The 115343-nt window shown below is 59.4% G+C and carries 101 protein-coding genes, 1 tRNA gene and 3 pseudogenes; 67 read left to right on the top strand and 38 right to left on the bottom strand.

Going from position 1 to position 115343, the window contains the following annotated elements; translation table 11 throughout:
- Positions 1–102 precede the first annotated feature (102 nt).
- From ACM6J5_RS28240 to ACM6J5_RS28225, 4 genes are all read left to right on the top strand, one after another.
- Positions 103–558 carry a flavodoxin gene (locus ACM6J5_RS28240; protein ID WP_414929760.1) on the top strand — a complete coding sequence of 152 codons (456 nt, stop codon included), beginning with the start codon at positions 103–105 and terminating at the stop codon, positions 556–558.
- Between the two features lie 225 nt (positions 559–783).
- Positions 784–1566, top strand: coding sequence for a class II aldolase/adducin family protein (locus ACM6J5_RS28235; RefSeq protein ID WP_414929759.1), 783 nt, complete (start codon positions 784–786; stop codon positions 1564–1566).
- Positions 1566–2468 (top strand): alpha/beta fold hydrolase, encoded by a 903-nt coding sequence (locus tag ACM6J5_RS28230; protein ID WP_414929758.1) that lies wholly within the window; start codon positions 1566–1568, stop codon positions 2466–2468. Before ACM6J5_RS28235 ends, ACM6J5_RS28230 begins: the two co-directional genes overlap by 1 nt.
- 171 nt (positions 2469–2639) lie before the next feature.
- The gene (locus ACM6J5_RS28225; protein WP_095944300.1) at positions 2640–3551 is read left to right on the top strand and encodes an SDR family oxidoreductase; all 912 of its coding nucleotides are present in this window, start codon (positions 2640–2642) and stop codon (positions 3549–3551) included.
- A gap of 51 nt (positions 3552–3602) precedes the next feature.
- On the opposite strand, the gene ACM6J5_RS28220 is transcribed toward ACM6J5_RS28225, so the two are convergent.
- A complete protein-coding gene (locus ACM6J5_RS28220) occupies positions 3603–4382 on the bottom strand; it encodes an N-acetylmuramoyl-L-alanine amidase (protein WP_150672176.1) in 780 nt (259 codons plus the stop codon).
- 565 nt (positions 4383–4947) lie between these two features.
- Between ACM6J5_RS28220 and ACM6J5_RS28215 the strand changes: the two genes are divergently transcribed.
- The 3 genes from ACM6J5_RS28215 to ACM6J5_RS28205 all read left to right on the top strand — a co-directional run bounded on the left by ACM6J5_RS28215 (position 4948) and on the right by ACM6J5_RS28205 (position 10820).
- A complete protein-coding gene (locus tag ACM6J5_RS28215) occupies positions 4948–6741 on the top strand; it encodes a DUF1302 domain-containing protein (protein ID WP_414929757.1) in 1794 nt (597 codons plus the stop codon).
- 23 nt (positions 6742–6764) lie between these two features.
- Complete coding sequence (locus tag ACM6J5_RS28210) at positions 6765–8135, top strand: DUF1329 domain-containing protein (protein ID WP_414929756.1); 1371 nt, start codon at positions 6765–6767, stop codon at positions 8133–8135.
- Positions 8136–8276: 141 nt separating this feature from the next.
- A complete protein-coding gene (locus ACM6J5_RS28205; RefSeq protein WP_414929755.1) occupies positions 8277–10820 on the top strand; it encodes a LuxR C-terminal-related transcriptional regulator in 2544 nt (847 codons plus the stop codon).
- Between the two features lie 15 nt (positions 10821–10835).
- Here ACM6J5_RS28205 and ACM6J5_RS28200 read toward each other — a convergent pair whose 3' ends face one another.
- Positions 10836–11633, bottom strand: a complete 798-nt coding sequence (locus tag ACM6J5_RS28200) for an IclR family transcriptional regulator (protein WP_414929754.1) — start codon at positions 11631–11633, stop codon at positions 10836–10838.
- A gap of 163 nt (positions 11634–11796) precedes the next feature.
- Between ACM6J5_RS28200 and hmgA the strand changes: the two genes are divergently transcribed.
- From hmgA to maiA, 3 genes are read left to right on the top strand one after another with little or no spacing between them, the layout of a single operon-like run.
- A complete protein-coding gene (gene hmgA, locus ACM6J5_RS28195; protein WP_414929753.1) occupies positions 11797–13101 on the top strand; it encodes a homogentisate 1,2-dioxygenase in 1305 nt (434 codons plus the stop codon).
- Positions 13102–13104: 3 nt separating this feature from the next.
- Positions 13105–14409: a fumarylacetoacetase gene (fahA, locus tag ACM6J5_RS28190; RefSeq protein WP_414929752.1), complete on the top strand. Its 1305-nt coding sequence runs from the start codon at positions 13105–13107 to the stop codon at positions 14407–14409.
- 12 nt (positions 14410–14421) lie between these two features.
- Positions 14422–15057 carry a maleylacetoacetate isomerase gene (maiA, locus tag ACM6J5_RS28185; protein WP_057716383.1) on the top strand — a complete coding sequence of 212 codons (636 nt, stop codon included), beginning with the start codon at positions 14422–14424 and terminating at the stop codon, positions 15055–15057.
- A gap of 117 nt (positions 15058–15174) precedes the next feature.
- On the opposite strand, the gene ACM6J5_RS28180 is transcribed toward maiA, so the two are convergent.
- A complete protein-coding gene (locus ACM6J5_RS28180; RefSeq protein WP_414929751.1) occupies positions 15175–15978 on the bottom strand; it encodes a SirB1 family protein in 804 nt (267 codons plus the stop codon).
- 183 nt (positions 15979–16161) lie between these two features.
- Between ACM6J5_RS28180 and ACM6J5_RS28175 the strand changes: the two genes are divergently transcribed.
- A complete protein-coding gene (locus tag ACM6J5_RS28175) occupies positions 16162–17181 on the top strand; it encodes a Glu/Leu/Phe/Val dehydrogenase dimerization domain-containing protein (RefSeq protein ID WP_414929750.1) in 1020 nt (339 codons plus the stop codon).
- Positions 17182–17369: 188 nt separating this feature from the next.
- Here the strand turns inward: ACM6J5_RS28175 and ACM6J5_RS28170 are convergent.
- A pseudogene (locus ACM6J5_RS28170) lies at positions 17370–17609 on the bottom strand (YebG family protein); the annotation flags it as partial.
- A gap of 275 nt (positions 17610–17884) precedes the next feature.
- Between ACM6J5_RS28170 and ACM6J5_RS28165 the strand changes: the two are divergent.
- Positions 17885–18385, top strand: a complete 501-nt coding sequence (locus tag ACM6J5_RS28165) for a phosphate-starvation-inducible protein PsiE (RefSeq protein ID WP_008000650.1) — start codon at positions 17885–17887, stop codon at positions 18383–18385.
- On the opposite strand, the gene ACM6J5_RS28160 is transcribed toward ACM6J5_RS28165, so the two are convergent.
- Positions 18382–18696 (bottom strand): DUF3509 domain-containing protein, encoded by a 315-nt coding sequence (locus ACM6J5_RS28160; protein WP_095944311.1) that lies wholly within the window; start codon positions 18694–18696, stop codon positions 18382–18384. The two genes, ACM6J5_RS28165 and ACM6J5_RS28160, sit on opposite strands and share 4 nt — an antisense overlap.
- A 309-nt stretch (positions 18697–19005) precedes the next feature.
- Positions 19006–20382, bottom strand: a complete 1377-nt coding sequence (locus tag ACM6J5_RS28155; protein WP_095944312.1) for an L-serine ammonia-lyase — start codon at positions 20380–20382, stop codon at positions 19006–19008.
- Between the two features lie 135 nt (positions 20383–20517).
- Here ACM6J5_RS28155 and ACM6J5_RS28150 point away from each other — a divergent pair, with 135 nt between their 5' ends.
- From ACM6J5_RS28150 to ACM6J5_RS28130, 5 genes are all read left to right on the top strand, one after another.
- Positions 20518–21465 carry a LysR substrate-binding domain-containing protein gene (locus ACM6J5_RS28150; RefSeq protein ID WP_008046773.1) on the top strand — a complete coding sequence of 316 codons (948 nt, stop codon included), beginning with the start codon at positions 20518–20520 and terminating at the stop codon, positions 21463–21465.
- Positions 21466–21679: 214 nt separating this feature from the next.
- Positions 21680–22087: an HPF/RaiA family ribosome-associated protein gene (locus ACM6J5_RS28145; protein ID WP_095944313.1), complete on the top strand. Its 408-nt coding sequence runs from the start codon at positions 21680–21682 to the stop codon at positions 22085–22087.
- 167 nt (positions 22088–22254) lie between these two features.
- Entirely contained in the window at positions 22255–22827 is a 573-nt protein-coding gene (locus tag ACM6J5_RS28140; protein WP_095944314.1) for an RNA polymerase sigma factor, read from the top strand.
- Positions 22824–23813 (top strand): FecR family protein, encoded by a 990-nt coding sequence (locus ACM6J5_RS28135; RefSeq protein WP_414929749.1) that lies wholly within the window; start codon positions 22824–22826, stop codon positions 23811–23813. Before ACM6J5_RS28140 ends, ACM6J5_RS28135 begins: the two co-directional genes overlap by 4 nt.
- 339 nt (positions 23814–24152) lie before the next feature.
- Positions 24153–26582 (top strand): TonB-dependent siderophore receptor, encoded by a 2430-nt coding sequence (locus tag ACM6J5_RS28130; RefSeq protein WP_414929748.1) that lies wholly within the window; start codon positions 24153–24155, stop codon positions 26580–26582.
- 144 nt (positions 26583–26726) lie between these two features.
- On the opposite strand, the gene ACM6J5_RS28125 is transcribed toward ACM6J5_RS28130, so the two are convergent.
- A complete protein-coding gene (locus tag ACM6J5_RS28125; RefSeq protein WP_414929747.1) occupies positions 26727–27602 on the bottom strand; it encodes a helix-turn-helix domain-containing protein in 876 nt (291 codons plus the stop codon).
- Between the two features lie 137 nt (positions 27603–27739).
- On the opposite strand from ACM6J5_RS28125, the gene ACM6J5_RS28120 reads away from it, so the two are divergent.
- On the top strand, positions 27740–28642 hold the full coding sequence (locus tag ACM6J5_RS28120; protein ID WP_414929746.1) for a DMT family transporter: 903 nt from the start codon (positions 27740–27742) through the stop codon (positions 28640–28642).
- 25 nt (positions 28643–28667) lie between these two features.
- On the opposite strand, the gene ACM6J5_RS28115 is transcribed toward ACM6J5_RS28120, so the two are convergent.
- Together ACM6J5_RS28115 and ACM6J5_RS28110 are read right to left on the bottom strand one after the other, a co-directional pair.
- Positions 28668–29177 (bottom strand): DUF2165 family protein, encoded by a 510-nt coding sequence (locus tag ACM6J5_RS28115; RefSeq protein ID WP_095944457.1) that lies wholly within the window; start codon positions 29175–29177, stop codon positions 28668–28670.
- A gap of 188 nt (positions 29178–29365) precedes the next feature.
- Positions 29366–30340 carry a 2-hydroxyacid dehydrogenase gene (locus tag ACM6J5_RS28110; protein ID WP_095944458.1) on the bottom strand — a complete coding sequence of 325 codons (975 nt, stop codon included), beginning with the start codon at positions 30338–30340 and terminating at the stop codon, positions 29366–29368.
- Between the two features lie 194 nt (positions 30341–30534).
- Between ACM6J5_RS28110 and ACM6J5_RS28105 the strand changes: the two genes are divergently transcribed.
- Positions 30535–30792 carry a hypothetical protein gene (locus ACM6J5_RS28105; RefSeq protein ID WP_095944459.1) on the top strand — a complete coding sequence of 86 codons (258 nt, stop codon included), beginning with the start codon at positions 30535–30537 and terminating at the stop codon, positions 30790–30792.
- 146 nt (positions 30793–30938) lie between these two features.
- Here the strand turns inward: ACM6J5_RS28105 and ACM6J5_RS28100 are convergent, their stop codons facing one another.
- The 5 genes from ACM6J5_RS28100 to norR all read right to left on the bottom strand — a co-directional run bounded on the left by ACM6J5_RS28100 (position 30939) and on the right by norR (position 35371).
- Positions 30939–31688: a YkgJ family cysteine cluster protein gene (locus tag ACM6J5_RS28100; RefSeq protein ID WP_414929745.1), complete on the bottom strand. Its 750-nt coding sequence runs from the start codon at positions 31686–31688 to the stop codon at positions 30939–30941.
- 83 nt (positions 31689–31771) lie between these two features.
- Positions 31772–32098: a hypothetical protein gene (locus tag ACM6J5_RS28095; protein WP_095944461.1), complete on the bottom strand. Its 327-nt coding sequence runs from the start codon at positions 32096–32098 to the stop codon at positions 31772–31774.
- Between the two features lie 159 nt (positions 32099–32257).
- Positions 32258–32716: a GNAT family N-acetyltransferase gene (locus ACM6J5_RS28090; RefSeq protein WP_150672272.1), complete on the bottom strand. Its 459-nt coding sequence runs from the start codon at positions 32714–32716 to the stop codon at positions 32258–32260.
- Between the two features lie 27 nt (positions 32717–32743).
- Entirely contained in the window at positions 32744–33646 is a 903-nt protein-coding gene (locus ACM6J5_RS28085) for a chemotaxis protein CheV (RefSeq protein ID WP_008046758.1), read from the bottom strand.
- A 174-nt stretch (positions 33647–33820) separates the two neighbouring features.
- The gene (gene norR / locus ACM6J5_RS28080; RefSeq protein WP_414929744.1) at positions 33821–35371 is read right to left on the bottom strand and encodes a nitric oxide reductase transcriptional regulator NorR; all 1551 of its coding nucleotides are present in this window, start codon (positions 35369–35371) and stop codon (positions 33821–33823) included.
- 156 nt (positions 35372–35527) lie between these two features.
- On the opposite strand from norR, the gene hmpA reads away from it, so the two are divergent.
- Together hmpA and ACM6J5_RS28070 are read left to right on the top strand one after the other, a co-directional pair.
- A complete protein-coding gene (hmpA, locus tag ACM6J5_RS28075) occupies positions 35528–36709 on the top strand; it encodes an NO-inducible flavohemoprotein (RefSeq protein WP_095944463.1) in 1182 nt (393 codons plus the stop codon).
- A 272-nt stretch (positions 36710–36981) separates the two neighbouring features.
- The gene (locus ACM6J5_RS28070) at positions 36982–37491 is read left to right on the top strand and encodes a disulfide bond formation protein B (RefSeq protein WP_056728475.1); all 510 of its coding nucleotides are present in this window, start codon (positions 36982–36984) and stop codon (positions 37489–37491) included.
- 551 nt (positions 37492–38042) lie between these two features.
- Here ACM6J5_RS28070 and ACM6J5_RS28065 read toward each other — a convergent pair.
- The gene (locus ACM6J5_RS28065) at positions 38043–38303 is read right to left on the bottom strand and encodes a hypothetical protein (RefSeq protein WP_095944464.1); all 261 of its coding nucleotides are present in this window, start codon (positions 38301–38303) and stop codon (positions 38043–38045) included.
- Between the two features lie 27 nt (positions 38304–38330).
- On the opposite strand from ACM6J5_RS28065, the gene cyoA reads away from it, so the two are divergent.
- The 7 genes from cyoA (at position 38331) to ACM6J5_RS28030 (ending at position 43985) form a co-directional block, all read left to right on the top strand.
- Entirely contained in the window at positions 38331–39275 is a 945-nt protein-coding gene (cyoA, locus tag ACM6J5_RS28060) for a ubiquinol oxidase subunit II (protein WP_150672162.1), read from the top strand.
- A gap of 3 nt (positions 39276–39278) precedes the next feature.
- A complete protein-coding gene (gene cyoB / locus ACM6J5_RS28055; RefSeq protein ID WP_095944466.1) occupies positions 39279–41309 on the top strand; it encodes a cytochrome o ubiquinol oxidase subunit I in 2031 nt (676 codons plus the stop codon).
- Between the two features lie 3 nt (positions 41310–41312).
- On the top strand, positions 41313–41939 hold the full coding sequence (locus tag ACM6J5_RS28050) for a cytochrome o ubiquinol oxidase subunit III (protein WP_008046749.1): 627 nt from the start codon (positions 41313–41315) through the stop codon (positions 41937–41939).
- Entirely contained in the window at positions 41940–42293 is a 354-nt protein-coding gene (gene cyoD, locus ACM6J5_RS28045) for a cytochrome o ubiquinol oxidase subunit IV (protein WP_095944467.1), read from the top strand. It abuts the gene before it with no gap.
- A gap of 11 nt (positions 42294–42304) precedes the next feature.
- Positions 42305–43192, top strand: a complete 888-nt coding sequence (cyoE, locus tag ACM6J5_RS28040) for a heme o synthase (RefSeq protein ID WP_008046745.1) — start codon at positions 42305–42307, stop codon at positions 43190–43192.
- Between the two features lie 137 nt (positions 43193–43329).
- Positions 43330–43674: a toxin gene (locus ACM6J5_RS28035; protein ID WP_414929822.1), complete on the top strand. Its 345-nt coding sequence runs from the start codon at positions 43330–43332 to the stop codon at positions 43672–43674.
- Complete coding sequence (locus ACM6J5_RS28030) at positions 43671–43985, top strand: helix-turn-helix domain-containing protein (protein ID WP_007970375.1); 315 nt, start codon at positions 43671–43673, stop codon at positions 43983–43985. Before ACM6J5_RS28035 ends, ACM6J5_RS28030 begins: the two co-directional genes overlap by 4 nt.
- A 59-nt stretch (positions 43986–44044) precedes the next feature.
- On the opposite strand, the gene ACM6J5_RS28025 is transcribed toward ACM6J5_RS28030, so the two are convergent.
- Together ACM6J5_RS28025 and ACM6J5_RS28020 are read right to left on the bottom strand one after the other, a co-directional pair.
- The gene (locus ACM6J5_RS28025) at positions 44045–44323 is read right to left on the bottom strand and encodes a DUF3077 domain-containing protein (RefSeq protein WP_414929743.1); all 279 of its coding nucleotides are present in this window, start codon (positions 44321–44323) and stop codon (positions 44045–44047) included.
- A gap of 641 nt (positions 44324–44964) precedes the next feature.
- Positions 44965–46383, bottom strand: a complete 1419-nt coding sequence (locus tag ACM6J5_RS28020) for a PLP-dependent aminotransferase family protein (RefSeq protein WP_414929742.1) — start codon at positions 46381–46383, stop codon at positions 44965–44967.
- 148 nt (positions 46384–46531) lie between these two features.
- Between ACM6J5_RS28020 and ACM6J5_RS28015 the strand changes: the two genes are divergently transcribed.
- From ACM6J5_RS28015 to ACM6J5_RS27970, 10 genes are all read left to right on the top strand, one after another.
- Positions 46532–47632: a hypothetical protein gene (locus ACM6J5_RS28015; protein WP_414929741.1), complete on the top strand. Its 1101-nt coding sequence runs from the start codon at positions 46532–46534 to the stop codon at positions 47630–47632.
- A 42-nt stretch (positions 47633–47674) separates the two neighbouring features.
- Positions 47675–48955, top strand: a complete 1281-nt coding sequence (locus ACM6J5_RS28010) for an ATP-grasp domain-containing protein (protein ID WP_414929740.1) — start codon at positions 47675–47677, stop codon at positions 48953–48955.
- Positions 48956–49003: 48 nt separating this feature from the next.
- Positions 49004–49498 (top strand): RidA family protein, encoded by a 495-nt coding sequence (locus ACM6J5_RS28005; RefSeq protein WP_046040191.1) that lies wholly within the window; start codon positions 49004–49006, stop codon positions 49496–49498.
- Between the two features lie 79 nt (positions 49499–49577).
- Positions 49578–50063, top strand: coding sequence for a cupin domain-containing protein (locus tag ACM6J5_RS28000; protein WP_095944472.1), 486 nt, complete (start codon positions 49578–49580; stop codon positions 50061–50063).
- 243 nt (positions 50064–50306) lie between these two features.
- On the top strand, positions 50307–50951 hold the full coding sequence (gene yfcF, locus ACM6J5_RS27995; protein ID WP_414929739.1) for a glutathione transferase: 645 nt from the start codon (positions 50307–50309) through the stop codon (positions 50949–50951).
- A 32-nt stretch (positions 50952–50983) separates the two neighbouring features.
- Complete coding sequence (locus tag ACM6J5_RS27990) at positions 50984–52324, top strand: KamA family radical SAM protein (protein WP_414929738.1); 1341 nt, start codon at positions 50984–50986, stop codon at positions 52322–52324.
- Between the two features lie 31 nt (positions 52325–52355).
- On the top strand, positions 52356–53231 hold the full coding sequence (locus ACM6J5_RS27985) for a branched-chain amino acid aminotransferase (protein ID WP_414929737.1): 876 nt from the start codon (positions 52356–52358) through the stop codon (positions 53229–53231).
- Positions 53232–53249: 18 nt separating this feature from the next.
- Complete coding sequence (locus ACM6J5_RS27980; protein ID WP_414929736.1) at positions 53250–54008, top strand: TauD/TfdA family dioxygenase; 759 nt, start codon at positions 53250–53252, stop codon at positions 54006–54008.
- Between the two features lie 66 nt (positions 54009–54074).
- Positions 54075–55034 carry a diiron oxygenase gene (locus tag ACM6J5_RS27975; protein WP_414929735.1) on the top strand — a complete coding sequence of 320 codons (960 nt, stop codon included), beginning with the start codon at positions 54075–54077 and terminating at the stop codon, positions 55032–55034.
- Between the two features lie 14 nt (positions 55035–55048).
- Entirely contained in the window at positions 55049–55849 is an 801-nt protein-coding gene (locus ACM6J5_RS27970) for an N-acyl homoserine lactonase family protein (protein ID WP_414929734.1), read from the top strand.
- A 239-nt stretch (positions 55850–56088) separates the two neighbouring features.
- Here the strand turns inward: ACM6J5_RS27970 and ACM6J5_RS27965 are convergent, their stop codons facing one another.
- The 4 genes and pseudogenes from ACM6J5_RS27965 to ACM6J5_RS27950 all read right to left on the bottom strand — a co-directional run bounded on the left by ACM6J5_RS27965 (position 56089) and on the right by ACM6J5_RS27950 (position 61002).
- Positions 56089–57519 carry a PLP-dependent aminotransferase family protein gene (locus ACM6J5_RS27965; RefSeq protein WP_414929733.1) on the bottom strand — a complete coding sequence of 477 codons (1431 nt, stop codon included), beginning with the start codon at positions 57517–57519 and terminating at the stop codon, positions 56089–56091.
- Between the two features lie 218 nt (positions 57520–57737).
- The gene (locus tag ACM6J5_RS27960) at positions 57738–58442 is read right to left on the bottom strand and encodes a hypothetical protein (RefSeq protein ID WP_414929732.1); all 705 of its coding nucleotides are present in this window, start codon (positions 58440–58442) and stop codon (positions 57738–57740) included.
- Between the two features lie 324 nt (positions 58443–58766).
- Positions 58767–60286 (bottom strand): annotated as a pseudogene (locus ACM6J5_RS27955) (ATP-binding protein).
- On the bottom strand, positions 60283–61002 hold the full coding sequence (locus tag ACM6J5_RS27950; protein ID WP_056728524.1) for a response regulator transcription factor: 720 nt from the start codon (positions 61000–61002) through the stop codon (positions 60283–60285). Before ACM6J5_RS27950 ends, ACM6J5_RS27955 begins: the two are co-directional and overlap by 4 nt.
- A gap of 265 nt (positions 61003–61267) precedes the next feature.
- Here ACM6J5_RS27950 and msrB point away from each other — a divergent pair, with 265 nt between their 5' ends.
- Genes msrB through msrA form a run of 3 tightly spaced genes read left to right on the top strand, consistent with a single transcriptional unit; the run spans position 61268 to position 64333 of the window.
- A complete protein-coding gene (gene msrB, locus ACM6J5_RS27945; RefSeq protein ID WP_095944483.1) occupies positions 61268–61786 on the top strand; it encodes a peptide-methionine (R)-S-oxide reductase MsrB in 519 nt (172 codons plus the stop codon).
- Positions 61787–61819: 33 nt separating this feature from the next.
- Entirely contained in the window at positions 61820–63595 is a 1776-nt protein-coding gene (locus ACM6J5_RS27940; RefSeq protein ID WP_095944484.1) for a cytochrome c biogenesis protein DipZ, read from the top strand.
- A 30-nt stretch (positions 63596–63625) separates the two neighbouring features.
- Entirely contained in the window at positions 63626–64333 is a 708-nt protein-coding gene (msrA, locus tag ACM6J5_RS27935) for a peptide-methionine (S)-S-oxide reductase MsrA (RefSeq protein ID WP_095944485.1), read from the top strand.
- Positions 64334–64342: 9 nt separating this feature from the next.
- On the opposite strand, the gene ACM6J5_RS27930 is transcribed toward msrA, so the two are convergent.
- Positions 64343–65260 carry a LysR family transcriptional regulator gene (locus ACM6J5_RS27930; RefSeq protein ID WP_414929731.1) on the bottom strand — a complete coding sequence of 306 codons (918 nt, stop codon included), beginning with the start codon at positions 65258–65260 and terminating at the stop codon, positions 64343–64345.
- A 102-nt stretch (positions 65261–65362) separates the two neighbouring features.
- Here ACM6J5_RS27930 and ACM6J5_RS27925 point away from each other — a divergent pair, with 102 nt between their 5' ends.
- Positions 65363–66553 (top strand): aspartate aminotransferase family protein, encoded by a 1191-nt coding sequence (locus ACM6J5_RS27925; protein ID WP_414929730.1) that lies wholly within the window; start codon positions 65363–65365, stop codon positions 66551–66553.
- A gap of 223 nt (positions 66554–66776) precedes the next feature.
- Here the strand turns inward: ACM6J5_RS27925 and ACM6J5_RS27920 are convergent, their stop codons facing one another.
- Entirely contained in the window at positions 66777–67271 is a 495-nt protein-coding gene (locus ACM6J5_RS27920) for an adenylate kinase (protein ID WP_414929729.1), read from the bottom strand.
- Between the two features lie 252 nt (positions 67272–67523).
- Positions 67524–67727: pseudogene (locus ACM6J5_RS27915) on the bottom strand (hypothetical protein); the annotation flags it as partial.
- A 247-nt stretch (positions 67728–67974) separates the two neighbouring features.
- On the opposite strand from ACM6J5_RS27915, the gene ACM6J5_RS27910 reads away from it, so the two are divergent.
- Positions 67975–69123: a hypothetical protein gene (locus ACM6J5_RS27910; RefSeq protein WP_414929821.1), complete on the top strand. Its 1149-nt coding sequence runs from the start codon at positions 67975–67977 to the stop codon at positions 69121–69123.
- A gap of 71 nt (positions 69124–69194) precedes the next feature.
- Here ACM6J5_RS27910 and ACM6J5_RS27905 read toward each other — a convergent pair whose 3' ends face one another.
- A complete protein-coding gene (locus ACM6J5_RS27905) occupies positions 69195–71114 on the bottom strand; it encodes an alkaline phosphatase D family protein (RefSeq protein WP_414929728.1) in 1920 nt (639 codons plus the stop codon).
- Positions 71115–71317: 203 nt separating this feature from the next.
- Between ACM6J5_RS27905 and ACM6J5_RS27900 the strand changes: the two genes are divergently transcribed.
- From ACM6J5_RS27900 to ACM6J5_RS27870, 7 genes are all read left to right on the top strand, one after another.
- Complete coding sequence (locus ACM6J5_RS27900) at positions 71318–72298, top strand: quinone oxidoreductase family protein (protein ID WP_414929727.1); 981 nt, start codon at positions 71318–71320, stop codon at positions 72296–72298.
- Positions 72299–72311: 13 nt separating this feature from the next.
- The gene (locus tag ACM6J5_RS27895) at positions 72312–73160 is read left to right on the top strand and encodes a TauD/TfdA dioxygenase family protein (RefSeq protein WP_095944491.1); all 849 of its coding nucleotides are present in this window, start codon (positions 72312–72314) and stop codon (positions 73158–73160) included.
- A 114-nt stretch (positions 73161–73274) separates the two neighbouring features.
- Positions 73275–74327 (top strand): 3-keto-5-aminohexanoate cleavage protein, encoded by a 1053-nt coding sequence (locus ACM6J5_RS27890; protein ID WP_095944492.1) that lies wholly within the window; start codon positions 73275–73277, stop codon positions 74325–74327.
- A gap of 92 nt (positions 74328–74419) precedes the next feature.
- Positions 74420–75751: an MFS transporter gene (locus tag ACM6J5_RS27885; RefSeq protein ID WP_095944493.1), complete on the top strand. Its 1332-nt coding sequence runs from the start codon at positions 74420–74422 to the stop codon at positions 75749–75751.
- Positions 75748–76410: a DsbA family oxidoreductase gene (locus ACM6J5_RS27880; RefSeq protein ID WP_095944494.1), complete on the top strand. Its 663-nt coding sequence runs from the start codon at positions 75748–75750 to the stop codon at positions 76408–76410. The genes ACM6J5_RS27885 and ACM6J5_RS27880 overlap by 4 nt, the downstream gene beginning before the upstream one ends.
- Complete coding sequence (locus ACM6J5_RS27875) at positions 76407–76733, top strand: Rieske (2Fe-2S) protein (RefSeq protein WP_095944495.1); 327 nt, start codon at positions 76407–76409, stop codon at positions 76731–76733. The genes ACM6J5_RS27880 and ACM6J5_RS27875 overlap by 4 nt, the downstream gene beginning before the upstream one ends.
- Positions 76730–77740 (top strand): YeiH family protein, encoded by a 1011-nt coding sequence (locus ACM6J5_RS27870; RefSeq protein WP_095944496.1) that lies wholly within the window; start codon positions 76730–76732, stop codon positions 77738–77740. Before ACM6J5_RS27875 ends, ACM6J5_RS27870 begins: the two co-directional genes overlap by 4 nt.
- Before the next feature lie 191 nt (positions 77741–77931).
- On the opposite strand, the gene ACM6J5_RS27865 is transcribed toward ACM6J5_RS27870, so the two are convergent.
- Positions 77932–78948, bottom strand: a complete 1017-nt coding sequence (locus ACM6J5_RS27865; RefSeq protein WP_095944497.1) for an AraC family transcriptional regulator — start codon at positions 78946–78948, stop codon at positions 77932–77934.
- A gap of 356 nt (positions 78949–79304) precedes the next feature.
- On the opposite strand from ACM6J5_RS27865, the gene ACM6J5_RS27860 reads away from it, so the two are divergent.
- From ACM6J5_RS27860 to ACM6J5_RS27825, 8 genes are all read left to right on the top strand, one after another.
- Positions 79305–79871: an RBBP9/YdeN family alpha/beta hydrolase gene (locus tag ACM6J5_RS27860; RefSeq protein WP_150672137.1), complete on the top strand. Its 567-nt coding sequence runs from the start codon at positions 79305–79307 to the stop codon at positions 79869–79871.
- A gap of 124 nt (positions 79872–79995) precedes the next feature.
- Positions 79996–81999, top strand: coding sequence for a DUF1302 domain-containing protein (locus ACM6J5_RS27855; RefSeq protein ID WP_095944498.1), 2004 nt, complete (start codon positions 79996–79998; stop codon positions 81997–81999).
- A gap of 41 nt (positions 82000–82040) precedes the next feature.
- Positions 82041–83399 carry a DUF1329 domain-containing protein gene (locus ACM6J5_RS27850; RefSeq protein WP_414929726.1) on the top strand — a complete coding sequence of 453 codons (1359 nt, stop codon included), beginning with the start codon at positions 82041–82043 and terminating at the stop codon, positions 83397–83399.
- 157 nt (positions 83400–83556) lie between these two features.
- Positions 83557–84648, top strand: coding sequence for a WD40/YVTN/BNR-like repeat-containing protein (locus ACM6J5_RS27845; protein WP_414929725.1), 1092 nt, complete (start codon positions 83557–83559; stop codon positions 84646–84648).
- Between the two features lie 16 nt (positions 84649–84664).
- Positions 84665–87184, top strand: a complete 2520-nt coding sequence (locus tag ACM6J5_RS27840) for an efflux RND transporter permease subunit (RefSeq protein WP_414929724.1) — start codon at positions 84665–84667, stop codon at positions 87182–87184.
- 6 nt (positions 87185–87190) lie between these two features.
- On the top strand, positions 87191–88969 hold the full coding sequence (locus ACM6J5_RS27835; RefSeq protein ID WP_414929723.1) for an acyl-CoA dehydrogenase C-terminal domain-containing protein: 1779 nt from the start codon (positions 87191–87193) through the stop codon (positions 88967–88969).
- A 24-nt stretch (positions 88970–88993) separates the two neighbouring features.
- Complete coding sequence (locus ACM6J5_RS27830) at positions 88994–90637, top strand: fatty acid--CoA ligase (RefSeq protein ID WP_095944503.1); 1644 nt, start codon at positions 88994–88996, stop codon at positions 90635–90637.
- A 314-nt stretch (positions 90638–90951) separates the two neighbouring features.
- Entirely contained in the window at positions 90952–91299 is a 348-nt protein-coding gene (locus ACM6J5_RS27825; protein ID WP_095944505.1) for a potassium channel family protein, read from the top strand.
- 46 nt (positions 91300–91345) lie between these two features.
- Here the strand turns inward: ACM6J5_RS27825 and ACM6J5_RS27820 are convergent, their stop codons facing one another.
- The 5 genes from ACM6J5_RS27820 to ACM6J5_RS27800 all read right to left on the bottom strand — a co-directional run bounded on the left by ACM6J5_RS27820 (position 91346) and on the right by ACM6J5_RS27800 (position 97642).
- A complete protein-coding gene (locus ACM6J5_RS27820; RefSeq protein ID WP_150672130.1) occupies positions 91346–92386 on the bottom strand; it encodes a DMT family transporter in 1041 nt (346 codons plus the stop codon).
- A 123-nt stretch (positions 92387–92509) separates the two neighbouring features.
- Positions 92510–92731, bottom strand: a complete 222-nt coding sequence (locus ACM6J5_RS27815; protein ID WP_414929722.1) for a formate dehydrogenase subunit delta — start codon at positions 92729–92731, stop codon at positions 92510–92512.
- Positions 92728–95610, bottom strand: coding sequence for a formate dehydrogenase subunit alpha (gene fdhF / locus ACM6J5_RS27810; RefSeq protein ID WP_414929721.1), 2883 nt, complete (start codon positions 95608–95610; stop codon positions 92728–92730). Before fdhF ends, ACM6J5_RS27815 begins: the two co-directional genes overlap by 4 nt.
- Complete coding sequence (locus tag ACM6J5_RS27805) at positions 95607–97166, bottom strand: formate dehydrogenase beta subunit (RefSeq protein ID WP_414929720.1); 1560 nt, start codon at positions 97164–97166, stop codon at positions 95607–95609. Before ACM6J5_RS27805 ends, fdhF begins: the two co-directional genes overlap by 4 nt.
- The gene (locus ACM6J5_RS27800; protein ID WP_414929719.1) at positions 97166–97642 is read right to left on the bottom strand and encodes a formate dehydrogenase subunit gamma; all 477 of its coding nucleotides are present in this window, start codon (positions 97640–97642) and stop codon (positions 97166–97168) included. Before ACM6J5_RS27800 ends, ACM6J5_RS27805 begins: the two co-directional genes overlap by 1 nt.
- 670 nt (positions 97643–98312) lie before the next feature.
- Between ACM6J5_RS27800 and ACM6J5_RS27795 the strand changes: the two genes are divergently transcribed.
- Positions 98313–98573, top strand: coding sequence for a DUF6429 family protein (locus tag ACM6J5_RS27795; RefSeq protein ID WP_414929718.1), 261 nt, complete (start codon positions 98313–98315; stop codon positions 98571–98573).
- Between the two features lie 299 nt (positions 98574–98872).
- Here ACM6J5_RS27795 and ACM6J5_RS27790 read toward each other — a convergent pair whose 3' ends face one another.
- The 5 genes from ACM6J5_RS27790 to ACM6J5_RS27770 all read right to left on the bottom strand — a co-directional run bounded on the left by ACM6J5_RS27790 (position 98873) and on the right by ACM6J5_RS27770 (position 103282).
- On the bottom strand, positions 98873–99187 hold the full coding sequence (locus tag ACM6J5_RS27790) for a DUF3077 domain-containing protein (protein WP_414929717.1): 315 nt from the start codon (positions 99185–99187) through the stop codon (positions 98873–98875).
- A 346-nt stretch (positions 99188–99533) separates the two neighbouring features.
- Positions 99534–100034, bottom strand: a complete 501-nt coding sequence (locus ACM6J5_RS27785) for a DUF4411 family protein (protein ID WP_414929716.1) — start codon at positions 100032–100034, stop codon at positions 99534–99536.
- A complete protein-coding gene (locus tag ACM6J5_RS27780) occupies positions 100031–101167 on the bottom strand; it encodes an ImmA/IrrE family metallo-endopeptidase (RefSeq protein ID WP_414929715.1) in 1137 nt (378 codons plus the stop codon). The genes ACM6J5_RS27785 and ACM6J5_RS27780 overlap by 4 nt, the downstream gene beginning before the upstream one ends.
- A 172-nt stretch (positions 101168–101339) precedes the next feature.
- On the bottom strand, positions 101340–101651 hold the full coding sequence (locus ACM6J5_RS27775; RefSeq protein WP_414929714.1) for a DUF3077 domain-containing protein: 312 nt from the start codon (positions 101649–101651) through the stop codon (positions 101340–101342).
- Positions 101652–102325: 674 nt separating this feature from the next.
- Positions 102326–103282, bottom strand: a complete 957-nt coding sequence (locus tag ACM6J5_RS27770) for an HNH endonuclease (protein ID WP_414929713.1) — start codon at positions 103280–103282, stop codon at positions 102326–102328.
- Between the two features lie 663 nt (positions 103283–103945).
- Here ACM6J5_RS27770 and ACM6J5_RS27765 point away from each other — a divergent pair.
- Positions 103946–106498: a cold shock domain-containing protein gene (locus ACM6J5_RS27765; protein ID WP_414929712.1), complete on the top strand. Its 2553-nt coding sequence runs from the start codon at positions 103946–103948 to the stop codon at positions 106496–106498.
- Positions 106491–108041 (top strand): hypothetical protein, encoded by a 1551-nt coding sequence (locus ACM6J5_RS27760; protein ID WP_414929711.1) that lies wholly within the window; start codon positions 106491–106493, stop codon positions 108039–108041. The genes ACM6J5_RS27765 and ACM6J5_RS27760 overlap by 8 nt, the downstream gene beginning before the upstream one ends.
- A 427-nt stretch (positions 108042–108468) precedes the next feature.
- Here ACM6J5_RS27760 and ACM6J5_RS27755 read toward each other — a convergent pair whose 3' ends face one another.
- Positions 108469–108798, bottom strand: coding sequence for a hypothetical protein (locus tag ACM6J5_RS27755; RefSeq protein WP_414929710.1), 330 nt, complete (start codon positions 108796–108798; stop codon positions 108469–108471).
- A gap of 173 nt (positions 108799–108971) precedes the next feature.
- A tRNA-Leu gene (locus tag ACM6J5_RS27750) sits at positions 108972–109056 on the bottom strand.
- A 108-nt stretch (positions 109057–109164) separates the two neighbouring features.
- On the opposite strand from ACM6J5_RS27750, the gene queA reads away from it, so the two are divergent.
- The 6 genes from queA to ACM6J5_RS27720 all read left to right on the top strand — a co-directional run bounded on the left by queA (position 109165) and on the right by ACM6J5_RS27720 (position 115253).
- Positions 109165–110214 (top strand): tRNA preQ1(34) S-adenosylmethionine ribosyltransferase-isomerase QueA, encoded by a 1050-nt coding sequence (queA, locus tag ACM6J5_RS27745; RefSeq protein WP_414929709.1) that lies wholly within the window; start codon positions 109165–109167, stop codon positions 110212–110214.
- A 14-nt stretch (positions 110215–110228) separates the two neighbouring features.
- Positions 110229–111344, top strand: coding sequence for a tRNA guanosine(34) transglycosylase Tgt (tgt, locus tag ACM6J5_RS27740; RefSeq protein WP_177413271.1), 1116 nt, complete (start codon positions 110229–110231; stop codon positions 111342–111344).
- Positions 111345–111387: 43 nt separating this feature from the next.
- Positions 111388–111723, top strand: a complete 336-nt coding sequence (gene yajC / locus ACM6J5_RS27735; protein WP_007982729.1) for a preprotein translocase subunit YajC — start codon at positions 111388–111390, stop codon at positions 111721–111723.
- A gap of 64 nt (positions 111724–111787) precedes the next feature.
- A complete protein-coding gene (secD, locus tag ACM6J5_RS27730) occupies positions 111788–113656 on the top strand; it encodes a protein translocase subunit SecD (RefSeq protein ID WP_095944517.1) in 1869 nt (622 codons plus the stop codon).
- Between the two features lie 9 nt (positions 113657–113665).
- The gene (secF, locus tag ACM6J5_RS27725) at positions 113666–114580 is read left to right on the top strand and encodes a protein translocase subunit SecF (RefSeq protein ID WP_095944518.1); all 915 of its coding nucleotides are present in this window, start codon (positions 113666–113668) and stop codon (positions 114578–114580) included.
- A gap of 121 nt (positions 114581–114701) precedes the next feature.
- On the top strand, positions 114702–115253 hold the full coding sequence (locus ACM6J5_RS27720; protein ID WP_150674282.1) for a glycine zipper 2TM domain-containing protein: 552 nt from the start codon (positions 114702–114704) through the stop codon (positions 115251–115253).
- The last annotated feature ends 90 nt before the right edge of the window (positions 115254–115343 follow it).

Below are 115343 nucleotides of genomic sequence, written 5' to 3'. Positions count from 1 at the left end.
CGGAGTATCCTTTCCTGATTGATTGTCGATTGCATTCTAAAAGAACTATCACGACCGTGCTGTTAATATCCCGGTCTTTTACTCGGATTCAGGATCAGATTGATGAAAGTCGCCATCATTTCCGGCTCGGTGTACGGCACGGCCGAAGAAGTTGCCCGCCACGCCGCCAGCCTGTTGGAAGCCGCCGGCTTCGAAACCTGGCACAACCCGCGCGCGACCCTCGCCGATATCCAGGCGTTTGGCCCCGAAGCCTTTCTGGCGGTGACCTCGACCACCGGCATGGGTGAGCTGCCGGACAACCTGCAACCGCTGTATTCGACCATTCGTGACCAATTGCCAGCGGCCTTGCGCGGTTTGCCGGGCGCGGTGATCGGGCTGGGTGATGCGAGCTATGGCGATACTTTTTGTGGCGGCGGCGAGCAGATGCGCGAATTGTTCGGTGAGCTGGGCATCCGCGAAGTACTGCCGATGCTGCGCCTGGATGCCAGCGAGAGCGTGACCCCCGAGACGGACGCCGAGCCTTGGCTGGCGGACCTGATCAGCGCACTGCGCGACTGAGCGTTGCCCCGACCCACATGCCGGTCAGGGTTCTGACAGTGCGCTGAAAGGTGCCTGTCAGACCGTTGCCGGCGCCGGTCATTTGACATGGATCCAGGGCAGCAGGGCGGCTGACTCGCTGGGCCATCAAGCTGGCTGCCAATGCAACTACACGAACCACAAGGGCTGACTAGACTCGGTGAGCATAGGAAACACTCCATAATAAAAACACCGAGGCTTCTTGCCGTGACCGTCGCTCCCTTCCAATCGCCACCCAGTGTCAAAGACCAGGTCAGTGCTGCCGAGTGGCAGACCCGCGTCGACCTGGCAGCCTGTTATCGCCTCGTCGCCCAACATGGCTGGGATGACCTGATCTTCACCCATATCTCCGCCAAGGTGCCCGGCACCGAAGATTTCCTGATCAACCCGTTCGGGTTGATGTTTCACGAAATCACCGCGTCAAGCCTGGTCAAGGTGGATCAGGCCGGCCACAAGCTGATGGACAGTCCCTACGAGATCAATCCGGCGGGTTACACCATCCACAGTGCCGTGCATGAAGTCCGCCACGATGTCGTCTGCGTGCTCCATACCCACACGGCTTCGGGAGTTGCGGTGTCGGCGCAGAAGCAGGGCGTTCTGCCGATCAGCCAACAGTCGTTGTTCGTGCTTTCCAGCCTGGCCTACCACGCCTACGAAGGCGTGGCGCTCAACCATGAAGAGAAAGAGCGGCTACAGGCCGACCTCGGTGAAAACAATTTCCTGATGTTGCATAACCACGGTCTGCTGACCTGCGGCAGCACCATCGCCGATACGTTCCTGATGATGTTCACCTTTCAGCGTGCCTGCGACATCCAGGTCATGGCGCAAAACGGTGCCACTGAACTGATCGCCATCGAACCGCAGATTCTGGCCGGCGCCAAAGCCATGATCGCGGGTGTCACCCGAAGTGCTCAAGGAATGGGCGGAGCGCTGGCCTGGCCGGCGCTGCTGCGCAAGCTCGATAAACTGGACCCGGGTTATAAACTCTAATGGAACTCGCCGAGATCCCTCTGTGTGTCTGGCGCAAACGCAGCCGGACGTTCGTATTCCATGGCCAGAGCATCCGTTACTGGACAGCAGGGCAAGGGGAGCCGCTGTTGCTCATTCACGGTTTTCCGTCCGCCAGTTGGGACTGGCATTACCTGTGGCAGCCATTGGCCCAGCGCTTTCGCGTGATCGCCTGCGACATGCTGGGCTTCGGCGATTCGGCCAAGCCGGTAAATCACGAATACAGCCTGCTGGAGCAAGCGGATCTGCAACAGGCACTGCTTGAACACCTGAATGTCGAGCAACCAGTGCACCTGCTCGCCCACGATTACGGCGACAGCGTGGCCCAGGAACTGCTGGCCCGGCATTACGAGTCGCGGGTGGAGCTGGCCAGTTGCGTGTTTCTCAACGGCGGGCTGTTTGCGGAAACCCACCGCCCGGTACTGATGCAAAAGCTCTTGCTCAGCCCTTTGGGCTGGATGATTGGCCGCGCCTTCAGTCGTGATGGTCTGGTAAGAAGCTTTCGGCAGATTTTCGGTCCGCAAACCCGTCCCAGTGAAAGCCAGATGGATGACTTCTGGAGCCTGGTCGAAAGCCAGCGCGGGCCACGGATCATGCACAAACTGATCACCTACATCCCGGAGCGACGCGTCTGGCGCGACCGCTGGGTGAGTGCGATGCAACGCGGTGAAGTGCCGCTACGAGTGATCGATGGCGGGGTCGATCCGGTCTCCGGCGTGCACATGGTCGAGCGTTATCGGGAGCTGATCCCGGATGCGGACACGGTGGTGTTGCCCGACATTGGCCACTACCCGCAGATCGAGGCCCCCTGCGAGGTGCTCAAGCACTACCTGGCGTTTCGCGATCAACTGCTGTCGCCGCCGCGCAAAATGGCGTGTTCCTGATTCGCAGCGTTGAACCTGTTCTGCTTCTGTGGGATCGCGTCATCCTGTTCGACGCGATCATCATCCCCCAGCCTTATCGCGCACCATTCAGCCTCCCCCGTATTCATTGTGACCCACTGCGCCGTGCCTGAAACTCGGACTCACTGTCCCCTGGCCTGCTGGAGTCCCCCCATGAATGAGTCTGTGCGCTTCGAAGATAAAGTCGTGATCATCACCGGAGCCGGTGGTGGCCTGGGACGGACGCATGCATTGCTGTTCGCCAAACAGGGCGCCAAGGTGCTGGTCAACGATCTTGGCGGCTCGGCCCAGGGCGAAGGCGCCAATGCCTCGGCTGCCGACCGTGTGGTCGCGCAGATCCGTGAGGCCGGCGGCATTGCCGAAGCCAACCACGACTCGGTCACTGACGGTGACAAACTGGTCCAGCATGCCCTGGACGTCTTCGGTCGCGTCGACGTTGTGGTCAACAACGCCGGGATCCTGCGTGACAAGACCTTCCACAAAATGGATGACGCCGACTGGGACCTGGTTTACCGCGTCCACGTCGAAGGTGCCTACAAAGTCACCCGCGCCGCCTGGCCGCACATGCGCGAGCAAAACTACGGCCGGGTGATTTTCACCGCGTCGACTTCGGGCATCTATGGCAACTTCGGCCAGTCCAACTACGGCATGGCCAAGCTCGGTCTCTATGGCCTGACCCGCACCCTGGCCATCGAAGGCCGCAAGAACAACATTCTGGTCAACGCCATTGCCCCCACCGGCGGCACGCGCATGACCGAAGGCCTGATCCCGCCGCAAGTCTTCGAACAGCTCAAACCGGAACTGGTCAGTCCGCTGGTGGTGTACCTGGCCAGCGAGAACTGCCAGGAAACCTCCGGTCTGTTTGAAGTCGGCGGCGGCTGGATGGGCAAGGTCCGCTGGGAGCGCAGCCTAGGCATCGGGTTCGATCCACGGGCCGGTTTCTCCCCGGAAGACGTGGCGGCGCACTGGCAGCAGATTTGCGACTTCGAAGGCGCGGCGCATCCGAAGGACAATATCGAAGCGCTGAAGGAAATGATGGGGAATTTGCAGAAGTATTCGATTTAACAGCACTGACAAGGGCACGCAATGTGCTCTTGTCAGTTTTTCAATGACGGATCACATAGGTGATTCAGGGAAGTATTTATGCACCAACGCAGCTAGGTTTGCGGCGGTCTGCGCGTCTATTACCCCATCGTAATTATCCTGGCGAAAGTGCAGTTGAAACGCGCGGACAAGGGCTTTGAATCCAGCCTTGTTTGAGGCGTTGGATGTATCGTAGCCATAACGTTTAAATAACCTCAATAATTCGCACTGCGCCGGAATTCCGGACGCTGCGTATTGCATCAGATACTTGTCTCGGGTCGACTCATCAAACCAAGCCCCAACGCCCTTCAAGTAAAGTGTATGCCAGGGAAACTCCGGGCCGGGATCGCTTTTGTTGCCGATCGAGATGTCGGAGTGACCTACAACATTAGTGGGGTTGATATCTGGGTAGCGTGCCAGAATATTCAGAGCCAGCGCTTCAATCGCTGAAATCTGCTCGGGATGATAAGGCGGAAAAAAGAACTCACCATTATTGTCCGTTGCAAGGTTGACGATTTCAATGCCAAGGGAAGTGTCATTCAGCGACGAGCGACTGCCCCACTGGCTCACGCCTGCATGCCAGGCGCGAGCGTTTTCATCTACCAGGTTGAATACTTCCTGCTCCGTGTAACCAGCTTTCAGATAACTCGGGTCGGTAATGTCTGGAATCAAATAGTGAGAACTGACCTGCGGGCCGGTTAATAACTCGACGGAGCGGGCAAAGTCGGCCGCGGTGTAGTGCAGAACCAGAAAGCGTACGCGGCTGTTGAAGCCTGCAGTTGAGCGATACTTATCATAGATAATGGGTTTCATATTAATACTCGTAATGAACAAGATTGGAGTCGGCGGCCAATGCAAAGTGAAAGGCTGCTGCGAAGGATCTTAAGTCGTTAGAGTGTTTTTGGTGCTGATGAAAACGTGTATAGGTGTTCCTGACAAGATGGTGATGTTGAATATGTAGTTACGATTTGATTCGTAACTAATTTTCGGTAAACCATCGCCTATAAAAAAGGCCGCTGCAAACGCAGCGGCCAAAGTAAGACGTTGGATCAGGAGCTACAAATCAACGTCAGTGAACACGGGGCGATGAACCGAATCTTCAATTCATCTGAAATCTTTCAGTCAAGACGCAGGCCGGTACAGGGTGCCTGCGGTGGTTTACCGTGACTGCCAGGTAAGAATAGACCCTTGCTGTCGTGGGAAAAATACCAATTACGGACATGCACTGTTGCAGCCCCGGCAACAGTCAGGATTCGGCTGCTCGTCGTCTGCGCCTGTCATCCTTTAGAGGTACACCACGAATACCTCCTTGGTGCGCTTATCGACCCCGATGCCCGGCAGTAGGGTGAGGCCTTCTGTCACTCACCGGGGAAGACGCATGACAAAAACAACAATGCGCGCCATCTTCACACCACAGGCGCTGGCGGCTGCGGTCGCCTTGGGTTGCTGCGCCCAGGCGCAGGCCATTTCGTTCAATATCGGGGAAATCGAGGGGACGTTCGACTCCTCGCTGTCGGTCGGCGCGAGCTGGGGCATGCGTGATGCGGATAGCGCGCTGGTAGGCGCCGTCAACGGCGGTTCCGGCCAGTCTTCGACCGGCGACGACGGGCGATTGAATTTCAAGAAGGGTGAAACTTTTTCGAAGATCTTCAAGGGGATTCACGACCTCGAACTGAAGTACGGCGACACCGGTGCGTTTGTGCGTGGCAAGTACTGGTACGACTTTGAACTCAAGGATGAAGGTCGCCCATTCAAGGACATCAGCGATCACAACCGCAAAGAAGGCGCCAAGTCTTCAGGCGGACAAATCCTCGACGCTTTCGTCTATCACAATTACTCCCTCGCCGATTTGCCGGGCACGGTCCGCGCCGGCAAGCAGGTGGTCAGTTGGGGCGAGAGCACCTTTATCGGCAACTCGATCAACAGCATCAATCCGGTCGACGTGTCCGCGTTCCGTCGTCCTGGCGCCGAGATCAAGGAAGGCCTGATCCCGGTCAACATGCTGTTCGCCTCCCAGGGCCTGACGGAGAAGTTGACCGTGGAAGGCTTCTATCAACTGGAATGGGACCAGACGGTCGTCGATAACTGCGGCACTTTCTTTGGTGTCGATGTGGTGGCGGATGGTTGCAACAAGGGTTACACCGTGGCCAACCCGGCCATTGCACCCTTGCAGCCGATTGCGGCTGCCTTCGGCCAGGGCTTCGAGGTCAGCAAGGAGGGGGTGATCGTCCCCCGTGGCGGTGACCGCGATGCCCGGGATTCGGGACAGTGGGGTACGGCGTTGCGCTGGTTGGGGGACGATACCGAGTACGGCCTGTACTTTATGAACTATCACAGCCGTTCGCCGAATGTCGGGACCACCACCGCCGGCCCCGGTACGCTGGCGAGCATTCCGGGGATCGTTGCCACCGCCAACCGTATCGCGCCCGGTAGCGGTTCGGGCCTGGCCCAAAGCGTGATGCTCGGTCGCGGCCAGTATTACCTCGAATACCCGGAAGACATCCGCCTCTACGGCGCGAGCTTCGCCACCACCTTATCCACCGGCACCGCGTGGAGCGGGGAAATCAGCTACCGCCCCAACCTTCCGGTGCAGGTCAACACCAATGACCTGACCCTGGCCATGCTCAATCCGATCGCGGGCGGTGCGGCATCGCCCATCGCCACGTCACCCGGGGCTGACAACAAAGGTTATCGCCGCAAGGAAGTGACGCAGATCCAGAGCACCCTGACGCACTTCATCGATCAGGTCGCGGGTGCGGATCGCCTGACCCTGGTGGGTGAGGCGGCGGTGGTCCGGGTCGGTGGTCTGGAGTCGCGCAGCAAACTGCGTTATGGCCGCGACTCGGTGTATGGCCAGTATGGTTTCGGCGGCGATACCGACGGCTTCGTGACTTCGACTTCATGGGGATATCGCGGCCGGGCCATCCTTGACTACAACAACCTCATCGCCGGGATCAATGTCAGGCCCAACCTTTCGTGGTCACACGACGTCGCAGGCTTCGGCCCCAACGGTCTGTTCAACGAAGGCGCCAAGGCTATCAGCCTCGGTGTCGATGCGGACTATCGCAACACCTACACCGCGAGCCTCAGTTACACCGACTTTTTCGGCGGCGACTACAACGTCCTCACCGACCGTGACTTCGTGGCGTTGAGCTTTGGTGTGAACTTCTGATCTGGCTGAAAAGGATGATTTCAATGCGCAAGATGATTCTGCAATTGGGCACCGTTCTGGCCCTGAGTCTGCTGGCCGTCAACGTGATGGCCGCGGTGTCGCCGCAAGAAGCCGGCAAGCTTGGCTCCAGTCTTACACCGCTCGGTGCCGAGAAGGCCGGCAATGCCGATGGTTCGATTCCGGCCTGGACCGGCGGCATCCCGAAAAACGCTGGCGCGGTGGACAGCAAAGGTTTCCTGGCCGACCCCTTCGCCAACGAAAAGCCCCTGTTCGTGATCACCGCGGCGAACGTCGACAAGTACAAGGACAAGCTCTCCGACGGCCAGATCGCGATGTTCAAGCGCTATCCGCAGACCTACAAGATTCCGGTTTACCCGAGCCATCGCACCGTGGCGTTACCGGTAGAAATCTATGAGTCTGCCAAGCGCAGTGCGCTGAACGTAACACCGATCAATGACGGTAACGGTCTGGCCAATTTCACTGGCAATCGCTACTACGCGTTCCCGATTCCGAAGAATGGCGTGGAAGTGATCTGGAACCACGTCACTCGCTACCACGGCGGCAATCTGCGCCGCACCATCACCCAGGCGACACCGCAGTCCAATGGCGACTTCACCGTGATCCGCTTCAAGGACGAAGTCGCCGTGCCGTCGTTGCTCAGCGATCTGAAACCGGGCAGCGACGATAACGTCCTCAACTACTTCAAGCAGGAAGTGACCGCGCCGGCGCGGCTGGCGGGTAACGTGTTGCTGGTCCACGAGACCCTCGACCAGGTCAAGGAACCGCGCAAGGCCTGGATCTACAACGCCGGCCAGCGCCGGGTACGGCGTGCGCCCCAGGTCGCTTATGACGGCGTCGGCACCTCGTCCGACGGCCTGCGCACCACCGACAACTTCGATATGTTTTCCGGTGCACCGGATCGCTACGACTGGAAACTGATCGGCAAAAAAGAGATGTACATCCCCTACAACAGCTACAAGCTCGACTCGCCCGACCTCAAGTACACCGATGTGATCAAGGCCGGGCACATCAATCAGGATCTGACCCGCTACGAGCTGCACCGGGTCTGGGAGGTCGTCGCCACGGTCAAGCCGAACGAGCGGCACGTTTACGCCAAGCGCCACATGTACATCGACGAAGACAGCTGGCAAGTGGCGCTGGCCGACCACTACGACGGGCGGGGCCAGCTCTGGCGCGTCGCCGAAGGGCATGCCCAGTTCTACTACGATCACCAGGTCCCGGCCTATACCGTCGAAGCGCTGTATGACCTGATTGCCGGCCGCTATATCGCCCTGGGAATGAAGAACGAGGAGAAGCGCAGCTTCGAATTCAACATCGATGCGAAAGCGGGGGACTACACGCCTGCAGCCTTGCGTAGCACGGGGGTCAGGTAGGTTTCCTACAGGCTCCTACACAAAAGGGTGACTTTGCGGTCACCTTTTTTATAGCAGTCGATCAGTGTGTTGAATACTTCTTCAACAAGCGCTCGGGAGGGGGCTAGGGTGGCGCCAGAATTATAAAAAAGGCGCATCACAATGACTGCAATGACGCACTGTCTGGACCGCCCTGGCTTCCTGCCCCGACTGTCGTCCCATCACCTGTCCCGCGAGCGGCTGATCGAGCCCATGCTGGTCTCGACTGCACGGGTGAAGTTGCTTTGCGCACCGGCCGGTAGTGGCAAGAGCGCGTTGCTCACCGAATGCCTGCTGCGGGCGTCGGAGCACACTCGGGTTTGTTGGCTGCCGCTGGCGGGGGCGTCGTTGAGTGCAGCCGATTTTTTGTTGCGCCTGACGCAAGCCCTGGGTCTGCCCTCGACGGATGAGCCCGGACTGCTGGCGCATCTGGCCCGATTGCAGGCACCGACCTGGCTGTTTCTCGATGATTACAGCCGAGCACCCAATCCGGAACTCGACCGGATGCTTGATCGCCTGTTGGCCGTCGCCAGCCCGGCGCTGACCTGGTGGCTGAGCTCCCGTCGACGACCACCCTGCAACTGGCCGCGGCTGCTGCTCGATGATGAGTTGTACGAGTGCGAAGCCCGGACGCTGGCCTTTACCGAGGCCGAGGTCAGACAGTTGCTCGGTCATGTCGAGCCGACCCTGGCGGCACAAACCGCCAAAAGGATGGTTCAGCGCAGCGGTGGCTGGTGCGCTGGCGTACGGATCGCGTTGCTCAATGGTTGTCCGTGGTCGGGTGAGCAGGGGCGTTCGGCAACATTGCTCGATTATCTGCAACACGAGTTGTTCAACACCTTGCCATCGGAGTTGGTCGAGGTCTGGAAGGTGTTGGTGCATCTGCCACGCTTCAACGCCAGCCTGTGCGAGCATCTTTTCGGTCCGGGGGAGGGCGCGCAGTGGCTGCAGGTGTTGCAGGATATGGGCTGCTTCATTGAACCCTGGGAAGACTCCGTCGAGTGGTTGCGGATCTTCGAGCCACTGGCCCGGGAGATGCGTGAAGAGCCGACCTCGGCCGGGCGATCCTGGCATCGCCGCGCGTGCCAATGGTTCAGCGCCGAGGAAGACTGGCAGGGCGCCTTCGAGCAGGCATTGCTGGCGCAAGAACACGAAGTCGCGGTCAGCCTGATGCAACACTTCAGTTTTGAGCATCTGTTCAAGCGACAGAACGTCAGCTGGTTACTCGAGCTGCACGAGCAACTGGGTGAACAGCTGACCCTGGGCACGCCACAACGGGTGGGGTTGATCGCCGCGGCGTTGCTGTTTGCCGGGCGATTCGAGCAGGCGGCCGCCTGCATTGGGCAGTTGTCCCGATTTGCCCCGCAACCGACGGCATGCTTGCAACGGCAATTGCTGGCACGGTGGCAGGCGCAACAGGGGTGGTTGCTGCATTTGCAGGGACGCCAGCCGGCGGCACGGGCGCATTTTATCGAGGCGCTGGACGGGCTGGACGCCGAGGCGTGGCCTGCACGATTACTGTGTCTGTCCGGGTTGACCCAGCAAGCGCTGCTCAACGCCGACCTCGATGCCGCCCAGACCTTCAATCGTGACGCCCTGTGCCTGGCACGGGCACAAGGCTCGTTGCTGTTTGAAGGCTTGCTCGAACTCGATCATGCGCAGTTGCTGGAGCAGCGTGGTGCCCCCCGGCGAGCCGGGCAACTGCTGGCCGACATCCATGAAATGCTCGGACGGCAGGCTGATCGACCGACGCCGCTGCTGGGACGAATCGCCCTGCGACGTGGACGGTTGGCCTTGTGCCAGGGCCAGGATGAATTGGCCGGTGAGTGCTTCCAGGCGGGCCTTGATGACTGTCTTCACGGTCAGGACAAGCATGTGCTGTACGGGTTTCTCGGGCAGGCGCAACTGGCGGCCAATCAACGCGACTATGCCCACGCGTTTGATCGCCTGCGCGAGGCTGAACGGTTGATGCAGCAACGGCAGATCCCCGACACGGTGTATCGCGGCGTGTTGCTGCAAATCAGCAGTCATTTCTGGCTGCAACAAGGGCGCCCGGAGTTGGCCCGGGAAGCGCTGACCCGGGTCTTGCGACATTACCGCGGGGCTCACGCGCGCCAGGCACCGCCGGCCACGCTGCAGCTGATTGCACGTATCGAATACCAGTTGGTATTGGCCGAGACTCAACTGCAACTGGTGCAACATCCACTGGATAGACTCAGGGCGTTACTCGAACATGCGCAACAACACGCCATGCTGGTGCTGGAAACGGAGCTGCAATTGGCCATCTGCGAAGTGGCGGACCTGACGGGGAAGCCGGACATGGCCCACGCAGCACTGGAGGCCGGTCTGGCGTTGGTCAAGCGTTGTCAGGGGCAACAGGCATTGCGTGATTTGAACTTGCGCCAGCCGAACCTGATCTGTCGTTTACAAGGGGAGGAGGCGGTGACCGCGCTCGCCCTTGATGCCAACCTGCTGAGTTGTCGGGAGCTGGAAGTGCTCGGCCTGATTGCCCTGGGTAATTCCAATCAGCAAATTGCCGAGCAGCTGTTTATTTCGCTGCATACGGTGAAAACCCATGCCCGGAGAATCCATAGCAAATTGGGGGTTGAACGTCGCACGCAAGCGGTGGCGATGGGCAAGAAGTTGGGCCTGATCCTGCTCGCCTGATCATCGCCGCTGCGTTCAGGTTGTCGATGAGCCGGGTTCAAAGCCCATGCGCCAGCTCACGGCACGGGTGGCGGCTAACAAACGCTGTGCCGCCGGGCCGTTTTCATCGGCATGGAACAGCGAGGTCGGCCCGACCACGGTCAGTACTGCCGCGATCCTGCCCATGGCGTTGAACACCGGCGCCGACAAGGCATCCACTCCGGGCATCAATAGTCCATGCACATGATGCAGGCCCCGATGGCGGATCTGTTCGTTCATCGTTGCGTAGGCCTGGTCATCCGCCAAGGCGTGGGCAGTAGCCTTTTGCAGTTCCTGTTCACGCAGATCCACGGTTTCACGGGCAGGCAAGTAGGCGCCAAACACCAGTCCCGTCGAAGAACTGAGCAATGGCAACACCGAGCCCAGTTGTGTCACCACCGTCACTGCACGCACCGCCGGTTCGATATGCACCACGGTCGCGCCCTGATTGCCCCACACCGCCAGAAAACAGGTCTCGTTCAAGTCGTCGCGCAGTTCAGCCAAGGGCAGGGCGGCGACTTTCAGCACGTCCATACTGTTGAGTGCCGCCAACCCTACGCGCAAGGCTTCGCGGCCCAGGCCGTAATGGTTGGTGGCGGCATTCTGTTCGGCGAATCCGCTGGCGATCAGGGCCTGCAAATAGCGGTGAACCTTGCTCGCCGGCATCTGCACGTGTTCGGCCAGGCGCGACAGCGAAGTCGAGGGCGACAACTCGGCCAGAGCCTTGAGGATGTCGGTGCCAACCTCGGCCGAGCGGACTTTCTGTTTACCATTGTTGTCGCTGGTTTTTTCCATGGTGGCTGGGATCCCGGGACGAATGGGCGTCTTTATAGCTTGACGGTCAATACCAATCAAATTACGTTATGCGTAATTGAATTACGATAAAAATAACCCTGGCGTGCCTCGACCTCTGCAACAGAGCGAGCGGCCACTGCCGACTCCCTGTTCAGGAGGCTCCATGAACCCCGATTCAACGACGCCAGCGCTGGCCTACCTGTCAGGCTTCGGCAACGAATTCAGCAGCGAAGCGTTGCCCGGCGCACTGCCTGTCGGCCAGAACTCCCCGCAAAAAGCCCCGTACGGCCTTTACACCGAACTGTTCTCCGGCACCGCGTTCACCATGGCGCGCAGCGAAGCGCGGCGCACCTGGATGTACCGCATCCAGCCGTCGGCCAATCACCCGGCATTCGTCAAACTGGACCGGCAACTGGCCGGCGGCCCGCTGGGTGAGGTGACCCCCAACCGCCTGCGCTGGAACCCGCTGGACATTCCCACCGAGCCGACCGATTTCATCGACGGCCTGGTGAGCATGGCCGCCAACTCGGGCGCGGAAAAACCGGCCGGGATCAGCATCTACAACTACCGCGCCAACCGTTCCATGGAACGCGTGTTCTTCAATGCGGACGGTGAGATGTTGCTGGTGCCTGAACGGGGGCGACTGCGCATTGCCACCGAACTGGGCGTGCTTGAACTCGAACCGTTAGAGATTGCCGTACTGCCACGCGGCCTTAAGTTCCGCATTGAACTGCTCGACCCGCAAGCTCGTGGTTATGTCGCCGAAAACCACGGTGCGCCGCTGCGACTGCCGGACCTGGGGCCGATTGGCAGCAATGGCCTGGCCAATCCGCGGGATTTCCTCACCCCGGTGGCGGCCTACGAAAACCTGCAACAACCCACCACGCTGGTGCAGAAATTCCTCGGCCAGTTGTGGGCCTGCGAGCTCAATCATTCACCGCTCAACGTGGTCGCCTGGCACGGTAACAACGTGCCGTACAAATATGACCTGCGCCGCTTCAACACCATCGGCACCGTCAGTTTCGATCACCCCGATCCGTCGATCTTCACTGTGCTGACCTCACCGACCAGCGTTCACGGCCTGGCAAACCTCGACTTCGTGATCTTCCCGCCGCGCTGGATGGTGGCCGAGAATACTTTCCGTCCACCTTGGTTCCATCGCAACCTGATGAACGAATTCATGGGATTGATCCAGGGCGAATACGACGCCAAGGCCGAAGGTTTTGTGCCCGGCGGTGCTTCGCTGCACAGCTGCATGAGCGCCCACGGTCCCGATGGAGAGACGTGCACCAAAGCGATCAACGCTGACCTCAAACCGGCGAAAATCGACAACACCATGGCGTTCATGTTCGAGACCAGCCAGGTGTTGCGCCCAAGCCGTTTCGCCCTCGATTGCCCGCAACTGCAAAACACTTACGACGCCTGCTGGGCTACGCTGCCCGCCACTTTCGACCCGACCCGGAGATAACCCATGACGCAGACTTCCATCACTCGCAGCTGGGTTGCATCCGCCAACGGCCACGCGGATTTTCCTCTGCAAAACCTGCCGCTGGGCGTGTTCAGCCTCAACGGCTCGGCACCGCGCAGTGGCGTGGCCATTGGCGAGCATATCTTTGACCTGCAAGCGGCCCTTGAGGCCGGGTTGTTCGATGGCGCCGCGAAGGCTGCCGTCGAGGCCACCCGTGGCGGCCAGCTGAATGCGTTCTTCGAACTGGGTCGCGAGGCTCGCGTCGCGTTGCGCGAGCGTTTGCTGGAACTGTTCGCCGAAGGCAGCACCCTGCACGGCAAGATCGAAGCCCAGGGCGCAAAACTGCTACCGCTGGCGGCGGATTGCGAGATGCACCTGCCGGCGAAAATCAACGATTACACCGACTTCTACGTCGGCATCGAGCACGCGCAGAACGTCGGCAAACTGTTCCGACCGGACAACCCGTTGCTGCCCAACTACAAGTACGTGCCAATCGGCTATCACGGTCGCGCGTCGACCATTCGCCCGTCCGGTACCGATGTGCGCCGCCCGAAAGGCCAGACGCTGCCGGCCGGTCAAACCGAGCCGACCTTTGGCCCTTGCGCGCGCCTGGACTACGAACTGGAGCTGGGCATCTGGATCGGACAGGGCAACGACATGGGGGACTCGATTGCCATTGGCGACGCCGCCGATCACATCGCCGGTTTCTGCCTGCTCAACGACTGGTCGGCACGGGACATCCAAGCCTGGGAATACCAGCCGCTGGGGCCGTTCCTGTCGAAAAGCTTCATCACCAGCATCTCGCCGTGGGTGGTCACCGCCGAAGCGCTGGAGCCGTTCCGTCGTGCCCAGCCTGCGCGTCCCCAAGGCGATCCGCAGCCGCTGCCGTACCTGCTCGACAAGCGCGACCAGGCCGCTGGCGCGTTCGACATCGAACTGGAAGTGTTGCTGCTCACCGAGGCCATGCGCGAACAGAACTTGCCAGCCCATCGCCTGACCCTGAGCAACACCGGGCACATGTACTGGACCGTGGCACAAATGGTCGCGCACCACAGCGTCAACGGCTGCCAATTGCAGGCCGGTGACTTGTTCGGCTCGGGCACCTTGTCGGGGCCGCAGAGCGGTCAGTTCGGCAGCCTGCTGGAAATTACCGAGGGTGGTAAAAAGCCGATCGAACTGGCCTCGGGCGAGGTGCGTAAATTCCTTGAGGACGGTGACGAAATCATCCTGCGCGGCCGTTGCCACCGCGACGGTTTCGCTTCCATCGGTTTCGGCGAATGCCGTGGCAAAGTGCTGCCGGCGCGCTAACAGGAGCGGGGCATGGAACTCTATACCTACTACCGTTCGACTTCGTCGTACCGGGTGCGTATCGCGTTGGCGCTCAAGGGCCTGGATTATCAATCCTTGCCGGTCAATCTGATCGCACCCCAGGGCGGCGAGCATCGTCAGCCACCTTATCTGGGCATCAACCCCCAAGGCCGCGTGCCGGCCTTGCGCACCGATGAAGGCGAGTTGCTGATCCAGTCTCCCGCGATCATCGAGTACCTGGAGGAACGTTATCCACAGGTGCCACTGCTGTCCAAAGACCTGGCTGCCCGTGCTCACGAGCGCGGCGTGGCGGCAGTGATCGGCTGCGATGTGCACCCGCTGCACAATGTCAGCGTGCTCAATCGGCTGCGCCAGTCGGGTCACGACGAGCCGCAAGTGGTGGAGTGGATCGGCCACTGGATCGGCCAGGGGCTGGCCACGGTGGAGCAGTTGATCGGTGATGACGGTTACTGCTTCGGCCCAGAGCCTGGGCTGGCGGACGTCTACCTGATCCCGCAGCTGTACGCGGCCGAGCGTTTCAATGTTTCTCTTGAGGCTTATCCGCGAATCCGGCGAGTGGCGGCATTGGCGGCGACGCACCCGGCGTTCATCAAGGCGCATCCGGCGAACCAGCCAGACACGCCCTGAGGCCTCACACCATTCCAATGTGGGAGCGAGCCTGCTCGCGATAGCGGTGTGTCAGTCACATTGATTTGACTGACACTCCCTCTTCGCGAGCCTGCTCGCTCCCACAATGATTTGTGATCAGTGAACGATGGAATTGGGCGGCAGATGCCCCAGCCGTTCCGTCAGGCGAATCCGCTGGATGGGGTCGTCGCTGAGCAGCAGCGCATGCTCCAGATCAAAACGCTCGGCGTTCGGGCAGTCCAGCCGTTGGTAAAGGCTGGCCCGGGCAAGATAGTCGGAGGCAGTGGCGTTGCCCAGTTCCAGGACGCGATCGGCGTCGATCAAGGCATTGATGAAGTCGTCGTGGGACAGATACAACTGGCGCAGGTTGCGTGACAGCCGTTGCAGCATCTGCGCGGGCTCGGCGGTTGCCAGGTGCTCGGCGCTGAGCTTCATGTTCGGTCCGTACTGGCGCTGCAACAACTCCCGACAATCGTTCGGATAAAGGCGACGGCCGCCGCAGGGATCGAGCAAATGATCGGCGCCCGGTACCCGCAGCAGGAAATGCCCGGGGAAGTTGACCCCGACCATGGGAATCTCCAGGCCTCTGGCCAACTCCAGCGCAATCAGCCCAAGCGTCAAGGGCTGCCCTCGTCGGCGCTCCAGTACTTTGTCCAGCAGTGCCACTTGCGGGCGCAAGGGTGTGAAGTCGTCCTGGGCATAGCCAAGGTCATTCATGCGTCGCAGCAGCGGCTGGGCCAGTTCACTGACCGGCAGCATCGGCAAGCCGCCACTGACCCGTTGTTGCAATACCTGGAAATCGGCCAACAGTGCTTGCGGCTGCACCTCGCTGTCGTGCTCGGCCGCAATCCACAGTGCCGCCTCGAACAGCGCGGGCGGTGAACGTTGCAGGCAGGCGAAGAACGATTGGCGCGGGGTCATCAAAATCTCCGGGCAATGCCTCGTTTTAGCCCCCTCTCCAGCATTCGTCCAGTGCTGCAAAAGGGCGACTACAGGTTATTTCCGAAAGTCTGCTTCGGGGCCGTGCTTATTCCGGTGCGCTTCTGCAATTTTTGGGCGCAAGCCTATACTGGCGACTACAAGAAGTGATTCGGGAGCCTTACGATGTTCGCTCTCATGCAAAGCACTCGCCTTGAATCGCTGCATCTGAGCGTTGACTCGGTCACCGGGTTGAAGGCGGTCATTGCCATTCATAACAGCCGGCTGGGGCCTGCCTTGGGTGGTTGTCGTTACCTTGCCTACCCCAGCGACGAGTCGGCGGTCGAGGATGCCGTGCGCCTGGCTCAGGGCATGAGCTACAAGGCTGCGCTGGCTGGTCTGGCCCAGGGCGGCGGCGTGGCGGTGATCGTGCGCCCGGCCCATGTGGAAAACCGTGCAGCGCTATTCGAAGCCTTCGGACGCTGCATCGAACAGCTCGAAGGCCGTTACATCACCGCCATCGACAGCGGTACTTCAGTGGCGGACATGGATTGCATCGCCCAGCAGACCCAGCACGTCACCAGCACCACCTCGGCGGGCGACCCCGCGCCACACGCGGCGATGGGAGTGTTCACCGGCATCCGCAGCACCGCCATGGCCCGGCTCGGCAGCGACAACCTCGAAGGCCTGCGCGTGGCCATCCAGGGCCTGGGCAATGTCGGGTACTCATTGGCCGAACAGTTGCACGCCGCCGGTGCCGAACTGTTGGTCAGCGACATCGATCATGGCAAGGTGCAACTGGCCATGGAGCAACTCGGCGCCCACCCGATTGCCAACGACGCCCTGCTCAGCACACCTTGCGACATCCTCGCGCCCTGCGGGCTGGGCGGTGTACTCAACAGCCATACCGTGACGCAACTGCGCTGCTCGGCGGTGGCCGGTTCGGCGAACAATCAGCTGACGCATCTGGATGTCGCCGACCAACTGGAACGCCGCGGCATCCTGTATGCGCCGGATTACGTGATCAACGCCGGTGGGCTGATTTACGTGTCGCTCAAGCACCGCGGCGAAGAGTTGTCGACCATCACCGCGCACCTGTCGAAAATCAGCTCACGCCTGACCGAAGTGTTCGCCCACGCCCAGGCGGAAAAACGCTCCCCTGCAAGGGTGGCCGACGAGTTGGCGGAGAAAGTGTTGTACCGCTGAATTGGGCATGCGTTATCCACAGGCATGAAAAAGGCCCTGGGTCATTCGACTCAGGGCCTGTTCAATTCGGGCTTTGCCTACTTGGCGGCTTTGGGAGCCTTGGCAGGCTTGGCCGGGGTGACCGGCTCAACGGCCTCAGCGACTTCGACCGCTGCGGCAGGTTGTGCGACTTCAACCGGTGCGCTGAGCAGTTCGGACAGGGCGTCCGGCTGGCTCTTGAACGCCTTGGCAAACACATCGCGATTTTTCGCCATGTAAATCCCGGCTTCTTCCACCTGCTGCTCGGTCAGGGACGGAACGGCTTTTTGCAACACTTCAGCCAGCAGTTCGGCCAGTTCGAGCATTTTGTCATGACGGTCAGCTTCGGCTTTATCCATGAACAAGCGCTCCAGATCTCGGCTGCTGCGGTATACCACTTCGACGGCCATTCACCACCTCACATGCCTTACATTGGTTGTCGATTTCGACTACTGTATCTATATACAGCTATAGGATAAGCGAAACCCTGTCTTTTGGGTAGTGGCTTTTTAATGTAGACCGGATTCGGGATTTGTCAGGCAAGGCGCTGCACAGGTGCGACCAAACGCCACGGCGCGTTATCCCGAGCGGCTCGCCATCATGGGCTGGCCTTTTTTCTGCATGCAGGAAAACCGTCACGTCCAACCCGCATCATCCGGTCGAATCGACCTAAGGAAGCCGCATCGTGAAAATCAACTGGGCCGAAAAACTGCGGCAGAACGTGCATGAACTGGCCGAGTCCCTGGGCAATCTGTTCGTCGAAACCTTTCACTACCTGGCGCTGTTCGCCATTGGTGCGGTGACCGCGTGGGCGGCGGTGATGGAGTTTCTCGGGATGATCGAAGAAGGGCACATCAAGATCGATGACATCTTGCTGCTGTTCATCTACCTGGAACTGGGAGCGATGGTCGGGATTTACTTCAAGACCAATCACATGCCCGTGCGTTTTCTGATCTACGTAGCGATCACTGCGCTGACGCGGCTGCTGATTTCCAACGTTTCGCACCACAACCCGCCGGACCTGGGGATCATCTACCTGTGCGGCGGGATTCTGCTGCTGGCGTTTGCGATTCTGGTGGTGCGTTACGCTTCGTCGCAATTTCCTTCGGTGAAGATCGAGAACCCACACCGCAAAACAGGTGCGGGCTCCAGTGAACATCCGGAGGTAGAAAAGGGCGAGCTTTAAAGCCCCATGGCGGGTCGGGGACGGCCGTTGGCGGGTGGCGGCAGGCTGTGCGTGCCGCCATCGGTCATGGATTCAAGGACGGCCACGGCGCTGTGGCCCTGCTCGATGGCAATGCCGAACTGAATGCTTTGTACCAGTCGTTTCAGGCGCTCGGGGTCATTGCGTTGTTCGGCGCTGATCATGCGCTTGGCCACCACGTGCCCACTGTTGGACAGGGTCAGCATGATGCTGCCGTCCAGGCCCTGAATGCTCAGGTTGATCTGGTAATCCGCTGCAAAGGCATCGGTAATGAGCTGGAAAGGGTTGTCCATGATGCGTCACCGCCTGATTGAACGTGCAGTTGTTGACCGGCCGTGATCGGGTTGGTTCGCAATGCCTGACCACCGGCCATCTCGCCATCATTGTTCCAACCAGGATGTAGCAAGGGGCATGCCGACAAAATTGTCGGACAACAAACAAGTTCTGTAGGAGCGAGCTTGCTCGCGATGGTCGTGAACGATAACGCGTCAAACCAGATGGTTCGCGGCGCCTGTGGGTTTTTCGCGAGCAGGCTCGCTCCTACAGGGGCCGCGTTTTCTGCACGTTTCGGGGCAATAACGGCTGGCGTGCCTCCAAAGCGATCAGCATTCCACCCAGTTCACCGCCAAGCCGCCCCGTGATGTTTCCTTGTACTTGTCGTGCATGTCGGCCCCGGTATCGCGCATGGTGCGGATCACCCGGTCCAGGGAGATGAAGTGTTTGCCGTCGCCACGCAGGGCCATTTGCGTGGCGTTGATGGCCTTCACCGCGGCGATCGCGTTGCGCTCGATGCACGGCACTTGCACCAGTCCGCCAACCGGGTCGCAGGTGAGGCCGAGGTTGTGTTCCAGGCCGATTTCGGCGGCGTTTTCCAGCTGCTCCGGGGTGGCGCCAAGCACCTCTGCCAGGCCGGCGGCGGCCATGGCGCAGGCGGAGCCGACTTCGCCCTGGCAGCCGACTTCGGCCCCGGAGATCGATGCGTTTTTCTTGCACAGGATGCCGACCGCAGCGGCGCCCATGAAGAATGCGACCACATCATCGTCAGACGCATCGGCATTGAACTTCATGTAGTAGTGCAGCACCGCCGGAATGATCCCCGCCGCCCCGTTGGTCGGTGCCGTGACCATGCGCCCGCCGGCGGCGTTCTCTTCGTTCACGGCAAGGGCGTACAGGTTGACCCATTCCATCGCCGATAAGGTGGACGTAATGACATTCGGCTTGCCGATTTCCTGCAGGCTGCGATGCAGTTTCGCCGCTCGCCGCGGGACATTCAGACCGCCGGGCAGAATGCCTTCGTGGCGCAAGCCCTGCTCGACGCATTCACGCATCACCGACCAGATATGCAACAGGCCCTGGCGGATCTCTGTGTCACTGCGCCATGCCCGTTCGTTGGCCATCATCAGTTCGCTCACCCGCAGCCCATGCTGGTTGCAGAGCTTGAGCAGTTCGGCGGCGCTGGAGAAATCGTAAGGCAGCACCACATCGCCGGCCGGTGCTATCCCGGATTCGGCTTCGGCCGCTTCGATGATGAAACCGCCGCCCACTGAGTAGTAGGTCTGCTCGAACAGTTCGCCGGTTTCGCCAAAAGCTGCCAGGGACATGGCGTTGGGGTGATAGGGCAGGCTTTCGTCTAGCAGCAGGAGATCGCGTTGCCAGTCGAAGGCAATTTCCACAACGCCTGCCAGGCACAATTTACCGGTTTGACGCAGGGTGTGAATGCGGCTGTCGATGGTGGTGGGGTCGATACGATCGGGCCATTCGCCCATCAGGCCCATGACGCAGGCGCGGTCCGTTGCGTGGCCGACACCGGTCGCTGACAGAGAGCCGTAGAGGCGGATTTCCACGCGTCGCACGTCAGCCAGAAAACCCTGATCGACCAACGCTTGGGCAAAAGTTGCGGCAGCGCGCATCGGACCGACGGTATGGGAACTGGACGGGCCGATGCCGACTTTGAAGAGATCGAAAACACTGATAGCCATGCTAAAGCCTGTACATGCAATGGAAGGGAAATCGCTGCCATTTCTGTAGGACAAGCGCAATTTGGGCGATACTGCCTGTCACGATCCAGTGTGACCAACGAAAATTCCTAAGACATCCTTTAGCGGTACTAAACGATGAGCCGTCAATTACACGCCCAGACGTATGTCTGGCTGAACGTGTTTGCCTGTGCCGCTCGGCACCTGTCGTTCACCCGTTGCGCCGAAGAGCTGCACATCACACCGGGGGCCGTCAGCCAGCAGATCCGCCAGCTGGAAGAGCGCCTGGGCTTTCGTCTGTTTCACCGCCGCGCCCGCGGGGTGGAGCTGAGCGCAGAGGGCCAGCGCCTGGCCATTACCGTCAACGAGGCCTTTGGCAGCATCGACGCGGAATTGCGACGACTGGATGCGGGCATGATCAGCGGGATTCTGCGGGTGCGTTCGATTCCGTCGTTCCTGAGCAAATGGCTGACGCCGCGCCTGCCGCGTTTGCAGCAGCGCTTTCCGGACATCCAGTTGCGCCTGGTGGCCGAGGACAGCAGCGTGCCGTTGCATGAAGGCGACTTCGACCTGGCGATCGACCTGAACGACGGCAGCTACCCGGGCCTGTTATCCACAGCCTTGCTGGATGAACAGATTTTCCCGGTGTGCGCGCCGAGCCTGTTGCGTGGTCGTCCGCCGCTGCACGGTCCGGCAGACCTGATGCACTTTCCCTTGCTGCACGACATCACCGCCTGGCGCGGCAGCTATGAGTACGCGGAATGGGAGTTTTACCTCAACGCCATCGGCTTCGAGGGGGCGGATGTGCGACGCGGGCATACGTTCAACCGCAATCACCTGACCATCGAAGCGGCCATCGCCGGCATGGGCGTGGCGATTGCGCGCCGAACCTTGCTCAATGATGAGTTGGAGCGTGGTGCCTTGATCGTGCCGTTTGGCCTGGCGGTGCCCAATCACAAGCGCTACATGCTGCTTTACGCACCGGGGGCATTAAGCCATCCGGGTGTGCGCGCGGTGCACGATTGGTTGGTGGAGGAGGCGGGTGCTTTTCGCAGCTTGCACCCGTTGGGGGAGCGGCAAATGTGAGCAATTATTACGCAAGAGCAGGGCGACCCAACTCCCGACATTAACAGCGCTTTTGCTCCTTGTCCGGCTTTTTTTGCGTATGAATATTTATCTTTTTTCAGGGGTTGAATTGTTCAGCGTACAGACCGATTGTGTAAGTAAGAGGTCACGGTGATGACGCCCAAGGGCTTAGCTGACCGGCCTCTCGCGAGCTAGCTGAAATAAGGGATGAACTATGCAAATCCAAGTCAATAGCGATAACCATATTCAAGGCAGTAAACGACTGGAGGAGTGGGTACGTACGACCATTGAGAGCACGCTCGAACGCTACGAAGAGGACCTGACACGAGTCGAGGTTCACCTGCGGGACGAGAACGGCGACAAGCCGGGTCCCCACGACATGCGCTGCCAGCTGGAGGCGCGGCCAAAAGGCCATCAACCGGTTTCCGTCACCCATAAAGCCTCCACCATGGAGCAGGCGATCGACGGAGCGGCCACCAAACTTGAACATGCGCTGGAGCATATGTTCGGCAAGTTACGCGGTAAACGAGCCAATGTGGTGCCCATCGAGAGTGCCACCCATGCCGACCATCTGCTGGAAGAAGAGTTTCTTGAGAACGAACAGGCAGCGCTTAACGGCTGACACCTGATTCACTTTTTTACCTTCCCATGAAAACGGGCCTGCATTGCAGGCCCGTTTTGTTTTCGCCCGATCCTTTTGCATGTGAGAATATTTATCATTACTATTGCGACCTTGCCGGCCCCTGACGCTGTCGTGGCTTCACCGGTTTTCAGGTCGAAACATGAACGATGATCAATCTGCCCCCCGACCCCCACGATATCGAGCGCGATCAACATCGCGGCGACCGTGCGCACTTTCTCCAGGTGTTTCTCTCCCAGCGTTCGCAAATGGAGGCGCTGGTGAGTCGGCGTGTCGGTTGCCGGGCGACCGCGGCTGACCTTGTACAGGATTTATTCCTGCGTTTCTGGCGGCGGCCGCTGGTTCAGGTCGAGGAACTCAGCACCTACCTGCTGCGCTGCGCCGGCAACATCGCCATCGACCATTTACGCAGTGAAGGCACACGGGTCCGGGCCAGCGAAGGCTTGATGGTCGAGCCACCGGACAGTCATGGCAGCGGACCGCAAGCGGCGCTGGAGGCGGGCAACGATTTGCGCCACGTCGAAGCTGCGTTGCGCGCGCTACCGGAGCGCACGCGGCAGATTTTTTTGCTCAATCGCATTCACGGCCGTAAGTACGCCGAGATCGCCAAGGCCATGGGCTTGTCCCAAAGTGCCGTGGAAAAACATATGATGCGCGCCCTCGAAGCCTGCAAGGCCAGCCTTCGGGAACCCGAACCGCGTACGCCAGGGAAAGCACCGTGAACCACTTCGAACGCGTCGTTCCGACGCCCGCTCAGGAGCAGGCCGCGCTGGCCTGGCTGAGTTTGTTGCATGACCAGCCCAGCAGCGGTGACCAGGCGACATTCAGCCAATGGTTGCAGGCCGACCCCGCCCATGCCGAAGCCTATGCCCAGGCGCAAGTGCTGTGGGAGTTGAGCGAAGGGCCGGCGCGTACGCTCGCCAATGAAGACGCTTTTGCCTTGCAGGGCTATCTCAACGCCATGGACAAGCCGCGGCGCAGTACGGTCGGGCGCTGGTCCGGGGCGCTGGCGATGGCTGCGTGCCTGCTGTTGATGATCAGTGTCGGCACAGGCTGGCAGCCGATGCGCTGGATGGATGACCTGGGGGCGGATTACGTCTCGGCACCGGGGGAAATCCGCACCGTCACCCTGGTCGATCAGTCGCAGGTGACACTGGATGCCGACAGCGCCATCGCCGTGGATTTCAGTCGCGGCGAGCGGCGAGTGCAACTGCGTCGAGGCGCCGGTTTTTTCAGCGTCACCCACACTGGCCAGCCGTTTGTGGTGGACGCCGAGAAAGGGCAGGCGCGGGTCTTGGGTACGCAGTTCGAAGTTCGATTGCAGCCCCACGGTGCGCAGGTGACGGTGCTGTCCGGTCGAGTCGGCGTGGCGGCGCAGCAAAACGCCGAGCAGCAAATCCTCACCGCCGGCCAGCAACTGGCCTACGGTGAAGGCACGGCGGAAAAACTCCACGGGGTGGACAGCGAAGCGCAATTGGCCTGGCGCCAGGGCTGGCTCAATTATTACAGGGCGACGTTGGCGGATGTGGTGCAGGATTTGGCGCGCTATTACCCCGGTCGGATCGTGATACTCAACGGTGAACTGGCGACGCGCCGGGTCAGTGGCAGCTTTCCGAGCAGGAACCCGCAGGCGGTGTTGAGCTCGTTGCAGGGCGTGTTGGGGTTTGAGCAGCATCAGGTTTTGGGGCAGCTGATTATTTTGCGTTGAGGCGGCCGGCCCCATCGCGAGCAAGCTCGCTCCCACAGGTTCTGCGGCTTACACAATCAAATGTGGTAGCGAGCCTGCTTGCGATGAGGCCATTAGTTTCAACATCTTCGTGGACTGATACACCGCCATCGCCAGCAGGCTGGCTCCCACAATAGTGATGTGGTGCACACGGCTCCCTGTAGGAGCGAGCTTGCTCGCGATGGGGCCCGTTCAAACACCCCATCACTCTGAATAAAAATATTTTCAATTTTTTGCTGAGGTAAACCCGATTGCCATTCGTGTAGTGACTGAAACTGCGAGTCATTCGCATCCGTTGCGGTTCTACACAGGTCATGAGTCATGAAGTCCAGGGCAAAATCGGGTTCGGTCAAACAATGGTTGGGTGTGTCTGCATTGAGCTTTTCGACAATGGCGTTGTTGCCGCTGAGCGTGGCGCTGGCCGCAGAGGCGGGCAGCAGTCAGTCGCGTGGGCAATTCAATTTCGCGCTGGCCGCCAAACCGCTGCCCCAGGCCCTGAGTGATTTCAGCCGGGTGACCGGTATCAGCGTCGTCTACACCGATGAAGCGCCGTACGGCCTCAATGCGCCGGCCATCAATGGCCAGATGAACGCCGAACAGGCCCTGCAACGTCTGCTCACCGGTTCTGGTTTGACCTTCCGTCGCACCGACGGCCACACCTTCGCACTGGAACCTCGGCCAACCGAAGGCGCATTGAATCTCGGCGCAACCACCATCACCTCGACGATGGATGAATCCATGAGCTATCAGCCGCCACCGACCTCTTCGGTGATGCGCTCTTCGGCCCCGATTCAGGAAATCCCGCAGACCATCAATGTCGTCCCGGCCCAGGTCATTCGCGACCAGGCGCCGCGCAATCTCGATGACGCCCTGGCCAATGTCAGTGGCATCACCCAGGCCAACACGTTGGGCAGCACCCAGGACTCGGTGATGGTCCGTGGCTTTGGCGACAACCGTAATGGCTCGATCATGCGCGACGGCATGCCGATCGTGCAGGGCCGTGGCCTCAACGCCAGTGTGGACCGGGTCGAAGTGCTCAAGGGGCCGGCCTCGTTGCTCTATGGCATTCAGGATCCGGGTGGGGTGGTCAATATGGTCAGCAAGAAGCCCGAACTTGAGCGGTACAACGCGCTGACCGCGCGCGGCTCAAGTTATGGCGACGGCAAGAACGGCAGCGGCGGCGGTCTCGACAGCACCGGGGCCCTCGGCGATTCCGGGCTGGCCTACCGCATGGTGCTGGACTACGAAGACGAAGATTACTGGCGTAACTTCGGCGTGCATCGCGAGAGCCTGATCTCGCCGTCGCTGGCCTGGTACGGCGAAAGCACCAAGTTGCTGTTTTCCTATGAGCACCGCGAATTCCTCACACCGTTCGACCGCGGTACGTTGATCGATCCGCGCACCAACCACCCGCTGGACATCTCGCGCAACGAGCGTCTCGACGAGCCGTTCAACAACATGGAGGGGCGCTCGGACCTCTATCATTTCGAGGCCGATCACGAACTCAACGACAACTGGCAAGCCCACTTCGGCTACAGCTGGAACCGCGAAACCTACGATGCCAGCCAGGTGCGCGTGACCGCCATCGACACCAAAAAGGGCACCCTGACCCGCAGCATGGATGGCACTCAGAATGCCATCAGCACCGACCGATTCACCACCGCCAGCCTCGAAGGCAACGTGAACGTCCTCGGCATGCAGCATGATCTGTTGTTCGGCATCGACGACGAATACCGCAAGATCTACCGCGAAGACCTGATCCGCCAGAAAAGCCTGACCACATTCAGTTACGTCAATCCGGTCTATGGTCGGGAAGTGCCGGGCACCACCGTCAGTGCGGCCGACAGCGCACAGACCGATGAACTGCGCAGCGACTCGGTGTTTCTGCAGGACTCCATCCACCTCACCGACCAGTGGATTCTGGTGGCCGGTGCGCGTTTCCAGGTGTACGACCAATACGCCGGCAAAGGTGTGCCGTTCCACGCCAACACCGACAGCAACGGGCAGAAATGGGTGCCGCGCGCGGGCCTTGTGTACAAGTACACCGATGCCTTGTCGTTCTATGGCAGCTACACCGAGTCATTCAAACCCAACTCGACCATCGCGCCATTGAGCGGGAGCAGTACCGTGCTTGACGGCGGTATGGCGCCGGAAGAAGCCAAGTCCTGGGAGCTGGGTGCCAAGCTCGATCTGCCGGGCCGCGTCACCGGCAACATCGCGCTGTTCGACATCAAGAAACGCAATGTACTGGTGGCCAACGCCGAAGGCCCGACCACGATTTACAGTGCCGCTGGCGAAGTGCGTTCCCGTGGCCTGGAAGTGGACCTGAGCGGTCAGCTCACCGATCACTGGAGCATGATCGGCAGCTACGCCTACACCGATGCCGAGGTCACCGAAGACCCGGTTTACCAAGGCAATCAACTGCAAAACGTGGCGAAGAACAGCGGCTCGTTGTCGGCCGTCTATGATTTCGGCAGCGTCATTGGCGGTGATCAATTGCGGGTTGGCGCCGGGGCGCGTTATGTGGGTGAGCGCGCGGGCAACGCGGTAAACGATTTCGATCTGCCGAGCTACACCGTGGCCGATGCGTTCGCCACCTACGACACCAAAGTCGAAGGGCAGAAGGTCAAGTTCCAGCTCAACGTGAAGAACCTGTTCGACCGCACCTACTACACCTCGGCGGCGAGTCGGTTCTTTGTGTCGATGGGGGATTCGCGGCAGATTTCGCTGTCCAGCACGCTGGAGTTCTGACGACAGATCGCGTCATCGTTCTTCGCGAGCAGGCTCGCTCCCACAGGGGAATAAGGTGATCAAAAAAACAGGTGAGCACCGCCAAACCTTGTGGGAGCGAGCCTGCTCGCGATGGCGTCCTGAAAGGCGCCGAAGATCCCGGGCCTAGCGTAAAAAAGCCTGCCGATACTCCCCCGGCGTCCCGCCAAGTGACTGGCGAAACCTGTTGGTGAAATGGCTGGCACTGGAAAAACCACAGGCCAGCGCAATATCCCCCAACGGCTGCGACGTCATGCGCAGCAACTCCCGCGCCCGGTCAAGGCGCCGCGCCAGTACATACTGGTGGGGTGGCAAGCCGAAGCTTTCGCGGAACATCCGCGCGAAGTGGTATTCGGACAACGCGCACAACGCCGCCAACTGACCGAGGCTGATGGCCTCGTCCAGATGGCTGTCGATGAACTCCACCAGATGCCGACGCTGATGCGCAGCTAGCCCTCCCTTGAGGCGCAAACCCTGCCGCACGTTGACCTGGCTGAGCAGGGCATGGCTGAGCAGTTCGTGAGCCAGGCTGCTGGTGAGCAGGCGCTCGCCCGGCTCGTCCCAGTTCAAGGTGATCAACTGCCGAAAGCGCAGCGCCTGCTGCGGATCATCGAGAAAGGTCTGCTCGCGCAGTTGCATTTCCCGTGGCTCGCGATCGAGCAGGGTGACGCAGCCAAGGGCAAATTGTTCGGGGCTGAAATACAGGTGTGCCAGGCGAATATCGCCGTTGATCACCCAGCCTGACTGGTGATCGGCCGGGAGGATGCACAGTTTGTCCGGGCCGCCCTTGTTGTCGGGCTGATCGCGGCGAAAGGTGCCGGTACCGCCGGCGATGTAACAGGACAACGTGTGGTGGCTGGGTGCTTCGTATTCCTGGGCGTCGTGGTGATTGCTCCACAAGGCTGCGGACAAGCCGTCACCGAGCTCGGCGCTGTGCTCGAGGCGAGCATTGGGCGAGCGGTTGAGGGCTTGAAAGACTTGCAGGTTGTCCAGTGCGGCCATATGGGTTCTCTCCAACGCCTTGCATCCTACTCCGTAGACGCGTGCCTGCCAGCCTGTCGCCAGACAAAAGCGCAAGTTTATGCAAGTGCGCCAGGGCATGGCGCCGGACACTGGGCACCTATCGAGGAGCCTTAGTCATGAACCTTTCTTTGTACCTGCTGACCGTGCTGATCTGGGGTACCACCTGGATTGCCTTGAAATGGCAACTGGGCGTGGTGGCCATTCCCGTGTCGATCGTTTACCGCTTCGGTCTCGCCGCGCTGGTGCTGTTCGTGATCCTGTTGCTCAGCCGACGCCTGCAAGTGATGAACCGCCGCGGGCACCTCATCTGCCTGGCTCAGGGGTTGTGTCTGTTCTGCGTCAACTTCATGTGCTTCCTCAGCGCGAGCCAATGGATCCCCAGCGGTCTGGTGGCCGTGGTGTTTTCCACCGCTACCCTGTGGAATGCCCTCAACGCGCGGGTGTTCTTCGGTCAGAAAATCGCCCGTAATGTGTTGATGGGCGGTGCGCTGGGTCTGCTGGGGCTGGGCCTGCTGTTCTGGCCGGAACTGGCCGGGCATACCGCCAGCCCGGAAACGTTGCTCGGTCTCGGTCTGGCCCTGTGCGGCACCTTGTTTTTCTCGGCGGGCAACATGCTTTCGAGCCTGCAACAGAAGGCCGGTCTCAAGCCGCTGACCACCAATGCCTGGGGCATGGCTTATGGAGCGGCGATGCTCACGGTGTGGTGCCTGGTCAAAGGCATTCCCTTCGACATGGACATGAGCGCGCGTTACATCGGGTCACTCTTGTACCTGGTGATTCCGGGGTCGGTGATCGGTTTCACCGCCTACCTGACGCTGGTCGGTCGCATGGGGCCTGAGCGGGCTGCGTATTGCACGGTGCTGTTCCCGGTGGTGGCGCTCAACGTATCAGCGTTCGCCGAGGGTTATCAGTGGACGATGCCGGCACTGTTGGGGCTGGTATTGGTGATGTCGGGGAACGTCCTGGTGTTTCGCAAACTCAAGGCGCCGCAAGTGCTGTGCAACGGCAAGCTGGCCTGAAGTGATGACGTCGAGTGCCGATGCCTCAGCGCTCGACTTTCATCGCAATATATATCAGTAGCGGAAAGAGGAAATCAACAATATGTCGGGTCCATTCGTTGTAGTTCCATGTGTCTGACTCATCCATATTGAACCATTCGGCACCGATCACTTGAAAGCCGACGTAATAAAGAAAGAGGGCGATCAACAGTCCTATCAGTGCAGGTTTTTTTGCTTCGTGAAATTGTTCGAGGCTCGCGTTGATGTTTCTGTAAAGGCAATAGGAGCCTAGAAGGCAAAATAGGGTGAAGACCACTTCAAGTGTAATGATCAGCCAGTAAATCCGGTGCTGCAGCATGGGGGAGGTAATAGCCCTGTAGCTGTATTTTTGGCGGCCATTCGTAGTATCCATGCTCAGGATATGGGCAAGGTATTCATAGTTGGTCGAGTAATCCGTGAGGTTGCTGTAAAGCATCAGCAATCCAAAGAAACTAATAAACAGCATCAGTGTAACTTTGCTGAATCGAATGAGTTGGCTTGTCGTGAATGTGTTCAAGTTGTTGATCTCCGTTATCGTTCCCGTTATGGCTTGGGTAAGTAAGGAGAGTCTATCGCCCGTTTTTACTGTTTGGTTGTTGACTGAATTGCAGCGTGTGTATCCAGACAGTTTTTTACAGGTTGAGCGTGATATTGTTTTTGTTCTTTGTATTAAATGGCAGGCGCTTATAACGCCTGCCCTTTTTTTCAACCCTTCCAGACTTGCGGGTTGACCAGATCCTGCGGTCGTTCCCCCAACAGGGCGCTGCGCAAGTTGGTCAAGGCACGGTTGGCCATGGCATCGCGGGTCTCATGGGTGGCCGAGCCGATGTGCGGCAAGGTCACGGCATTTTTCAGCTGGAACAGTGGCGATTCGGCCAGCGGTTCTTTTTCGTATACGTCCAGCCCGGCACCACGAATGCGGTTGTTTTGCAGCGCTTCGATCAGTGCGGGCTCATCCACCACCGGACCACGGGAAATATTTACCAGAATGGCACTCGGCTTCATCAGCGCCAGTTCACGATGGCTGATCAAATGTCTGGTTTTCTCGCTGAGCGGCACCACCAGGCAGACGAAATCAGCTTCGGCCAGCAATTGATCGAGGCTGCGGTACTGTGCGCCGAGTTCCTGTTCCAGCCCGGTCTTGCGGCTGTTGCCGCTGTAGATGACCGACATGTTGAAGCCCAGGCGGCCGCGCCGGGCGATGGCCGCACCGATATTGCCCATGCCGACAATGCCCAGGGTCTTGCCATGCACATCGCAACCGAACAGCTGCGCACCGACAGTGGCCTGCCATTGCCCGGCCTTGGTCCAGGCATCCAGTTCGGCAACGCGACGGGCGCTGCTCATCAACAGGGCAAACGCCAGGTCGGCGGTGCTTTCGGTGAGCACATCCGGAGTGTTGGTCAGCATGATCCCGCGTTCGTTGAAGTAGGCCAGGTCATAGTTGTCGTAGCCCACCGAGACGCTGGACACCACTTCCAGACGGGCTGCGTTCTCCAGCTGCGCACGACCGAGTTTGCGGCCTACACCAATCAAGCCATGGGCATGGGGCAGGGCTTCGTTGAATTGGGCGTTGATGTCACCGTTTTTCGGATTCGGCACGATGACGTCGAAGTCTTGTTGCAGGCGTTCAACCATTTGCGGGGTGATGCGGCTGAATGCAAGGACGGTCTTTTTCATGGGAGGCGGGCTCGTCGGGCGGTGAAGAATGATGAGCACGCTAACATTCTTCACGGGATTTGTGCGAGTCGTCAGGCGGTCAATGCAAGCTTGCAGCTTGCGGTGCTTCATCCAGTTATACTGCCGCACTTCTTATACTGTGGCATGCGGCCCGCTCACCGGGCCCGACAATTAATGCACCGCCCGGAGCTTTCATGACTTCCCCGAAACAACCGCCGATCGCCGACGCCCTGAGCGACGTGCAGGCAGAGCTGCCAGACAGCGTCGACTCCAGCGCCGACAGCGAAACCAAAGCCGAGATCCCGGCCTTCAAATTCCCGTTCAAGCCGGGTGAGCTGGCAGCCGCCAAGGGTTCCAACCAGCCGTGGTACAAGAACGGCGCCAAGAACGGCCACACCAAGACGCCGGGCATGGCGCCGCCGGGGACTCGTCGGTCGATGGGTAAGCGCTAAGGCTTCAGGTTTGTAGTGCCCGGCCTGCCGTCATCGCGAACAGGCTCGCTCCCACAAGGAGACTGCGTTCTTGCAATGAGAATGCGATCAAATGTGGGAGCGAGCCTGCTCGCGATGGGGCCGCTACAGGCAACACATCTGTTGAATCAAACCGCCCGCAACGAAATAAACGAGTAATTCGCCGGCGCATCCGCCGTCACTTGCGCACCCGCGGCCAGCACTTGCCCGGCAATATCCTCCCCCGACACATGAAACCGCCATTCGCTGGCCCACTGCGGCAACGTTTGCCCGGCCAGGTCGTCGATGATCGCGGCGAACTCCGCCATATCCGGAAGATAAGCGGTAAACCCGTCACCCTTCAGGGCTGTCGTGCGAATCCCCAGCAACGCACAAATCGCGTCCTTCATCAGAATGTCATCACGATCCGCCTGACGGGAGCGCAGGATCAATTCCGACAATTCCCGGTCGACCACTTCACCACCGACAATCAGGTCCGGTCCTTTTTCCCACGACTCAGGCGGACATTCCTTCACGGCGATGTTCAGAGGTATGTGCGGATTGATTTCCATCGGATAGATACGGCATACCAGCGGCCGGCGTTCGTAGATACGACAGAAGTTGTCTTCGTCAAGATTCCGGCAGGGGCCGACATTGTAGGCGGCGAAGGTGATGGCCACGTACGCCTCGGACTCACCGCTGCGCACCGCCGCCGAGCGGCGTTCGGCGTGTTCCCGTTGGTGCACCGGCAGGCCCAGGCCATTACTCGGAAAAGCTTCCACCAGCACAATAACCTGACCGCCATCGGCTGCCCACATCCGGGCTTCGCTCAGGGTCAGGGGCACATGGTGGTCGTTGCAGCATTTGCCGCAGCCTACACAGGAAAACGTCGTATTCATTGAGCGTTCGTTCGCATCACAGGGCATGAAACGACGACAGAATGCCGCCGCAAAGGCCGCTATCGAAGCAAGTTATGCGCCACTCAGTTTGCCTTGCCGGCCGGGCGGATGGAGTCCCATTCGGTGACATACGCGGTTTTGCTCTTTTTGTTGTACAGGCACAACTCGGTGCCTTGTGCGCCTTTCATGTGCTTTTGCGGGTACTGACCCTGGAGCAGGAGCGCGGTGTAGCCGACCCGGTCATCGAACTGCGCGGCGTTGCCGACCGGTTTGCTGTCCTTCAGGCCACTGGCCTTGGTGCAGCTGGCAAGTACGGCTTTGTCGTAGGTGGCCCAGGCGTCGGGGCTGGAGGCGTGGGCCTGGAGGGTGAGGGTGGTGAGGCAGAGAAAAGTCAGGGTTGCTGCTTTCATTGATCAGGCATCCTTGGTGCTGTGTCCGGAAGGTGAGTATGCCTGAAGGTTTTGAGGTAGTTGTGTCGGCCCCATCATCGGAACGCCGCCCGGAGCAAGCTCCCACACATTTGGAATGCAATCCCCTGTGGGAGCGAGCCTGCTCGCGATGGCGGTGTGTCAGAGCGGAACCGGCTCCCGGCGGACTGCGCGCATCCCGACGTTTTCATACAAGCGCCGCGCCCGAAGGTTGTCTTCACGTACCTTCAGGTCCACGAAGCCTTCACGCCGCTGCTGGAACACCTTGAACGCCTGCAACAAAAGCGCACGGCCCAACCCCCGGCCCTGAAACCGCGGGTGCACCACCAGGTTCTTGATATAGGCGCTGGTCCAGCACTGGCAAACACCCACCACTTCTCCGGCATCCAGGGCAATGAAGCACAGGGCCGAGTCATATTCCGGGTCGGTTTCGAACTGCCGTTGCCACATCTCCAGTTCGGCTACACGACCGCCACCATCGAGATAACCGAACTCCATCAACCGGTGCACGGCGACACCCAGTTCGGGGCGGTACTCGCTCAGTTGCAGGCCCGCAGGCCAATCCGGGGAGGGCACGACGACAGAGAGGTCGCGCCGCATCAGCCAGCAGAATTCTTCGCTCAACACTCAATAACCCTGTTCGGCGACAGCCTTGGCCGCGGTGATCAGGCACTGGGTCAATTCCGGCGAAGAGAATTTGGTCAGCACCGCGTTCGCCCCCGCCAGTCGTGCTTTCTCGGCGTTCATCGCACTGTCCAGCGAGGTGTGCAGCAGTACATAAAGATGCGCGAAATCCGGAGTTTCCCGCAGGGTGCGGGTAAAGGCGTAGCCGTCCATCTCGGACATTTCGATGTCCGAGACGATCAGGTTGATCTGCTGTGCGGTGCCTTGCAGGTCCAGCAGGCAGTCGATGGCTTCCTTGGCGCTGCGGGCGGTATGGCATTGCAGGCCAAGGTTACGCAGGGTGTGCACCGATTGCTGCAAGGCGACCTGGCTGTCGTCGACCACCAGGATGCGCGCGTTGCCGAGCAGTTCGGCGTCTTCCATGCTCAGTTCGGTCGGCGCCATTTCGATTTGCGCCGGGGCGATGCCGTGGATGACTTTTTCGATGTCCAGCACTTGCACCAGGGTGCCATCGACCGACGTCACACCGGTGATGTAGGCACGCAATCCACCGGAGCCGAAGGGTGGAGGGCGGATGTCGGTGGTCAGGCAATGGACGATCTTGCTCACGGCCTGCACGTGCAGGCCCTGCTTGGAGCGGCTGACGTCGGTGACGATCAGGCAACCGCCGTTGGGGTCTTCCAGCGGACGCTCGCCAATGGCACGGCTGAGGTCGATCACCGACAGCGAGGCACCGCGCAGGGTGGCGATGCCTTTGACGTGGGGGTGCGACTCCGGCAGTTTGGTCAGTGGCGGGCAGGGAATGATTTCGCTGACCTTGAGCAGGTTGATCGCCATCAGCTTGCCGCTGCGCAAGGTAAACAGCAGAAGCGAAAGTGAGTCTGCGCGGGCTTTGGTGGAGGACATAGGAACCTTCTCTGGAAAAAGGTGACGGGCAATCCAGGGATCGCCAATGACTTCGATGCCGGGTTATCGACTTGTTTGGGGCAGGCTTTAGCATTTCCATTGAATGTCAGGCCGCCTTCGCGAGCAGGGATTGTCGCTGCCTCTGTGGGAGCGAGCCTGCTTGCGAAGGGGCCTTCACTTCATGCCGAGCCTTTTGGCCATCCGCCCCAGGTTCGCCCGATCCAGGCCTAGCTCACGCGCTGCGCTTGCCCAGTTGTTGTTGTGTCGCTCCAGGCAGGCGCCGATCAATTGGCGCTGATAACGCTCGGTAGCCTCGCGCAAATCGCCGGTCGCCGCTTGCATGACGGTGGCGACGGGGTGCTCGGCAGCGGCTTCAACGCTGGCGTTGGGCAAGTCCAGGTCGGCTGCGCTCAAGCTGAGAATCTTCGGCCGCTCCTTGCAATTGCCCAGGGCTTTCAAGGCGCTGCGGCCGATCAGGTGTTCAAGCTCGCGCACGTTGCCGGGCCAGTCGTAGGCCAATAGCGCGGCCTGGGCGTCGCTGTTCAGGCGCAGGCTGTTGAGGCCCATGCGCGAGCGGTTCTGCTCAAGGAAATAACCGCTGAGCAGCAGCACATCACGCCCGCGATCGCGCAGGGCCGGCACCAGCAGCGGATAAACGCTGAGGCGATGGTAGAAGTCGGCGCGGTAACGGCCGCTGCGCACTTCTTCGGCGAGGTCGCGGTTGGTCGCCGCGATCAGGCGCACGTCGACCTGATGCTCCTGGTCCGAACCCAGTCGCTGCAATTGACCGCTCTGCAATACACGCAACAACTTGGCCTGCACGGTCAGAGACAACTCGCCGACTTCATCGAGAAACAGCGTGCCGCCATTGGCCAGTTCGAACTTGCCGCGGCGGTCGTTCATCGCTCCGGTGAAGGCGCCGCGAACATGGCCGAACAACTCGCTTTCCACCAGGGTGTCGGGCAACGCGGCGCAGTTGAGGCTGATGATCGGCTTGTCGGCGCGGGGCGAGGCGGCATGGATGGCCTGGGCCACCAACTCCTTGCCGACTCCGGTTTCGCCGGTGATCAACACGGTCAGGTCGCTGCCACCCACCAGGCTGATTTCTTCGACCAGACGCTTGTGGGCCTTGCTCTGGCCAATCATCTCGCGATTCTGCTGGCCGCTGGCCTGGCGGTAAACCTCGGCGCGCTGATGTTCATCTTCGACCCGGTTGTTCAACCGTTCGATGCGCTCGGCGGCGTTGACCGTGGCCGCCGCGAGGCTGGCGAAGGCTTGCAGGGCATCCAGTTCGATCGGTTCGAAGCGCTCCGGATCGAGGGCGTCGAGGGTCAGCAGGCCCCATGGGCGCTCGTCGATGAACAACGGGCAACCCATGCAGTCGTGGACTTCCAGATGATCATCCAGGCCATCGACCAGGCCGTCATAGGGGTCGGGCAAGTCGCTGTCGGCAGCGAAACGGGTCGGGCCGGGGCCGCTGAGCAGCGCTTCGAAACGCGGGTGCTCGCTGACCTTGAAGCGCCGACCGAGGGTGTCGGTACTCAAGCCGTCGACGGCCAGTGGCACCAGCCATTCACCATCAAGGCGCAGCAGGGCGGCGGCGTCGCACGGCAGCAGGGCGCGCATGGCTTCCAGCAGGCGACGATAACGCTCGCCCTCGGGCAGTTCGCGGGACAGGTCGGAGACCAGGGGCAGCAGGGCGGTGAGCAGGGATTTTGCAGTCATAGTGACTCCGTGTAGTCGGTATGACTATAAGTCAGGCAGTGTCGAAATGACTATCAAGTTTCTAACTAATTGATTTTAAAGGATTAAATAGTTGGCACGAAAGCTGATACGTATAGGGTAATCCGTTAGCAATCCAAGAAGACCAGGAGTTACTTTATGCTGAGCGCTCAAGACCGTGCCATCGTCAAGTCCACCGTGCCGCTGCTCGAAAGCGGTGGTGAGGCGCTGATCACGCACTTCTACCGCATGATGCTCTCCGAATACCCGGAAGTCCGTCCGCTGTTCAATCAGGCCCACCAGACCAGCGGTGATCAGCCGCGTGCCCTGGCCAATGGCGTATTGATGTATGCGCGCCATATCGACCAGCTCGACCAGTTGGGCGACCTGGTGGCCAAGATCATCAACAAGCATGTGGCCCTGCAGATTCTGCCGGAGCATTATCCGATTGTCGGCAGCTGCCTGCTGCGGGCCATCGCTGAAGTATTGGGCGAAGAGATCGCCACCGCGCAAGTGATCGCGGCCTGGGGCGCGGCCTACGGCCAACTGGCGGACATCCTGATCGGTGCCGAAACCAGCATCTACGACCAGAAGGAGCAGGCACCGGGCGGCTGGCGCGGGGCGCGGGAGTTCATCGTGGCCGGCAAGGTCGAGGAGAGCGCCGAGATCACCTCGTTCTACTTTGAACCTGCGGACAAAGGTCCGATCCTGGTGGCAGAGCCTGGCCAGTACATCGGCATGAAACTGATCCTCGACGGTGAAGAGATCCGTCGTAACTACTCGCTGTCGGCGCTGGCGAACAATGGCCAGTACCGCATCAGCGTCAAGCGCGAGGACGGTGGTCGCGCTTCCAACTTCCTGCACGACCAGTTGCAGGTCGGCGCCAGCATCCAGTTGTTCCCGCCATCGGGCGAGTTCGTCCTGACCGCCAGCGACAAGCCACTGGTGCTGATCAGTGGCGGCGTCGGCATCACCCCGACCCTGGCGATGCTCGAAGCGGCGCTGGAGACCCAGCGGCCGGTGCATTTCATCCACTGCGCGCGCAACGGTAGCGTCCATGCCTTCCGCGACTGGATCGACGAACTGGCCGAACGTCACCCGCAGCTCAAGCGCTTCTATTGCTACTCCGAGGACGACGGCGCGAGCCCGGCGGCGCACAAGGTTGGTTTGTTGAGCCAGCAGCAGTTGCATGAGTGGCTGCCGGAGCAGCGTGACCTGGATGCTTACTTCCTGGGGCCGAAAGGTTTCATGGCGTCCATCAAGCGCCACCTCAAGGCTCTGGGCGTGCCGGAGAAGCAAAGCCGTTACGAGTTCTTCGGGCCGGCAGCGGCGCTGGAGTAAGTGGTTGCGGCGGCTCGGGGGACCGAGTCGCCTTCTTCGCGAGCAGGCTCGCTCCCACAATTTGATCTGCATACGACGCGGACCAATGTGGGAGCGAGCCTGCTCGCGAATGCTTCACCTCAGTCCTGAGCTGAAAAAAGTCAGAAAGTTAATCCCTTCTTAACCGCCTTGTCGTCTATTCCCCCCCGAATCCCCCTCACATGCTCCAGACTCTCAAAGGTCCGGGCCAGCGTGTAGACTGGCGGGCAATCGATATCTTGAAGGGAAACGCGATGAGCGATGAATCCATGCGGTTGGGGCGTGAACGGCGCTACCTGGTATTGCTGGGCATCATTTGCCTGGCGCTGATCGGCGGTGCGCTGTACATGCAAATTGTTCTGGGCGAGGCGCCTTGCCCGCTGTGCATCCTGCAACGTTACGCGTTGCTGCTGATCGCGATCTTTGCCTTCATTGGCGCGGCCATGCGCGGCCGTCGCAGTATCACGGTGTTTGAAACCCTGGTGGTGATCTGTGCAGTGGCAGGTGCAGGCGTTGCCGGGCATCACGTCTATACACAATTCTATCCAGCGGTCAGCTGCGGCATCGATGTGCTGCAACCGATTGTCGATGACTTGCCACTGGCGAAGATCTTTCCGCTGGGTTTCCAGGTCGATGGTTTCTGCTCTACGCCATACCCGCCGATCCTCGGGCTGTCGCTGGCGCAGTGGGCGCTGGTCGCCTTCGTGCTGATCGTGGTGCTGGTGCCATTGCTGACGTCGCGTAACCGCAAAGCGCTGCGCTGAGATCATCTGTCGCCACGCATTGTCGGACAAAAAAGCCCCGGTCCTTGAAGAGAGGACCGGGGCTTTTTTTGTCTTGCAGAGCGCATTTCAGAGGCCGGGTAAAAAGACCGTGATGTGCGACAGCCAAGGGTGCGACACATGTGCGACATGTTGTCACAGAGTTGGTGTCGCAGGGCATTCGAGGGAGCCGGATTGGTACATGGAAACGTAACGAAATTGGGCTGTTTTGCAGGCTTGCGGTTTTTTCCATTACGAACACGAGCAGGCAGTTTTAACAGGCTCTGGCGAATGGCCGGAGCCCCCGTCATATCGGGCCTTGGGCAAGGTAAAGGGCGATGAAGAGGGACCCGATACTGTCTGAACTGTGGGTGGAAGACCTACTTATTGTGGTGTTTTTGTTGAGAATGAATTTCGATAAGATGCGCCGCTTTTGCAAAAACGGGTAATGATTGTTGCCGGTTCGGATAAAAATTATTTCGGGATGAGACATGGTTTATAAAACGTTACATATCTACAATCGCCCGCACTGAATCCCCGGCACTGCTCAAATCTTAACCAGGCGTGAGCAGGAACAGGGTGTCGAGAGGCCTGGTGGCTTCATGCGATGCCCAGGTGTCGGAGCCTCCAACTACCCGCACCAAATGGAATTGGTCTGTAAAAAGGCCTTTGACCACGTATTCGAATAAGAACTCACCGCAGGCCCGGGATTTGTCGCACAGCGTCTGACGCACGACGGGCATGCCCTTATTCAATCCAAGAAAAATGCCAACCCTTGGCAGGGTGAAGTGTTGGCGATCAAAACCCAACTGCATTGCGCAAGCTGCTTTAGAGGTCGTGAGATGAGTAAAAACAGGTACCCCAGACTACTAGGCTTATTGCCGCTGATCGGCACGTTGTTGCTGTCAGGCTGCAACATGACCTTGCTCAATCCCAAGGGCCAGGTCGGTCTGGACGAGCGAAACCTGATCATCACCGCAACGCTGCTGATGCTGTTGGTCGTGGTTCCGGTCATCGTCATGACCTTCCTGTTCGCCTGGAAATACCGCGCGTCCAACACCAACGCCACCTACACCCCGAAATGGAACCACTCCACCAAGATCGAGATCGCGGTGTGGGCTGTTCCGGTGCTGATCATCATTGCCCTGGGTTATGTCACCTACAAGTCGACCCACGCCCTTGACCCGTACAAGCCGCTGGAATCCGACGTGAAGCCGATCACCATTGAAGTGGTTGCGCTGGACTGGAAGTGGCTGTTCATCTACCCGGAACAAGGCATCGCCACGGTCAACAAGATCGTGTTCCCGGCGCACACCCCGATCAACTTCAAGATCACTTCCGACGCCGTGATGAACTCGTTCTTCATCCCTGCGCTGGGCGGCCAGATCTACGCGATGGCTGGCATGCAGACCAAGCTGCACCTGATCGCCAACGAAAACGCTGAAATGGACGGTATCTCCGCCAACTACAGCGGCGCGGGTTTCACCGGCATGAAATTCAAAGCGATCGCAACGAGCCAGGAAGATTTCGACGCCTGGGTAAGTGAAGTCAAAAAGGCACCTAAACAGCTTGAACAAGCTGAATACGCAGCCCTTGCCAAGCAGAGCCAGAACAACCCAGTCGAGCTCTACTCCTCGGTGACGCCGAACCTGTTCCAGACCATCGTCGACAAGTACGAAGGCATGAAACCGGGTCCGAAAGTGAAGCACGAGAAAGAAGAGAAAGAAGTGGCCGCTACGCAAGGAATGGACATGAACGCGCATTCAGCTGCCGGGGCAGAGGAGTAAACGATGTTTGGTAAATTAAGTTGGGAAGCGGTCCCGTTCCACGAGCCGATCGTAATGGTGACCATCGCCATGATCGCGCTCGGCGGTCTGGCGCTGTTCGCGGGTATCACCTACTTCAAGAAGTGGACCTACCTGTGGACTGAGTGGCTGACGTCGGTCGACCACAAGAAAATCGGCGTGATGTACATCATCGTCGCCATGGTCATGCTGCTGCGCGGCTTTGCCGACGCCATCATGATGCGTACCCAGCTGGCCATGGCCACCGAGGGTTCGCCTGGCTACCTGCCACCTGAACACTATGACCAGATCTTCACCGCCCACGGTGTGATCATGATCATCTTCATGGCGATGCCATTCTTCACCGGCCTGATGAACCTTGCAGTGCCGCTGCAGATCGGCGCGCGTGACGTTGCCTACCCGTTCCTGAACTCCCTGAGCTTCTGGCTGCTGGTGTCCGGCGTAGTGCTGATCAACCTGTCCCTGGGCGTCGGCGAATTCGCCAAGACCGGCTGGGTTGCCTATCCGCCGCTGTCGGGCCTGCAATACAGCCCTGGCGTGGGGATGGATTACTACATCTGGGCGCTACAGCTATCGGGCCTGGGTACGACGCTGACGGGGGTCAACTTCCTGGCCACCGTGCTGAAAATGCGTACCCCTGGCATGAAGCTGATGGACATGCCGATCTTCACCTGGACCTGCACCTGGGCCAACGTCCTGATCGTGGCTTCGTTCCCGATCCTGACCGCTACCCTGGCGCTGCTGACGCTTGACCGTTACATGGATTTCCACATTTTCACCAACGAACTTGGTGGCAATCCGATGATGTACGTGAACCTGTTCTGGGCATGGGGTCACCCTGAGGTGTACATCCTGATCCTGCCAGCGTTCGGTATCTTCTCTGAAGTCATCTCGACCTTCACCGGCAAGAAACTGTTCGGCCACCACTCGATGGTCTACGCATCGGGCGCAATCTCGATCCTGGGCTTCATGGTCTGGCTGCACCACTTCTTCACCATGGGTTCGGGTGCCAGCGTCAACGCCTTCTTCGGTCTGGCGACGATGCTGATTTCCATCCCGACGGGTGTAAAGCTGTTCAACTGGCTGTTCACCATCTACCAGGGCCGTCTGCGTTTCACCAGCCAGGTGCTGTGGACCCTGGGCTTCATGGTGACCTTCGCCATCGGCGGCATGACCGGCGTACTGCTGGCCATCCCGGGTGCCGACTTCGTTCTGCACAACAGCCTGTTCGTGATCGCGCACTTCCATAACGTGATCATCGGCGGTGCGGTATTCGGTTACATCGCAGGTTTCGCGTTCTACTTCCCTAAAGCGTTCGGCTTCAAGCTGCACGAAGGCTGGGGCAAGGCTGCGTTCTGGTTCTGGATCAGCGGCTTCTTCGTCGCGTTCATGCCGCTCTATGCACTGGGCTTCATGGGCATGACCCGTCGCCTGAACGCCACCACCAACCCTGAGTGGGTGCCGTACCTGTACGTCGCCATGTTCGGTGCGGTGATGATTGCTGTCGGTATCGCTTGCCAGCTGATCCAGCTGTACGTCAGCGTGCGTGACCGCAAGAAGCCGGAAAACATGTGCGAACACGGCGACCCGTGGAATGCACACACCCTGGAATGGTCGACCTCGTCGCCACCTCCGTTCTACAACTTCGCCGTGCTGCCAAAAGCCGACGTCGTCGACCCGTTCACCGAAGCCAAGGAAAACGGCACCGCGTACAAGGCCCCGGCCAAGTACCAGCCGATCCACATGCCAAACAACACCGCCACCGGTGTGGTCATGGGGGCTCTGTTGACCGTGTTCGGTTTCGCGATGATCTGGCACATCTGGTGGCTGGCAATCGCTAGCCTGGCCGGCACCGTGATCTACTTCGTGATCCACGCGGCCCGTGATGATCAAGGCTATATGGTGCCGGTCGACGTGATCGAGCGCATCGAAGCCGAGCAGCACAAGCGTCTGGTAGCGGCAGGGAAAATCCCGGCCACCGCCACCCGTGTTGAAACCTCGTTGGAACAGGCTTAAACCATGTCGAACTTAGTGACCAATGCTGGACACACCCATGTCGATGGACATGGGCATGATGACCATCACCACGACTCGGGCGAGATGACCGTATTCGGTTTCTGGCTCTACCTGATGACCGACTGCATTCTGTTTGCGTCGATCTTCGCGGCGTACGCGGTACTGGTTAACAACGTAGCGGGTGGCCCGTCGGGCCACGACATCTTCGAACTGCCATACGTACTGGGCGAAACCGCCCTGCTGCTGTTCAGTTCGATCACCTACGGCTTCGCCATGCTGGCGTTCTTCAAGGGCAACAAGAAGCAGGTCCTGGGCTGGCTGGCCATGACCTTCATGTTCGGTGCCGGCTTCATCGGCATGGAAATCAACGAGTTCCACGTGTTGATCTCCGAGGGCTACGGCCCTAGCCGTTCCGGCTTCCTGTCCGGGTTCTTCACCCTGGTCGGCACCCACGGTCTGCACGTGACCAGCGGTCTGATCTGGATGGCGATCATGATGTATCAGGTGCAGAAAAACGGCCTGACGGCGACCAACAAGACCCGTCTGAGCTGCCTGAGCCTGTTCTGGCACTTCCTGGACGTCGTGTGGATCTGCGTATTCACCGTTGTTTACCTGATGGGGACTATGTAAATGGCTAACACAGCTCATTCCCAAAATGGCCATGGCCATGACAGCCACGACGCCGGTCACGGCAGCGTCAAGTCCTACGGCATCGGTTTCATCCTGTCGGTGATCCTGACCCTGATCCCGTTCGGTCTGGTGATGTACCCGACGCTGCCGAAGTCGATCACCCTGATGATCGTCGTCGCGTTCGCAGTCATCCAGGTGCTGGTGCACCTGGTGTACTTCCTGCACCTGGACCGTTCGGCCGCCCAGCGAAACAACGTGATTGCGTTTGTCTTCGCCGCGATCGTGATCGTCCTGCTGGTTGGCCTGTCGCTGTGGATCATGTTCAGCATCCACACGTTCATGATGGCGAAGTGAGGTAAGTCCGCATGTCCCTCAAGCACTTTATCCAAATCACCAAACCGGGGATCATTTTCGGTAACGTGCTTTCTGTGGCAGGCGGATTTTTCCTGGCCTCCAAAGGGCATGTCGATCTGGCCATCTTCCTGGCCGCCATGATCGGCACGTCCCTGGTGGTTGCCTCCGGTTGCGTGTTCAACAACTGCATCGACCGCGACATCGACATCAAGATGGAACGCACCAAGAACCGCGTGCTGGTCCAGGGCTTGATCTCCCTGAAACTGGCCCTGATCTATGCGACCGTCCTGGGTGTCGCCGGCGTTGCGCTGTTGTACAAGGTGGCCAACCCGTTGGCCGCCTTGTTCGCGGTGATCGGCTTCGTGATCTACGTCGGCTTCTACAGCCTGTACCTCAAGCGCAAGTCGGTTCACGGCACGCTGGTGGGCAGTCTGTCGGGCGCCATGCCGCCGGTGATTGGCTACGTCGCAGTCAGCAACACCTTCGACATGGCCGCGCTGACCCTGCTGGTGATGTTCAGCCTGTGGCAGATGCCGCATTCCTACGCCATCGCGATCTTCCGCTTCAACGATTACCTGGCCGCATCGATTCCGGTGCTGCCAGTGAAGCGCGGCATCCAGGTGGCCAAGAAGCACATCCTGATCTACATCCTGGCCTTCCTCGTGGCGACCTTGATGCTGACCTTCAGCGGCTACGCCGGCATGAGCTACCTCGCCGTCGCCGCGGCCATGGGCATGTACTGGCTGTACATGGCCTGGACCGGCTACAAGGCAGTGGATGACACGGTCTGGGCACGCAAGCTGTTCGTGTTCTCGATCTTCACCATTACCGCGTTGAGCGTGATGATGTCCCTGGACTTCAAAGTGCCGACCGAGTTGCTGCTGACGTACGCGCCTTAAGCGTCGGATGCTGTAAAGAAAAGCCCCGCCTTCGAGAGAAGAGCGGGGCTTTTTGTTGGGGCAAATCGCAAGGGCTGCTCGTCAGGAAGATGATTCGTCGGTTGCATGACTATAAGCAAATTGCCTATAGTTTGCCGATGCGAACCGTATTCTTCGAAACCACATCCTTCACTACAACCGTTGGCGATTATCTGACGGACGATGAGTATCGTGCTTTGCAGTCGCACATGCAGTTGAACCCGCAAGCGGGTGATGTCATGCCTCGAACGGGCGGTTTCCGAAAGCTGCGTTGGGCTGATGGACGCCGAGGTAAAGGTAGGCGAGGTGGCTTGCGGGTTATCTATTATTGGCTTATGAATAATGGCCAGTTCTGGATGTTCGCAATTTATGACAAAGATGAGCTTGAGAATTTGACCGCCGACCAAGAGAAGGTGCTCAAGAAAGCCATAGAGACAGAGTTGAAAAAACGAGGTACCCCATGAAAAAACGCGACCTGTTTGCAGAGTTGATGCAGGGCGTTGATGAGATGGCGGCTCAACGCGAAGGCAAGATTACGTTGCGCAATACGGTAGTGGAGGACATCCCTGCACCAGAGGTGGGGGCGCAAGAAATCGTTGCGCTACGGGAAAAACTACACATGTCCCAGGCCGTTTTTGCCAAGCGAATTCGAACCAGTCCCAGCACCCTGAGAAACTGGGAGCAGGAAAAGTCGAAGCCCAATGCTCAGGCCGCCTTGCTGATCAGGTTGGTTGAGAAGTTTCCGGATATGGTTGATCGACTGGCAGTCGTCTGATCACATCGTCGAATATCTGAAAAGCCCCGCGTTTCAAACGAAACGCGGGGCTTTTTCATTTAGGCGCGGTTGTTACACGGTGCATCGAGCACCTTCACCACGTCGTCGATGATTGCCTTGCTCATGTCCTGCAGGAAATGCGAGGCCCAGGCGTGTCGGTCGGAGTCGCGAACCATGGCTGCGTCTGAGGCGAGCAGTTTTGCGAGGTGGAGCAGGTCAGAGGCGTGGTAGAGGGCTTCGACTACCGGGACACCGGCGTTGATGCGGAACAGGGGTTCGTTGGCGTGGTAGGAGAACGGGGTGAGGCCGATGGTTTTGAGGTCTTGGGGATTGGTCATTGGGCTTCACCTCCTGTTGGTCAGGTGGTGTGGGATGACCGGTGAAGCGGACAGATCAATAGCGTGCATTGGCAATACTCCAGAAATCAAAGTAGAGCCGCCACGTTCGTTCTCAGGCGAATGGGTGGCAGCTATGCGCAGGCTGAGAAACCGGTTGCACGACCCGGCAGACCCGAAGGTCTCCCACGCACAGCCGCCATTGCACGAAATGCGGGCATAAAAAAACGCCAACAATCGTGATTTGGGCGCTAGTGCGCGTGCAGTTTACCCGGGTTCTCAGGCCCGGTCGCTGAATTGGCAGCGACCGGGCAAAGTTAGCCGGCAAGGATAAGGTCGGCAATCGTAGCCATCTGATGGCCGGGGATCTCATTGGATACCACAACCCCTGTGGGAGCGAGCCTGCTCGCGATAGCGGTGTGTCAGGCAACATTGATGCTGGATGTGACGGCCTCATCGCGAGCAGGCTCGCTCCCACATTGGACTAGCGTCATCGCTGATATCGAGCATGACGCTGGCCCCTGTGGGAGCGAGCCTGCTCGCGATGGCGGCGTGTCAGGCAATATCAATTTTGAATGTGATGGCCCCTTCGTTGGATCGCCGCCCGGAGCAAGCCCGCTCCCCCACAGGGTCGAGGCAGTCAGCTATTTTTGGGGATTATCAAGCAACCGAAAAAACCGCTCCCGCACCTGCAAGCTGTCACTGTGCGCCACATTGAATCGCAGGAACTGACTGGCATCCGGTCCTTTGCTCAGCAAGGTGCCCGGCGCCAATACCATATTGTTCTCCAGCCCCTGGCGAGCCAGGTTCTCGGCGTGCAAGCCCTCCGGCAACCGTGCCCAGATAAACACGCCTTCGCCTGGCAATGACGACAAAGAACACCCAGCCTGCGCCAACCAACCGGCCACACGGCTATTGGATTCATACAACCGATCCACCGTGCGCCGCGCATGCTTGGCATAGCTGCCGTCGCTGAGCATGGTGCAGGTGATCTGTTCCGCCAGCTCCGACGTCACCCCGCCGCAGGCCATTTTCAGGGCGACCATGCGTGCCGCCAATTGTGGCGACAGCACGGTATAGCTGACGCGGCTGTTGGCGGTCAGGGTCTTGGAGAAGCCCGACACATAACTCACATTGTCCAGCCCGCTGGCCGCCAGGCGGGGGGTGCGGCGTTGCTGGATGTCGCAGTACAGATCGTCTTCGACGATGTGGAAGCCATGGCGGTGGCTCAGTTCCAGCAAGCGGTAGACCTGGGCCGGGGTGAACGAGTGGCCGGTGGGGTTATGCAGCGTGCTGTTGGTCATGTACAGCACGGGTTTGTGGGCGATCAGCAGTTGCTCGAAGGCGTCGAGGTCCATGCCGTCGCAATCCCGGGCGATGGTGATGACTTTGGCCCCATGCAACGCCAGGTTGGCGTGCATGTTGAAGTAGCAGGGATCGTCGAGCAGCACGGTGTCGCCGGGTTTGACCAGCAGGCGCATCAGCAGGTCGATGGCCTGCATGGTGTTGGCGGTGGTGATGATCTGGTCCACCGACGCTTCGATGCCGAAGGTCGCCAGTTTGACCCGCAGGGCCTGGCGCAACGGCAAGTAACCGCCGGCTACGCCGTACTCGCCCATGCGCAACGACGTCGCACGCAAGGTGCTGCGCACGGCTTTCTGCAATTCTTCGGCGGGTAGCCACGAGGTCGGCAGAAAACCGCAGCCGGGACGCAGCGTGCCGTTGTCCAGCAGCAAGGCGCGACGAATCACGCTGAGGGTGTCCTGGGGTTGCAGGTCCGGGCCGGTGCCGCTTTTCAGTGCCGCTTCGGAGCGATGCACGTAATGCCCGGAGCCCTGGCGAGACACCACCAGCCCCTTGGCTCGCATGCGGTCCAGGGCATCGACCACCGTGGATTTGCCCACGTTCATCAAGTCGGAGAGTTCGCGAATCGGCGGCAGCTTGGCGCCGTGGGGCAGGCCACCGGTGCTGATCGCCTGAGTCAACTGATCGACGATCTGCTGCACCAGCGGCGCGCCGGGCTGGAATTCAATGGCGGCAATGACTGCGCGTTGAACCTGCATTTTACTGGTCTCTCCGGCAGTAAAGTTCGTTGGATTCTATACGAACTTGCCCTGATCAGGACAAGTCTCTCTCTCTACCATGCCCTTACAGACTTTTCTGAAGGTCGGCCTTTGTTGGCGGGCGTTCACCCGGTTCCTGAGGTGCTGCATGAGTGTCGAAACAACGGTCGCGGTAGCCAAACCGGTCATCAACCTGCGGCTATTCACGATCCGGATCATCACCGCTGTCTCGCTGTTCGCGGTGCTGGGCAAGGCCAACGTCTGGCTCGACACGGCCACCAACAGCATCCTGGCCCTTGGATATCGCGCCTTGTTGCTGCTGTTGCCCCTGACTTTACTGGTGCTTGGCCGCCGTTCCCTGAGCGTCACGCTGCTGTGTGCCGGCCTTGGCCTGGTGCTGCTGGCGCTGACCAGCCATCAAGGCATGGTGATGTTTGCCGCCGCACTGTTTGCCTACGGCATTGCCATTGCCGGTTACCTGATCAAGAGCGAAGCGGCCCAGACCAAGGAAGGCGCGGCCTACAACCGCGTAGCCATGAACATGGGCAGCCTGGTGGCCGGTTTGATCCTGCTGTCGCCGCTGCTTACGCCGACGATGTTTTTCCTCGGTGCGGCGGCGTTCGTGTTGCTGTGCCTGCCGATCGCCCTCGGCGCGACCTTCACCACCGAACCGGTGGTCGCCCGCCCGGCCAGTCAAACCGGAAGCAACTGGGGCAACAAACTGCCCTGGGTGATCGCCGGCATCATCATGGGCATCAAGCTGTTCGGGGTGTTCTCGATCCTGCCACAGGCGATCCTGCTCAAGACCGGCGAGCTGCCGGCCTGGTACGGCTTGATGCTGATCCTCAACAGCGCCGTAGTGGTGTTCGCCCAGGTGCCGGTGATGAAGCTGATTGAGCGCACCGGGCGCTTCAAGGTCGTGGCGGTGATCGGGATCATCGTCGGCGGCTTTGCGGTGCTGTCTTCGCCCGCCGCGTTCCATGTCGAAACCCTCGCCGGGGCGCTGGTCTGGGTGGCGCTGCTGTCCATCGCCGAATGCGCCTTCAGCTACCTGGATTACTTCTCGGTCAAGCAAAACAACATGTTCGTCAAGGAAGTGTCCCTGGGAGTGGGGGCCGGGCTGACCGTGTTGATCATGCGGGTGGTGCCGGCGCCGTACAACGCGCTGGTGCTGGCCGCCATCGGTGCCGCAGGGATCCTGGCCTGGTATTGGCTCAACCGTAAATCCAATGCGTCGCTGCATGACTGAGTCATCGCCGTTGCGGTTTTCACTTTGCAGGTCGGGGGCATTATGAATACGACTTCATGCGTAGTAGTGGTCGGTTACAACGGCAATCGGGTTCACGACATCCAGAAGCTGCGCGAGCTGTGCAAGTCGCTCTACAACGCCAGGCTCATCCTGCTGGTCGAGAAAATTCAGCCCCATGACGATCAGGTGGCCGATCACGTCTGCAGTACCTCACTGGCAGAGGAAGATGTGGCGGCGTCCCTTGAACTGGTGGTGGGGTGCCTGAATGCCGACAGCTGGAAGCTGATCGGCGTACTGCCGTTCTCCGATCGCGGGGTGCTGCTCGGTGCGGCGCTGGCCAGCCATTTCGGCCTGCCGGGCATTACCCCGGGCGAAGCGCGGGCGGGCGTGGACAAGCAGATTTTCCGCCAGCTCGAAGCGGCGGCCAGCACCTCCCCTGGAGAATACCGAGCGGTGTTTTCCGTGCGGGTCGAAAGCCTGTCGGAACTGCGCCAGCGCGTCGTCGAACTGGGTGGCAAGGCCTTCGTCAAGCCGGCCTGTGAAGGCGCGAGCCGGGGTTGTCGCGTGATCCATCACCCTTCGGAATGCGATGACGCCTGGCTCGCCCTGAAGCCTTACCGCGAAGGCGGCATCGTTCTTGAAGAGTTGGTGCAGAACGCCCGCGAATACAGCTGGGACTGCGTGGCGGGCAGCACCTGGGTGACTGAAAAAACCACCACCGAAGGCGCTTATCGCGCAGAGATCCAGCAAGTCGTGCCCGCACCGCTTGCGGCTGAGGTACAGGCACTTTTGATGGCGGCCGGTCGGCATATGGCGGGCCTGGTGTCTCGGGACAACGGCGCCTGGCACAACGAAGTGTTCCTGCGCAGCGATAACCTGACCTCGGCCGTGGAAACCAACATGCGGCCTGGCGGCATGCACATCTGGGACCTGGCCAAACGCGCCTTCGTCGATTTCGATCCGTGGGAGCGCTGGGTGCGCTGGGCGGTGGAAGGCCAGACCGAACAGCATGAGCCAGTGGCCCGCGGCTACTGCGGCATTCGACTGCTGAGGGCGCCATCCGGCGGCATCCTGCGCTCGACGCCTGACATCGAGGCCCTGGCCCGCGCCCTGCGTATCGACCTGGTGGAAGGCCAGTACGCCAAGCGTGTCGGTGACTCGGTCAGCGCGCAGATCAAGGACAACTTCTCATTCATCGGCCACATCGTGCTGTTCAACGAACACTACGGGCAACTGAGCAACGACCTGTTGCGTCTGGCCGAAGCGATTGAGTCACGCATTGAGGTGACTTGCCTGGCACCGGCCACCCGCGCCGTGTGTTGAGCCCGCAAGTCCCCGTTTTTTGCATTACTGATCAAGAGGGTTCGATCAATGATCCAGCACATGACCTGCGATGAACGCTTCATCGCCCTGGCCAAAGAGTTTGGTTATGACATCTACGGCGAAAACACCGCGGGTGGGCATTACGCACCGCTGATCCGTCATCACGATGAGCTGTACATCAGCGGCCTGGTGCCGCGCATGAACGGCAAGATCCATTACCCCGGCCGTGTCGGGCTGGACCTCAGCATGGCCGATGCCCAAGCGGCGGCCAGCATCAGCGCGATGCGCGGGTTGGCGTTGATCGTCGATGCGATTGGCTCGCTGGACAAGATCAAGTCATTGATCCGGGTAACGGTCTATGTGAAGTCCACGGCGGACTTTGTCGATTTGAGCGAAGTGGCCAACGGCGCCTCGGATGTGTTCAGCCATGTGCTGGGCGATGCCGGTAAACATACGCGCACTACAGTGGGTGTTTATCAGTTACCCAAGAATGCCGCGATAGAAGTGGACATGATCGCCGCCTTGCGCCCATCGGTTTTGTAAGTTGTTTCCCGACTTTACAGTGCTGAACCCTTAACTTAATGTTTAGCGCTAAAGTGTGGGGAAAAAAAAGGACGTGCGAATGGATAACTTTCAAGGTGCGTTTTTTTCATATAAGGACTTTCGTCAAAGCCTGTACCATCGAACGCCAGTTCCCAAGGTATGGAAAGGCACTGAACTGGCGGGTATGCGCGAGGCCCTTGAAGCCAGTGACGTTGATATTGTCGCATTGGCTCACGACAAGAGCATTGAGGGTTGTGAAGTGACGCCTGGCATGGCGATCGCCATGCAATGGCTGAACCCGGGTGTGACGCTCAACGGGCATGCCCATTCCTGGTGGCACCTGTTTGTCATCCAGTGTGGCAGTGGCGTGTTGACCCTCGGCGATGCCGACGGGGTCAACGTCAGCAATGGCGACGTGTTGCTGGTACCGGCGTGGACCAGACACGGCTTCGTCAACACTAGCAAACACGAGCCACTGGCGATGCTGAACATGAGCAACATGCCGCAAATGGCACTGCTTTCGAACTTCGCCGACAGCCATGGCCTGATTACCACCCAGGCGTAATTTCCCAGCGAATCAACCCAGGGAGCCCACCTTCGTCGGCTCCCTTTTTTTGTTTTTCAGATCTGCCCCGGTATCGCTTTTTGCAGCGTTGTTACCGGGGTTTTAACTGCGTGTCTGTCGGTGGAAAACAACTTTCTGTATCGATTGAAACGGGCAAATTCTGTATCTATCCAGCCTTGATTCAACTAACTACGATCACTTCCAATGCACGTCAAACCCTGCAGTTGGTCAATGGAGTGTTCTATGGAAAACAGGAAGCTAAAACTGTATGTTGGCGCCGACTATGTCAGCGCTTTTGCGATGTCGGCTTTTGTGGCGCTCAAGGAAAAGCAACGTTCATTTGAACTTGTTACTGTTGATCTAAAGTCACGCGAAAACTATCTGGCGAGTTATCGTGATCTTTCGCTGACCTGCAAGATTCCAACGCTGGTCCACGACGATTTTGCCTTGTCGGAATCATCGGCGATTGCCGAATACCTCGATGAACTCTCCCCCGGGCATAAAAAACTCTATCCGCAGGACCTCCAGCAGCGCGCCCGTGCCCGTCAACTGCAAGCCTGGTTGCGCAGTGACTTGCTGGTGGTGCGCAAGGAGCGCCCGTTTGACCTGGTGTACTTCGGCAAGAAAAACACCGCGCTGTCCGACGATGCCCAGGCCGCCGTCGAGCGCTTGTTCTTCGTCGCCGACCATTTGCTGGAAGAGGGGGCGGAGCATCTGTTCGGCGACTGGAGCATTGCCGACACCGACCTGGCAATCATGCTCAACCGACTGGTTGCCAACGGCGATCCGGTGCCTGCACGGCTCGCGGGGTATGTACGTCGCCAGTGGGATCGCGACAGCGTCCGGGCATGGATGGACATAGAGCGCAAAGCGCCGGCCATCGCGTAATAACACTCAGGGCAATCACCAGGAGCGCGGCCATGCAAGGACTGTCGGAGCACGAACGCTACAAACCCTATAACTCACGCACCATCCGCGATACACCTTACTGGCACAAGCTGACGCCGGCGTTGCAGGAGGCCATGACCATCGTGGCCAGAGTCATGCCGTTCCGTACCAACGAATACGTGCTGGGCACGTTGATCGACTGGAGCAACATCCCGGACGACCCGATTTTTCGTATGACTTTCCCCCACAAGGACATGTTGCTGGCAGAGGAATATGCCTCGCTCAAGCAACTGATCGAGCAAGATGACGGCGCGGCGATCAAGCGTCGGATCGAGGCGATCTGGCGCCGTATGAACCCGCATCCGGCCGGGCAGTTGACCCACAACGTTGCCACCCTCCACGGCAAAGTCCTGCCGGGCATCCAGCACAAGTACCGCGAGACGGTGCTGTTTTTCCCCGGAGCCGGTCAGACCTGTCACGCGTACTGCACCTTCTGTTTCCGCTGGGCGCAGTTCATCGGCGAAGAAGAACTCAAGTTCAACGCCCGTGAGTCCCAGGAGCTGGTCAGTTACCTGAGGGTGCACACGGAAGTGACCGACGTGCTGATTACCGGCGGCGACCCGATGATCATGAACACCCGCTCCCTGGCCGGTTATATCGAGCCGCTGCTGGAACTGCCACACCTGAAGAACATCCGCATCGGCACCAAGTCCGTGGCGTACTGGCCCCAGCGTTTTGTCAGCGACAACGATGCGCCTGAGCTGCTGGAGCTGTTCCAGCGCATCGTCGCGGCGGGGAAAAACCTGTCGATCATGGGCCATTACAACCACCCGGTGGAGATCCGCCAGCCCATCGCCCGCCAGGCCATCGAACGCATTCGTTCGACGGGGGCGACGGTGCGCATGCAGGCGCCGGTGATCCGCCACATCAACGAAAACCCCGCCGATTGGGCCGCGCTGTGGACCGAAGGTGTGCGGCTCGGGGCCGTGCCTTATTACATGTTCGTCGAGCGCGATACCGGACCCAGTCATTACTTCGCACTGCCGCTGGCCAGGGCCTTCGAGATCTTCCAGGCGGCGTATCGCACGGTATCGGGGCTGGCGCGAACGGTGCGCGGGCCGTCCATGAGCACCTTCTACGGCAAGGTGTTGATCAACGGCATCGAGACCGTCGCCGGGGAAAAGGTTTTCGTCTTGCAGTTCCTCCAGGCCCGCGATCCGCAATGGGTGTTGCGCACGTTCTACGCGCGCTTCGATCCGCAAGTGACCTGGTTCGACGATCTGCAACCGGCCTTCGGCGAGCGTGCGTTCTTCTTTCAGACCGAGCTCACCGCCGTGCCGGAATTGATACCCGTGTTGCTGGAATCGGCGTAGGAAAAATCATGAACAATGGGGAGATATGGATATGAGCAGTATCCCGTTTGATCAGCGCGAGGGCGTTATCTGGCTCGACGGCGAGTTCGTAGAGTGGTCCCGGGCGCAGTTGCATGTGCTGACCCATGGCCTGCATTACGCGAGCACCGTGTATGAAGGCGAGCGGGTCTACAACGGCAAGGTTTTCAAGCTGCGCGAACACAGCGAGCGCTTGTATCGCTCGGCGCAACTGATGGACTTTGCCATCCCCTATGCACTGGCTGAACTGGAAGCGGCGAGCTACGAACTGCTGCAACGCAACAAGGTCGCCGACGGCTACCTGCGCCCGGTGGCCTGGCGCGGCAGCGAGATGATTTCCACTTCGGCGCGTTTCAACCGTGTGCACCTGGCCATCGCGTGCTGGCAGTGGCCGAGCTATTTCGACCCGGCGGCGCGCATGGCCGGCATCCGCTTGAAAACCGCGAGCTGGCGTCGTCCGCCACCGAGCAGCAGTCCGTTCGAAGCCAAGGCCTCCGGGCATTACCAGATCGCCACGCTGAGCAAGCACGATGCCGAGAACACGGGGTACCACGATGCGCTGATGCTCGACTGGCGCGGCCACGTGGCCGAAGCCACCAGCGCCAATGTGTTCTTTGTCAAAGGCCGGACGCTGCACACCCCCGCACCGGATTGCTTCCTCAACGGCATCACCCGCCAGACCGTGATCGAACTGGCCAAGGCGCTGGACTATCAGGTCGTTGAACGCACGATTTTGCCTACGGAGCTTGGCGACTTCGAGGAGTGTTTTCTCACAGGCACCGCTGCCGAAATTACCCCGGTGCAGAGTATCGATGAGCAGCACTATCGACCGGGTGACGCCTGCCGCGACTTCATCGCTGCGTACACCTCAACCGTCAACGCCGGATAACCCGCCAGGAATCTCACCATGTCAGACCAAGGGATTGTTGCGTCTCAACCTTACATTTCGCTCGGCCATCGTCATGAGGAACTGTCGACGTTGGGCTGGACGGTGCTGACCCCCGAGGAATTTGCCGATGATGTCGTAGGCACCTTGCTCGAATTCGGCCCGATCATTCCGCAGTTCAACGGCCAGATGGCCTTTGCCATTACCCGCAAGCCGGGTTACGAAGACTTGCCGTACTCCCAGAGCATGAACGGCATCGGCCCCCACACCGAAGCGCCGGTATACGGGCCGCCGCCACGCTACCTGGCGTTGCATTGCCATAAACAGGCCACGTGCGGTGGCGGGCACACCGGTTTGGTGGACGGCTACGAATTTCTCAAGTCCCTGGAACACAGCGAACCGCAACTGCGTGAGTGGCTGGATGACACGCCGGTAGAATTTGTCGCCACCGCCAAACCCGGCGAACCGGCGCAACGACGGGTCAAGGAATACATCCTCACGCCTACAGAGGACGGGGATATTTTCCGCTTCAGCTACAACCAGTTTCACTACGGCGACGTGAACCCGTCCAAGGAGGCCCTGCAGCAATCCCTGGTCGCCGACAGCACCTCGCCGCTGGCCAGGTTTGCCGTGCTCGGCGAAGCGTACTTCGTCGAGCACAACGTGCCGGTGCTGATTCCCGACGGATGCCTGCTGATTTGGGACAACTGGCGAATGATTCACGCCCGCAGTCGTTACACTGACCCGACGCGCAACCTGACCCGCTATTGGCTGGCCTGATTTTTCCGTCGCCCTTCATTCCTTTGGCGTACCCCAGGCGGGTACGCGCCTTACAGGTATCGCGTCATGCAAACAGCAATCGAGATCGCCCAGGTCGACCATCAACTGATCGTGCGGCTCAACCAGGCCTGGACCAAGCGCGCCACGGTGTGTTCGCCGGACAGGGGCCAGGTCGAAGAAGTGTTCGACCCGGCACGCCCGGATTACCCGGAGTGCATGGTGCCGTTTTTTCATCACCCGAAGTTCCAGGCGCTGAGCGACGAGCTCAAAAGCAGCGTGGTGACCTGGGGCTGGATCGGCTACAACCTGCGCACCGTCACCGCCGAGGAACATGTGGTCAATCCGGCGCTGAGCGTCATTGCCAATCAGTACCTGGGCAAGGATGACTGGCATTTTCGCGAGGCCATGCAACAAACCCTGATCGACGAGCACTACCACACGCTGATGCACCTGCGCGCCATCGAGCGGACCAAGCTCGAGCGGGCGCTGGATCAGGATCTGGACTTGCCGCCCTCCGTCACTTATCTGCGCCTGAAAGCCCAGCGTGAAGCACTGCCCGAGCAATGGCAGCGGGATCTGGCGGCGATCACCTTTGCAGTGGTGGCCGAGATCAGCGTCAACGCCTATCTGGACCTGCTGGCGGACGACCAGACCATCCAGCCGCAGAACCGCCGGGTGGCCGAGCTGCACAACCGTGACGAGTACGCCCACAGCAAGGTGCTGGCCGAAGTGGCCAAGGTCATGTACGCGAACATGCAGCCCATCCAGCGGGAATTTTTCGCACGTAACCTGTCGGTGGCGCTGAGTGCTTTTATCGCTCAGGACTACTCCATGTGGGAGGCGATTCTGACACAGCTCGGGGTCGAGGATGCGGCGCTGATCATTGCCGACACCCGCGAGAGCAACAAGAACGCGACCATCATGCGTGACTATAGCGGCCTGCATAAGTTGGCCCATGACCTGGGCATCAGCGACCAGATCGATTTCGACTTTCGTCCGACTCTCAAAACCACGGCGGCCGCCTGAGCCCGGAGGTGTCCATGTCAGCTCCTGTGTACGAAGTGTTCGCTATTCGTGTCGGCGCAAACGTCCAGCGCACCGCCAGGGAGAACTTTCTCTACGACGCCTGCTGCGGTGATCCGAATGCGCCGATGCCGCTGGACTACTATTTCTGGGTCATCCGCAACGAGCAGCAGGTGATCGTGGTCGACACCTGTTTCCAACCGGCCACAGCGGGCCGGCGCAATCGTCAGATGTATCGCCTGCCGGAGGAATCCTTGCGACAACTGGACATTGATCCGGCCCGGGTCGAGCAACTGATCCTGACCCATTTGCACTGGGATCATGCCGGCAACCTTGGGCTATTCCCGAAGGCGACCGTGCATTTGCAGGAAGCGGAACTGCGTTTCTGTACCGGGCCGAAAATGGCCTACCGCACGGTGAACAAAACCTACGAGGTCGAGGACGTGATGTCGGCGCTGCCGCCGCTGTTCGAAGGGCGGATGCGTTTGCACAACGGTGTTGTCGAGGTCGTTCCCGGCGTGACCCTGCACCCGGTGGGCGGGCATACGCCGGGTAGCCAGGTGGTGCGAGTAAATACCGGTCGTGGCTGGATCGTGCTGGCCTCGGATGCCGCGCACCTGTGGGTCAACATTCGTGAGCGCAGCCCGTTTCCGATTCTGGATGACCTGGCGCAAACCCTCGTAGCCTTCACCGAGATCGACCGCCTGGCCGATGGCGAAGACCACGTCATCCCCGGCCACGACCCGCTGATCGCCGAGCGCTTCCCGCACTGGAATGACGACCCGCATATCATTTGCCTGCACCAACCCCCGAACTGACCACAACCTCCTGTGCGAGCCTGCTCGCGAAAACGGCGGCACATTCAACATTGATGTGCCTGATACACCGCTTTCGCGAGCAGGCTCACTCCCACAGTTGATTACTGTCGTTCAGCGATGTTGTGTTCACCGCAAATCCCTTGTAGGAGCGAGCCTGCTCGCGAAGACGGCGGCATATTCAACATTGATGTATCTGATCCACCGCCATCGCGAGCAGGCTCACTCCTACAGAATCGCGGTCAACCCTGATGTTGGAGCAGGCGCCCCAACGTCTGCAATGCCTCATCAATCCGCGGCGAATACGGTGCGCCACAACCCATGCGCACAAAGTGATCGAAACGCCTGGCATTGGAAAAGATATCCCCAGGCGAAATCTGGATGCCGGCCTTCAACGCTTCGTCAAATAACGTCATCGATGAATGCCGGCGAGGCAGTTCCACCCATAACAGCGTACCGCCCTGGGGATTGGTCACGTGGGTGCCGAGGGGGAAGTAGCGAATGATCGCCTCGCTCATCTGTTGACGTTGTTGGGTCAGGGTTTTCCTCAAGCGCCGCAGGTAACGTTCGTAGGACGGTGTGCGCATGAACTCACTGGCCGCCAATTGCGATAACGCCTCGCACCCCCGCGACTGTGCATGTTTGAGCATCTCCACGCGGTCGTGCCATTTGCCGGCGCTGATCCAGCCCAGGCGCATGCCCGGTGCCAGGGTTTTGTTCAACGAGGCGCAATAGATCACGTTGTCGGTGCTATCCCAATGTTTGAGCGTCGACAGCGGCTGTTCGGTGTCCACCAGGTCGCCGTAGGTGTCGTCCTCGATCAGCACGGTGTCGTGCTCGGCGCACAGTTTCACCAGCCGTGCCTTGTTGGCGTCGGGCATGATGCTGCCCAGCGGGTTTTGCAGGTTGGGAATGACGATCAGCGCCTTGACCCGTTCGGCACCTTGCAGCAGCCGTTGCAGGGCCTGCAGATTGAGCCCGGTATGGGCCGAGGCCGGGACTTCCAGCACGCGCAGGTTCAGGCTTTCGAGAATCTGCAGCAGACCGTAGAAGGTCGGCGACTCCACGGCTACGGTGTCGCCGGGGCGGGTGACCGCACGCAAGGCCAGATTGATCGCTTCGGTGGCGCCGTTGGTGATCACGATCCGCTCGGGGGCCAGGTGGGTCTTGCTGGCCAGTGCACGTCGGGCCAGGACGTTGCGCAATGCGCTGTTGCCGCAGGTCGAACCCGCAGCACCGAGCAGGCCGGCGTCGTAGCGTAGCGACTTGATCATGTGGTCTTGCAAAATCTTGAGAGGATAAAGCTCCGGCGCGCAGTAGGCGCTGGCGAAGTTGACCCTGATCGTCGCGCGCTGACTGGCCTTGAGTACCGCGCAGACCTGTTCATGAATGCCGACATACGCGCGGGTATCCGGCGCCGGCGCCAAGGCAATCGGGGCGGGCCTGGGCGCTGTGTCGGGCTGGCGAATGTAGTTGCCGGAACGCGGTCGGGCTTCCAATACACCGCAGTCTTCCAGTTCCCGGCACACCTGCACGGCGGTCGACAGGCTGACGGCATGTTTTTCCATCATCAACCGGATCGAGGGCAGGCGTTCACCGGTTTTCAGGGTGCCGCTGCGGATCGCGTCCAGGTAGTGGTTGGCTAACTGGCGATACAAGGGGGGCGTGTTCATGGTGACCTCGGCAGTTGCACCACCGGGGTCTGGGCTGGAAAGTGAGTTGACGCTCCCCGCAGGCGGACCCGTGGTGCTCATGGGTGAAGGGAAGTGGTGTTCTGCGTCGATACTGGAAGAGTAATTGCGGTTTTGCCCGAATCACGGACAATAAAAAGCCCCGCACTGATGGCGGGGCTCTGGAGTCAGTCGCTGAGGACCTTGTGACGCGGGGGGCCTTACTGTGCTGCGATGCTGTACCCGTCGAACGCGCTCTGTTGCTGCAGGGCAGTGATGATGTTCTTGCGGTTGACGGCCTGTTCGGCGCCGCTATTGTCCAGGAACGTCTCGCTTTCCAGTTCCGCCTCTTCGCCTTCGCCAACGAAGGTGAAACCGAGGAATTCCAGGGCCTCACGGTCGACGTTCAGGCGCGAGCGCGGAGTGCGCAGCGGCAAGGTGACGCTCATGCCGTCCTTGCTGATGGTGAACACTTCGACTTCTTTCTTGGCCTTGGCGGCTTTGCTCTTGCCGCCGCTCGGGTTGCTGATGGCCTGGTGGGTCTGGTTCAGCACCTTCAGGGCCAGGCCGTAGACGATTTCCTGGAACGCCGGGTCGTCCTTGAAGCTGGACAGGATGCGGCTGATCGGGAATTTGCCGCTCAAGTCTTCGAGGGCGGCGATGTCGGCGGCCTCGGCGTCCTTGAGTTGCTTGAGCTGGCCCATCAGTTCGTAGGCTTTGTCATCGTCGAAGCTGTCGTGGGCCTGACGGATCGCGGCACGCAGTTCGCGGATCTGGTCGCTTTCGCGGGTGGACTGGAAAGCGTCCAGCACCATCTCGCTGATGGTTTTTGCCTGGGGCACGTGTTGTGAAAGATTGATGGAGTTTTCGTATTCCGCTTTGGACGACAAGGTGACTACGGTTTCAGCGGTGTTGGAATCGGACATTGAAATTTCACTACTTTTTTAGCTTGAATTGGGGCGAGAAAGCCCGGGGGCTTTTTCAGGTCGCCTAATCTATTGGACCGGGGCGACGTTGTCACGGATCAACAGGCGGCTGGTCATTTTTTTGCTCCCCTGTAGGAGCGAGCCTGCTCGCGATGGACGTTAACGATAACGCGTTCATTCTGGATGAGCACGGTGCTCTTGAGACCATCGCGAGCGAGCTCGCTCCCACAATGGATCGGATTGGCTGCGGATTTTGTGATCGACACATAACCCCTGTGGGAGCGAGCCTGCTCGCGATGGGGCCCTGACAGACACCACCGTCCTTCAGGCCTGCCGCGGTGTATTGAGGTTCATCGACGCACCGCCAACGCAGTTGCCGTTTCCTCATCGATCGGCAATGAAAACCGGAACGTCGCCCCGCGCCCAGGCACATCGATCAGCTGAATCTCGCGCCCATGCAATTGCAGGATGCGATGCACGATCCGCAGCCCCAGCCCACCATCACGCCGTGCGCCGCCGATATTGAACGGGCGCAGGAACAACCCTTCGCGCAGTTCCGGGGCGATGCCGGGGCCGGTATCGCTGACCGTGACTTCAATGAATGAGCCTTGCGGGCGCAGGCCCAGCTCGACCTCGCCACCGGCCGGGGTATGGCGCAGGGCGTTGTCGAACAGGTTGGTCAGCACCCGCTCGATCAAGCCGAGATCCGCGCAGGCCGCTGAGGCATTAGGCGCGAAGGTGGCCTTGAGTTCGACTTGGCGTGCTTCGGCGGTGAGTTCGAATTTCTGGAAGATGTCCTGAGCCAGGTCGGTCAGGGAAAAGCGTTCCAGCACCGGTTGTACGAAGCCATGTTCCAACCGCACCAGTTCCAGCAGCGACTGCGCCAGACCGCCGACCTTGCGGCTCTGGTCCAGGGCGATGCCCAGATAGCGACGGCGGTCGGCAGGGGACAGCGTGGTGTCCTTGAGCGACAGGGTTTCCAGATAACCGTGCAGCGAGGCCAGCGGCGTACGCAAGTCGTGGGAGATGTTCGCCACCAGTTCGCGGCGCTCCTGATCCTGGCGGGTCAACGAGCGCCATTGCTCGCCCAGGCGGGTCTGCATCTGCCGGAATGCCGCATCGAGCACGGCGATTTCATCATGGCTGGCGGCTTTTTCCACTGCGAGAGGCAGGGCCGGTGTCACCGGGACGCCATCGATGTCGAACTGGCTGACAGTTTCGGTCAAACGGCGCAACGGCCGGGTAATCAGGGCAAACGCCGTGAGACCGGCAATCAGGCACAGCAGCGCCACCAGGCCGATGGACAGCAATGCCGTGTTGAGCGCCGCGCTGGTCGCGCCGCGTTCGGCCAGGCGGTCGTGATCCTCGCCGAGCAACACCACGTAGAGATAACCGGCCGGCTTGCCATCCACTTTCAGCGGTGCCGCGCTGAACACCTTGCGCGCATCGACGCTGCGCGGGTCGTCGCCGAGAATCGGCAGTGCATCGCCCCGCAACAAGCGCTGGATCGGCGCCAGGTCGATCCGTTCGCGACGGATCCGGCCCTCGGGCGCGGCGCTGCCGACAATCTTGCCCTCGGTGTCCAGCAGGTACACCTCGACGCTCGGGTTGACCTGCATCAGTTTGCTGAACAGGTCACGCACGGCATTGGGCATCAGGCCCTGGGTGTCCATCAGCACCGTGTCACTGGCGATGTGCTGCGCCAGGTCCCGGGACAAGCCTTGCACCACTTCCTGCTCATGCATCTGGTTGGAGCGCACCTGCAACCACGCCGACGTGCCGCAGCACACCAGCAGCAGCACGGCGAACACCAGGGACAGGCGTTGCGTCAGGGTCAGCCTCATGGCTGCGGCTCCTCGCCTGTGGCGAATTTGTAGCCACGGCCCCAGACCGTGAGGATGCGCACCGGTTGCGCCGGGTCGGCCTCGATCTTGGCGCGCAGGCGGTTGATGTGGGTGTTGACCGTGTGTTCGTAGCCTTCGTGGCTGTAGCCCCACACGGCATTGAGCAGGTCCATGCGCGAAAACACCTTGCCGGGCTGGCGGGCAAAGAAATACAGCAAGTCGAACTCCCGGGGCGTGAGGTCCAGGCGCCGTCCGTCGAGGGACACATCGCGGGTGATCGGGTCGATGGCCAGGCCGTCGGTGAGCAGGCTGCCGGCGTCCATCTTCAGGTTGCGCGCCATGGCATCGACCCGGCGCAGCAGCGCTTTGACCCGGGCCACCAGTTCCAGCATGGAAAAGGGCTTGGCCAGGTAGTCGTCGGCACCCAGTTCCAGGCCGAGAATCCGGTGCACTTCGCTGGAGCGTGCGCTGGTGATGATGATCGGCGTGTAGCGGGCCATGGCCCGGGCGCGGCGGCAGATTTCCAGGCCGTCGACGCCGGGCAGCATCAGGTCGAGGACCAGTGCGTCCCAGTTGCCCTGTTGCAGCAGGCGCATGCCTTCATCGCCATCGGCGCTGTGTACCACCTCGAACTGCTCATCGCGAAGGTGCAGGCAGATCAGGTCGGCGATATGCATATCGTCCTCGACCACGAGGACGCGTTTGGTCTGTTCCATTCAGCTCAATCCTTCAGTGCGATGCACGCATGATGCGCAATGCCCCTGTAGGAGCGAGCCTGCTCGCGATGGAGTGTCAGTCGACACCACTGTGTCTGAACCACCATCGCGAGCAGGCTCGCTCCTACAGTTCGGGCAGACGCATTGTGCGGGTTTTTCGGGGGCTGAGTTATCACGAATTGTTTAACTTCCCGTGAGGATTTGGCGATCACCCAAAGCCTAGGCTGTGTTCCATGAAACACCCCTGGATTTTTTGGAGGCGAGCATGTTTTCAAGACGGCAATTTCTTGTCGCGAGCGGCGGGCTGGGGATGACGGCCCTGGCAATCGGCCTGTTGCCGAAGTTTTCCACAGGCCCGGCATTGATCAGTGAGGCCAGCGCAGCGGAGGTATTCGAAGTGACCCACAGTGACAGCGAATGGCACGCGATCCTCAGTGACGAGCAGTACGACATCCTTCGCGAAGAAGGCACCGAACGCGCCTACAGCAGCCCGCTGAACAATGAGCACCGCGATGGCACCTTCGCCTGCGCCGGTTGCGACCTGCCGCTGTTTTCCTCTGCAACCAAGTTCGACAGCCGCACCGGTTGGCCGAGTTTCTGGGCGCCGCTGGACAAGGCCGTGGCGACCCGTCAGGACCGGGCGTTCGGCATGGTCCGCGAAGAGGTTCACTGCCGGCGCTGCGGTGGGCATCTGGGGCATGTCTTCGACGACGGCCCGAAACCCACCGGCCTGCGCTACTGCATGAACGGCCTGGCGATGAAATTCGTGCCCAGGACGGTGTGATTCCCTTCCGCTCACTTTTTGCAGGTAATCGCCATGTGGCTGCTGGTCCTCGCTTATCTCGGTGGTGTGCTGACGATTGTCAGCCCGTGCATTTTGCCGGTGTTGCCGTTTGTCTTCGCCCGCACCGGGCAACCCTTCGTCAAAAGCGGATTACCGCTGTTGATCGGGATGGCGCTGACCTTCGCACTGGTTGCCACATTGGCGGCGGTGGGCGGTGGCTGGGTGGTGCAGCTCAACCAGTACGGGCGCTGGTTGGCGCTGGTGTTCGTGGCATTGTTCGGACTGACGTTGTTGCTGCCGCAATTGGCTGAACGCCTGACCCGGCCATTGGTGGCGGCGGGCAGTCGTTTGTCGGAGGCGGCGGGCGCCGATGCGCGACCACGTCCCGGTGCTTCGTTGCTGATCGGCGTGGCCACCGGCCTGCTGTGGGCACCTTGCGCCGGGCCGATTCTCGGTCTGCTGTTGACCGGTGCAGCACTACAAGGCGCCAGCATTCAAACCAGCTTTTTGCTGCTGGCGTATGCCGCCGGTGCCGCCACGTCCCTCGCGCTGGCCTTGTTGCTGGGCGGCAAAGTCTTCACCGCGATGAAGCGCTCCATCGGCGCGGGCGAATGGCTGCGTCGCGGTCTTGGCGCGGCGATGCTGGCGGGTGTGGCGGCGATTGCCCTGGGTCTGGATACGGGGGTTCTGGCGCGGCTCTCTACGGCGTCGACCGGTGGTATCGAGCAGGCGCTGGTGGAAAAACTGAGCGGAAAATCTGCGCGTAACAGCGGGGCGATGATGGCGCAGAACTCGACCTCCGGGGGCGCAGCGCAAGTGGCCGAGAATTCCCCGGGCAGCTTGCCGGTCGAAGGCAACCTGCCGTCACTGGAGGGCGCCGTGCAATGGCTCAACTCGCCACCCCTCGATGCCCAGGCCTTGAAAGGCAAGGTCGTGCTGGTGGATTTCTGGACCTACTCCTGCATCAACTGCCTGCGTTCGCTGCCCTATGTGAAGGCCTGGGCCGAGAAGTATCGCGATCAGGGGCTGGTTGTGATCGGTGTGCATGCGCCGGAGTTTGCCTTCGAGCGTGACGTCGGCAACGTCACCAAGGCCATGAAAGACCTGGGCATCAACTACCCGGTGGCCATCGACAACGAGTTCAAGATCTGGCGCGCCTTCAACAACGAGTATTGGCCGGCGCATTACTTTGCCGACGCCCAGGGACGCATTCGCTATCACCACTTCGGCGAAGGCGCGTACGCCGAGTCTGAGCGAGTCATTCAGCAATTGCTGCGCGAGGCGGGGGCGGCCAAGGTCGCCGACGGGCTGATCAGTGCCAAGGCCGACGGTGTGCAAATGGCCCCGGACAACGACGCCGTGCAGTCGCCGGAAACCTATGTCGGCTACCAGCGTGCCGAGCACTTCGTACCGCAAACCGCGCTGGTGCCGGACAAGGTCGCGGCCTACAACCCGCCTGCGCAACTGGCCCTCAACGACTGGAGCCTGGGCGGCCAGTGGCATGTCGGCCCGGAGCGGGCCACCGCCAGCGCACCGGCCAGCCGCATCGTCTATCGCTTCCATGCCCGTGATTTGCATCTGGTTCTCGGCCCTGGCGCCGATGGCAAGCCGGTGCGCTTCAAGGTGCTGATCGACGGCAAGGCTCCCGGCGATGCCCACGGCATGGACGTGGCCCCCGACGGCAGCGGCACCGTGACCGACCAGCGCTTGTATCAACTGGTGCGTCAGAGCGGCGGCGTGACCGACCGGACCTTCAGTATCGAGTTTCTTGATCCGGGTGCGTCGGCTTACGCCTTCACCTTCGGCTGATTACTTTCCAACGCTTCAGGAGTTCGCCCCATGAAAACACTCTTTACCTGGCGCCGTACCCTGCTGGGGCTGGCGGCTGCCGGCATCATCGGCCAATGCTCGGCCTTCTCCTTCGGTGGCGCCGAAGAGGGGGTCATCCTTCCACCGCCGGCCCTCGATGAAACCACTCAGGCCCGCAGCGAAACCGCCGTGTTTGCCGGTGGCTGTTTCTGGGGTGTTCAAGGGGTGTTCCAGCATGTCAAAGGCGTGAAGAACGCCGTCTCCGGCTACGCGGGCGGAGCGGCCAATACCGCACAATACGAGCGCGTCAGTAACGGCAATACCGGCCATGCGGAATCGGTCGAAGTGACGTTTGATCCTGCTCAGGTCAGCTACGGCACCTTGTTGCAGATCTACTTTTCGGTGGCGCACAACCCGACCGAACTCAATCGCCAGGGGCCGGATACCGGCACTCAATATCGCTCGGCGATTTTCACCAAAACCAGTGAACAGCAACGGGTCGCGCAGGCCTACATTGCCCAGCTTGATGCCGCCAAGTCGTTCGATAAACCGATAGTGACCAAGCTGGAAAGCTACAACGGTTTCTACCCGGCGGAGGAAGAACATCAGGACTTCCTGACCGAGCATCCGACCTATCCGTACATCGTGATCAACGACTTGCCGAAGGTCGCGCAGTTGAAGCAGTTGTACCCCAATCGTTATCAGGAGCAGCCGGTGCTGGTGAAGGCGGGGATGTAAATGCATGGCCTATTCGGCCGACGGGTGCTTGCCCCACCTCTGTACGGCGAACTCGACGAAGCGCCGCAGTTTCGGCAAACGGTGGCGATCCTGGGCATAGACCAGGTGCATCGGCCGGCTGGGCGGGCAGTAATCGGGCATCAGGGCCAACAGCTTTCCGTCCTTGAGGTCCTGCTCGACCAGGGCGTCGGGCATCATCACGATGCCCATGCCGGTGCGCGCAGCCTGATGCAGTCCCGCCGAACTGTTGATCAGCATCGGCCCGCTGACCCCGACACTGACTTCGCCATCGGGACCGGCCAGGCGCCATTCCTTTTGCACCGATTGCCAGTCATCCCCGGCCGGATAGGCAAAGGACAGGCAGTCGTGGTGTCGCAGGTCTTCAGGCGTTAGCGGTGTGCCGCGCCGGGCGAGGTACTCCGGTGACGCGCACATGGTCAGGGTGTAGTCGATCAGCGGGCGGGCGATCAGATTGGAGGGTTCCAGAGCGCCAAGGCGGAACGCTACATCGAGGCCGTTTTCCAGCAGGTCCGGGCGCCGGTTGGTCAGGACCACGTCGAGTTTCACCCGCGGGTTTTGCCGGCTGAACTCACTCAGTGCCGGTGCCAGACGTTCGGTACCGAAGGTCAGGGGCGCGGTGATGCGCAAGATGCCGCTCGGTTCGTCCAGCGCCTGCTCGGCCAGGCGCTCGGAATCGGCCACCAACCCCAGCACTTCCAGGCAGCGCAGGTAATACGCGGTGCCGAACTCGGTCAGCCGCTGGCGCCGCGTCGTGCGGTTGAGCAGGCGCACACCCAGTCGTTGCTCCAGGGCCTTGAGGTGATTGCCGACCATGGTCGTGGACATTTCGCACTGCAAAGCGGCAGCGGTCATGCTGCCGGTCTCCACCACTTTCACGTAGACGGTCATTGCCTGGAACAGATCCATTATCAAGCTCTGCTTTTAAATGATTGAAGTTTTTCGGTGTTTATCCAGCTCTGGTGGCTAACCATACTGCAAAAACACCGACCCTTGCTGGAGCTTGATGTCATGACCGCCGCCTGCCTGATGAGCACTTATCAACCCTTGGCCTTGAGTTTCAACAGGGGCCTGGGCACTCGCCTGTGGGACCAGGCCGGCCGCGAATACCTGGATGCGGTCGCCGGTGTGGCGGTGACCAATGTCGGCCACTCCCATCCGAAAATCGTCGCCGCCATCGTTGAACAGGCCGGGTTACTGCTGCACACGTCGAACCTCTACAGCATCGACTGGCAACAGCGGCTGGCGCAGAAACTGACGCGGCTCGCGGGCATGGACCGGGCGTTTTTCAACAACTCCGGGGCCGAAGCCAACGAGACCGCACTGAAGATCGCCCGGCTGCATGGCTGGCACAAAGGCATCGAGCAGCCGCTGGTGGTGGTCATGGAGAACGCGTTCCATGGCCGCACCCTCGGCACCTTGTCGGCCAGCGATGGCCCTGCGGTGCGTCTGGGTTTCAACAAGCTGCCGGGGGATTTCGTCAAAGTGCCGTTCGGCGACCTCAATGCGCTGGACAAGGTGCAACAGGCCTTTGGCTCGCGGATCGTGGCGATCCTGATGGAGCCGATCCAGGGCGAAAGCGGCGTGCAGCTGGCGCCACCGGGCTATCTCAAGGCCGTGCGCGAACTGTGCAACCGGCGCTCATGGCTGTTGATGCTCGATGAAATCCAGACCGGCATCGGCCGCACCGGCCAGTGGTTCGCGTTCCAGCACGAAGGCATCGTCCCGGACGTCATGACCCTGGCCAAAGGCCTGGGCAACGGCGTGCCCATCGGCGCGTGCCTGGCCCGTGGCAAGGCGGCGGAACTCTTCACGCCGGGCAGCCACGGCAGCACCTTCGGCGGTAATCCATTGGCCTGCCGGGTCGGATGCACCGTACTGGATATCGTTGAAGAACAAGGCCTGCTGGAAAACGCCCGGCTTCAGGGGGCGCGCCTACTCGAAAGATTGCGCACAGAATTGGCGGGCAACCCGAACGTCTCGCAAATCCGTGGCCAGGGCCTGATGATCGGCATCGAACTCAAGCAACCGATCCGCGACCTGAGCCTGATCGCCGCCCGGGATCATGGTTTGTTGATCAACGTCACGCGGGGCAAAACCATTCGCCTGCTACCGCCGCTGACCATTGATGAGCGGGAGGTGGGGATGATTGTCAGAGGGGTGAGTGGAGTGATTTCGCAAGTTCTCGATCGACCGGAATAATCGTTCAGCGTTGGTTCTTGATCGTAGTAGGTAAGCAGTTTCATCAGACACGTCGAGGCCCATCGGCGTGTTCTTTTTCATCCTGCAGTGACTCAGCAAGTGTCGGATATATCGCATGGTTTTCTCCGCATCTGGATACGTGTTCAGTATCCGTTTGCATTCCAAAAGATGTTTCTGCGATTGCTGTAGTCCAGATCCGATTTGAAAGGGGCAGATGCAGTGGTTAACCGGGGTTTCGCATTGCGCCGAAAAAATCCGTGATTTCAGCTTGATCCATCAACCGAGTTTTTGAATCGCTAAACCCTTCGAACAACCGCTGATGCGCAGCAAATCCACTTGAGTCATCACGCGTGCGATAGCTGCCCGCCCACTCCAGCAATGCCACCAACCGTTCATCATCCTGTGTTTCCCGTTGGCGAATGTTGGCGACGCAATCCTCGTCATCGACACACAACCAGATCAACGCCGTGGCGCGGTGGAGGATTTCGCTGACGATCCAGCCGTAAACCCCTTCGATCACCCAGCGCTCCTGTTCGGCCGCAATCCGCGACATGGCCAATGCTTCGGTTCGGGGGCGGGCGATGCTGTGTTCGTCGGACAGCCAACGAATCCGGTCGAGATCGGTCCAGGGCACACGCAATTGCTCGGCCAGCCGCTGCGCCAGCCAGCTCTTACCCGAGCCGGAATTACCAATGATCAGGGTTCGGGTGAGGTCCATGAGCGACTCCGATCAATTGTGGGAGCGAACCTGCTCGCGAAAGCGGTGCTTGAGTCAGCATTGATGTTGGATCTGCTGGTCTTATCGCGGGTAAACCTACAGGTACACCAGAGTCCGCCGGCCTGCGCACCTTGAGATTCATCGGTAACTTGCCGTGCTTCACTGCTCATCATTTCTGTAAGCCCTTTTATAGTGTCAGTTTTTAGACATCGCTGTGATGTGGGTGGTTGTAGTGAGGGCGATCAGGTTGGCTCAGTTGTGAGTTGGGCTTACCTTTACTGCTGGGCTCAGGAAGTCTATGTGATAGCCAGAGGAACCGTCCCCAATTGCTATATGAACGCCATTAATCCCTTCGTTTAATTGAGAGTTGATTTTGTAGTCAATGCTATTTGCGACTGTGTCGTTTACTCCAATAGTAAACTCAGTCAGCTTGAGGCCTCTAGGCCCTGGCGCAATTCAATAACCGTGTTGCACTCAGCACCTGCAACCGCCGTTGGTTTTAAATTTTTTAGAATTAATTATGCTCGTTATGTGTCTTGTAAGAAGCTCTTGGTTATTTGTGTAAATAGTGGCTGTAGTCCTCTTCTGAAAATTTAGTGTTCTACCGAATTTGGTTGTGACGGACGATCTGAAATCGTTAGGTTGGTCTATGGGGCTCTTCTTACAGGGGGGTATGCATTCAATCGCTAATAAGGGTTGTGTAGTGCAGGAATCAAAGAAATATCTGACAGAAACATCCGTACACCAAGCTTTGTTACTGGCCGATCTAACAGAACCCGCTACACCCGATCACGCCATTCGATTATTACTCATGGAGGTCCTTCAAGGGTTAACGGATAAAGGCTGGCCACAAGCGCAAGTGCAGACGGGTCCGAGAATTGTCTCCGCTGAAGAAAACTACGGATTGCTTGGTTATGACCCATCTGAGATTACGCTTGGAAGTGCACACACTCGATGGGTTGACGAGTGGTCTCTGTTACGGACGCAAACCACTAGCCAAATTCCCTCTGCGCTTCAGCGAGCGGCCAAGCTACGACAACCAGGGCAGTCAATATTATTGGCCGCGCCTGGTATCACTTTTCGTCGCGACAGCCGGGATCGTTGGCATTGTGCGCAGCCGCATCAGATGGATATCTGGGTGCTCGGCGATCCTGATTTGTCGACGCATGAGCATTTGCTCTGCTTGGTCGGCGATATCCTCAAATCTGCCGTGCCTGATATGCCTTGGATCTTCAGTGATAGTCCGCATCACTACACTGAGGGCGGGATCGAAGTAAACCTGTTGAATGACGGCGTCCCTGTAGAGGTTCTGGAGTGCGGTCGAATTGCCAAATCATTGTTGGAGAGACTGAAGATCGATCCTTTGCGTCATGGAGGACTGGCGCTGGGAATGGGATTGGATCGCTTGACCATGCTGCGCAAAGGCATCCCGGATATTCGTTTGCTGCGTGATCAGAACGAACGAGTACAGGCACAGATGCATGATCTGAATCCGTGGCGCGCCGTCTCTCGGTTGCCTTCGATTACTCGTGATATTTCGTTAGCGGTAACGCCGGGGCTGAGCGAGGAAGTGTTGACTGAAAGGATGTTGCAGGCAGCTGGCGATTGTTCAGATTGGATCGAGGAAATGCAGATCAAAGGGCGCTGGGCGTTCACAGAACTGCCTCTGCAGGCCATCGATCGCCTCGGATTGCTGCCGGGGCAGGAGAATGTGCTACTACGTGTTGTACTGCGTGATTGTTCGCGATCAATCACCACTGCTGAGGCGAATGCCTTGTATTCGAAAATCCAGGTGGCACTCCATGAAGGTGCGCCGGGGGCGGGTTACAGGATGGATTTCCCCAATATTTAACTGCTCTCTTCGCGAGTAGGTCGGATCGCTGTACCGTCGCGTCCACAGTTTTTTGTGGTGTCTTCTTTTCCTCAATCATCGCTTGCTGGCGCAATCATTCGGGTCTTCGGCGAGCCGTTCGAGTTGTGCTGATAGATCGTCTGCGGCTGCCCCAGGTCATTGAAAAACACCTGCCCGATCCCCGCCGAGTTCCATAGCCGTTCACCGGCTTCGGCGTGTTCGGGCACGTGGGGCACGATGCGCATGCGTCGACGCTTGGTCAGCCAGTTCAGCGGTGAACGTGGCGAGTACAGCCAGCGGTTGAGGCGGTCGAACCACTCGAGCAGGGTGGCGGGAAATTCATTCTTGATGCCGCTGCTGGTGATCTGCCAGATGCGCGGCCCGGCCTTGCGGTGGCGGATCAGCACTTCGTAGACGAAGGAATAGTGCACATCGCCCGACAGCACCACGTAGTTACCCGGCGTGCGCGAGTGGCGGAAAATATTCAGGATCACCTGCGCCGCACCGCGATGGGCCATCCAGTTTTCCGCGTCCACCAGCAGTGGATAACCGCACCAGCTGAATACCCGCTGCACGGTTTCAATCAGCTTGACGCCGAAGATCGGCGCGGGCGAAACGATGATCGCACTCGGGTGGTCCAGCAGTTCCTGTTGCAGTTCGCTCAGGGCTTCCCAGTCGAGCAAACCGGAAGGCTGCTTGAGGTTCATCTCGCTGCGCCAGCGCCGGGTGCGGGTGTCGATTACCACGATGGCCGGGGTGGTCGGCAGCACGTAATGCCAGTGCTGAAACTTCAGCAGATCACCGATCAAATCATCCTGAACGATGCGGTCGAGGTGACGCTGGTGTGTGCTGGCGCTCAACGCACCGGCCTTTTCCAGCAGGGCGGCGAACGCATCCGGATGGTTGCCCCAGCCCTGGCACAACATGTAGGCCAGCAGCGCGTTGCCGATGATGCGCCGGGAGAACGGATGGCCGTAGGCCGTTTCCTCCCACTGCGCGCTAAGGTTCCAGTCATCGGTGATGTCGTGGTCGTCGAAAATCATCAGCGTCGGCAGATGCGCCAGCGCCCGCGCGACGTTGCCAAGGCCTGCCTTGAAGGCATCGATGCGCGTCTGTTCAAGGGCGTAGCGCTTGAGCCGTTCCGGCGTCAGCGACGGTGCCTGGGGCGCGATCAGGGTCCAGGGCACTGGCGACCAGACCAGCAAGTACATGGCCATGACTTCGGCGAAGGTCACCAGGTGGTTGTCGGCACTGCTGCTGGTGAAAATCGGCTTGCGCGCGCCACCGAAAAACCGCTCGCGCAGGGTTTCATTGCTTTGCAGCGCCGGCAGCAGATCGGCGCGGTGGTAGTAACTGGCCGGATGCTCGTAGAGCCTGGCGCTGTCGCTGACTACGGCGCCTTCGAGGTGTTCCCCGAACAGACCCAGGCGCTCGATCAAGGCGTGAATCGCCCGCAACATCGGCCCCGCGACATCGTCGGCGTAGACCTGATCGCCGGTCATCATCAGCAGTGCCGGGCGGTCCTTTGCCGCATGTTCCTGCGCCAGCAACCGGTCGACGCACAGCAAGCCATCTGTCGCCGGGTGATGAGGCTTGCGGCAAGAGCCATGCAGCAATTGATCGACCCGTGCGCGCAGGACGAAGTTCGGGCAACGGGCATCGCCGTACAGCAGGTGCGGCGCCCAGTCGGCGATGCCTTGTTCTGTACCATCGATCAGCAGGTCATAGTCGATCGACTCGTCCCAGGGCAGGGCGCAATCGAGGTGTACATCGATCAAGTGCACAAAGGCATGGGCCCCCACTGCAATCACCGTGCATTGCCCGGCATCCAGGCGGATATCGCCGACGCCCTGCAGGCGCAAGGTCAGCGCCAGCGCCCGGGAACCCACCAGCCACAGCGCCAGCCGCGTGGGCTCCAGACGCCGCAACAGCGGACCCGCCAGGACCGGCGGCAGGGCATGATCATCAGGCAGTGGCAGCGTTTCGGACATCCGGCTTCGAGACTCTTGGGCGTGGAAGCGGGCGATGATAGCGCAGGTGGCGACGGGACCGGCTAGACGATCCCGTTTCTGCCTGTCACCAAATGAAAAGCCATTGTCGTCTGATGAGAAGCGTCCCGACAGGCCTCGTCCTACAGTCCAATCAGCGCAATTCGATGCAACACGCCCACATTGCAGATTGGAGAATAAGAAAAATGGCCAAAGCCGTACGCTTTTACGAAACCGGTGGTCCCGAAGTTCTACGTTATGAGGACGTCGAAGTCGGCGAACCCGGTCCCGGCCAGGTTCGGCTTCGTCATGTGGCAGTCGGCCTGAACTATGCCGACACCTATTTCCGCAACGGCACCTACCCGATTCCGATGCCCAACGGCATGGGCGTCGAGGCCTCTGGCGTCGTCCAGGCCATTGGTGAAGGGGTCACCAACGTCGAGGTCGGTGATCGTGTCACCTACACCGGTTTCCTCAACACCCTCGGTGCCTACAGCACCGAGCGCCTGATCCCGGCCGCGCCGCTGATCAAGCTGCCGGAAACCATCAGCTTCGAGACCGCTGCCGCGATGACCATGCGTGGTTTGACGTCCTCGTACCTGATGCGCCGCATCTACGACTTCAAACCGGGCGACAGCATCCTGTTGCATGCCGCCGCCGGCGGGGTCGGTCTGATCGTTTCGCAGTGGGCCAAGTTACTGGGCCTGAACGTGATCGGCACGGTGTCGACCGAGCAAAAGGCGGAAATCGCCCGGGCTCACGGTTGCGACCATACGATCAACTACAGCCATGAAGACGTCGCCGCTCGCGTTCGCGAATTGACCGACGGTGTGGGCGTCAACGTGGTGTTTGACAGCGTTGGCAAGAACACCTTCATGGGTTCGCTGGATTCGTTGAAACCTCGTGGCCTGATGGTCTGCGTGGGTACCGCGTCCGGCCCGATCCCGGCGTTCGACCCGGTGATGCTGGCGATGAAAGGCTCGCTATACCTGACCCGTCCGGCCCTGGCCAACTACATCAGCGACCCAGCTGAAAAAGCCGAGCTGGCCGGTGAGTTGTTCGACCATGTCGGCAGCGGCCGGATCAAGATCGAGATCAACCAGCACTACGCCTTGCAGGACGCGGTGCAGGCCCATCGCGACCTTGAATCGCGCAAGACTACCGGCTCATCGATTTTCGTCGTTTAAGGAGCGGCCAGCCATGAAAGTCGAACAATTGACCTGCACCATCGGCGCCGAACTGATCGGCGTCAACCTGGCCGACGCGGTACATGACGACGGTCTGTTTGCCGAAATCCGCGCCCAGTTGCTCAAGCATCGCGTGGTGTTCCTGCGTGACCAGGACATCACCCGCGCCGAACACGTGGCCTTCGCCCGGCGCTTCGGCGAGTTGGAGGATCACCCGGTGGCCGGCAGCGATCCGGAGCATCCGGGTCTGGTGCAAATCTACAAGCGTCCGGACCAGCCGGCGGACCGCTACGAAAACTCCTGGCACAGCGACGCCACCTGGCGCGAAGCCCCGCCGATGGGCTGCGTACTGCGTTGCCTGGAGTGCCCGCCGGTGGGCGGCGACACCATGTGGGCCAACATGGTCGAGGCATACGCGCGCTTGCCCGAAGATGTGAAGGTGAAGATCGCCGACCTGCGCGCCCGTCACAGCATCGAAGCCAGCTTCGGTGCGGCCATGCCGATCGAAAAACGCCTGGCGCTCAGGGAGAGATTTCCGGATGCCGAGCACCCGGTGGTGCGCACACATCCGGAAACCGGCGAGAAGGTGCTGTTCGTCAACGCCTTCGCCACGCACTTCAGCAACTACCACACCCCGGCGCGGGTGCGGTTCGGCCAGGACGCCAACCCCGGCGCCAGTGAGCTGCTGCGCTACCTGATCAGCCAGGCGTACATCCCTGAGTATCAAGTGCGCTGGCGCTGGAAGCCCAACAGCATCGCTATCTGGGACAACCGCAGTACCCAGCACTACGCCGTCATGGATTACCCGCCGTGCCATCGCAAGATGGATCGCGCCGGGATCATCGGCGACAAGACGTTCTGATCGAACGCCACCTGCAATCGCACTCGCAGCATTCGTATTCGTAAAAATGTCTGCCCGGCACGACCCCGGGTGGACGGAACAATCATAAGAACTGAAATAAGAACTGGAGCAGCCATGCAATTCTTCGACGATTCCCTGCACCCCGAAAACATGGAAAAGGTAGTCATCACCGTGGCCCCGTACGGCCCGGAGTGGATGCCGGAAGATTTCCCGGAAGACATCCCGCTGACCATGGACGAGCAAGTCCAGAAAGCGGTCGAATGCTATGAAGCCGGCGCCACCGTGCTGCACCTGCATGTGCGCGAACTGGACGGCAAGGGCTCCAAGCGCCTGTCGAAGTTCAACGAGCTGATCGCCGGTGTGCGTGAAGCCGTGCCAGACATGATCATCCAGGTCGGCGGCTCGATTTCCTTTGCTCCGGAAAGCGACGGCGAAGCGGCCAAGTGGCTGTCTGACGACACCCGTCACATGCTGGCCGAACTGACCCCTAAGCCGGATCAGGTCACCGTGGCGATCAACACCACCCAGATGAACATCATGGAGCTGTTGTATCCGGAATACCTGGAAGGCACCTCCCTGGCCAACCCGTTGTACCAGGCTGCCTACAGCGAAATGACCGTACCGGCAGGCCCGGCCTGGGTTGCGGAGCACCTCAAGCGCCTGATGGACAACGGCATCCAGCCACACTTCCAGCTGACCGGCATGCACGCCATGGAAAGCCTGGAGCGCCTGGTGCGCAAGGGCATCTACAAAGGTCCGCTTAACCTGACCTGGATCGGTATCGGCGGCGGTTTCGATGGCCCGAACCCGTTCAACTTCTTCAACTTCATCCACCGCGCGCCGGACGGTTGCACCCTGACCTCCGAGTCGCTGCTGAAAAACGTCATGCCGTTCAACACCATGTCGATGGCCATGGGCATGCACCCGCGTGTGGGCAACGAAGACACTATCATTGACCACAAGGGCGACCGTTTCGGCTCGGTTGCCCAGATCCAGCAAACCGTGCGCATTGCCCATGAACTGGGCCGTGAAATCGCCACCGGCAAAGAAGCCCGCGAGATCTACCGCATCGGCGTGCAGTACGAAACCATCGAAGAAACCCTGTTGGCCAACGGCATGGCCCCCAACCGCAAGGCTGGGCAGAAAGGTACTCCGCAACGCGGCTGACCGAGGGTCGGGACGAGAGGCCGTGACCTCTCGTCCGCCCGACCGTTACACGCTTGATAACAAAAATAAAACAAAGCTCTTGAGGAGGCTGCATGGCCTTTCACCCAATAGCCGCTGACGATGACGACTCCTGCGGAGTCGGCGTTGCGCGCCAATATGCCTGGATCGTCTTTGCCTTGACGTTCGGCCTGTTGATTTCCGATTACATGTCGCGTCAGGTGCTGAACGCGGTATTCCCGCTGCTCAAGACTGAGTGGGCGTTGAGTGACGGACAGCTCGGTCTGCTCAGCGGCATCGTTGCCCTGATGGTCGGCCTGCTGACGTTTCCCCTGTCGTTGATGGCCGACCGTTTCGGCCGGGTCAAGAGCCTGGCGCTGATGGCGTTCCTGTGGAGCGTCGCAACCCTGGGTTGCGCGCTGGCCCAGGACTACCAGCAAATGTTCATCGCACGGTTCATGGTCGGCGTCGGCGAAGCCGCCTACGGCAGCGTGGGCATCGCGGTGGTGATTTCGGTGTTCCCCAAACACATGCGGGCCACCCTGGCCAGTGCCTTCATGGCCGGCGGGATGTTCGGTTCGGTGTTGGGCATGGCTTTGGGCGGTGCGATTGCCGCCAAGCTGGGCTGGCGCTGGTCGTTCGCCGGCATGTCGCTGTTTGGCCTGTTTCTGGCGGTGCTTTACCCGCTGATCGTCAAGGAAGCGCGCATTGCGCCACAACGTGCCGCGCAGATTGCGAACAAGACGGCCGCGGCGGTCAAGCGTCCGCTGCGCACGCTGTGGTCCAGCCGTTCGGTGGTGTCGACCTACATCGCCAGCGGTTTGCAGTTGTTCGTCGGCGGTACGGTGATGGTGTGGATTCCCAGCTACCTCAACCGCTACTACGACATGCCCACCGACAAGGCCGGTGGCATGGCGGCGATCATCGTGTTGTGCAGCGGCGCGGGGATGATCCTGTGCGGCATGCTCAGCGACCGCCTGTGTCGCAACTCGCCGGAGCGCAAGGTCAGCCTGGCCATTGGTTTTTGCCTGGGCAGTTGCCTGCTGCTGTCGGCGGCCTTTGCCTTGCACGCAGGGCCGGTGCAACTGGCGCTGATCTGCCTGGGCATGGCGATTGCCACCGGCACCACCGGCCCCGCCGGCGCGATGGTTGCCAACCTGACCCATTACTCCGTCCACGGTACGGCGTTCGCCACGCTGACCCTGGCCAATAACCTGCTGGGGCTGGCACCCGGGCCGTTCCTGACCGGCCGTGTGTCCGACCTCATCGGCCTGCATGCCGCTTTCCAATTAGTGCCGCTGGTCAGCCTCGCGGCGGCAGCGGTGTTCTTCTATGCCAAGTGTCATTACCACAAAGATATCGCCCGGCTTGAGGGTCAGAGCGTGCCTGAGCCCGTCAGTGCCGCCGGGATAGAGGTGAAGTTGTGAGTCGTCGTTTACGTATTGATGTGTTTTTCGATTTTATCTGCCCCTGGTGCCTGATCGGCAAACGCCAACTGGAGCATGCGCAGGTGCAGTTTCGCAGTCGCCATCCGGACGTGCAGATCACCACGGTGTGGCATGGCGTGCAGTTGCTGCCGCAGATACCGGTAGAAGGTGAACCTTTCGCCGATTTCTATCGCAAGCGCCTGGGCAATGCCGACGCGATGACCATGCGCCAGACCCAGGTACAACAGGCTGCCAGTGCAGTCGGACTGGCCATCGACCTCAGCCGTATCGAGACGATGCCCAACACCGCGGACGCCCATCGTTTGTTCGAGCGTGCCAGCGCACTGGGCAACGCCAGTCAGCGTGAAATGTTGCTTGAACGGCTGTTCGCCGCTTATTTCTTCAGGCGCGAAAACCTCGCTTGCCGTGAGACCTTGCTCGCCATTGCCCGCTCCTGCGGCATCGCCCCGGACGGGGTGCTCGATTGCCTGACGGGCGATGCCACGCCGTTTGAAGGATCCCCCGGCGCGACCAGTGGCGTGCCGAGCTTCAAGTTCGACAACCGCATGACGGTGATCGGCGCACAACCAGCCCAGGCGCTGCTCGGGGCCATGAACGAAGCCCTCAAGGAAAGTGATCGCGAGCGGCAGCCAGCATGACCCGGCGCATTCCCGTGCCGGCCGGCAAGCACCCGCCGGCCGGCGGCCGGGCGCTGTTCGAGTTCGAAGACAAAAGCCTGGCGCTGTTCAACGTCGACGGGCAGCTGTTTGCCATTGACGACAGCTGCCCGCACCAGGGTTCCTCGTTATGCGCAGGGCGTCTTGAGGGGCGGGTGATTCAATGCCTCGCCCATGGTTTGCGCTTCGATTTGCACAGCGGCTACCTGCTCAATTCCAGGCAGGTCAAAGTCACCAACTACCCGGTCGAGATCATCGACGGCCAGGCGTTTATCGTCATCGTTACCGAGGAGTCCGCGCCATGAGCGCCATTGCTCTTACCCGTATCCACAGTCGCACGCGCGAACTGGCACCGGGGTTTATCGTCAGTCTGATTGTCGCGGCCGCCGCGTCGTTCCTGTCCGAGCACTACGGTGCGCCGGTCATGCTGTTTGCCTTGTTGCTGGGCATGGCCCTGAATTTTCTTGCCGATGACGGTCCCTGCAAGGCCGGCATCGAGTTCACCGCCCGCACCGTGCTGCGCATTGGCGTGGCGTTGCTGGGCATGCGCATCACCCTGGAGCAAATGGCCGCGCTGGGCTGGAAGCCTATAGCGCTGGTGGTGATCCTGGTGGTGGTGACCATCAGCGTGTCGGTGATCGCCGCCAAGGCCCTGGGCTTCCAGCGTCTGTTCGGTATGCTCACCGGCGGCGCGACGGCCATCTGCGGCGCCTCGGCGGCCCTGGCCCTGGCAGCGGCGCTGCCGAACCATCCGCAGAAAGAACGCGCCACACTGTTCACGGTCATTGGCGTGTCGGCGTTGTCGACGTTGGCAATGATCGTCTACCCGATGATCGCCAACTGGCTGGAGTTGTCGCCGCAGGTGGCGGGCGTGTTTCTCGGCGCCACGATCCACGACGTGGCCCAGGTGGTCGGCGCCGGCTACAGCATGTCGACCGAGACCGGTGACACCGCCACTGTGGTCAAGCTGATGCGTGTTGCGATGCTGCTGCCGGTGATCGTCACCGCCGCGATGATCACCCGCATGCAAGGCGCCGACCCGACCGGCAAGCGTCCACCGCTGTTGCCGTGGTTCGCCGTCGGCTTTCTGATTCTGGCCTGTATCAACAGCACTGGCTGGATAGCGCCTGCGGTGCAAGGATCGGTCAACGAACTGTCGCGCTGGTGCCTGGTGATTTCCATCAGTGCCCTGGGCATGAAGACCCGGCTCAGGGAGCTGGCGGCGGTCGGGATCAAGCCGATTCTGCTGATGGTCGGGGAGACGGTGTTCCTGGTGGTGCTGGTGCTGTTGTTGCTGCGCTGGGGGCTCTGAACATCGGCCAGGATTAAAACCTGTAGGCGCGAGCCTGCTCGCGAAAAACCCAAGAGCACCGCGGGGCATCTGTTTTTACGCGTAATCGTTCACGACCATCGCGAGCAGGCTCGCTCCTACAAGGATTGCAGTTCCAATCTCGCGCTTTCGCGGCGACTGTGCCAGCAGTCGCCGTTTTTTTTTCCGGGCTGTCAGGACGACTTCGTCCCAGCCTGTTTCTGCGCCCGCCACGTCGCTGGCGGCATGCCGAACTGGCTGATGAACCAACGGGTAAACGAACTCGCCATGGAGTAGCCCAGCATGTCGGCAATTCGACTCAACGAGTAGTTGGGGTTGTCCAGGTAACGAAGCACCAGGTCGCGGCGCACGTCGTTGATCACGTCGTTGAAGGCGCAGTTGTCGTCCTTGAGGCGGCGTTGCAGGGTGCGTACGTTCATGCCCTGGCTCTGCGCCACCTGTTCGATGGTGGCGCGCCCCATGGGCAGCAGCAGGTAGATGGCCTTGCGCACCTCGAACAGCATCGAGGTGCCTTCGTGGTTCTGCAGCGAGTCGAGGTAGCTCTGGGCGTAGCGGGCCATGGCCGGGTCGGCATTGGGGTTGGTCATGTCCAGGCTGATGTCGGGGCAGACGATGCCGTTGAACTCGCTGCCGAACTCCAGGTTGCAGCCGAACAGGCGGCGGTGCAGGTGCAGGTTGTCCGGTGGCTGGTGCATGAAGTTGACGCTGTAGGGATGCCAGTGTGAGCCCAGCAGGGCCGAGCACAGCCGGAACATCACGCCGATGGCCAGCTCCGTGGCCTGGCGGCTGGGCATCGGCGATTCGGTGACGACCTCTTCGCGGATGATCACCATCTTGCCGGCCTCCTCAATGAAGATGGCCAGCGAGTCATTCATCAGGTGCCGGTAATCCACCACGACCTGCAAGGCATCGCGCAGGGTGCGCTGGTGGCTGAGCAGCAGGCTGACCACGCCGAAGTCCGAGAGCTGGCGCGACTCGGCCATGCTCAGGCCGAAGGTCTGGCAGCCGCTGGCGGTGGCCGAGTCTTCCAGCAAGCGCACGGCGGCATCGATCTGGATACGGTGTTCAGGGGCTTGCAGTTGGGCCCTGCTCAGGCCGACAGCGGCCAGCACGTCGCGCGGGTTGAAACCCAGGTATTGGGTGACCTCCAGGTAGTTGGTCAAGACAGCGGCGCGAACAAGCTTGGTCATGCAAAAGTCTTCCCTGGGCCGATGGCGGTTGGCGTGAGCGTGGCGACTATATCCAGCGTATCAACAGTTGAACAGTTGTCATGTCGTTGATGGATTTCATGCTGTCCGGTCACCCATCTTCTACGCTGCATGGAACCACCGGCGCTCATCCGTTGATTACAGTGACCTTGCGCCAACCTGCGGGGTTTTTAGACCGGTGGTCGCACTGTCCAAGTGTCCGACAATTTGTCATCAAAAGAAAAGTGCCTGACGTCCAATGTAAAGCGCTTCGGGTGGGCGCTCTTTAATGTCGACACTACAAAAAGCCCCTGGCGAAAACAGCCAGTCGAGTTATCGAGAAAGCGAAGGTGTTGACCGTGGACAAACTGCAAACTGCCGCCACCGTTCTGATCGTTCCGGGTCTGCGCGAGCACGTGGCCGAGCATTGGCAAACATTGCTTGCCGCCAGGCTGAGCAACGTGCGCAGTGTGGCGCCGCTAACAACCGACAAACTCGATTGCATGGCCCGTGTGCGGGCGATTCAACACGAACTCGAACAAATCGACGGCCCCGTGATTCTGGTGGCCCACAGTGCCGGCGTGCTGATGGTCGCGCACTGGGCGGCGCACTACAGCCGTCCGATCAAGGGCGCTTTGCTGGCCGCGCCACCGGACCTCGATGCGGTCTGGCCGTCAAACTATCCATCGTCCGAAACCCTGCGTAGCCAGGGCTGGAATCCTCTGCCAAATAGCCCGCTGCCGTTTCGCAGCATCGTGGCCGGCAGCACCAACGATCACCTGGCCAGTCTTGCCGCGGTCACCCGCATGGCGCAAGGCTGGGGCGCCGAACTGCTCAATCTGGGCGAAGTCGGTCATCTCAATCCGGCCGCAGGATTTGGCCACTGGCAGCAAGCTGAAGCACTCATCCTGGAGCTGGATCGCTAGTACAAGGAGCTGGACTGGCAGTACGCCAACCGGCATTTGCCCTCATTCCTTAAACGCAAACCCGAAGAGGTTTGTGCGAGGGCGGCTGCGCTTAAAACAAAGACAAAAAGGCGGAGACAACGCAATGCACAACAATAAGAGTCACGGCTTCACCGCTCCACGCTGCACCTTGCTGGCCTCGGCCATTCTCGCGGCAAGCGTACCGGCGGCCCATGCGGTCGAGATCGAGACGGGGAATCCGGACTGGAACGTACGCGTGGATAACACCATCAAGTACAACTACGGCGTGCGCACCGAAAGTGCCGACAAGCGCATGTTGGGAACGCCGAACAACAACGACGGCGACTACAACTTCCGCAAGGCCGGTACCAACATCACCAACCGTATCGACCTGTTGACCGAAATGGACGTGGTCTACAAGAACGCCATGGGTTTTCGCGTCAGCGCCGCCAGCTGGTACGACAAGGCCTATGACAACACTGGCTCCAATTCCAACCCGTTCGTCAACGGCAACGATGCGCGTTCGGGCCTGATCGCCAACGACCCGCGCCTTGCCGGGGTCAACCGTGACAACGTCGGCAACGGCAGCCCGCACCTGAGCAACTATGCCCAGCGCTACTACAGCGGTCCTTCGGGCGAAATCCTCGATGCCTTCGTGTTCTACAGCACCGAAGTGGGCGAGGAGTCGATGTTCAGCGCCAAGGCCGGTCAGCACAACGTGTTCTGGGGCGAGACCATTCTCAATCCGGTGCACTCGGTCAGCTATGGCCAGTCCGGCCTCGACCTGGCCAAGCTCGCCGCGTCGCCGGGTACCGAAGCCAAGGAACTGTTCGTTCCGCGTAACCAGCTGTCGATGTCGTTCACCATCAATCCCGAGCTGACCGTGGGTGCCCAGTATTTCCTGAATTGGGATGCCGCGCGTCTTCCGGAAGCGGGCACCTATTACGGTGGTTCCGACCTGGTCGGCTTCGGCGCGCAATCGTTCCTGTTGGGCAACACCAACGGCGTGGTACCGGGCAGTCCGCTGGGTTGTGGCCTGGCGCCGTGCAACGCCTTGACCAATGTGCGTCGTGGCAAGGACCTGACGCCGCATGACAGCGGCGACTGGGGCGTCATGGCCAAATGGTCGCCGGCCTGGCTGGATGGCACCCTCGGCGTTTACTACCGCGAAACCTCGGAAATCCTGCCGCAAGCCTGGCTGGACGCCCGGGGCATCAGCTCGGCCAACCCGAACGGCACCCGTCCGGCGGGGCAGGTGCCTGCGGTGATCAACACCCTCAATTCTCTGAACACCGCCACCTATCAACTGGCCTATGCCGACAACATCAAGATCCTCGGCCTGAGCCTGTCCAAGGACGTGGGCGGGATCAGTGTCGGTTCGGACCTGAACATCCGTCACAACATGCCGCTGGCCAGTATCCCGGCGATCGTCAGTACCCGCAGCCCGCTGGGCCTGGGTCAAGGGCTTGGCCTGCTGCCTGCACGTACGGACGCTACCGGTGTGGTCTATGACACCCCGAGCCGTGGCGACAGCATGAGCGCCACCGGCGATACCCTGCACTGGACGCTCAACGGTCTGATGACCCTGCCTAAAACACCGGTGTTCGACCAGGCCACTGTGCTTGCCGAGCTGTACTACAGCAACCTGCTCAAGCTCGATAGCGAGAACGAAGCGCTCTACAAAGGCAAGAGCAGCTATCGCGGTATCGACGCGCCGACCCGTGACAACTGGGGCTTGGCAGTCAACTTCACACCGACCTGGTACCAGGTATTCCCGGGTGTGGATCTCAACGCGCCGATGTCCGTCAACGTCGGTCTCGACGGTGTGTCGCCGGTCTCCGGTGGCGGTGCCAAGGACACCGGCAACTATGCCGTGGGCGTGGGCGCCATTGTGTACAACAAATACTTTGTCGACCTGAAGTACGTGGACTCTTTCGGTGAAACCGAGAAGTGCAACAACAGCGGTGTGAGTACCGGTTCCAAGGCCGGTGACGGCTCCACCCCGAACGCCTTTAGCGGCAACGAAAACTACGCCTGTTATGCCGGCGGCTACTCGTCCTTCTCCGGAGGTGGTGCCACGACTGAGGACCGTGGCGCCGTGTACCTGACGATGAAAACTACATTCTGATTCACCACTGATTTGCTCAATGCAAGCAGGAGAATAACAAGATGAAATTCGTAAAAACCGTGTTGGCCGCGTCCTTGGCCATGGTCTTCGCCGCTCAGGCACAGGCTGCCGTTTCAACTCAGGAAGCTGCCAAACTGGGCACCAGCCTGACCATGGCAGGGGCTGAAAAAGCCGGGAACGCTGATGGTTCCATTCCTGCCTACAACGGTGGCTTGACCACGCCGCCGGCCAGCTTCAAGGCCGGCGACAGCATGCGCCCGGACCCGTTTGCCAGTGAAAAACCGATACTGGTGATCGACGGCAAGAACGTCGATCAGTACAAGGGCATGCTCACGGCGACCACGGTAGAACTGGCCAAGCGTTTCCCGACCTTCCGTGTCGACGTGTTCCCGACGCACCGCACCGTGTCGCTGCCCCAGGCGATTCTGGATAACGGCGTGAAGAACGCCAGCGGCGCCAAGTCCCTGGAAGGTGGCCTGGCCATCGACAACGTGCTGCCGGGCATTCCATTCCCGATTCCGCAGTCGGGCAACGAAGCGATGTGGAACTTCCTGTTGCGCTACCAAGGCGTCAGCATCAGCTCCAAGTACGACTCCTGGAACGTCGACTCCGCCGGTGTGCCAAGCCTGGCAACCACCGGGCAAGCGAACATCTCCTACCCGATCTACGAAAACCTCTCGCAGCCGATCAGCAGCGCCGACGTGTACTACCAGATGAAGCTGGCGTACACCGGCCCTGCGCGCCGCGCCGGTGAGGCAATCATGCTCAAGGACGCCGCCAACCCGTTGCAGCAACCGCGTCGCGCCTGGCAGTACTTGCCGGGGCAGCGTCGGGTCAAGCTGGCTCCGAGCCTGGCCTACGACACGCCAAACCCGGGTACCGCTGGCGCGGGCACTTACGATGACGTGTTCGTGTTCAACGGTGCGCTGGATCGCTACGACTGGAAGCTTACGGGCAAGCAGGAAATGATCGTGCCGTACAACACCTACAAGCTGACCTACGTGCAGGATCCGAAGTCGCTGACCACCGCCAATCACCTGTCACCGGACTTCGTGCGTTGGGAAAAACACCGCGTCTGGGTCGTCGAAGGCAACCTCAAGTCCGGTGCTCGTCACATCTACGCCAAGCGCCGCTTCTACCTCGACGAAGACAGCTGGACCGCTTTGGCCTCGGATCAATATGACGCCCGTGGTCAGCTCTATCGCGGTTCCTTCGCCTTCCTGAGCCAGAGCTACGACAAGCAGGTTCCGGACTCCACGCCGTTCATGATCTACGACCTGGTCGGCGGTTCCTACAACATCAACGGTGTAGTCGGCCCGTACGGCGGCATCAAGTACATCGAGCCGCTCTCCAAGGCCCAGTGGTCTTCGGAATCCCTGGCCGGCGCCGGTATTCGCTAAGCCAACCGCACGATCCCCTGTAGGAGCGAGCCTGCTCGCGATGGTCGTGAACGATGAAGCGGGGAATCTGGTTCCCCGCGGTGTTTTTGAGTCCATCGCGAGCAGGCTCGCTCCCACAGGATCTGCACGGCGCCAGGTTTTCCGAAGAGGACGCAGTATGTGTTCGTATAAAAATAATATTTTGCAGCTGGCGTTTGGCGTGGTGCTCGGCCTGTCGCAGGGCGTCACCCAGGCGGCCGAGTACGTCGATGTACTGGACCTGCCGGCGAGGGTCAGTGCCTTGGCCGTCAACAGCCCGTTGTCGGGTATGACTCGCGCCGGCGGGCGAGTGATTACCGTCGGCCAGCGTGGCCATATTCTGTTTTCCGATGATTCCGGCAAGCACTGGCAACAGGCCGCCGTACCGGCCAGTGCCGACCTCACTGCGGTGAGTTTTCCGACCGCCACCCAAGGCTGGGCGGTGGGCAATGACGGCGTGGTGCTGCACAGCAGCGACGCCGGCGCGACCTGGCAAAAGCAGCTCGATGGTCGTCAGATCGGCGCCTTGCTGGTCAAGCATTACACGGCGCTGGCCAGCGCCGAACCGGGCAATGAGCAATGGCCGCTGCTGGTCGCCGAGGGCCAAAGGTTGGCCGATCAGGGCGCCGACAAACCGCTGCTCGACGTCTGGTTCGCCAACGACAAGACCGGCTATGTGGTCGGCGTGTTCAACCTGATCCTGCGCACCGACGACGGTGGTCAGACCTGGACCCCGTTTCAGGACCGCACCGACAACCCCCAGGGTTTCCACCTCAACGCCATCGCCTCTACCGGCGACAGCGTGTACATCGCTGGCGAGCAAGGCCTGTTGCTCAAGTGGGATGACAGCACCCAACGCTTCAGTGCCGTGCCGACGCCTTATCAAGGCAGCTTCTTCGGCGTGCTCGGCAAGCCTGGCGAAGTACTGATCTATGGTCTGCGCGGCAACGTGTTGCGCAGCACCGACGGCGGCCAGCGCTGGACTGCACTGGACAGCGGCCTGCACGTCAGCATCACCGCGGGCCTGATCGATGCCCGTGGCAATTATCGCTTGTTCACCCAGGGCGGGCAGATGCTGGTCAGCCAAGGGACGGGCGCGCAGTTGCGTCTGAAGCAGCAACCGGCACCGACCCCGGTCGCCGGCGCCACCCAGTCCGCCGATGGCGCATTGGTGCTGGCCGGCAGCCGTGGTGCCCGGACGCTGTCCGCCGATCCAGCCCTCGAACCCTAAGAGCGAGAACCCAGACATGGGCAATATCAAACAAGACGCCATGCCGGTGATTCGCGATCTGCGTGATTTCGATCGTCGCTCCGGCAACCTCCTCGAGCGGCTGGTGTTCAACTACCGTCCGCTGTTCATGCTGCTGATGGCGCTCGCCACCGTGGTGCTGGGCTTCATGGCCGTGACTCGCCTGGAGTTGCGCCCCAGCTTCGAAAAAATGATTCCCCAGAGCCAGCCCTACATCCAGAACTTCCTGGAAAACCGCGCTTCGCTGCGCGGGTTGGGCAACTCAGTGCGCGTCGTGGTCGAGAACACCCAGGGTGATATTTTCGATCCCGAGTACCTCGACGTGCTCAAGCAGGTCAACGACCAGCTGTTCCTCACCGAAGGCGTCGACCGTGCGTGGATGAAGTCGCTGTGGAGCCCGGCCGTGCGCTGGACCGAAGTCACCGAGGACGGTTTCCAGGGTGGCCCGGTGATGCCCGACCGTTATCAGGGCTCGCCTTCCGACATTGAGCAGTTGCGCCAGAACATCTCCCGCGCCGGTCTGGTGGGCAGCCTGGTGGCCAGCGACTTCAAGTCGACCATGCTGATCGTGCCGCTGATGGACAAAGCCGCCGCCGGTGGCCAGCGCATCAACTACCACGCCTTCTCGCAGATGCTCGAAGAGCAGTTGCGCGACAAGATCGAATACGCCGGCGACAGCGCGGCGCGTCAATCCGGGGTCGAAGGCACCGGCCATTACAAGGTGCGGGTGATCGGCTTCGCCAAGCTCATGGGCGACCTGATCGACGGCCTGATCCAGGTGATGATGTTCTTCGGCCTGGCCGTGGTCACGTCGCTGATCATCATCTACGCCTACACCCGTTGCGTGCGCAGCACCTTGCTGGTGGTCGGCTGCTCGCTGATCGCGGTGGTCTGGCAACTGGGCATCGTCGCCTGGCTCGGCTACGCCATCGATCCGTACTCGGTGCTGGTGCCGTTCCTGATCTTCGCCATCGGCGTGTCCCACGCGGCGCAGAAGATGAACGGGATCATGCAGGACATCGCCCGTGGCACCCACAAACTGATCGCTGCGCGCTACACCTTCCGCCGTCTGTTCATCGCCGGTGTCACCGCGCTGCTGGCCGACGCCGTGGGCTTCGCCGTGTTGATGCTGATCGACATCCCGGTGATCCAGGACCTGGCGATCACCGCCAGCATCGGTGTCGCGGTGCTGATCTTCACCTCGCTGTTGCTGATGCCGGTGGCCCTGTCCTACGTTGGTGTGGGCGCGAAAGCCGCCGAGCGCGCGCTGAAGATCGACAACCGCGCCGAGAAGCACAAAGGCTTCGGCAAACTGTGGGACGCGCTCGATCGCTTCACCACGGCCAAGTGGGCTACCGGTGCCGTGCTGGTCGCCATCTTGATGGGCATCGGCGGTTACCTGGTCAGCCTCAACCTGAAGATCGGCGACCTCGACAGCGGGGCGCCGGAGCTGCGCGCCGACTCGCGCTACAACCGCGACAACGCCTACATCACCCAGCATTACGCGCTGTCCAGCGACCTGTTCGCGGTGATGATCAAGACCGCGCCGGAAGGCTGCCTGAACTACAAGACCCTGGTCCTCGCCGACCGCCTGGCCTGGGAGCTGCAGCAGTATCCGGGCGTGCAAGCGACGGCCTCTCTGGTCAACGCGGTACGCCAGATCACCGCTGGCACCTACGAAGGCAACCCCAAGCTCAACAGCATCCAGCGCAACCAGGACGTGCTCAACTACGCCGCCCAGCAAGCCTCGGTCAACTCGCCGGAGCTGTTCAACACCGACTGCTCGCTGATGCCGGTGATCACCTTCCTCAAGGATCACAAGGCCGAGACCCTCGATGCCGTGGTGGCGATTGCCGACAAGTTCGCCAAGGACAACAGCACCGCGGATCGCCAGTTCCTGCTCGCCGCCGGTACTGCCGGGATCGAGGCCGCGACCAACATCGTGGTGCGCGAAGCCAACCGCACCATGCTGCTGTACGTGTATGCGGCGGTGACGCTGTTCTGCCTGATCACCTTCCGCAGCTGGCGCGCCACGCTGGTGGCGCTGTTGCCGCTGGTGCTGACCTCGATCCTCTGCGAAGCCTTGATGGTGGCCATGGGCATCGGCGTGAAAGTCGCGACCCTGCCGGTGATCGCCCTCGGTGTGGGCATCGGCGTGGACTACGCCTTGTACCTGCTCAGCGTGCAGTTGCACTTCCAGCGCCAGGGCCTGCCGCTGTCTCAGGCTTACCGCAACGCCGTGTCGTTCACCGGCCGTGTGGTCGGGCTGGTGGGCATCACCCTCGCTGCTGGCGTGGTGTGCTGGGTCTGGTCACCGATCAAGTTCCAGGCCGACATGGGCATCCTGCTGACCTTCATGTTCCTGTGGAACATGCTCGGCGCGCTGATCCTGATTCCGGCCCTGTCCTACTTCTTGCTGCGCGAACGGGCCCCCCAGCCCGGTGCTGTCGCGGTAACCGAAACCACTGAATCCACTGAACGTCCCGGCATGCCGCATGCCGTGACCACTTCCGAGTAAGCCAAGATGTCTGATTACAACGCTCCCCTGCGCGACATGCGCTTCGTCCTCAACGAGGTTTTCCAGGTGTCCCGGCTCTGGGCCCAATTGCCCGGCCTGGCCGAGGTGATCGATGAAGAGACCGCCGCCGCCATCCTCGAAGAGGCCGGCAAGATCAGCGGCGAAGTGATTGCGCCACTGAACCGCGCCAGCGACGAACAGGGCTGCACCTGGCACGACGGCGCGGTCAGCGCCCCGGACGGTTTTGCCCAGGCCTACCAAGCCTTCGCCGAAGGCGGTTGGGTGGGTGTCGGCGGTGATCCGCAGTACGGCGGCATGGGCATGCCCAAGGCGATTTCGGCGCAGGTCGAAGAGATGGTCAACTCGGCCAGCCTGTCGTTCGGCCTGTACCCGATGCTGACCGCCGGCGCCTGCCTGTCGATCAAGGCCCATGCCAGTGAAGAACTGAAAGCCACCTATTTGCCGAACATGTACGCCGGCACCTGGACCGGTTCGATGTGCCTGACCGAAGCCCATTCCGGTACCGACCTGGGCCTGATCCGCACCAAGGCTGAACCCCAGGCTGACGGCAGTTACAAGGTCAGCGGCAGCAAGATTTTCATCACCGGCGGCGAGCACGACCTGACCGAGAACATCATCCATCTGGTGCTGGCGCGTCTGCCCGATGCACCGGCCGGGCCGAAAGGCATCTCGCTGTTCCTGGTGCCGAAAGTGCTGGTCAACGCCGACGGCTCGCTGGGTGAAAACAACGCGCTGTCCTGCGGCTCCATCGAACACAAGATGGGCATCAAGGCCTCCGCCACCTGCGTGATGAACTTCGACGGGGCCACCGGCTGGATCGTCGACGCCCCGAACAAAGGCCTGGCGGCCATGTTCACTATGATGAACTACGAGCGTCTGGGCGTGGGCATTCAGGGCCTGGCCCAGGGCGAGCGTTCGTACCAGAACGCCGTCGCCTACGCCCGCGACCGCCTGCAAAGCCGCGCACCGACCGGCGCGCAGCACAAGGACAAGGCGGCCGACCCGATCATCGTGCACCCGGACGTGCGCCGCATGCTGCTGACCATGAAAGCCCTGAACGAAGGCGGCCGTGCGTTCTCCAGCTACGTGGCCCTGCAACTGGACATCGCCAAGTACAGCGACGACGCCCCGACGCGCCAGCGCGCGCAGGACCTGGTCTCGCTGCTGACCCCGGTGGCCAAGGCCTTTCTCACCGACATGGGCCTGGAAACCACGATCCACGGCCAGCAGGTCTTCGGCGGCCACGGCTACATCCGCGAATGGGGCCAGGAACAACTGGTGCGCGACGTGCGCATCACCCAGATCTACGAAGGCACCAACGGCATCCAGTCCCTGGACCTGGCCGGGCGCAAGATCGTCGGCAGCGGCGGGGCGCTGTACCGCTTGTTCGCTTCGGAAATCCGCGAATTCACCGCCAGCGCTGGCGCGGATCTCGGCGAGTTCACCCAGCCGTTGAACGCCGCCGTCGACACCCTCGACGACCTGACCGCGTGGCTGCTGGACCGGGCCCAAAACAACCCGAACGAAATCGGCGCGGCCTCGGTCGAGTACCTGCACGTGTTCGGCTACACCGCGTACGCCTACCTGTGGGCGCGCATGGCCAAGGCCGTGATGAGCGGCGATGGCGAAGACGATTTCTACACCAGCAAACTGGCTACCGCGCGTTTCTACTTCGCCCGGTTGCTGCCACGTATCCACTCGTTGAGCGCATCGGCCAAGGCCGGCAGCGACTGCCTCTACGAGCTGCAAGCCGATCAGTTCTGATCGAAAGGACAAGGAACCTTAATCATGATGGCGACAAAAATAATTCCGCCCGCCGACGGCGCTTATGCCTATCCCTTGCTGATCAAGCAATTGCTGCTGTCCGGCGTGCGCTACGAGCCAGGCCGGGAAATCGTCTACGCCGACAAGCTGCGCTACAGCTACCAGACCCTCAACAAGCGTATCCGCCGCCTGGCCAATGCACTGACGGCGGCCGGGGTCAAGGCCGGTGACACCGTGGCCCTGCTCGACTGGGACAGCCACCGCTACCTGGAATGCTTCTTCGCCGTGCCGATGATCGGCGCGGTGCTGCACACGGTGAACATTCGCCTGTCGCCGGAGCAGGTGCTGTTCACCATGAACCACGCCGAGGATGACCTGGTGCTGGTGCATGATGATTTCCTGCCCCTGGTCGAGCAGATCCACGGTCGGCTGGAAACCGTTAAAGGCTACCTGCAGCTCACCGATGACGAGGCGACCACGACCTCGCTGCCGGTGCTGGGCGAGTACGAACACCTGCTGTCCCTGGCCCCGGACCAGTACGACTTCCCCGATTTCGACGAGAACTCGGTCGCCACGCTGTTCTACACCACAGGCACTACCGGCGACCCGAAAGGCGTGTACTTCACCCACCGGCAGTTGGTGCTGCACACCCTGAATGCCGTCGGCACCCTGGGCGCCTATCAGGGCCAGCCGCTGCTGCGTTCCGACGACGTGTACATGCCGATCACGCCGATGTTCCACGTGCATGCGTGGGGCGTGCCGTATGTCGCGACGCTGATGGGCATCAAGCAGGTCTACCCCGGCCGCTACGAGCCCAACAGCCTGGTCAGGCTGTACCGCGAAGAGAAGGTGACCTTCTCCCACTGCGTGCCGACCATTTTGCAGATGATCCTCCATTGTGAGGAAGGCAAGGCGACCCGCTTCGACGGCTGGAAAATGCTCCTGGGCGGCAGCGCGCTGACCCTGGGCGTGGCCAGCGAAGCCAGTGCCAAAGGCATGGTGGTGCACGCCGGTTACGGCATGTCCGAAACCTGCCCGTTGCTGTGCCTGACCTACCTGCGCGATGAAGACCTGCAGCTGTCCACCGAAGCGCAACTGCCGATCCGCATCAAGACCGGTACGCCGGTGCCGTTGGTCGACCTGAAGATCATCGACGCCGAGGGCAATGACGTGGCCCATGACGGCGAGTCCCTGGGCGAGATCGTGGTGCGCGCGCCATGGCTGACCCAGGGCTATCTGAAAGCCCCGGACAAAGGCGCGCAGCTGTGGCTCAACGGCTGGCTGCACACCGGCGACATGGCCTCGATCGACCCACTGGGCGGCGTGGAAATCAAGGACCGCATCAAGGACGTGATCAAGACCGGCGGCGAGTGGATCAGCTCCCTGGAACTGGAAAGCCTGATCAGCGAACACCCGGGCGTGATGTCCGTGGCCGTGGTGGGCATTGCCGACGAACAATGGGGTGAACGCCCGATGGCCATGGTCGTGTGCGAACCGGGGCAATACCTGGACCGCAAGATTCTGGAGGTGCATTTGCAAGTCTTCGTCGACGGCGGGCGCATCAACAAATGGGCGATCCCCAAGCAGTTCAAGTTCGTCACCGAAATCCCCAAGACCAGCGTCGGCAAGATCAACAAGAAGCTGATTCGGGAAACGGAAGCGAACTGAGGGATAAACCTGCCACCGTCCCCGATGGTCGCAACTTAACTGTAGGAGCGAGCTTGCTCGCGATGGACTTGAGAACGCCGGGGGCTATCAGGTTTACAGCGTTATCGTTAACGACCATCACGAGCTCGCTCCTACAGAAATCCACCGGTGCCAGGCGGTTTCTGGATAGTTTGCGGGGCGTCATCCTTGTCATAGTTCGCGCCAAAGATAACGCCCCGTCGGTCGCGGTTTTCAGCGCTTGTGCCAAGCTGAACGGGGTATTGAACCGCTGCGCATTCGATTGCCGGCCAATCAAACCCCAGGAAGCCCATGCCATGAGCCTCGCCCATGCATCAAACGTTCGCCACGAGTTCTACAAAGCCGTCTGGTTCTACTTCAAAGTGGTGTGGCCGATCTTCTCGATTCTGCTGTTAGTGATCGTTGCGATTGGCCTCATCATCGCCCGGCTGGAAGGGTGGAGCCCTGATGAAGGTGTCTACTTTGCCTTCGTGACCGGGCTGACCATCGGCTATGGAGAACTGGTACCAAAACTGGGAGTGTCGCGAGTGCTGGCGATCCTGCTGGGTTTCAACGGCGTGCTGATGACCGCGACATTCGCGGCGATCAGTGTCCGGGCGATTGAAGTGACCGTGACGGCGACGAGGAAGGGGGACGTGGAGTAGGGCGGTGATGGCTACGGCCGGTTTAAATGGCCGCAGCCTCCGGGGCTCAGTGCGAGTGCCGGTGATGGATGTCGGGAAAGTGCGGGTGACTGTGGACGATCGGTGAGTGTTGGTGCACATGGCTATGGGGTTGCACACCGTCCCACTCAAAGGCATGTTCATGCTGATGATGCTCATCGTGGACATGCTTGTGGTCGTGGATTTGCGGTTCGTGCTGATGCTCGTGTGAGTGACTCTCGGTCAGATGAATCCAGACCCCCAGCCCCATCAGGCCGGCAGCGATCCAAAACACCCACGTCACGGCTTCACCGAAAAACAGGATCGCTATCGCGGCTCCCAGGAACGGCGCCGTGGAAAAGTACGCCCCGGTCCGCGCCGTACCAAGCCCCCGCAACGCCAGGACGAACAGCACCAGACTGACGCCATACCCCAAAAAGCCCACCAGCAGGGTTGGCCCAAGAAGCGACCACTCTGGCAGGTGCATACCCAACGCGATCCCCAGCGCGCAATTGACGGCTCCTGCCACCAGCCCTTTGGTGCCGGCAATAAACAACGCATCCGACGCAGACACCTTGCGGGTGAGGTTGTTATCAATGGCCCAACAAAAACACGCCACCGCCACCGCGACAGGCCCCAACCAGCCTTGAACCTCTGCCGAAGTGCGAGGCCACGCCAACAACACGCCCCCGGCAACAATGGCCACCATCCCCGCAACAATGCGCCGGTCAGCGTTCTCCCTGAAGACCACCCACGCCATCAGTGCGGTCAACACGGCTTCCAGGTTCAGCAACAGTGATGCGGTGGTGCCAGAGGTGAGGGTGAGTCCAAACATCAATGAAACCGGACCCAGCACGCCACCGAACACAATGGCCCCGATGAACCACGGCCATTCAGGGGCTGTCAGGCCTGTCGGCCGCCAGCCACGATCACGGATCAGTCGGGTTAGCGTCAGCCCGACGCCGCTGCCCAGATAAAGCAGGCCGGCGAGGAGGATGGGGGACACGTTCAAGCCTAGCCACTTGGCCAAGGGCGTGCTGGCGCCGAACAAGGCAGCAGCGCCCAAGGCGTAGAGAATGCTTTTGGTCATTGTGGTTCCGGGGCTCAGGGGAGGTGGTCGTGAACAGGATACGCTTAATGCCGCCAATGAGCGCCTCTGGCCTGCCCACACAACACACCCCCCCTGACACAACCCCCTGTGGGAGCCAGCAGGCTAAGCCTCCCAACCAGCCCCAGTCACCGCCGCCTGCACCAGCGGGTGCAAATCCGCCCCCTGATGCTCCGTCTGCCAGGCCAGCAACTCCCTGCGCATGCTCGGCGCCCAGTACATCTGCATATGATTGCGCACGCTGAGCACCGCTTGTTGCTGGTCCGGCTGGCTGGCAAAGTACTGGGCGATCTGGTTGGCCATCTTGATCAGGTTGTCCGTGCTCATCGGCGTACCTCGGCTTTGGTCCCACGTTCCTGGCGACGAGCGTCAAGCAGGCGCTGTTGTTCGTCGCTGAACGCCTGGAAGCGTTTTTGCCACTCCGAAGGGTGATAAACGCGGCTGACTTCCACGGCGGTGACCTTGTACTCCGGACAGTTGGTGGCCCAGTCGGAGTTGTCGGTGGTGATCACGTTGGCCCCCGATTCCGGGAAGTGGAACGTGGTGTACACCACACCCGGGGCAACCCGTTCGGTGATCCGCGCACGCAGCACAGTCTGCCCGGCGCGGCTGCCGATGCCGACCCAGTCACCTTCGTTGATGCCACGGCTCTCGGCATCGGTCGGGTGGATTTCCAGGCGGTCTTCGTCGTGCCAGGCAACGTTGTCGGTACGCCGGGTCTGGGCGCCGACGTTGTACTGGCTGAGGATGCGCCCGGTGGTCAGCAGCAGCGGATAGCGAGCGTTGACCTTTTCCTCGGTCGGCACGTAACCGGTGAGCATGAAGCGCCCCTTGCCGCGCACAAACTCTTCGATGTGCATGGTCGGCGTGCCATCCGGTGCTTCGGCGTTGCACGGCCATTGCAGGCTGCCGTGGCGCTCAAGTTCCGCGTAGCTGACGTTGGTGAAGGTCGGCGTGAGGCTGGCGATTTCATCCATGATTTCTGACGGATGCCTGTAGTTCATCGGGTAACCGAGGGCATTGGCCAGGGCCACCGTGCCTTCCCAGTCGGCCTTGCCGCCCAGCGGATCCATGACCTTGCGCACCCGGGAGATGCGTCGCTCGGCGTTGGTGAAAGTGCCGTCTTTTTCCAGGAACGAGCAGCCCGGCAGGAACACATGGGCGAACTTGGCGGTTTCGTTGAGGAAAATGTCCTGTACCACTATGCATTCCATCGCCGACAAAGCCGCGGTGACGTGCTGGGTATTCGGATCGCTCTGGGCGATGTCTTCGCCCTGGCAATACAGGCCCTTGAAACTGCCGGCCAGGGCCGACTCGAACATGTTGGGGATGCGCAGGCCCGGGTCGGGTTGCAGGGTGACGTTCCAGGCTTGCTCAAACTGCGCCCGCACAACTTCGTTGGAAATATGCCGGTAACCGGGCAGCTCGTGGGGGAAAGAGCCCATGTCGCAGGAACCCTGCACGTTGTTCTGCCCACGCAACGGGTTCACGCCTACGCCTTCGCGACCGATGTTGCCGGTGGCCATGGCCAGGTTGGCGATGCCCATCACCGAGGTGCTGCCCTGACTGTGTTCGGTAACGCCCAGGCCGTAGTAGATCGCCGCATTACCACCGGTGGCATACAGGCGCGCAGCGGCACGGATGTCGGCAGCGGGTACACCGCAGACAGGGCCAAGGGCTTCCGGCGAGTTTTCCGCACGGCTGACGAACTCACTCCAGATCGCGAAATCGCTGCCCTCGCAACGGGCGTCGATAAAGGCCTGGTTGAGCAGTCCTTCAGTGACAATCACATGAGCCAAGGCGTTGAGCATGGCGACGTTGGTACCGGGGCGCAGGGCCAGGTGATACTCGGCGCGGGCATGCACCGTATCCACCAGATCAATGCGTCGTGGGTCGATGACGATCAGCCGCGCGCCTTCACGCAGGCGGCGTTTGAGTTGGGAAGCGAACACCGGGTGGGCGTCGCTGGGGTTGGCGCCCATCACCAGGATCACGTCGGCCTGCATCACCGAGTCGAAACTCTGGGTGCCGGCGGACTCGCCAAGGGTTTGCTTCAGGCCATAACCGGTCGGCGAGTGGCAGACCCGCGCACAGGTGTCGACGTTGTTGTTGCCGAAGGCCGCGCGCACCAGTTTTTGCACCAGGTAGGTTTCTTCGTTGGTGCAACGGCTGGAGGTGATGCCACCAATGGAATCGCGGCCATATTTTTGCTGCAGCCGACGGAATTCGCTGGCGGCGTAGGTCACCGCTTCATCCCAGCTGACTTCCTGCCAAGGGTCGCTGATGTGTTTGCGGATCATCGGCTTGGTGATGCGATCCGGGTGGGTCGCATAGCCCCAGGCAAAGCGCCCCTTGACGCAAGAGTGGCCGTGGTTGGCCTGGCCGTTCTTGTCCGGCACCATGCGCACCAACTGGTCGCCTTTCATCTCGGCACGGAACGAACAGCCCACCCCGCAATAGGCGCAAGTGGTGATCACGCTGCGTTCAGGCTGACCCAGTTCGACCACGCTTTTTTCCATCAGGGTCGCGGTGGGGCAGGCTTGCACACAGGCGCCGCAGGACACGCATTCGGAGTCGAGGAAGTTATCGCCACCAGCGGCCGCGACACGTGATTCAAAACCGCGCCCGGTAATGGTCAGGGCGAAAGTACCCTGGGTTTCTTCACAGGCTCGCACGCAGCGGTTGCAGACGATGCACTTGCTCGGGTCGTAGTCGAAGTAAGGGTTGGAGGTGTCTTTCACGTCCTCCAGATGGTTCTCGCCTTCATAGCCATAACGCACTTCCCGCAGGCCGACCTGACCGGCCACGGTTTGCAACTCGCAGTTGCCGTTGGCCGAGCAGGTCAGGCAGTCCAGCGGGTGATCGGAGATGTACAACTCCATGACGTTGCGGCGCAGCGTCGCGAGCTTGGGCGTCTGGGTGTGCACACTCATGCCTTCGCTGACCGGCGTGGTGCAGGACGCCGGATAACCGCGCATGCCGTCGATCTCCACCAGGCACATGCGGCAGGAGCCGAAGGCTTCCAGGCTGTCGGTGGCACAGAGTTTGGGAATGGTGGTGCCCATCAGCGCAGCGGCACGCATCACCGAAGTACCTTCGGGCACGCTGATGCTGCGGCCGTCGATGTTCAGGGTGACTTGCACCTGACTGTCGCGGGCCGGTGTACCCAGGTCGATATCGGTTTTCGGGTCGAAGAGAGTGATCATTGTTCGGCCTCCGAGGCTTGCAGACCGAAGTCAGCGGGGAAGTGCTTGAGGGCGCTGGCCACGGGATAAGACGTCATGCCGCCCAACGCGCACAGCGAACCGTATTGCAGGGTGTCGCACAGGTCCTTGAGGATGATCACCTGCGCATCGCGACTGCTCTGGTCGGGCGCGGCCAGCAGACGATCGATCACCTCGACGCCACGGGTCGAGCCGATGCGACACGGCGTGCATTTGCCGCAGGATTCCTCGGCGCAGAACTGCATGGCGAAGCGCGCCATGCGGGCCATGTCCAGGGTGTCGTCAGCCACCACCACGCCCCCGTGACCGAGCATCGCACCGATGGCCATAAAGGCTTCGTAATCCAGCGGCGTGTCGAATTGCGAAGGCGGCACCCAGGCGCCAAGCGGGCCACCCACCTGCGCAGCCTTCAGCGGCCGACCACTGGCGGTACCGCCGCCGTAGTCTTCCACCAGCTCCCGCAAGGTCAGGCCAAAGGCCCGTTCCACCAGACCGCCGCGACGCACATTGCCCGCCAGCTGGAAGGGCATGGTGCCCAAAGAACGGCCCATGCCGTAATCGCGGTAGAACTGCGCACCCTTGGCCAGAATCAGCGGCACCGAGGCCAGGGTCAGCACGTTGTGCACCAGCGTCGGCAGGCCGAACAACCCCTGCAACGCCGGAATCGGCGGCTTGGCGCGGACGATCCCGCGCTTGCCTTCGAGGGAGTCCAGCAGCGCGGTTTCTTCACCGCAGATATAAGCACCGGCACCGACGCGCACTTCCATATCGAAGGCCAGGCCACTGCCGCCGACATTGGCACCGAGGTAACCGGCATCTCGGGCGATGTTCAACGCTGCACGCATAGTGGCCACGGCATCCGGATATTCCGAACGCACATAGATGTAGCCGAAGGTGGCGCCGACGGTAATGCCAGCAATCGCCATGCCTTCGATCAGCAGGAAGGGGTCGCCTTCCATCAGCATGCGGTCGGCAAAGGTGCCGGAGTCGCCTTCGTCGGCGTTGCATACAATGTATTTCTGCGCAGCCTGAGTGCCGCGCACCGTGCGCCATTTGATCCCGGCGGGGAAGGCCGCGCCGCCACGGCCACGCAGGCCCGAATCGAACACCGCTGTCGCGGTCTGCTCGCCGCCAATGGCGATGGCCTGGGTTAAACCTTCGAAACCGCCGTGGGCCCGGTAATCCTCCAGGGACAGCGGCCGGGTGATGCCGGCGCGGGCGAACAGCAGGCGTTGTTGAGACTTCAGATAAGGCAATTCTTCCACCAGGCCCAAGGCCAGTGGATGAGCGGACGGCTCGCCTTGCAGGGCTTCAAGCACCGACGGCACATCAGCCGCAGTCAGCGGGCCGAAGCCGATACGACCTTGCGGGCTGTCCACTTCCAGTAGCGGTTCCAGCCAATACAAACCGCGAGAACTGGTGCGCTGCAATTCCAGCGGCAAATTACGTTCCCGGGCCTGAGTGATCAGCGCCACCGCCACCTCATCGGCACCCACGGCACGGGCAAGGGAATCACAAGGCAGGTAAAGAGTCGGCATCACGCGTCCTCCCGACAAGCATCGAGCAATGCATCCAGCCGCTCGGCACTGAGCCGCGCGTGCACCTGGCCATCCAGCTCCAGCGCCGGCGAACAGGCACAAGCACCCAGGCAATAAACCGGACGCAAACTGATGCTGCCATCGGCACTGCTGCCGTGATCGTCCAGTTGCAGACGCTCGCGCAACTGCGCCGCAAGCTGCTCGGCGCCACGACTCTGGCACGACTCGGCCCGGCACAGCCGCAGGATATGCCGCGCGGGCGGCGCGGTACGGAAATCATGGTAAAAACTGATCACCCCACGAACCTCGGCCTGGCTCAGGTTGAGGGCATGGGCAATCTCGGGGACGGCGACATCGGGGATGTAACCGATGCGCTCCTGAATATCATGAAGAATGGGCAACAGCGCACCCGGGGTGCCCTTATGGCGCTCCAGCAGACTGTTGACCACAGGCAGGTGCAACATCTCATCAGGCATTCAGCAATCCTCACGGTCACGGACAAACCTGGCGGTTGTCGGTTGTCCGAAAGTGTCGGCTGCGGCATTCACACCACGTCACGGTATCGTGGCATCTACAGACCGTCGGCCAGGGCACCCTGAGCGGGCATCTTGTTGCGCCCGGCACGGTCTTCGCCGCACCTCAATAGGGGCATAAAAGCCAGATTGCCACGCGGCCCTTGAATCGGCCGCACCAGAGCGACGTGTTCGGTTCTGTCTACGACTATCCATTAAGTCTAGATGAGCGCCGCAAGGGGTGTTCACACACCGGCGTAGTGCCCGAAGGGCTTGTCGATGGATGATGTATAGCAACCACCCAAATGCCAGTCACCACAACTAACCCCTGTGGGAGCCAGCCTGCTGGCGATAGCGCCCGCCCACCCCTCATCCATATCGAAGATGCGCCCCAAACCCACCCACACGCGTGGCCCAAACAAGACAGCTTGTTGCACCCACTGTGGGAGCGGGCTTGCTCGCGAAAGCGGCAGTCTAGAAAGCCCCTGTGCTGAATCGGTCGCAGGCGTGAGTCCACTCAACGACGCTACCTGGATGAACGCACTATTCTTATGTTTTTATGCAACTCAGAGGGGGAGTGGAACGCCCATCACAGCCCCGACGATAGCCATCAAACATAAGCGGAACAATGATCATGGAATACGACGACAAACTCATTCAAGACGCCGTGCTTGCCCTGTTGGCAGCCTTTAGTTCCGACAGCGGCAACACCTGGAAAGGGTTCGACTTCGAAATCATGAGCCGATTGCATGAACAGGGTTTCATCAGCGATCCGGTGAACAGGAACAAGTCAGTTTGGTTAACGCAGGAAGGGTTGGAGCGCGGTCGGCAGATAGCCGACCGGTTGTTCGGCGTGAAAACTCAAGGCGAGCTTGAGTCCAGCTCTGATACCTGACCTCAGACTGCGGGCACGATGGTTGGATTGATCTCGAAAATAAATCCATAAACTACTCGACCCCCATTTCTTGCACTGTAGGAGCGAGCCTGCTCGCGAAATCGCCAGCCCAACCACCATCAATGCTGAAGATGCACCGCAATCACAACCCAGTCACCCAGTCGGGCCAGAACAATGCCCGTCAGCCCACCGCAATCCATGTAGGAGCGAGCCTGCTCGCGATAGCGCCAGCCCAGCCAACATAAATGCTGAATCAGCTACCACCATCGCGGTCACCCCCGCCCCACAGGCCTCAAACACTAAGGTTCAGCCTTCGCTCCCGCCCGCTTGGATGATACCTGTGCGCAAACCCGATCCCGCGTCAGCACCTTCACCGCATCATCCACCAACGCCTTGCTCATCGAAGTCAGATAATGCGCAGCCCAAGCATGACGGTCAGTGTCTCTGGCATAAGCAGCATCTTCAGTGAGCGTTTTAGCCAGGAACAGAAAATCAGAGGCCATGGACAACGCATCGCCAAGAGGAACCCCGCGAGTGACATGAAAAAGCGCTTGATCCGCGCAGTAGATCGCAGGTGTCAGGCCAATGGTTTTGAGTTCAGGTTGTTCAGTCATTGGCCACCTCCGAGGATGGGGAGGCAATGGGGGAGGGGGTTACGCGATTGGAAATTGTGTGGAAGGAAAAGCCAAATTTCGTACACATTGACTTGGTCATTTGGCTGCGGCAGCATTGATGTCAATCGCGCCCGATCCTCTGGTGCTGGCTCAGTCCGGCATTACGTTCGGGCCTTCTTGTTTCTGGAGCATGGAAGTTGACTGCCCCAGCTTCTCATACACCGTTGCGTATATATCTGATTTGGTTGAACTGCTGACCAGCAGGGGAATGAAAATCCATGACCTGTCTCGACGGCGAGGGTCGTAGTATTGATAGTGGGATGAACGACGTCTATTCCCTCTTTCTCTAAGAGTGGGTGCCAAGAACAAGTTTTGCATTAAGTGTGTCAAGCAGGTCGAATGCGCTTATATAAGGAACACTGAACTGCTGGCAAATATTTGGGATTTTGATTTTCTGACTTGTCGGAGGTACCAATACCTCGTGGGTCACGATTGTTTGTCCAGTTGCGCTTGCTTTTGCAATCAACCAAGGGTCTGCACCGTCAAGAAAGCGTATTTTTTCTGTTTGTTTAGGGAGTGGCAGGTCCATGACATACGTAGCAATCTGCGCAAAGGTTGTCTGTGTTCTGGCGTCATCGACAGACAGGAAGTGGTTTGGCCTTTCTCTCGCCCATCTGGATAGTTCGTCGCCGTAATCAACCAGCTCCTTGTATACAAGAGATACGCTGGAAATTTTACCGGCATCATATGCGCTGTCTAACCAGTCCCAGAAACCAGGACAAAAGCCCATCCGGTAATGAGTATTTTTCGCCTGTATGTAGGAGTTCGCATCTAGCAGATAACTCAAAATCCAAGTTCCTTTTTCGAATAGTCAGATAGCTTATGCGGCTTCACGCCAATCAGACGTGCTGCATCTCGATAAAGCATTCTTCCACTTAATGCTTCACTTGCTACTGCTGCAGCCAGCGTTTTGCTGACTCGCCCTGTCTGCAGTCTGTTGTATGGCGGCGTGCCATTCTTGCTGCGAGCTTTGTGCTCAGCGATCTTTCTGGCAATAAATACACCATATTCGGATGGTGTTATGAGGTTGAAAGTCAGGGCGCGCCTGGCTATCACCCAGCTACTAATATGGAAAAATTTTGTTAAGGGTGGGATATTTTCTTGCCACTCAATATCAGGGTCCCAAGATGCGATGAATTCGCGCTCGGGCGTTAATAGCTCTGCCGCTACCGCATTACACAAGATTTCTTCAGATCTATGATTGGCAGGGTCACCGTCAGAAACGCCAGAACGACCTATCCAAATATGCGACAGTTCATGAGCTAACGTGAACAGTCTTGCCTCAGGACAATCGGCTGTATTGATAAAAATGACCGGCGCTAACTTGTCGCTGATTGCAAAGCCTCGGAACTCTTCTACAAACAATGGCCTGCTCGTATTGTTGTTAACAATACTGTTACGCATTACAAGGATGCCCGCTATTTCAATTTTGCTTATCAGATCCTTGAAGTAGTCATCAAAATCGCCGCGGTTTGGTTTGTTGGGTATGCCCAAGGTCGCTCGGATGTCTGCAACGATCACTGCCACGCTGTCGCTTACCGAAAACCTTCCGACAATTCTATTTTCAGTGACGCCTTGGCTGATCAGGTAGTCGCGATACCATTCTTGTCTTTCCATGGCCCACCTGATGGTATCCATGAGGGCGAGACTGTATCCGTGGTCACGTTTTCCATTGATTGTTCTGAGATCCGGCAGTGGAAGGCTTTCCACTGGTGGCTGAGACAGGTAAAGGTACCCAAACGGGATGTACGTCTGTCGGGCGTAATTCATGGCTTGGTTGAAGGAGGGCTTTTTCTTGCCTTGCTCCCAGGCCAGCACGTTGTCTTCCTGCGTACCAAGACTTTTGGCCAGGGTGCTCGCGCTCAGGGATGCTCGCTCACGCGCCCATCGCAGAACGTCCGGATTAATCAGCGCTTCCATGTGTGATTCCGTTTTGGTGTCATAACCATTCCAGCAAAATGCCTCTACACAGCTAATTCAAACGATAGCCGTATCTGACTACAAGGGAGGGGGGGCGTCACGTGTTTTTTGGTCGCCGAGCGCTGCATATTTGTAAGCCCCGAATAACTCGGGGCTCATCGGTCCTCAGGCGTTATCCTTCGGATTTCGCCGTCGGCTGCTTAGGTGTCGTTGCAGAAGTACGATCCCGCGTCAGCACCTTCACCACATCATCCACCACCGCCTTCCCCATCGCCGTCAAATAATGCGCTGCCCAGGCGTGATAGTCCGTGTCCCTGGCATAAGCCGCATCCTTACTCAGCGCCTTGGCCAGAAACAGAAAATCAGAAGCCATCGCCAACGCATCCCCGAGGGGAACATCACGAGTGACATGGAACAGTGCTTGGTCCGCACAGTAGATGGCCGGCGTCAGGCCAATGGTTTTGAGTTCGGGTTGTTCGGTCATTGGCCACCTCCGAGGATGGAGAGGCAATTGGGAAGGATGTCACGCGATTGGGAATTGCGTAGAGGGGTGAGCCAAATTTCAAACGGATTGATACTGCGCATTATCCAACTCCTTGATATGAGGAGCTGCCACGTTCGTTTCCACACGAATGGGTGACAGCTGTGCGCAGGGTGGAAAACCGGGAATCAAGGAAACCGGCACGTCCGAAGACGTCCCACGCACAGCCGCCATAACTCACGCCGCAGGCATAAAAAAGGCGCCGGCAGACGTGATGGGGGCGCTGTTGCGCCTTGAGTTACACGGGTTTCCACACCCGGTCGCTGAATTGGCAGCGACGGCGAAGAGGGTATCGTGCTGATCTCTTTGCTGCAACCTTCGACAGAGTCCAATGCAAGCTCTTCGCCTGAGAGTGGCAGGCTTAAGCTGCAAAGAAAATGCCCCGACCGGAATTTCTGAGGCGATTAGCATTCCTGCAGCAGTTTCACTGGGAAGTTCTTATGGAGTCACCTTCGTCGGGGAGCGAAGGTGTGTAGCTAACTTTCTTGCGGGCACAAAAAAGGCCTTGTTAAGTGGAATCCTTTCAAGTTTTAGTGCCGAGGGAGACTCGACTGCACCATATAATCTGTGGTCTTCAGAGCATTTGTCGGTAAAGGGATACATGCAGGGATACAGCGCTAGTCCTGCTGACGATCAGCTATCAGTAACAATGAGCCATTCAACTTCTCTCGATCCTCCGAGAAGTGTGCATCTCTATGGCAATTTGGGCAAAGGGCAACGCAATTAAAAACGCGATCACTGACCTCGACACCCAAGATGTGGTGCACATCGAGAAAGCCAGCATAAGAACGGCTCGCTCCACATCCAGGACGCTCACAGCGTCCATTGCAACGCTCAATCACCGCTTTTCGGACGTTTGGATCTCTAGCTACTCTAGATACCGTCGATTGAAAACGTGACGCTTCGTCACGACCCAGGAGCGATAAATCAAGGCCAGGCAGATCACTGAAGGTGTCGTCAATAACACCAACGAGATCGTTGGAAAGCGGTCGCTTAGCTAGATCCTCCACCCCTTCCCACTGCCATAGGACATCGGCAATTTTGTGTGCCTCCTCAAAGCGGCTATCCATTAGCCACATCGTCGGGCTGTCACCGTTGACCGCATGATTTTTTTTTAGACGCCCTAGTCTCCCAGCAGCTAAGAGTTCAGCGCTCACTTTTTTCTGCTCGTTGATGATGCCGGTCATGGCCGTCACGGGAATCAGGGCAGCGAACTTGATATCACTTTTGTAGCGTTGCACTAGAAGCGCATGTGTAATCCCTTGTGGTGCTTCGCGATCAACGATCTCAGCGATTGTTCTATCCCAGTCTCCGTGGCTTAACTGTGCGCGTAACTGGGCCGCGGAGTATTTCTCTGGATGATCCTCCCAGCGCCAGCACAATCGAACTCGAGCACTGAATGTAGCGCCTTCAGGGCTGTTCGCAGAAAGCAATTGAGAGTGCCCTTTACGGACGTCATTAACTCCGGTGAATCCTCTGCCCTCCAGAAAAGGTTTGAGCATTCCCCGCGTTTCCTTTTCGGCTTGGATACTTTCAGGAGTGCGGAAGGCGCGTTTCTGGCTTGAGGATTCCATTCGTGTATACCGGTCAGCAGTGGGCGGCTAGGCAGGAGTCAATGTCTATATCCAGAAGAGTAGTGCAACGAAGCTTGAGATCTGAGGCAATCTGCGTTTTTTATGCCGGGGCCCCTGAGGTTTTTTCTTCAAGCGGGGGCGGAAATCCGCGACATCGCTGGTAGCGACAGTTTCCTGTCAACCAACGTAGAAACGCCAACGGTTAACAAGATCCTGCGGGCTCTATGCCCGTATCCATCTGAAATGCTCTGGAGCTCCCGCGACATGCCAAGGGGTTGGGCGAATGCACGGGTGAACCGCATTTACGTAGTTGTGTACTTTTCCGCTAACAAAAACCACGCGGGCATCCGCCCCGTGTCGTGCCGAAAGCCTCAGGATCACCGCCGGATTTTGAAGAAGAATTAATCCGAGTTAACCGTTAGCCGGGGGTGGGGGGTGGGGGGTGGGGGGGGCAAGGGCAAGGGCAAGGGCAACAGGTGATGCGGGCAACTCTCTCTGCTAAGGCTAGGGGATTCTGGTGCTATAGGCGCATCATCGCTCTAGTTTTCTCTTGATGGCAAAACCATGTCACGCCCATAATCTCGCCATCAGGCATCTTTGCCGCGTCTGGAAAATGGGCGAAAAAACTGACTTTTGAAATATAGCCGAGAAGGAGCTTGAATCATGCAGGATGAATACAGTAGCGGTGTAGTAATCTCATATGATGATAAAGCGGGTTACGGCTATATAAGCCCTGATGATGGCGATATTCAAGGTGAAAAATTACTAGTGCACAGGAAGTCCATTAGAGACTCTGGAAGTCTTTTATCTTCGGGTGATCGGGTTGTATTTAAAGTGTCGTCGGTGCCTCGTGGGCTTCTTGCAATAGATGTACATGATGAGCTTAAGGAAGTGCTCTTAGATACCGGATTGTCTTCAGGGAGGATTGTCGCTCTAAAGCAGGATCGAAAATTTGGATTTATTGAAGATAGTGTCGATGGCAGGATTTTTTTTCATTTCTCTCAGATTATTGATACGTCGAAGCCTTTAGTGGTTGGTGGTCAAGTTAATTTCCAAAAGCAGGTGACCGAACGTGGTCTCCAGGCCTTTCAAATCACGCTTGAGTCCAACGTCAATACTTCGAAGCTATCAGCCGAGATGACTAAGCTTGATTATCTCGCGCAGGCTATTCTCGCAAGGGATAGTAAGCGTTTTGACGACGCTGTTAAGCTCTATGAGCGAGGGATGATTAATTCACCTTCGGTGCAATTGGTCACAAGCTATGCCGCAATGGAGAAGAATAGGAACCGGCGTGCAGAGGCGTTAAAAGTTTATGAGGCGGGGCTGAAAGCCTTTCCTTTTAATATTAAACTGCTCGAAGATATTGGGCTGTTATATTCGGCGGCAGGGAACTTTAAAAGTGCAATTGGCTTCTTGCGTAAAGGGCTGGAATTGAGCAAGGAAACTGGCCAAGGAAGCGACCGTCGCTTTTTACTTGGAATAGCTAGAATTTATATAAAGCGGGATAGTAATCGAGACGACCTAATAGAGGCGCTCAGATACTATGAGATGGCCCGAGTAGCTTTTGAGTCAAGTATACATGGCAAGACTGCATTTCCTCGGGATGATCTATTATCGATGGGGCTTGCCAAGATACGATTGCAGCATCATAGAGGTGAGTTAGCATACGACTTTATAAATAATGCAGGTTTCCGAATTGTTAGGGCATCGTTGTTCGAGCAAAAAACCGTTGGCTCGGATTTTGTTATAGAACCCTTGGCTCCTGAAATACTTGAAGGCTATGGGATATCCGGAAATCTACTCCTGAGATGTATGTTCAAGTCGGAAATCAGTCGATCGGATATTGAAAGTATAGATGAGGTAATCCGAGAGTGGGGCACAGGAGGCTTGATTGATGAGCAAGTTGTGCTGTTGTTAGTATCTTCTTTGCCGGAACACGTAGAGCGCCTACTGTATCAGCGTTTAGAAGATCGGAAGCGCACAGTGCCGGCGATCGTTCCTATCACTCAGTCTCAAATTGAGCGAGCAAAAGATAAAAGTACAGCTCTGAGAGAGGTGCTAGATCGGTGGTTATTCAGACGCGATTTGTTTGCTCAAAATTTCCCCGTTTCTGGGCGTCGATTTTTTGGACGAGAGAAACCACTTTCTGAAATTCGCGATGCTATATCAAATGGGATTGCCGCAGGTATATTTGGCTTGCGTAAGGTTGGAAAGACATCACTGCTTAAAGAGATTGAGCGCCGTGCCCATGAAGGAGGGGATATAGTCGTTTATATGGATCTTCTGCGAGTTCCATCTGATATAAATGATACTCGTTGGCTTTATTGGAAGCTAGGCAGTGAGCTATATAAGCGAGCGAATAGATCTGAGTTTAAAGGAGTTCAATGGAGACTTGGAGGGCATTATTCTGACTATCTTGATATTCCGCCTGATTTCCCCGTTGCTACTGCCTTTGACTCTGATTTAAGCAAAATACTAGATGTTATAAGAAAATCTCAGCTTAATCCCCGCCCTAAAGTCGTGGTTATGTTAGATGAAATTGAGCGAATAATCCCAAACTCTTCAGGTAAAGAAGGATTTGATGGTTTTTTTAACTTTTTTAGCTATATAAGAGGTGTTGCTCAAGAGTCTGGTGATTTTGTGCCAATTGTTACTGGAGCTAACGCTGCAATTGCAGAAGCAGCTCAGTTTGCAGGAAAAGATAATCCAGTATTTAATTTTTTCAAAGAGATTTATCTTCCTTTGCTGAGGTATCAAGAGTCATTCCAGATGATAAACACTCTAGGGAGGGGGATGGGGGTTAGATTCTCAAGCGATGTGGTCGAAAGAATTCATGCATTAACCGGTGGACATCCTTTCTTTAGTCGTCAATTTTGCAGCTTCATATGTGAGAGACACTCTAATAGGCCGTTGAGTGTTTCTATTGAAATGATAGATGAGTTAATAAATCCATATTTAGATAGTGCTGGGCGTGACTTTAGAGAGATTGTAGAGCGTTTCTCCCGAGATTATCCGGAAGAGCTAAATGTCTGTATGGAGGTTGCAAAGGCAGGTGGAGAAATAAATCTGTCTGAGTTGCAGCACGATACTGCTAAGGCTTTGAGTATTAGGCATTTGGTAGGCTACCAAATAGTGTCGGTGACCGATAATACAATCTCGCTAACCATGGAGTTTATGTTGCGTTGGCTAAGAAATGGAGAGATGAGCCGTGGATAAGGATAAAGTGAATATTATTCCAGGCTCCATTTTTTTTGTAGGTCGCGAAGAGTTTTGCCATACGCTTATCGACGCAACCCAGAGAACGAACGCAGTACTACTTTTTGGCGGTAGACAGGCGGGAAAAACGACGGCATTAATGCGGATGCGGGACATTCTTTCAGAAAGAAAAGTCGATGCTGGGCAGTTGAGTGCTGTCGATGTGCCCATATATGTTGATCTTAATCTTTTAAAGTATGATGCCACCCCTAAGGATTTTTTCCAGCTCTTGTTAAAAAAAGCTGTGAGTAGTTGTGGCAAGCAGATATCTGGGACTGTATTTCAAGATGTTGAGCGCAACACTGGTAGTGTTGATGATTTTATATGCGGTTTGAAGGATGTTAAGAGTCAGTGTGGAGAGGTTGAGCCAAAGTTTATTTTCTTGTTGGATGAATCAAAGCGAGTATTAGGTGACAGATTTCCCCGGGGCTTTCAGGATAATTTATTTTCACTTCTTTATGGGGAGGAGTCAGGCAGTGAATATAATATTGTTATGGTGTTTGCGGGCGCGCAGCATTTGTACGCATTTTCTCAGGATGATACATCTCCTATAGGAAGTCGCGCGGCATCATTGTATTTAACTAATTTAACTGCTGATGCAATTCGCTTACTTGTCCTGATGGTTTTTCCTGCAGTTGTGGCCGGGGTTTCTCAATCCCTGGCTGATAATATTTATGAGGTGACGGGAGGTCATGCGGGTTTAACTGTCAGGATTTTAGAGGCGCTTTATAGATCGGGAGCTACCGATGTGCATCTGCAGTTGGCACAAGATATTATGATGCCTGCCCATCGCGGACTATTGGAGAATTGGAGTTTGTCTCTGAGTCCTGAAACCAAAGTATTTGCTCGTCATTTCGCTCTTAGAGATAGCGCTAGTATCGCCTACATAGCTAGTGTGTTAAGTAGTAGCGGGCTAGAAGCGCACTTGGCGCATCGGGTTATGGAAGAAATTCAGTACATGGGGTTGGGGGTGTATATTCCCAAAGAAATTTTTCGTAGGAATAATTTATTCTGGAGCTACTATAGCGAACTGGAGACGTCTACACCTGCTGATATTACCTCTAATCAAGTGTGGTTGCTCATAGAGTCAACCGAATTGGTGTTAAGGGAGTTAATACGTATAAAGTATGAAGCAAATCTTGGTGAGAAATACCAAGATGGGATGCGTAAAGTACTTGGGGTTGCAGTCTGGGATGGGCTTGTTGATATGGTGGCGCGATCAGATAAACGTTATAGATACTCAGAGTCTAGTGAGCGAGATATAATGTCTTGCATGTATTTTGGGCACCTCAAAGATCTGATGATCTCTGGTCAAAGTTGGGCTTATTTCAAAAGTATGTTTAGAGATAAACGTGAACTTGAGGATAAGGTTTCGGCGATCATACCAGTTCGGAATGATAATGCCCATTTTACACCCACTCCGCCGAAGGAGCTTGATCGTTGTAGGATTGCATGTGACGACTTGCTGGTCATTGCAGAGCGTGAATTGGCGATCTTGAATTGAATATTGTTGTTATAAATATGGGCTGAAGTTTTCTTTCATGTGTCGCGGGTTTCTGTTTTTTAGATCACCGCCATTTATCCTGCGAGGCCGCTGTCTTAAGGCAGTGGCCTCGCAGAAGGTTGGAGTAAGTCTTTCAGGACTTTACTTGCAATATTGTTTATTTTTTCACTTGCCTTTTTTCCTCCATCCAAGGAGAGCCATGCGGACTATGTTATGGATGGTGTGCGGACTGATCGGTAGATCCTTGGCCCTCCAAGCGCCACTGTAAGAACTAGCAGCTAAAGCGCTTGTGCCGATCACCGGGTATCCAACTGTGTTGTCATGGTGTCCTGTAGCAAAGTGTAGAAAAGCTGGCATGCAGAAAAGCGGACAGATTTATTATTGGTCAAGACGTGGCGACCAAGGTATTCGGCCGTCTAAGCAGCCATCACTGGATAGCTTTCAAGTAATCCCTGAGTGCGATGAGCGGGGTATCAAGCTGCGCTATTGTCTGCGCAGTACTGAAGTCGGCCGACAATCCTTGCAGTTCGCGGCCCAAGACCGTATCAACTCCGCCAATGGCGTTCAATGCCAACCCCATGCACTCATCTACCTTCAGCTTAATCGTCTCAACATCCCCCCGACGCACCAGCAGCTCAAACACATCCCGCTGGTAATCCCCCATCACCAGATCGTCACGTAAAATCGGGCTTGAGTCTTCCGATTCATAAGCCAGCTTGAGGGAGAAGAGGGCAACGGTTTCCAGGTGCAATTCCATGGGGGGAATCCTTGTGAAATGTTCTTCCGGCGAGAGGGGCAGAAGAGAAGCAGGATCAAAAGATCGCAGCCTTCGGCAGCTCCTACAGGTCGGCGCGTTGTCAGCAGAGTGTTAGCGGGTGCTTTTCTGCGGACGAAAAAAAAGGCCTTGCAAAGCAAGGCCTTTCTTAATTTTGGTGCCCCGAGGGAGACTCGAACTCCCACTCCTTTCGAAAACGGATTTTGAATCCGCCGCGTCTACCAATTCCGCCATCAGGGCTCAATGGCGGCGAAGTATAGAGATGAGATAACCGCTGGTCAATCAGGTACATGGAGAATTTTTGATATTTCCGCTAGACTTCCCGGCCCTGCTAGACGACACCCCATCATGCGCGTTGCTGACTTTACCTTCGAGCTCCCTGATTCGCTGATCGCCCGCCATCCGCTGGCCGAGCGGCGCAATAGTCGCCTGTTGACCCTGGATGGGGTCAGCGGCGCCCTGGCACACCGTCAATTCACTGATTTGCTGGAGCATTTGCGCCCCGGCGACTTGATGGTGTTCAACAATACCCGGGTGATTCCGGCGCGGCTGTTTGGCCAGAAGGCTTCCGGCGGCAAGCTGGAAATCCTGGTGGAGCGGGTGCTGGACAGTCATCGCGTGCTGGCCCATGTGCGTTCCAGCAAGTCGCCTAAGCCTGGGTCGAAGATCCTTATCGACGGCGGTGGTGAGGCCGAGATGCTGGCGCGGCACGATGCGTTGTTCGAGCTGGGGTTTGCCGAGGAGGTGTTGCCGCTGCTCGACCGCGTCGGGCACATGCCGTTGCCTCCTTATATAGACCGTCCGGATGAAGGCGCCGACCGCGAGCGTTATCAGACCGTCTACGCCGAGCGTTTGGGCGCGGTGGCGGCGCCGACGGCGGGGCTGCATTTCGATCAGGTGTTGATGGAGGCGATTGCCGCCAAGGGCGTCGAGACGGCGTTCGTGACCTTGCACGTCGGCGCCGGCACTTTCCAGCCGGTGCGGGTGGAGAAGCTTGAAGACCACCACATGCACAGCGAATGGCTGGAAGTCGGCCAGGACGTGGTGGATGCCGTGGCTGCCTGCCGCGCTCGCGGTGGTCGCGTGGTGGCGGTGGGGACTACTAGTGTGCGTTCCCTGGAAAGCGCCGCCCGCGATGGGGTGCTCAAGCCGTTCAGTGGCGATACCGATATCTTCATCTACCCGGGCCGGCCGTTTCATGTGGTCGATGCCCTGGTCACCAACTTCCATTTGCCCGAATCCACGCTGTTGATGCTGGTTTCGGCGTTCGCCGGTTATCCCGAGACCATGGCCGCCTATAAAGCCGCCGTCGACAACGAATACCGCTTTTTCAGCTACGGTGATGCGATGTTTATCACCCGTAATCCCGCACCACGTGGCCCCGAGGAAACAGAATGAGTCGCCAATGTCGTATGTCCTTTGAGCTGCTTGCCACAGACGGCAAGGCTCGTCGCGGTCGTTTGACCTTCCCGCGCGGTACCGTCGAGACCCCGGCCTTCATGCCGGTGGGCACCTACGGTACGGTCAAGGGCATGCTGCCACGGGATATCGAGGCGACTGGCGCTGAAATCATTCTGGGCAACACTTTCCACCTGTGGCTGCGCCCGGGCACGGAAGTGATCAAGAAGCACGGCGACCTGCACGATTTCATGCAGTGGAAAGGCCCGATCCTGACCGACTCCGGCGGTTTCCAGGTGTTCAGCCTGGGCGCCATGCGCAAGATCAAGGAGGAGGGCGTGACCTTTGCCTCCCCGGTCGATGGCGCCAAGGTGTTCATGGGGCCGGAAGAGTCGATGCAGGTCCAGCGTGACCTGGGCTCCGACATCGTGATGATTTTCGACGAATGCACCCCGTACCCGGCCGACGAAGATGTCGCCCGCGTATCCATGGAGTTGTCCCTGCGCTGGGCCAAGCGTTCGAAAGAGGCCCATGGCGACAACACGGCGGCGCTGTTCGGCATCGTTCAGGGTGGCATGCACCAGGACCTGCGCATGCGCTCCCTGGAAGGCCTCGACAAGATCGGCTTCGACGGCCTGGCCATCGGCGGTCTGTCGGTGGGCGAGCCCAAGCACGAAATGATCAAGGTGCTGGATTATCTGCCGGGCATGATGCCGGCTGACAAACCTCGTTACCTTATGGGCGTTGGCAAACCGGAAGACTTGGTTGAGGGTGTGCGCCGCGGTGTGGACATGTTCGATTGCGTGATGCCAACCCGTAATGCCCGCAACGGGCATCTGTTCATCGATACCGGCGTGCTGAAGATCCGTAACGCGTTCCATCGCCATGATGATTCGCCGCTCGATCCTACCTGCGATTGCTATACCTGCCAGAACTTCTCCCGCGCTTATCTGCATCACCTGGACAAGTGCGGCGAAATGCTGGGAAGCATGCTCAATACCATCCATAACTTGCGCCATTATCAAGTGCTTATGGCTGGTTTGCGCGAGGCTATTCAACAGGGTACATTGGCCGCCTTTGTCGATGCCTTCTACGCCAAACGCGGGTTACCTGTTCCGCCTTTGGACTGAGTTTTCTGACCCCAAGATTCAACATTTGCAACTGGAGTGCTAAATGAGCTTTTTTATCTCTAATGCCATGGCTGACGCCGCTGCACCTGCTGCCGGCCCAATGGGCGGCGGTTTCGAGTGGATTTTCCTGGTCGGTTTCCTGGTCATCTTCTACCTGATGATCTGGCGTCCACAGGCCAAGCGCGCCAAAGAGCAGAAAAACCTGCTGAGCAGCCTGCAAAAAGGCGACGAAGTCGTGACCACCGGCGGCATCGCCGGCAAGATCACTAAAGTGGCCGACGATTTCGTCGTTCTGGAAGTTTCCGACACCGTCGAAATGAAGTTCCAGAAAGGCGCCATCGCCGCCACGCTGCCAAAAGGCACGCTCAAAGCGATCTAAGTTTCAACTTCATATTCAATCGACGGGGCGCGCAAGGCGCCCCGCGTCATAAACGGGCGGCGTGATGCTGAACAAATATCCTCTGTGGAAATACATTCTGATCCTGGCGGTGCTGGCGGTCGGTCTGATTTATTCCGCTCCCAATCTTTATCCTGATGACCCGGCCATTCAGGTCAGCGGTGCAAGCACTGCACTGCAAGTCAATCAGGCTGATCTGGATCGCGTGAGCGCTGCGCTCAAGGAATCCGGGATCAACGTCAAGGCTGCCACCCTGGCCGCCAACGGCAAGGGCGGCCTGATTCGCCTGACCAAGGCTGAAGACCAGCTGCCGGCCAAGGACGTTGTACGCAAGGCGTTGGGTGATGACTACGTCGTTGCATTGAACCTGGCACAAACCACCCCGCAATGGCTGCGCAGCCTCGCCGCGCACCCGATGAAGCTGGGTCTGGACTTGTCCGGTGGTGTGCACTTCCTGCTGGAAGTGGACATGGACAAAGCCCTCGATGCACGCCTGAAAGTCTACGAAGGCGACGTCAAGAGCCTGCTGCGTAAAGAAAAACTGCGTTATCGCAGCCTGCCGCAACTCGATGGTGCCATTCAGCTGGGCTTCTCTGATGAAGCGACCCGCGAACAGGCCCGTTCGATCATTCGCAAGAACTTCAACGATTTCGACATTGTTCCGGCCGACCTCAATGGTCAACCGGTGCTGCGTCTGGCGATGACCCCGGCCAAGCTGGCGGAAATCCGTGAATACTCCATCAAGCAGAACTTGACCACGGTACGTAACCGCGTCAACGAGCTGGGTGTTGCCGAACCGATCGTCCAGCGTCAGGGCGCCAACCGCATCGTGGTTGAGCTGCCGGGCGTGCAGGACACCGCCGAAGCCAAGCGTATCCTCGGCAAGACGGCCAACCTCGAGTTCCGTCTGGCCGCTGAGCCTGGCGCTTCGAAAGCCACTTCCGAATCCTTCGAGTTCCGTGAGGGCAACCGTCCTCCGGCACTGATCGAGCGTGGCCTGATCATCACCGGTGACCAGGTAACCGACGCCAAGGCAGGTTTTGGCGAGCACGGTACTCCGGAAGTGAACATCCGTCTGGACGGTCACGGCGGCGAGCTGATGAGCCGTGCGACCCGTTCGAACGTCGGTCGCAGCATGGCGGTGATCTTCATCGAGCAGCGTCCGGTGACCACCTACACCAAGCAGATGGTCAACGGTGTCGAGAAAGACGTGCCGGTCCAGACCTTCAAGGAAGAGAAGAAGATCATCAGCCTGGCGACCATTCAGTCGCCGCTGGGTGCTCAGTTCCGCATCACTGGCCTGAACGGCCAGGGCGAGTCGTCCGAGCTGGCGCTGCTGCTGCGTGCCGGTGGCCTGGCTGCACCGATGTACTTTGCTGAAGAGCGCACCATCGGTCCAAGCCTGGGTGCCGACAACATCACCAAGGGTATCGATGCTTCGCTGTGGGGCATGCTGTTCGTCTCGCTGTTCATCATGGCCATCTACCGCTTTTTCGGCCTCATCGCCACCGTCGCGCTGGCGGTGAACATGGTGATGCTGCTGGCCCTGATGTCGCTGCTGGGTGCAACGCTGACCCTGCCGGGTATCGCCGGTATCGTGTTGACCATGGGTATGGCGGTCGACGCCAACGTGCTGATCTTCTCGCGGATCCGTGAAGAGATCGCCGCCGGCATGACCGTGCAGCGCGCAATCAACGAAGGCTTCGGCCGGGCATTCACCGCGATTCTCGACGCCAACCTGACAACACTGTTGGTCGGCGGCATCCTCTTTGCCATGGGCACAGGTCCCGTCAAGGGCTTCGCAGTGACCATGTCCCTCGGGATCTTTACCTCGATGTTCACGGCCATCATGGTGACCCGCGCGATGGTCAACCTGATCTTCGGCGGTCGTGACTTCAAGAAGTTGTGGATTTAAGGGGCTGCCATGTTACGTACAATCAACTTCATGGGCGTTCGCAACTTCGCGTTCGGCGTCACATTGTTCCTTACCGCACTGGCAATCTTCAGTGTTTTCCATAAGGGCATGAACTGGGGCCTGGACTTCACCGGCGGTACGCTCATCGAGCTGACCTACGAGCGTCCGGCCGACGTCACCAAGGTGCGTGAGCAGTTGGTGACCGCGGGTTATCACGAAGCCATCGTGCAGAACTTCGGTGCGACCACCGACCTGCTGGTGCGCATGCCTGGCGAAGACCCGCAACTGGGTCACCAGGTCGCCGAAGCCTTGCAGAAGGTCGGCGGCGAGAACCCGGCGACGGTCAAGCGCGTCGAGTTCGTCGGCCCGCAGGTGGGTGAAGAACTGCGCGACCAGGGCGGCCTCGGCATGCTGATGGCGCTGGGCGGCATCCTGATCTACCTGGCTTTCCGCTTTCAGTGGAAGTTTGCGGTCGGTGCAATCGTGTCCCTGATCCACGACGTGATCGTGACCATCGGTATCCTGTCGTTCTTCCAGATCACCTTCGATCTGACGGTGCTGGCGGCGGTACTGGCGATCATCGGTTACTCGCTCAACGACACCATCGTGGTATTCGACCGAGTTCGCGAGAACTTCCGTGTACTGCGCAAGGCCAGCCTGATCGAGAACATCAACATCTCGACCACGCAAACCCTGCTGCGGACCATGGCGACTTCGATCTCCACTTTGCTGGCGATCGCGGCCCTGTTGTTCTTTGGTGGCGACAACCTGTTCGGCTTCTCCATCGCCCTGTTCATCGGTGTTCTGGCGGGTACTTACTCGTCGATCTACATCGCGAACGTGGTGCTGATCTGGCTGAACCTGAGCACGGAAGACCTGATTCCTCCGGTCAATACCGAGAAGGAAGTCGACGACCGTCCTTGAAGGCAAAGTCTTTAAGCGATGTAGTCCAAAAAAGGCGCGAGTTGAACTCGCGCCTTTTTTTGTGCTCCAAGGCAGGGAGAAGCGCGGACATGTTCCGCATGTGATGGTCCAGGAGGTTCATGTGAACAAGTCGATGCTGGTTGGTGCTGTACTGGGTGCTGTCGGTGTAACTGCCGGGGGTGCTGTGGCCACCTACAGCCTGGTTAAACAAAGCGGTCCTGAGTTTGCTCAGGTTCTAGCCGTTGAGCCGGTCAAGACACAAATCAAGACTCCACGTGAAGTGTGCAAGGATGTAGCGGTCACCCGGCAGGCACCGGTGAAAGATCAACACCAGATCGCCGGTACGGTGGTCGGTGCATTGGCAGGTGGTCTGCTGGGCAACCAGATCGGTGGCGGCACCGGCAAGAAGATCGCCACGGTCGCGGGTGCTGTCGGTGGTGGTTACGCCGGCAACAAGGTGCAGGAAGGCATGCAAGAGCGTGACACCTACACCACGACCCAGACCCGCTGCAACACGGTCAACGATATCAGTGACAAGGTTGTAGGTTACGACGTGCGGTATTCGCTGGACGGCAAGGAAGGCAAAGTGCGCATGGATCGTGATCCAGGCAACCAGATTCCGGTGGATAAGGAAGGCAAGTTGATCCTGTCTGAGAATCAGGCGGCTCAGTGATCTGCTGATGCTGGATAAAAAAGAAGCACCCTGCGGGGTGCTTTTTTTGTGCTCGTGATTTATGCACCACCACAACCCCACTGTAGGAGC

This window comes from Pseudomonas sp. IT-P74, assembly GCF_949768175.1.
Taxonomy (GTDB): Bacteria; Pseudomonadota; Gammaproteobacteria; order Pseudomonadales; family Pseudomonadaceae; genus Aquipseudomonas.
Note: the sequence above shows the minus strand (reverse complement) of the source record. Positions and strands in the feature narration are given on the sequence as shown.

Excerpts from the sequence above, each read along its gene's own strand:
- yfcF (WP_414929739.1), top strand. The coding sequence starts at position 50,307 with ATGGAAAACAGGAAGCTAAAACTGTATGTTGGCGCCGACTATGTCAGC.
- ACM6J5_RS28090 (WP_150672272.1), bottom strand. The coding sequence starts at position 32,716 with ATGCGGCGCGACCTCTCTGTCGTCGTGCCCTCCCCGGATTGGCCTGCG.
- ACM6J5_RS28105 (WP_095944459.1), top strand. The coding sequence starts at position 30,535 with ATGACTTCCCCGAAACAACCGCCGATCGCCGACGCCCTGAGCGACGTG.
- ACM6J5_RS28225 (WP_095944300.1), top strand. The coding sequence starts at position 2,640 with ATGAATGAGTCTGTGCGCTTCGAAGATAAAGTCGTGATCATCACCGGA.
- ACM6J5_RS27960 (WP_414929732.1), bottom strand. The coding sequence starts at position 58,442 with ATGTCCGATTCCAACACCGCTGAAACCGTAGTCACCTTGTCGTCCAAA.
- ACM6J5_RS28230 (WP_414929758.1), top strand. The coding sequence starts at position 1,566 with ATGGAACTCGCCGAGATCCCTCTGTGTGTCTGGCGCAAACGCAGCCGG.
- ACM6J5_RS27795 (WP_414929718.1), top strand. The coding sequence starts at position 98,313 with ATGGAATACGACGACAAACTCATTCAAGACGCCGTGCTTGCCCTGTTG.
- ACM6J5_RS28010 (WP_414929740.1), top strand. The coding sequence starts at position 47,675 with ATGAATACGACTTCATGCGTAGTAGTGGTCGGTTACAACGGCAATCGG.
- ACM6J5_RS27865 (WP_095944497.1), bottom strand. The coding sequence starts at position 78,948 with ATGACCAAGCTTGTTCGCGCCGCTGTCTTGACCAACTACCTGGAGGTC.
- ACM6J5_RS28025 (WP_414929743.1), bottom strand. The coding sequence starts at position 44,323 with ATGACCAATCCCCAAGACCTCAAAACCATCGGCCTCACCCCGTTCTCC.
- hmgA (WP_414929753.1), top strand. The coding sequence starts at position 11,797 with ATGAACCCCGATTCAACGACGCCAGCGCTGGCCTACCTGTCAGGCTTC.
- ACM6J5_RS28030 (WP_007970375.1), top strand. The coding sequence starts at position 43,671 with ATGAAAAAACGCGACCTGTTTGCAGAGTTGATGCAGGGCGTTGATGAG.
- ACM6J5_RS27965 (WP_414929733.1), bottom strand. The coding sequence starts at position 57,519 with ATGAACACGCCCCCCTTGTATCGCCAGTTAGCCAACCACTACCTGGAC.
- queA (WP_414929709.1), top strand. The coding sequence starts at position 109,165 with ATGCGCGTTGCTGACTTTACCTTCGAGCTCCCTGATTCGCTGATCGCC.
- tgt (WP_177413271.1), top strand. The coding sequence starts at position 110,229 with ATGTCCTTTGAGCTGCTTGCCACAGACGGCAAGGCTCGTCGCGGTCGT.
- ACM6J5_RS28085 (WP_008046758.1), bottom strand. The coding sequence starts at position 33,646 with ATGTCCTCCACCAAAGCCCGCGCAGACTCACTTTCGCTTCTGCTGTTT.
- ACM6J5_RS28210 (WP_414929756.1), top strand. The coding sequence starts at position 6,765 with ATGCGCAAGATGATTCTGCAATTGGGCACCGTTCTGGCCCTGAGTCTG.
- ACM6J5_RS28155 (WP_095944312.1), bottom strand. The coding sequence starts at position 20,382 with ATGGCTATCAGTGTTTTCGATCTCTTCAAAGTCGGCATCGGCCCGTCC.
- ACM6J5_RS28065 (WP_095944464.1), bottom strand. The coding sequence starts at position 38,303 with ATGCAGTTGGGTTTTGATCGCCAACACTTCACCCTGCCAAGGGTTGGC.
- ACM6J5_RS27905 (WP_414929728.1), bottom strand. The coding sequence starts at position 71,114 with ATGTCCGAAACGCTGCCACTGCCTGATGATCATGCCCTGCCGCCGGTC.
- ACM6J5_RS27835 (WP_414929723.1), top strand. The coding sequence starts at position 87,191 with ATGTCTGATTACAACGCTCCCCTGCGCGACATGCGCTTCGTCCTCAAC.
- ACM6J5_RS27890 (WP_095944492.1), top strand. The coding sequence starts at position 73,275 with ATGCAATTCTTCGACGATTCCCTGCACCCCGAAAACATGGAAAAGGTA.
- ACM6J5_RS27815 (WP_414929722.1), bottom strand. The coding sequence starts at position 92,731 with ATGAGCACGGACAACCTGATCAAGATGGCCAACCAGATCGCCCAGTAC.
- ACM6J5_RS27900 (WP_414929727.1), top strand. The coding sequence starts at position 71,318 with ATGGCCAAAGCCGTACGCTTTTACGAAACCGGTGGTCCCGAAGTTCTA.
- ACM6J5_RS27950 (WP_056728524.1), bottom strand. The coding sequence starts at position 61,002 with ATGGAACAGACCAAACGCGTCCTCGTGGTCGAGGACGATATGCATATC.
- ACM6J5_RS27765 (WP_414929712.1), top strand. The coding sequence starts at position 103,946 with ATGCAGGATGAATACAGTAGCGGTGTAGTAATCTCATATGATGATAAA.
- ACM6J5_RS28175 (WP_414929750.1), top strand. The coding sequence starts at position 16,162 with ATGTTCGCTCTCATGCAAAGCACTCGCCTTGAATCGCTGCATCTGAGC.
- ACM6J5_RS27780 (WP_414929715.1), bottom strand. The coding sequence starts at position 101,167 with ATGGAAGCGCTGATTAATCCGGACGTTCTGCGATGGGCGCGTGAGCGA.
- ACM6J5_RS27790 (WP_414929717.1), bottom strand. The coding sequence starts at position 99,187 with ATGACTGAACAACCTGAACTCAAAACCATTGGCCTGACACCTGCGATC.
- ACM6J5_RS28150 (WP_008046773.1), top strand. The coding sequence starts at position 20,518 with ATGAGCCGTCAATTACACGCCCAGACGTATGTCTGGCTGAACGTGTTT.
- ACM6J5_RS27855 (WP_095944498.1), top strand. The coding sequence starts at position 79,996 with ATGCACAACAATAAGAGTCACGGCTTCACCGCTCCACGCTGCACCTTG.
- ACM6J5_RS27755 (WP_414929710.1), bottom strand. The coding sequence starts at position 108,798 with ATGGAATTGCACCTGGAAACCGTTGCCCTCTTCTCCCTCAAGCTGGCT.
- ACM6J5_RS28000 (WP_095944472.1), top strand. The coding sequence starts at position 49,578 with ATGGATAACTTTCAAGGTGCGTTTTTTTCATATAAGGACTTTCGTCAA.
- ACM6J5_RS28110 (WP_095944458.1), bottom strand. The coding sequence starts at position 30,340 with ATGAAAAAGACCGTCCTTGCATTCAGCCGCATCACCCCGCAAATGGTT.
- cyoA (WP_150672162.1), top strand. The coding sequence starts at position 38,331 with ATGAGTAAAAACAGGTACCCCAGACTACTAGGCTTATTGCCGCTGATC.
- ACM6J5_RS27825 (WP_095944505.1), top strand. The coding sequence starts at position 90,952 with ATGAGCCTCGCCCATGCATCAAACGTTCGCCACGAGTTCTACAAAGCC.
- ACM6J5_RS27800 (WP_414929719.1), bottom strand. The coding sequence starts at position 97,642 with ATGCCTGATGAGATGTTGCACCTGCCTGTGGTCAACAGTCTGCTGGAG.
- ACM6J5_RS28215 (WP_414929757.1), top strand. The coding sequence starts at position 4,948 with ATGACAAAAACAACAATGCGCGCCATCTTCACACCACAGGCGCTGGCG.
- cyoE (WP_008046745.1), top strand. The coding sequence starts at position 42,305 with ATGTCCCTCAAGCACTTTATCCAAATCACCAAACCGGGGATCATTTTC.
- ACM6J5_RS27990 (WP_414929738.1), top strand. The coding sequence starts at position 50,984 with ATGCAAGGACTGTCGGAGCACGAACGCTACAAACCCTATAACTCACGC.
- ACM6J5_RS28130 (WP_414929748.1), top strand. The coding sequence starts at position 24,153 with ATGAAGTCCAGGGCAAAATCGGGTTCGGTCAAACAATGGTTGGGTGTG.
- ACM6J5_RS27920 (WP_414929729.1), bottom strand. The coding sequence starts at position 67,271 with ATGGACCTCACCCGAACCCTGATCATTGGTAATTCCGGCTCGGGTAAG.
- ACM6J5_RS27805 (WP_414929720.1), bottom strand. The coding sequence starts at position 97,166 with ATGCCGACTCTTTACCTGCCTTGTGATTCCCTTGCCCGTGCCGTGGGT.
- ACM6J5_RS28050 (WP_008046749.1), top strand. The coding sequence starts at position 41,313 with ATGTCGAACTTAGTGACCAATGCTGGACACACCCATGTCGATGGACAT.
- ACM6J5_RS27820 (WP_150672130.1), bottom strand. The coding sequence starts at position 92,386 with ATGACCAAAAGCATTCTCTACGCCTTGGGCGCTGCTGCCTTGTTCGGC.
- ACM6J5_RS28160 (WP_095944311.1), bottom strand. The coding sequence starts at position 18,696 with ATGGACAACCCTTTCCAGCTCATTACCGATGCCTTTGCAGCGGATTAC.
- cyoB (WP_095944466.1), top strand. The coding sequence starts at position 39,279 with ATGTTTGGTAAATTAAGTTGGGAAGCGGTCCCGTTCCACGAGCCGATC.
- ACM6J5_RS27985 (WP_414929737.1), top strand. The coding sequence starts at position 52,356 with ATGAGCAGTATCCCGTTTGATCAGCGCGAGGGCGTTATCTGGCTCGAC.
- ACM6J5_RS27845 (WP_414929725.1), top strand. The coding sequence starts at position 83,557 with ATGTGTTCGTATAAAAATAATATTTTGCAGCTGGCGTTTGGCGTGGTG.
- ACM6J5_RS28035 (WP_414929822.1), top strand. The coding sequence starts at position 43,330 with ATGCGAACCGTATTCTTCGAAACCACATCCTTCACTACAACCGTTGGC.
- ACM6J5_RS27770 (WP_414929713.1), bottom strand. The coding sequence starts at position 103,282 with ATGGAATCCTCAAGCCAGAAACGCGCCTTCCGCACTCCTGAAAGTATC.
- maiA (WP_057716383.1), top strand. The coding sequence starts at position 14,422 with ATGGAACTCTATACCTACTACCGTTCGACTTCGTCGTACCGGGTGCGT.
- cyoD (WP_095944467.1), top strand. The coding sequence starts at position 41,940 with ATGGCTAACACAGCTCATTCCCAAAATGGCCATGGCCATGACAGCCAC.
- ACM6J5_RS27925 (WP_414929730.1), top strand. The coding sequence starts at position 65,363 with ATGACCGCCGCCTGCCTGATGAGCACTTATCAACCCTTGGCCTTGAGT.
- ACM6J5_RS27830 (WP_095944503.1), top strand. The coding sequence starts at position 88,994 with ATGATGGCGACAAAAATAATTCCGCCCGCCGACGGCGCTTATGCCTAT.
- yajC (WP_007982729.1), top strand. The coding sequence starts at position 111,388 with ATGAGCTTTTTTATCTCTAATGCCATGGCTGACGCCGCTGCACCTGCT.
- secF (WP_095944518.1), top strand. The coding sequence starts at position 113,666 with ATGTTACGTACAATCAACTTCATGGGCGTTCGCAACTTCGCGTTCGGC.
- fahA (WP_414929752.1), top strand. The coding sequence starts at position 13,105 with ATGACGCAGACTTCCATCACTCGCAGCTGGGTTGCATCCGCCAACGGC.
- ACM6J5_RS27870 (WP_095944496.1), top strand. The coding sequence starts at position 76,730 with ATGAGCGCCATTGCTCTTACCCGTATCCACAGTCGCACGCGCGAACTG.
- ACM6J5_RS28125 (WP_414929747.1), bottom strand. The coding sequence starts at position 27,602 with ATGGCCGCACTGGACAACCTGCAAGTCTTTCAAGCCCTCAACCGCTCG.
- ACM6J5_RS27885 (WP_095944493.1), top strand. The coding sequence starts at position 74,420 with ATGGCCTTTCACCCAATAGCCGCTGACGATGACGACTCCTGCGGAGTC.
- ACM6J5_RS28240 (WP_414929760.1), top strand. The coding sequence starts at position 103 with ATGAAAGTCGCCATCATTTCCGGCTCGGTGTACGGCACGGCCGAAGAA.
- ACM6J5_RS28100 (WP_414929745.1), bottom strand. The coding sequence starts at position 31,688 with ATGAATACGACGTTTTCCTGTGTAGGCTGCGGCAAATGCTGCAACGAC.
- ACM6J5_RS27970 (WP_414929734.1), top strand. The coding sequence starts at position 55,049 with ATGTCAGCTCCTGTGTACGAAGTGTTCGCTATTCGTGTCGGCGCAAAC.
- ACM6J5_RS28095 (WP_095944461.1), bottom strand. The coding sequence starts at position 32,098 with ATGAAAGCAGCAACCCTGACTTTTCTCTGCCTCACCACCCTCACCCTC.
- fdhF (WP_414929721.1), bottom strand. The coding sequence starts at position 95,610 with ATGATCACTCTCTTCGACCCGAAAACCGATATCGACCTGGGTACACCG.
- ACM6J5_RS27775 (WP_414929714.1), bottom strand. The coding sequence starts at position 101,651 with ATGACCGAACAACCCGAACTCAAAACCATTGGCCTGACGCCGGCCATC.
- msrB (WP_095944483.1), top strand. The coding sequence starts at position 61,268 with ATGTTTTCAAGACGGCAATTTCTTGTCGCGAGCGGCGGGCTGGGGATG.
- ACM6J5_RS28220 (WP_150672176.1), bottom strand. The coding sequence starts at position 4,382 with ATGAAACCCATTATCTATGATAAGTATCGCTCAACTGCAGGCTTCAAC.
- ACM6J5_RS28200 (WP_414929754.1), bottom strand. The coding sequence starts at position 11,633 with ATGGAAAAAACCAGCGACAACAATGGTAAACAGAAAGTCCGCTCGGCC.
- ACM6J5_RS28005 (WP_046040191.1), top strand. The coding sequence starts at position 49,004 with ATGATCCAGCACATGACCTGCGATGAACGCTTCATCGCCCTGGCCAAA.
- ACM6J5_RS27850 (WP_414929726.1), top strand. The coding sequence starts at position 82,041 with ATGAAATTCGTAAAAACCGTGTTGGCCGCGTCCTTGGCCATGGTCTTC.
- secD (WP_095944517.1), top strand. The coding sequence starts at position 111,788 with ATGCTGAACAAATATCCTCTGTGGAAATACATTCTGATCCTGGCGGTG.
- ACM6J5_RS28205 (WP_414929755.1), top strand. The coding sequence starts at position 8,277 with ATGACTGCAATGACGCACTGTCTGGACCGCCCTGGCTTCCTGCCCCGA.
- norR (WP_414929744.1), bottom strand. The coding sequence starts at position 35,371 with ATGACTGCAAAATCCCTGCTCACCGCCCTGCTGCCCCTGGTCTCCGAC.
- ACM6J5_RS28120 (WP_414929746.1), top strand. The coding sequence starts at position 27,740 with ATGAACCTTTCTTTGTACCTGCTGACCGTGCTGATCTGGGGTACCACC.
- ACM6J5_RS27875 (WP_095944495.1), top strand. The coding sequence starts at position 76,407 with ATGACCCGGCGCATTCCCGTGCCGGCCGGCAAGCACCCGCCGGCCGGC.
- ACM6J5_RS27840 (WP_414929724.1), top strand. The coding sequence starts at position 84,665 with ATGGGCAATATCAAACAAGACGCCATGCCGGTGATTCGCGATCTGCGT.
- ACM6J5_RS28070 (WP_056728475.1), top strand. The coding sequence starts at position 36,982 with ATGAGCGATGAATCCATGCGGTTGGGGCGTGAACGGCGCTACCTGGTA.
- ACM6J5_RS28020 (WP_414929742.1), bottom strand. The coding sequence starts at position 46,383 with ATGCAGGTTCAACGCGCAGTCATTGCCGCCATTGAATTCCAGCCCGGC.
- ACM6J5_RS28015 (WP_414929741.1), top strand. The coding sequence starts at position 46,532 with ATGAGTGTCGAAACAACGGTCGCGGTAGCCAAACCGGTCATCAACCTG.
- ACM6J5_RS28145 (WP_095944313.1), top strand. The coding sequence starts at position 21,680 with ATGCAAATCCAAGTCAATAGCGATAACCATATTCAAGGCAGTAAACGA.
- ACM6J5_RS27930 (WP_414929731.1), bottom strand. The coding sequence starts at position 65,260 with ATGGATCTGTTCCAGGCAATGACCGTCTACGTGAAAGTGGTGGAGACC.
- ACM6J5_RS27895 (WP_095944491.1), top strand. The coding sequence starts at position 72,312 with ATGAAAGTCGAACAATTGACCTGCACCATCGGCGCCGAACTGATCGGC.
- ACM6J5_RS27975 (WP_414929735.1), top strand. The coding sequence starts at position 54,075 with ATGCAAACAGCAATCGAGATCGCCCAGGTCGACCATCAACTGATCGTG.
- ACM6J5_RS27940 (WP_095944484.1), top strand. The coding sequence starts at position 61,820 with ATGTGGCTGCTGGTCCTCGCTTATCTCGGTGGTGTGCTGACGATTGTC.
- ACM6J5_RS27980 (WP_414929736.1), top strand. The coding sequence starts at position 53,250 with ATGTCAGACCAAGGGATTGTTGCGTCTCAACCTTACATTTCGCTCGGC.
- msrA (WP_095944485.1), top strand. The coding sequence starts at position 63,626 with ATGAAAACACTCTTTACCTGGCGCCGTACCCTGCTGGGGCTGGCGGCT.
- hmpA (WP_095944463.1), top strand. The coding sequence starts at position 35,528 with ATGCTGAGCGCTCAAGACCGTGCCATCGTCAAGTCCACCGTGCCGCTG.
- ACM6J5_RS28180 (WP_414929751.1), bottom strand. The coding sequence starts at position 15,978 with ATGACCCCGCGCCAATCGTTCTTCGCCTGCCTGCAACGTTCACCGCCC.
- ACM6J5_RS28140 (WP_095944314.1), top strand. The coding sequence starts at position 22,255 with ATGATCAATCTGCCCCCCGACCCCCACGATATCGAGCGCGATCAACAT.